The sequence below is a fragment of the Kosakonia pseudosacchari genome (assembly GCF_900184035.1).
In the GTDB taxonomy this organism is placed as follows: Bacteria; Pseudomonadota; Gammaproteobacteria; order Enterobacterales; family Enterobacteriaceae; genus Kosakonia; species Kosakonia pseudosacchari.
On sequence record NZ_FXWP01000027.1, the window covers coordinates 227,628 to 328,014 of the forward strand.

At 53.8% G+C, this 100,387-nt stretch carries 94 protein-coding genes and 2 pseudogenes (1 of these 96 running past the window's edge); 50 read left to right on the plus strand and 46 right to left on the minus strand.

Annotation, left to right across the window (positions count from 1 at the left end; translation table 11 throughout):
• The 11 genes from BN2591_RS23670 to BN2591_RS23725 form a co-directional block, all read left to right on the plus strand.
• Positions 1 to 845 carry the final stretch of an RHS repeat-associated core domain-containing protein gene (locus BN2591_RS23670; RefSeq protein ID WP_086874155.1) on the plus strand. Its footprint begins 3,601 nt before the window's first position, so only the last 845 of its 4,446 coding nucleotides appear in the window; its start codon lies beyond the left edge, outside the window; the stop codon is at positions 843 to 845.
• Positions 842 to 1,147, plus strand: coding sequence for a hypothetical protein (locus BN2591_RS23675; RefSeq protein WP_086874156.1), 306 nt, complete (start codon positions 842 to 844; stop codon positions 1,145 to 1,147). The genes BN2591_RS23670 and BN2591_RS23675 overlap by 4 nt, the downstream gene beginning before the upstream one ends.
• Positions 1,148 to 1,443: 296 nt before the next feature.
• Complete coding sequence (locus tag BN2591_RS23680) at positions 1,444 to 1,725, plus strand: DUF6966 domain-containing protein (RefSeq protein ID WP_086874157.1); 282 nt, start codon at positions 1,444 to 1,446, stop codon at positions 1,723 to 1,725.
• 96 nt (positions 1,726 to 1,821) lie between these two features.
• Entirely contained in the window at positions 1,822 to 2,103 is a 282-nt protein-coding gene (locus BN2591_RS23685) for a hypothetical protein (RefSeq protein ID WP_086874158.1), read from the plus strand.
• Positions 2,104 to 3,068: 965 nt separating this feature from the next.
• Entirely contained in the window at positions 3,069 to 3,323 is a 255-nt protein-coding gene (locus tag BN2591_RS23695) for a hypothetical protein (RefSeq protein WP_086874160.1), read from the plus strand.
• A gap of 20 nt (positions 3,324 to 3,343) precedes the next feature.
• Positions 3,344 to 4,114: a hypothetical protein gene (locus BN2591_RS23700; protein WP_086874161.1), complete on the plus strand. Its 771-nt coding sequence runs from the start codon at positions 3,344 to 3,346 to the stop codon at positions 4,112 to 4,114.
• A 139-nt stretch (positions 4,115 to 4,253) separates the two neighbouring features.
• Positions 4,254 to 4,481, plus strand: coding sequence for a hypothetical protein (locus BN2591_RS23705; protein ID WP_086874162.1), 228 nt, complete (start codon positions 4,254 to 4,256; stop codon positions 4,479 to 4,481).
• Positions 4,482 to 4,518: 37 nt separating this feature from the next.
• Positions 4,519 to 5,226: a hypothetical protein gene (locus BN2591_RS23710; RefSeq protein WP_086874163.1), complete on the plus strand. Its 708-nt coding sequence runs from the start codon at positions 4,519 to 4,521 to the stop codon at positions 5,224 to 5,226.
• A gap of 30 nt (positions 5,227 to 5,256) precedes the next feature.
• On the plus strand, positions 5,257 to 5,775 hold the full coding sequence (locus tag BN2591_RS23715) for a hypothetical protein (RefSeq protein WP_086874164.1): 519 nt from the start codon (positions 5,257 to 5,259) through the stop codon (positions 5,773 to 5,775).
• Between the two features lie 32 nt (positions 5,776 to 5,807).
• Complete coding sequence (locus BN2591_RS23720) at positions 5,808 to 6,182, plus strand: hypothetical protein (protein WP_086874165.1); 375 nt, start codon at positions 5,808 to 5,810, stop codon at positions 6,180 to 6,182.
• Positions 6,172 to 6,480 carry a hypothetical protein gene (locus tag BN2591_RS23725; protein WP_086874166.1) on the plus strand — a complete coding sequence of 103 codons (309 nt, stop codon included), beginning with the start codon at positions 6,172 to 6,174 and terminating at the stop codon, positions 6,478 to 6,480. The genes BN2591_RS23720 and BN2591_RS23725 overlap by 11 nt, the downstream gene beginning before the upstream one ends.
• Positions 6,481 to 6,549: 69 nt before the next feature.
• Here the strand turns inward: BN2591_RS23725 and fumA are convergent, their stop codons facing one another.
• Together fumA and BN2591_RS23735 are read right to left on the minus strand one after the other, a co-directional pair.
• Positions 6,550 to 8,199 (minus strand): class I fumarate hydratase FumA, encoded by a 1,650-nt coding sequence (fumA, locus tag BN2591_RS23730; RefSeq protein ID WP_086874167.1) that lies wholly within the window; start codon positions 8,197 to 8,199, stop codon positions 6,550 to 6,552.
• Between the two features lie 52 nt (positions 8,200 to 8,251).
• Positions 8,252 to 9,763 carry an anion permease gene (locus BN2591_RS23735; RefSeq protein ID WP_017457050.1) on the minus strand — a complete coding sequence of 504 codons (1,512 nt, stop codon included), beginning with the start codon at positions 9,761 to 9,763 and terminating at the stop codon, positions 8,252 to 8,254.
• A 636-nt stretch (positions 9,764 to 10,399) separates the two neighbouring features.
• On the opposite strand from BN2591_RS23735, the gene BN2591_RS23740 reads away from it, so the two are divergent.
• Positions 10,400 to 13,180 carry a flavocytochrome c gene (locus BN2591_RS23740; RefSeq protein ID WP_086874168.1) on the plus strand — a complete coding sequence of 927 codons (2,781 nt, stop codon included), beginning with the start codon at positions 10,400 to 10,402 and terminating at the stop codon, positions 13,178 to 13,180.
• A gap of 66 nt (positions 13,181 to 13,246) precedes the next feature.
• On the plus strand, positions 13,247 to 14,209 hold the full coding sequence (locus BN2591_RS23745) for an FAD:protein FMN transferase (protein WP_086874169.1): 963 nt from the start codon (positions 13,247 to 13,249) through the stop codon (positions 14,207 to 14,209).
• Here BN2591_RS23745 and dcuR read toward each other — a convergent pair.
• Together dcuR and BN2591_RS23755 are read right to left on the minus strand one after the other, a co-directional pair.
• Positions 14,190 to 14,909 (minus strand): two-component system response regulator DcuR, encoded by a 720-nt coding sequence (dcuR, locus tag BN2591_RS23750; RefSeq protein WP_086874170.1) that lies wholly within the window; start codon positions 14,907 to 14,909, stop codon positions 14,190 to 14,192. The genes BN2591_RS23745 and dcuR overlap by 20 nt on opposite strands.
• The gene (locus BN2591_RS23755) at positions 14,906 to 16,519 is read right to left on the minus strand and encodes a sensor histidine kinase (RefSeq protein ID WP_086874171.1); all 1,614 of its coding nucleotides are present in this window, start codon (positions 16,517 to 16,519) and stop codon (positions 14,906 to 14,908) included. The genes dcuR and BN2591_RS23755 overlap by 4 nt, the downstream gene beginning before the upstream one ends.
• A 173-nt stretch (positions 16,520 to 16,692) precedes the next feature.
• Here BN2591_RS23755 and BN2591_RS23760 point away from each other — a divergent pair, with 173 nt between their 5' ends.
• Positions 16,693 to 17,607: an N-acetylmuramic acid 6-phosphate etherase gene (locus BN2591_RS23760; protein ID WP_086874172.1), complete on the plus strand. Its 915-nt coding sequence runs from the start codon at positions 16,693 to 16,695 to the stop codon at positions 17,605 to 17,607.
• Positions 17,608 to 17,873: 266 nt separating this feature from the next.
• Positions 17,874 to 19,565 carry a malate dehydrogenase (quinone) gene (gene mqo, locus BN2591_RS23765; RefSeq protein WP_086874173.1) on the plus strand — a complete coding sequence of 564 codons (1,692 nt, stop codon included), beginning with the start codon at positions 17,874 to 17,876 and terminating at the stop codon, positions 19,563 to 19,565.
• 100 nt (positions 19,566 to 19,665) lie between these two features.
• On the opposite strand, the gene BN2591_RS23770 is transcribed toward mqo, so the two are convergent.
• Positions 19,666 to 21,420, minus strand: coding sequence for a sigma-54-dependent Fis family transcriptional regulator (locus BN2591_RS23770; protein ID WP_086874174.1), 1,755 nt, complete (start codon positions 21,418 to 21,420; stop codon positions 19,666 to 19,668).
• A 274-nt stretch (positions 21,421 to 21,694) separates the two neighbouring features.
• Between BN2591_RS23770 and exaC the strand changes: the two genes are divergently transcribed.
• On the plus strand, positions 21,695 to 23,215 hold the full coding sequence (gene exaC / locus BN2591_RS23775; RefSeq protein WP_086874175.1) for an acetaldehyde dehydrogenase ExaC: 1,521 nt from the start codon (positions 21,695 to 21,697) through the stop codon (positions 23,213 to 23,215).
• 27 nt (positions 23,216 to 23,242) lie between these two features.
• Positions 23,243 to 24,274: an alcohol dehydrogenase AdhP gene (gene adhP / locus BN2591_RS23780; RefSeq protein ID WP_086874176.1), complete on the plus strand. Its 1,032-nt coding sequence runs from the start codon at positions 23,243 to 23,245 to the stop codon at positions 24,272 to 24,274.
• 37 nt (positions 24,275 to 24,311) lie between these two features.
• Here adhP and BN2591_RS23785 read toward each other — a convergent pair whose 3' ends face one another.
• Positions 24,312 to 25,196, minus strand: a complete 885-nt coding sequence (locus BN2591_RS23785) for an alpha/beta fold hydrolase (protein ID WP_086874177.1) — start codon at positions 25,194 to 25,196, stop codon at positions 24,312 to 24,314.
• Between the two features lie 85 nt (positions 25,197 to 25,281).
• Between BN2591_RS23785 and BN2591_RS23790 the strand changes: the two genes are divergently transcribed.
• A complete protein-coding gene (locus BN2591_RS23790) occupies positions 25,282 to 25,644 on the plus strand; it encodes a MerR family transcriptional regulator (protein WP_086874178.1) in 363 nt (120 codons plus the stop codon).
• 32 nt (positions 25,645 to 25,676) lie between these two features.
• On the opposite strand, the gene gap is transcribed toward BN2591_RS23790, so the two are convergent.
• The 6 genes from gap to BN2591_RS23820 all read right to left on the minus strand — a co-directional run bounded on the left by gap (position 25,677) and on the right by BN2591_RS23820 (position 29,484).
• A complete protein-coding gene (gene gap / locus BN2591_RS23795) occupies positions 25,677 to 26,687 on the minus strand; it encodes a type I glyceraldehyde-3-phosphate dehydrogenase (RefSeq protein WP_086874179.1) in 1,011 nt (336 codons plus the stop codon).
• Between the two features lie 83 nt (positions 26,688 to 26,770).
• Entirely contained in the window at positions 26,771 to 27,751 is a 981-nt protein-coding gene (locus tag BN2591_RS23800; RefSeq protein WP_086874180.1) for a GlxA family transcriptional regulator, read from the minus strand.
• Positions 27,752 to 27,894: 143 nt separating this feature from the next.
• Positions 27,895 to 28,095, minus strand: coding sequence for a hypothetical protein (locus BN2591_RS23805; RefSeq protein WP_086874181.1), 201 nt, complete (start codon positions 28,093 to 28,095; stop codon positions 27,895 to 27,897).
• 66 nt (positions 28,096 to 28,161) lie between these two features.
• Positions 28,162 to 28,668 (minus strand): ferritin-like domain-containing protein, encoded by a 507-nt coding sequence (locus tag BN2591_RS23810; RefSeq protein ID WP_086874182.1) that lies wholly within the window; start codon positions 28,666 to 28,668, stop codon positions 28,162 to 28,164.
• Positions 28,669 to 28,702: 34 nt separating this feature from the next.
• Positions 28,703 to 29,200, minus strand: a complete 498-nt coding sequence (locus BN2591_RS23815) for a YciE/YciF ferroxidase family protein (protein ID WP_017457067.1) — start codon at positions 29,198 to 29,200, stop codon at positions 28,703 to 28,705.
• 101 nt (positions 29,201 to 29,301) lie between these two features.
• Positions 29,302 to 29,484: a con-10 family general stress protein gene (locus BN2591_RS23820; RefSeq protein ID WP_016495712.1), complete on the minus strand. Its 183-nt coding sequence runs from the start codon at positions 29,482 to 29,484 to the stop codon at positions 29,302 to 29,304.
• Positions 29,485 to 30,002: 518 nt separating this feature from the next.
• On the opposite strand from BN2591_RS23820, the gene fdhF reads away from it, so the two are divergent.
• The 5 genes from fdhF (at position 30,003) to BN2591_RS24435 (ending at position 36,091) form a co-directional block, all read left to right on the plus strand.
• Positions 30,003 to 32,975 (plus strand): formate dehydrogenase subunit alpha, encoded by a 2,973-nt coding sequence (gene fdhF / locus BN2591_RS23825; protein ID WP_086874183.1) that lies wholly within the window; start codon positions 30,003 to 30,005, stop codon positions 32,973 to 32,975.
• A complete protein-coding gene (locus BN2591_RS23830; protein WP_086874184.1) occupies positions 32,975 to 33,454 on the plus strand; it encodes a helical membrane plugin domain-containing protein in 480 nt (159 codons plus the stop codon). The genes fdhF and BN2591_RS23830 overlap by 1 nt, the downstream gene beginning before the upstream one ends.
• On the plus strand, positions 33,454 to 34,830 hold the full coding sequence (locus tag BN2591_RS23835; protein WP_086874185.1) for a cytochrome ubiquinol oxidase subunit I: 1,377 nt from the start codon (positions 33,454 to 33,456) through the stop codon (positions 34,828 to 34,830). Before BN2591_RS23830 ends, BN2591_RS23835 begins: the two co-directional genes overlap by 1 nt.
• A 1-nt stretch (position 34,831) precedes the next feature.
• Entirely contained in the window at positions 34,832 to 35,818 is a 987-nt protein-coding gene (locus BN2591_RS23840; RefSeq protein ID WP_086874186.1) for a cytochrome d ubiquinol oxidase subunit II, read from the plus strand.
• A gap of 69 nt (positions 35,819 to 35,887) precedes the next feature.
• Complete coding sequence (locus tag BN2591_RS24435; protein ID WP_141399330.1) at positions 35,888 to 36,091, plus strand: hypothetical protein; 204 nt, start codon at positions 35,888 to 35,890, stop codon at positions 36,089 to 36,091.
• A 233-nt stretch (positions 36,092 to 36,324) separates the two neighbouring features.
• Here BN2591_RS24435 and BN2591_RS23850 read toward each other — a convergent pair whose 3' ends face one another.
• A complete protein-coding gene (locus tag BN2591_RS23850) occupies positions 36,325 to 36,930 on the minus strand; it encodes a TetR/AcrR family transcriptional regulator (RefSeq protein ID WP_086874188.1) in 606 nt (201 codons plus the stop codon).
• 108 nt (positions 36,931 to 37,038) lie between these two features.
• Here BN2591_RS23850 and BN2591_RS23855 point away from each other — a divergent pair, with 108 nt between their 5' ends.
• A complete protein-coding gene (locus BN2591_RS23855) occupies positions 37,039 to 37,440 on the plus strand; it encodes a RidA family protein (protein ID WP_086874189.1) in 402 nt (133 codons plus the stop codon).
• Between the two features lie 46 nt (positions 37,441 to 37,486).
• Here BN2591_RS23855 and katG read toward each other — a convergent pair whose 3' ends face one another.
• A complete protein-coding gene (gene katG, locus BN2591_RS23860; RefSeq protein ID WP_086874190.1) occupies positions 37,487 to 39,670 on the minus strand; it encodes a catalase/peroxidase HPI in 2,184 nt (727 codons plus the stop codon).
• 631 nt (positions 39,671 to 40,301) lie between these two features.
• Between katG and BN2591_RS23865 the strand changes: the two genes are divergently transcribed.
• On the plus strand, positions 40,302 to 41,048 hold the full coding sequence (locus tag BN2591_RS23865) for an OBAP family protein (RefSeq protein WP_086874191.1): 747 nt from the start codon (positions 40,302 to 40,304) through the stop codon (positions 41,046 to 41,048).
• 18 nt (positions 41,049 to 41,066) lie between these two features.
• Positions 41,067 to 41,894 (plus strand): MBL fold metallo-hydrolase, encoded by an 828-nt coding sequence (locus BN2591_RS23870; RefSeq protein WP_086874192.1) that lies wholly within the window; start codon positions 41,067 to 41,069, stop codon positions 41,892 to 41,894.
• 35 nt (positions 41,895 to 41,929) lie between these two features.
• On the opposite strand, the gene BN2591_RS23875 is transcribed toward BN2591_RS23870, so the two are convergent.
• Positions 41,930 to 42,805 carry a manganese catalase family protein gene (locus tag BN2591_RS23875; protein WP_086874193.1) on the minus strand — a complete coding sequence of 292 codons (876 nt, stop codon included), beginning with the start codon at positions 42,803 to 42,805 and terminating at the stop codon, positions 41,930 to 41,932.
• A 27-nt stretch (positions 42,806 to 42,832) separates the two neighbouring features.
• A complete protein-coding gene (locus BN2591_RS23880; RefSeq protein WP_086874194.1) occupies positions 42,833 to 43,339 on the minus strand; it encodes a ferritin-like domain-containing protein in 507 nt (168 codons plus the stop codon).
• A 694-nt stretch (positions 43,340 to 44,033) separates the two neighbouring features.
• On the opposite strand from BN2591_RS23880, the gene BN2591_RS23885 reads away from it, so the two are divergent.
• From BN2591_RS23885 to BN2591_RS23905, 6 genes and pseudogenes are all read left to right on the plus strand, one after another.
• A complete protein-coding gene (locus tag BN2591_RS23885) occupies positions 44,034 to 44,648 on the plus strand; it encodes a hypothetical protein (protein WP_086874195.1) in 615 nt (204 codons plus the stop codon).
• Between the two features lie 119 nt (positions 44,649 to 44,767).
• Positions 44,768 to 44,890 (plus strand): annotated as a pseudogene (locus BN2591_RS24900) (HAD family hydrolase); the annotation flags it as partial.
• Positions 44,891 to 45,048: 158 nt separating this feature from the next.
• On the plus strand, positions 45,049 to 45,504 hold the full coding sequence (locus BN2591_RS23890; protein WP_086874196.1) for a MarR family transcriptional regulator: 456 nt from the start codon (positions 45,049 to 45,051) through the stop codon (positions 45,502 to 45,504).
• 22 nt (positions 45,505 to 45,526) lie between these two features.
• Positions 45,527 to 46,705, plus strand: a complete 1,179-nt coding sequence (locus BN2591_RS23895) for an HlyD/EmrA/EmrK family protein (RefSeq protein WP_086874197.1) — start codon at positions 45,527 to 45,529, stop codon at positions 46,703 to 46,705.
• Positions 46,706 to 46,715: 10 nt separating this feature from the next.
• Positions 46,716 to 48,251, plus strand: a complete 1,536-nt coding sequence (locus BN2591_RS23900; protein WP_086874198.1) for a DHA2 family efflux MFS transporter permease subunit — start codon at positions 46,716 to 46,718, stop codon at positions 48,249 to 48,251.
• Positions 48,252 to 48,271: 20 nt separating this feature from the next.
• Positions 48,272 to 49,507, plus strand: a complete 1,236-nt coding sequence (locus BN2591_RS23905) for an MFS transporter (RefSeq protein WP_086874199.1) — start codon at positions 48,272 to 48,274, stop codon at positions 49,505 to 49,507.
• Positions 49,508 to 49,571: 64 nt separating this feature from the next.
• Here BN2591_RS23905 and BN2591_RS23910 read toward each other — a convergent pair whose 3' ends face one another.
• The 3 genes from BN2591_RS23910 to BN2591_RS23920 all read right to left on the minus strand — a co-directional run bounded on the left by BN2591_RS23910 (position 49,572) and on the right by BN2591_RS23920 (position 52,608).
• A complete protein-coding gene (locus tag BN2591_RS23910) occupies positions 49,572 to 50,381 on the minus strand; it encodes a hypothetical protein (RefSeq protein ID WP_143468287.1) in 810 nt (269 codons plus the stop codon).
• 156 nt (positions 50,382 to 50,537) lie between these two features.
• Positions 50,538 to 51,284, minus strand: coding sequence for a MerR family transcriptional regulator (locus BN2591_RS23915; protein WP_086874201.1), 747 nt, complete (start codon positions 51,282 to 51,284; stop codon positions 50,538 to 50,540).
• A 100-nt stretch (positions 51,285 to 51,384) separates the two neighbouring features.
• Positions 51,385 to 52,608 carry a diguanylate phosphodiesterase gene (locus BN2591_RS23920; RefSeq protein WP_086874202.1) on the minus strand — a complete coding sequence of 408 codons (1,224 nt, stop codon included), beginning with the start codon at positions 52,606 to 52,608 and terminating at the stop codon, positions 51,385 to 51,387.
• 333 nt (positions 52,609 to 52,941) lie between these two features.
• Between BN2591_RS23920 and ycgZ the strand changes: the two genes are divergently transcribed.
• From ycgZ to BN2591_RS24845, 4 genes and pseudogenes are all read left to right on the plus strand, one after another.
• Positions 52,942 to 53,181: a regulatory protein YcgZ gene (ycgZ, locus tag BN2591_RS23925; RefSeq protein ID WP_086874203.1), complete on the plus strand. Its 240-nt coding sequence runs from the start codon at positions 52,942 to 52,944 to the stop codon at positions 53,179 to 53,181.
• Between the two features lie 147 nt (positions 53,182 to 53,328).
• On the plus strand, positions 53,329 to 53,637 hold the full coding sequence (locus tag BN2591_RS24605) for a hypothetical protein (protein ID WP_162842167.1): 309 nt from the start codon (positions 53,329 to 53,331) through the stop codon (positions 53,635 to 53,637).
• Positions 53,638 to 53,678: 41 nt separating this feature from the next.
• A complete protein-coding gene (locus BN2591_RS23935) occupies positions 53,679 to 53,957 on the plus strand; it encodes a biofilm development regulator YmgB/AriR family protein (protein WP_170829933.1) in 279 nt (92 codons plus the stop codon).
• A 338-nt stretch (positions 53,958 to 54,295) separates the two neighbouring features.
• A pseudogene (locus BN2591_RS24845) lies at positions 54,296 to 54,517 on the plus strand (alpha/beta hydrolase); the annotation flags it as partial.
• Between the two features lies 1 nt (position 54,518).
• Here BN2591_RS24845 and BN2591_RS23945 read toward each other — a convergent pair.
• From BN2591_RS23945 to cfa, 12 genes are all read right to left on the minus strand, one after another.
• A complete protein-coding gene (locus tag BN2591_RS23945; protein WP_086874205.1) occupies positions 54,519 to 55,475 on the minus strand; it encodes a quinone oxidoreductase family protein in 957 nt (318 codons plus the stop codon).
• Positions 55,476 to 55,577: 102 nt separating this feature from the next.
• A complete protein-coding gene (locus tag BN2591_RS23950; RefSeq protein ID WP_086874206.1) occupies positions 55,578 to 56,891 on the minus strand; it encodes a cation:proton antiporter in 1,314 nt (437 codons plus the stop codon).
• 153 nt (positions 56,892 to 57,044) lie between these two features.
• Positions 57,045 to 59,438 (minus strand): phosphoketolase family protein, encoded by a 2,394-nt coding sequence (locus tag BN2591_RS23955; protein ID WP_086874207.1) that lies wholly within the window; start codon positions 59,436 to 59,438, stop codon positions 57,045 to 57,047.
• A gap of 150 nt (positions 59,439 to 59,588) precedes the next feature.
• Positions 59,589 to 60,479 (minus strand): oxidoreductase, encoded by an 891-nt coding sequence (locus tag BN2591_RS23960; protein ID WP_086874208.1) that lies wholly within the window; start codon positions 60,477 to 60,479, stop codon positions 59,589 to 59,591.
• Positions 60,480 to 60,499: 20 nt separating this feature from the next.
• On the minus strand, positions 60,500 to 61,327 hold the full coding sequence (locus tag BN2591_RS23965) for a DMT family transporter (protein WP_086874209.1): 828 nt from the start codon (positions 61,325 to 61,327) through the stop codon (positions 60,500 to 60,502).
• 74 nt (positions 61,328 to 61,401) lie between these two features.
• Complete coding sequence (gene gcvA / locus BN2591_RS23970; protein ID WP_086874210.1) at positions 61,402 to 62,307, minus strand: transcriptional regulator GcvA; 906 nt, start codon at positions 62,305 to 62,307, stop codon at positions 61,402 to 61,404.
• Between the two features lie 92 nt (positions 62,308 to 62,399).
• Positions 62,400 to 63,188 (minus strand): phosphotransferase family protein, encoded by a 789-nt coding sequence (locus tag BN2591_RS23975; protein WP_086874211.1) that lies wholly within the window; start codon positions 63,186 to 63,188, stop codon positions 62,400 to 62,402.
• A gap of 75 nt (positions 63,189 to 63,263) precedes the next feature.
• A complete protein-coding gene (locus BN2591_RS23980) occupies positions 63,264 to 63,629 on the minus strand; it encodes a helix-turn-helix transcriptional regulator (protein ID WP_086874212.1) in 366 nt (121 codons plus the stop codon).
• 110 nt (positions 63,630 to 63,739) lie between these two features.
• Positions 63,740 to 64,435 carry a LutC/YkgG family protein gene (locus tag BN2591_RS23985; RefSeq protein ID WP_086874213.1) on the minus strand — a complete coding sequence of 232 codons (696 nt, stop codon included), beginning with the start codon at positions 64,433 to 64,435 and terminating at the stop codon, positions 63,740 to 63,742.
• Positions 64,435 to 65,868 carry a LutB/LldF family L-lactate oxidation iron-sulfur protein gene (locus tag BN2591_RS23990; RefSeq protein WP_086874214.1) on the minus strand — a complete coding sequence of 478 codons (1,434 nt, stop codon included), beginning with the start codon at positions 65,866 to 65,868 and terminating at the stop codon, positions 64,435 to 64,437. Before BN2591_RS23990 ends, BN2591_RS23985 begins: the two co-directional genes overlap by 1 nt.
• 9 nt (positions 65,869 to 65,877) lie before the next feature.
• Positions 65,878 to 66,597, minus strand: a complete 720-nt coding sequence (locus tag BN2591_RS23995; protein ID WP_086874215.1) for a (Fe-S)-binding protein — start codon at positions 66,595 to 66,597, stop codon at positions 65,878 to 65,880.
• Positions 66,598 to 66,690: 93 nt separating this feature from the next.
• Complete coding sequence (gene cfa / locus BN2591_RS24000; protein ID WP_086874216.1) at positions 66,691 to 67,839, minus strand: cyclopropane fatty acyl phospholipid synthase; 1,149 nt, start codon at positions 67,837 to 67,839, stop codon at positions 66,691 to 66,693.
• Positions 67,840 to 68,050: 211 nt separating this feature from the next.
• Between cfa and BN2591_RS24005 the strand changes: the two genes are divergently transcribed.
• The gene (locus BN2591_RS24005; protein WP_086874217.1) at positions 68,051 to 68,848 is read left to right on the plus strand and encodes a helix-turn-helix domain-containing protein; all 798 of its coding nucleotides are present in this window, start codon (positions 68,051 to 68,053) and stop codon (positions 68,846 to 68,848) included.
• Positions 68,849 to 68,887: 39 nt separating this feature from the next.
• On the opposite strand, the gene BN2591_RS24010 is transcribed toward BN2591_RS24005, so the two are convergent.
• The 3 genes from BN2591_RS24010 to BN2591_RS24850 all read right to left on the minus strand — a co-directional run bounded on the left by BN2591_RS24010 (position 68,888) and on the right by BN2591_RS24850 (position 72,814).
• Positions 68,888 to 70,099, minus strand: coding sequence for an MFS transporter (locus tag BN2591_RS24010; RefSeq protein WP_086874218.1), 1,212 nt, complete (start codon positions 70,097 to 70,099; stop codon positions 68,888 to 68,890).
• A gap of 260 nt (positions 70,100 to 70,359) precedes the next feature.
• Positions 70,360 to 70,752 (minus strand): diacylglycerol kinase, encoded by a 393-nt coding sequence (locus tag BN2591_RS24015; protein WP_086874219.1) that lies wholly within the window; start codon positions 70,750 to 70,752, stop codon positions 70,360 to 70,362.
• 109 nt (positions 70,753 to 70,861) lie between these two features.
• Complete coding sequence (locus tag BN2591_RS24850) at positions 70,862 to 72,814, minus strand: response regulator (protein WP_244173060.1); 1,953 nt, start codon at positions 72,812 to 72,814, stop codon at positions 70,862 to 70,864.
• A 99-nt stretch (positions 72,815 to 72,913) separates the two neighbouring features.
• Between BN2591_RS24850 and BN2591_RS24030 the strand changes: the two genes are divergently transcribed.
• The 3 genes from BN2591_RS24030 to BN2591_RS24040 all read left to right on the plus strand — a co-directional run bounded on the left by BN2591_RS24030 (position 72,914) and on the right by BN2591_RS24040 (position 76,258).
• Positions 72,914 to 74,569 (plus strand): phosphoethanolamine transferase, encoded by a 1,656-nt coding sequence (locus BN2591_RS24030; protein WP_086874220.1) that lies wholly within the window; start codon positions 72,914 to 72,916, stop codon positions 74,567 to 74,569.
• Positions 74,570 to 74,751: 182 nt separating this feature from the next.
• Positions 74,752 to 75,099, plus strand: coding sequence for an HNH nuclease YajD (gene yajD / locus BN2591_RS24035; protein ID WP_086874221.1), 348 nt, complete (start codon positions 74,752 to 74,754; stop codon positions 75,097 to 75,099).
• Positions 75,100 to 75,223: 124 nt separating this feature from the next.
• Positions 75,224 to 76,258: a S66 family peptidase gene (locus tag BN2591_RS24040; RefSeq protein WP_086874222.1), complete on the plus strand. Its 1,035-nt coding sequence runs from the start codon at positions 75,224 to 75,226 to the stop codon at positions 76,256 to 76,258.
• Between the two features lie 75 nt (positions 76,259 to 76,333).
• On the opposite strand, the gene BN2591_RS24045 is transcribed toward BN2591_RS24040, so the two are convergent.
• Positions 76,334 to 78,247: a methyl-accepting chemotaxis protein gene (locus BN2591_RS24045; protein ID WP_086874223.1), complete on the minus strand. Its 1,914-nt coding sequence runs from the start codon at positions 78,245 to 78,247 to the stop codon at positions 76,334 to 76,336.
• Positions 78,248 to 78,879: 632 nt separating this feature from the next.
• Positions 78,880 to 79,092 (minus strand): transcription antiterminator/RNA stability regulator CspE, encoded by a 213-nt coding sequence (gene cspE / locus BN2591_RS24050; protein WP_086874224.1) that lies wholly within the window; start codon positions 79,090 to 79,092, stop codon positions 78,880 to 78,882.
• Positions 79,093 to 79,845: 753 nt separating this feature from the next.
• Between cspE and BN2591_RS24055 the strand changes: the two genes are divergently transcribed.
• Both BN2591_RS24055 and BN2591_RS24445 read left to right on the plus strand, forming a co-directional pair.
• The gene (locus tag BN2591_RS24055; RefSeq protein ID WP_086874225.1) at positions 79,846 to 80,328 is read left to right on the plus strand and encodes an RES family NAD+ phosphorylase; all 483 of its coding nucleotides are present in this window, start codon (positions 79,846 to 79,848) and stop codon (positions 80,326 to 80,328) included.
• A gap of 115 nt (positions 80,329 to 80,443) precedes the next feature.
• Positions 80,444 to 80,869, plus strand: coding sequence for a hypothetical protein (locus BN2591_RS24445; protein WP_143468288.1), 426 nt, complete (start codon positions 80,444 to 80,446; stop codon positions 80,867 to 80,869).
• A gap of 71 nt (positions 80,870 to 80,940) precedes the next feature.
• Here the strand turns inward: BN2591_RS24445 and BN2591_RS24065 are convergent, their stop codons facing one another.
• The 3 genes from BN2591_RS24065 to crrC all read right to left on the minus strand — a co-directional run bounded on the left by BN2591_RS24065 (position 80,941) and on the right by crrC (position 85,721).
• The gene (locus BN2591_RS24065) at positions 80,941 to 84,054 is read right to left on the minus strand and encodes a multidrug efflux RND transporter permease subunit (protein ID WP_086874227.1); all 3,114 of its coding nucleotides are present in this window, start codon (positions 84,052 to 84,054) and stop codon (positions 80,941 to 80,943) included.
• Positions 84,055 to 84,092: 38 nt separating this feature from the next.
• Complete coding sequence (locus BN2591_RS24070) at positions 84,093 to 85,016, minus strand: ABC transporter six-transmembrane domain-containing protein (protein WP_086874228.1); 924 nt, start codon at positions 85,014 to 85,016, stop codon at positions 84,093 to 84,095.
• A 270-nt stretch (positions 85,017 to 85,286) separates the two neighbouring features.
• Positions 85,287 to 85,721, minus strand: a complete 435-nt coding sequence (gene crrC, locus BN2591_RS24075; RefSeq protein ID WP_244173061.1) for a colistin resistant protein CrrC — start codon at positions 85,719 to 85,721, stop codon at positions 85,287 to 85,289.
• A gap of 391 nt (positions 85,722 to 86,112) precedes the next feature.
• Between crrC and BN2591_RS24080 the strand changes: the two genes are divergently transcribed.
• Both BN2591_RS24080 and BN2591_RS24085 read left to right on the plus strand, forming a co-directional pair.
• The gene (locus BN2591_RS24080; protein WP_086874230.1) at positions 86,113 to 86,817 is read left to right on the plus strand and encodes a response regulator; all 705 of its coding nucleotides are present in this window, start codon (positions 86,113 to 86,115) and stop codon (positions 86,815 to 86,817) included.
• Positions 86,814 to 87,887: an ATP-binding protein gene (locus BN2591_RS24085; RefSeq protein ID WP_086874231.1), complete on the plus strand. Its 1,074-nt coding sequence runs from the start codon at positions 86,814 to 86,816 to the stop codon at positions 87,885 to 87,887. Before BN2591_RS24080 ends, BN2591_RS24085 begins: the two co-directional genes overlap by 4 nt.
• Here BN2591_RS24085 and BN2591_RS24090 read toward each other — a convergent pair whose 3' ends face one another.
• On the minus strand, positions 87,888 to 88,820 hold the full coding sequence (locus BN2591_RS24090; RefSeq protein ID WP_086874232.1) for an ATP-grasp fold amidoligase family protein: 933 nt from the start codon (positions 88,818 to 88,820) through the stop codon (positions 87,888 to 87,890).
• Positions 88,821 to 89,190: 370 nt separating this feature from the next.
• Here BN2591_RS24090 and BN2591_RS24095 point away from each other — a divergent pair, with 370 nt between their 5' ends.
• The 3 genes from BN2591_RS24095 (at position 89,191) to BN2591_RS24105 (ending at position 91,513) form a co-directional block, all read left to right on the plus strand.
• Positions 89,191 to 89,466 (plus strand): hypothetical protein, encoded by a 276-nt coding sequence (locus tag BN2591_RS24095; RefSeq protein ID WP_086874233.1) that lies wholly within the window; start codon positions 89,191 to 89,193, stop codon positions 89,464 to 89,466.
• Positions 89,467 to 89,521: 55 nt separating this feature from the next.
• Positions 89,522 to 89,932 (plus strand): ASCH domain-containing protein, encoded by a 411-nt coding sequence (locus tag BN2591_RS24100; protein WP_086874255.1) that lies wholly within the window; start codon positions 89,522 to 89,524, stop codon positions 89,930 to 89,932.
• Between the two features lie 402 nt (positions 89,933 to 90,334).
• Positions 90,335 to 91,513, plus strand: a complete 1,179-nt coding sequence (locus BN2591_RS24105; protein ID WP_086874256.1) for an alpha/beta hydrolase-fold protein — start codon at positions 90,335 to 90,337, stop codon at positions 91,511 to 91,513.
• Between the two features lie 72 nt (positions 91,514 to 91,585).
• On the opposite strand, the gene BN2591_RS24110 is transcribed toward BN2591_RS24105, so the two are convergent.
• The 3 genes from BN2591_RS24110 to BN2591_RS24120 are packed head-to-tail and all read right to left on the minus strand — an operon-like array spanning position 91,586 to position 94,765.
• Complete coding sequence (locus BN2591_RS24110) at positions 91,586 to 92,497, minus strand: HlyD family secretion protein (protein WP_086874234.1); 912 nt, start codon at positions 92,495 to 92,497, stop codon at positions 91,586 to 91,588.
• Positions 92,494 to 92,709 (minus strand): DUF1656 domain-containing protein, encoded by a 216-nt coding sequence (locus BN2591_RS24115; protein WP_086874235.1) that lies wholly within the window; start codon positions 92,707 to 92,709, stop codon positions 92,494 to 92,496. Before BN2591_RS24115 ends, BN2591_RS24110 begins: the two co-directional genes overlap by 4 nt.
• Positions 92,702 to 94,765, minus strand: coding sequence for an FUSC family protein (locus BN2591_RS24120; RefSeq protein WP_086874236.1), 2,064 nt, complete (start codon positions 94,763 to 94,765; stop codon positions 92,702 to 92,704). Before BN2591_RS24120 ends, BN2591_RS24115 begins: the two co-directional genes overlap by 8 nt.
• Positions 94,766 to 94,842: 77 nt before the next feature.
• Here BN2591_RS24120 and BN2591_RS24125 point away from each other — a divergent pair, with 77 nt between their 5' ends.
• Positions 94,843 to 95,631 carry an AraC family transcriptional regulator gene (locus BN2591_RS24125; RefSeq protein WP_086874237.1) on the plus strand — a complete coding sequence of 263 codons (789 nt, stop codon included), beginning with the start codon at positions 94,843 to 94,845 and terminating at the stop codon, positions 95,629 to 95,631.
• Between the two features lie 55 nt (positions 95,632 to 95,686).
• Here the strand turns inward: BN2591_RS24125 and BN2591_RS24130 are convergent, their stop codons facing one another.
• Entirely contained in the window at positions 95,687 to 96,037 is a 351-nt protein-coding gene (locus tag BN2591_RS24130; RefSeq protein ID WP_086874238.1) for a DUF1304 domain-containing protein, read from the minus strand.
• 161 nt (positions 96,038 to 96,198) lie between these two features.
• On the opposite strand from BN2591_RS24130, the gene BN2591_RS24135 reads away from it, so the two are divergent.
• Positions 96,199 to 96,867, plus strand: a complete 669-nt coding sequence (locus BN2591_RS24135; protein ID WP_086874257.1) for a class I SAM-dependent methyltransferase — start codon at positions 96,199 to 96,201, stop codon at positions 96,865 to 96,867.
• Between the two features lie 175 nt (positions 96,868 to 97,042).
• Here BN2591_RS24135 and BN2591_RS24140 read toward each other — a convergent pair whose 3' ends face one another.
• A complete protein-coding gene (locus tag BN2591_RS24140) occupies positions 97,043 to 98,002 on the minus strand; it encodes a YbgA family protein (RefSeq protein ID WP_086874239.1) in 960 nt (319 codons plus the stop codon).
• A gap of 381 nt (positions 98,003 to 98,383) precedes the next feature.
• A complete protein-coding gene (locus BN2591_RS24145) occupies positions 98,384 to 99,112 on the minus strand; it encodes a MerR family transcriptional regulator (RefSeq protein WP_086874240.1) in 729 nt (242 codons plus the stop codon).
• A gap of 118 nt (positions 99,113 to 99,230) precedes the next feature.
• Between BN2591_RS24145 and BN2591_RS24150 the strand changes: the two genes are divergently transcribed.
• A complete protein-coding gene (locus tag BN2591_RS24150) occupies positions 99,231 to 99,755 on the plus strand; it encodes a lipocalin family protein (protein WP_086874241.1) in 525 nt (174 codons plus the stop codon).
• The last annotated feature ends 632 nt before the right edge of the window (positions 99,756 to 100,387 follow it).

Sequence of the window (100,387 nt, forward strand, 5' to 3'; positions counted from 1 at the left end):
ATGTTTACAGCGATCAGGGCAGCTTCGACCCGCTGGCGCGCATCGACGGTATTACCGATCCGGACGTTTACTGGTTTCACAATCAGCCAAATGGCACGCCGGAGCGTCTCACCGACGCGGAAGGTGAGTTGCGTTGGGAAGGGCAGAATAGCGCGTGGGGTAAACTGCTGCATGAAACACCGCTGCGCGCACCAGAATATGCCCAGAATCTGCGCATGCAGGGACAGTACCTGGATCGTGAAACCGGCTTACACTACAATCTGTTCCGCTATTACGACCCCGACTGCGGACGCTTTACTCAGCAGGACCCGATAGGGCTGGCGGGTGGGCTCAATCTTTACCAGTATGCGCCGAATGCACAGGGATGGGTGGATCCGTGGGGGTTGAGTTCATATGACATACTGATGGGACAAATTGAACGTGGCGAACTTGATTTCTCAACTTCGAAAGGCGGTGCTGTTTTCTGGTCAGGACGCAATATGAAAACCGCACAGGAGTGGGCGCGAGCTAATGGCCGAACCACGCTCGAGCAAACGTCTGGTGGTAAATATCTGGACAGCCTGAATCTGTTTGAAAGTGCAAAATCAGGAATGTCAGGTCCTCAGGCTGCTGAAATTTGGGATGCCGCATCTGTAAAATTTGCCGAGCAGGCATCAGGAGATGTTCATGTTTTTGGTACAGGAGCCAAGAAAATGAACGATTTTGGAAAGGTACGAACGTGGTGGCGTATTGAAAAACCGATATTAATAGCAAATCCCAACGTAACCAAAGTTACACGACTGAAAAAAAATGGCTTGCCAGCGAAAACTGGCCACATAATAAAATGTAAAGGAGATAAAGGATGAATAAAGAAGAGCTTAATTACATTAAAGAATTAAAGGATGATGATTCTGCTTCCGAATTTGTAGATGAAACTTATGGTATGATTCGCCTTAAAATAATTTATCGTGGTGAAGGGCTATACTTTCAGTTAAATGATAGAGCGCTAATTTGCACAATCTCTGCACGAGATGCAATGTTAAGTAAAAAAAGCATTAAGCGCTGGGATAACGGAAAACTAATTGAAGAACAAGAACGAGATATGATCCTGGGAATTATTAGGAGTTATTATCCAAAGGCTTATTTAAATGAGCTAACCGTTATCTGAATGGATTGCGATTTCAATAACTTACAAATTAACGGTTCCATGTTACGCCACAATGATTTTTGAGTATTCATGCCAGATTGTTTTTTCTTGATCAATAAATGAATTATAAATTATCGATGCGTTTCTCATGGGGTTGTCTACTGGGCTAAAAGTGAATTTTGGCTTTAGTTCTTATCATTTAAATATCAATAAAATCAATCAAATCATAATTAAATTATTTGAATCAAAAAGTGTACTCGGAAAAGTTTGTAGTGGAAGTGTGCCAAAAATACAGTGGATTGGTAGACGGTTTTATTATGATTAATGAAGTCAAATTACATTTAAACGCTATTTATTATTTGTTGCGGAATAATAGAGAGAATATCTTGGCTCAAAACCTGAATCTACTCATTTCAACTGCCGATGAGGATCCTGATAGGTTTATCGATAATATTAAAAGATTATTTAGCGGGATGGGAAGTTTAAATGATGTGGTTCTAAGCCTAAATGATAAGCCACTGATAGAGGAAAATAATCAACTTGATGGATTGCGACGGAAGTTATATGAAGCTTGCATTTCTTATAAATACAAATCTTAAAAAAACCATGCAAGCTTATCTGGCATGCCTCATATGCGTAAAGGATTATGCGGCATAACTTTGAATTCGCTAATATTGTTCGCAGGTTTTTAAGGAATGCAAAAATTAGAAGTTTTTTATTCTGGTGATGACCGTTGGCAACGTTATGTTGCGTTTTATAATAAAGATTATCTCGATGATAATGCTAATTTTTTAGCTAGTAAACTCAATAGAGCCTTGGATTTGGCAGTGGTTATTTACGGTAAAAGAGGAATTAAGGAAGGTATCTGGTGGATTGAGCAGCACGTTCCGATGCTTGATAATCTTAGACCAGTAGATTGTCTCGATGATAACCAGTTGATTTTTCGGTTGAGAGAATGCCTAATGAGAATGTCATAGAGTAAGTATAATTTGGTGGGCGCTCAACATTCTTGTAAATAGATTCTTCTTGCTTCATGCACTTTCGAGAACAAGGCCAGGTGACGCTTCATAGAAGTTCCTCTGACATTGAATTGTGCAGTGACTTTGGAACATCCAAAGCTATATTTGGATCATTTTTGTGACATGATTTTTGTTAGATAAAAAAGATTACATGAAACGGAAGTGAGTTTATTGCTAGAATACATACATAAACGAAGCCGGTTTTTCAGCAGTAGTAGAGATCCTATTCCTGATAAAGTGAAAAATGACAAATTTAGCTTTGTCATTTTTCAAATACGAGGTTGCCGTGTTTTCATTTTGCTCAGTCCACACAGTAGCTTGCAATGCAACTGTCTCAAAGGCGATAAACGAGGCATTAGAGAAAAATATCATCGTAAACGATATAATTCGGTTAACCATTGTCCAGCCTGACGAGGCTATGGCAAAGCAGCATATTTTGGTTGAGCGCACATTGTTAGATGAGCTGAATATTAATTGCGATGGTGAGTATGTCTTATATGACAGGGATCGTGAAAATAAAAAGATAAATGACAGAGTTGTTATTAATAAATTATCATCTCACCTATGTGATGTTTGTCCGATTTGTCTGTATGAAAAGACTGGGTTCAAGTCTATATAATATTATTGCATTTAAATAAAAATTATGATGAGAAACAAAAAGGCGGATTTTGCTGTACCCAGATGATTTTGATGTGTAATTGTTTTTCGAATGGAATAACAGGTTTACCCCATCAAGCTATAAAATCAGACGCATATAAAGTCTGTTAGCTTCTATTCAGAAGTTCAATTCCCACCGGACACCTCTGTTGAAATTTTGATTCCTTAGTTTTGACTTATCGACATGACAGTAAAGCAAAATTTATCTTGATGATGCTTTTTAGGATATTCAGCTTTGCTGTTTTATAGAATTATCAGGAGTTGTTATGGCTGAAGTGAACGTTATTCACAAAGAAAAGGGCGATTTCTTTATTTTGCAAAGCGACGATAAATATTTTATTTGCATGATTTGGCCCTATAACAGTATGTGGGATGTGCAAAAATGTTTTATTCTCGACAATGCCGAGTTAAGTCGATATGAGGATTTTCATGAAATGGTCTCGTTAGCAAAAGATATGCGCGACAATTATGATAAATACAAACATCGTGAAGTCCCGGTTCCTGAGTTTAAAGTGCGCTAAAACGGATGTGAATTAAATTTATGCGAGATCTTTTTTCTGGCCATGTGCGTTCGATCCTTTTTGTTTGCTTGTTCTCTTTTTTCTCCTTTGACGCTGCTGCGGTTATTGATATTAACCATTTTGACACGCTTGAAACTGTCGAAAATATCACCATGGATAAGCAGGTGCAGGCGTCGTTAAAAAAAGTATTAGGGCCGGATTACGCTGCGTTTACAGGTAATTTCGATGTCTATGGCGAACCGCGACACACTGCGGATGGCGGGTTATTTGTTGAAGGCTGGCTGAAAGATCTCTATCTGGAAAATGCCTCCGCATTTGTCATTTACCCGGATGGCCGGCTTTCTGCCGCATGGCTAGTGCCAGAGGTTTCGGTTGCCCACTATAAAAGCAATACGGGCGAAAAAAGCATTCCTGAGGCACTGCAACAATGGGTTAGCCGTTTTCAGAACGTGTCATTTAACACGCCCGCGATTACTCAAACGGCTGAGACCTTCATCGATTATTTTGAAACCCCTAAATTTACGATAAAAGTGGTCACGGTGTGTGGTAACGGCGCGAATTGTGACGAGGCAACGTACTATGGCGTGCGTAAAAATGATCGGGCCGAAGTCAGTCTGCACGGCTTTGCGGTGCGCAAAGCGTGTGAACAGGCAATCTGCCCCGTTATCACCTACACCTTTAAAAACGGCACCACCACTTATCTGCTGAGCAAAATTGATAACAGCTTAACCGTGATACAAAACCATAAAATCCTTCTCGATGAAAAAGGTTTCTGGAAAGCGGGTGAGTAGCTTCGCATGTCGTGTCACCGTGCGTTTCAACGGAGTAAGTGATCGTGCGGTAAAACAGATAAGCGCTGGCGGCGTTATTCAGGGAATAATTTCAGCCATCACCTTTTCGCTGCTGAATTAACATGATGAGAAAATACGCATGAATCTGTTAACCCGTGAAGAGGGCGAAGCGTTACTGAACAAATTCCTCAGCCGAGCGCTTAAAAATCCGGCGGATATTGAAACATTAATGACACTGGCCAGAGAGCATCCATCGACCATTCCCCTGAAAGGGATTATCTACCAGTATGATCGCATGGAAAAAAACGTGTTATCGAAAGCGGATCTTGACGACCTCTCGACACTGATGTTCTTTTACGGGCCTTAAGAATCAACTTATTTGCTGTGATGCTGACAAGGAACATATGTATTCAACTCACCCAAGGTTCTATTTTGTCGCTGCAAGCTTTTTACTCTCCTGTTGCGCCAGCGCGGTGTCGGCAGCTGATTTTTCCGGGCAGTGGCACGGCAGTGAAAGCAGCGGATCTACACTTTCTCTGAAATTATCCCAGCAGAATAATACGCTCAGCGGATCGTATTGCTTTATTACTCAGCGCGGCAACCGCATCGATTGCCCGGATGAACAGCAGGATAACCTGCGCGGCGAGGTTAAAAATAATACCGCCATCGTAACGTTTGATTCGAGCTTTGGCGGTAAAAATGGCAAAGCGACACTGGTTATTAATGGTGACAAACTGGCGTGGCATCTGACGCAACCACCTGAACACGGCGACTATTACGCCCCGGAAAATTACGCGCTGGTTAAAGAGACTGTTCACGCTGGCGCGACGACGAAAATTATCCGCACTGATAATTTTATGATTGCCATCCGCAATAATTGCGGCGCGTTCACCACGCCTTGCGATGACCTGCTTTATACCGGCGCACGAAACCGCGACAGCCAGCAGATTAGCCTGCACGGTAAAACGCGGGTGGATGATGCAAATCGCGTGAATGGCGCAGAATTCCGTAATGGCGATGTGCTTTACCTTATCGATTACAACCCGCCGAAACTGGTGGTGACGCAGGCGGGTAAAACGCTTGTCAACCAGCCGGGTAGCTGGCTTAAATAGCGCTTCTTTTGACGGGAGATGGAAAGGTTAATGCGTCGAATATTCCCTGTTTTTGCGCTGCTGTTTGGTTTTTCTGCCCAGGCGTCACCAACGCCGCTGACGGAAAACGACTTCACCGTGGAAATTAATAACCAGGCTATTACCCTGGGGCAGGAGTGGGATCGCCATCTGATGGCGGCGCTGGGGAAACAAGCCAGCGAGGATTTTGTCGGTGAAGTGCCGTTTGGCGATGAAAACTATAAATTTTACCGCCACATTTATGCGGGCTTTGATATCTACAGCGCCAATATCGACTGGCAGCAGCGCGGGAAAAGCATCGACAGTTATGTTATCGGGCAGATAACGCTGCATTCCCCCGCATTGCATACCGCGCGTGGTGTCGCGCCCGGCGATGCGACACAGCGTGTGATTGAGCATTATGGTGCGGGTGAAACCGATAACAGCGATGGTCAGCAGTGGATTATGTATTCACTGGAACGCAAAAATATCGCTTTCGATGTCACCGGTGGCAGCGTGCAGGCCATTAATATCAGCGTTGAAAATGACTGAGCGGGCGACCTGTTCCGGCCGGGGTGACGAAGATGAGAATCGACAAATTCATTAAGAAACGCGTCATGCTGCACGATGGCGTGGAAACGCGCTTTTTTAATCAGCGTGTCGAATTGATTTGTCCGCGTTGCCAGAAGCCAATTGAGCCGGATCTCTACCAGAGCCAGGATTTTGCCCGGCTGCCGGAGCACATCCAGGCCGCCGTGGCGGCAAGAATCAAAGCTATTACTTTCCATCCTGAGGCGTTTACCCGTTACTCCGCGCCAGAGGGCTCGCTGCTCTGTTCTGCGCATAGCTGTGAGGACGGGCAGGGGAAAACGCTGGTTATCTTCAGTTATAAAGAGCAGCAGCCTGCCCGTTACATCGCCACACTTTATGCGCTGCTGGTGGTTAGCGATGATCAATAAAGCGTGGCGCGAGGAGTTGCAGGAACTGAAGCGCGATGGTTCTGCCTGTCAGTTTCATGACGCCGAATGGGGCGTTATTCGCCTTAAATTGCTTTACCGGGGCGAGTTTCTTTTCTTTCAGCGTAATGAACGGGCGCTGATTTGTGAGGTTTCTGCGCGCTACAGCACGCTGGATAAAACGAGCCTTAAACGATGGGATGACGGCAGTGTCATTGGGGCTGGCGAACGCGAAGCGCTGGCGAAGATTATTGCGCGCTATTATCGGCTCTGTTGGAAAGATGAACTCCGCATCAACTAAACATGCGCTGATTTATGATCAATAAAAACCCCCGGTCGGGAACGCCGCCGGGGGTTTTTCACATTTTACTTAACGCTGGTTACAGCCGGCGCACTGTTTGTTCTGGATCTGCTGGAAGAAGTCGTTACCTTTGTCGTCCACCAGAATGAACGCCGGGAAGTTCTCCACTTCAATTTTCCAGATCGCTTCCATACCCAGTTCCGGGTAAGCCACGCATTCGAGGCTCTTAATGCTCTGCTGCGCCAGTACGGCAGCCGGACCGCCAATACTCCCCAGATAGAAACCGCCGTGTTTGGCACAGGCATCGGTCACTTGTTGGCTGCGGTTGCCTTTTGCCAGCATGATCATGCTCGCGCCGTGCGATTGCAGTAGATCCACGTAGGAGTCCATTCGCCCTGCGGTGGTTGGGCCAAGCGAACCGGAGGCATACCCTTCTGGCGTTTTTGCCGGGCCGGCGTAGTAGATCGGGTGATCTTTCACGTACTGCGGCAGCTCTTCGCCATTATCAATCAGCTCTTTCAGTTTCGCGTGAGCAATATCGCGCGCCACGATAATTGTGCCGTTCAGCGAAACGCGGGTTGATACCGGGAACGCGGAAAGCTGGGCGAGGATCGCTTTCATCGACTGGTTGAGATCGATTTTCGCCACATCGCCTTCGCCCTGCTGGCGCAGTTCTTCCGGAATATACTGCCCCGGATTGTGCTCCATCTTCTCGATCCAGATACCTTCGCGGTTGATTTTCGCTTTGATATTACGGTCGGCGGAGCAGGAGACGCCCATGCCGATAGGGCAGGAAGCACCGTGGCGCGGCAGGCGGATCACGCGGATGTCGTGAGCAAAATATTTACCGCCAAACTGTGCGCCAAGACCGAGGTTCTGCGCTTCTTGCATTAATTCCTGTTCCAGCTGGACATCGCGGAACGCCTGACCGTGCTCGTTACCTTCAGTCGGCAGACCATCGTAGTAGCGGGTGGAGGCCAGTTTCACCGTTTTCAGCGTTGATTCAGCCGACGTACCGCCAATCACAAACGCGATATGGTAAGGCGGGCAGGCTGCCGTGCCGAGGGTACGCATTTTCTCAACCAGGTAGTTTTTCAGCTTCGCCGGGGTAATCAGCGCTTTGGTTTCCTGATAGAGATAGGTTTTGTTAGCTGAACCGCCGCCTTTGGCGATACACAGGAATTTATACTCGTCGCCGTCCACGCTGTAGAGATCGATCTGTGCAGGCAGGTTAGTCCCGGTGTTGACCTCTTTGTACATATCCAGCGGCGCATTCTGCGAATAACGCAGGTTGTCTTCGGTGTAGGTGTTGTACACACCACGCGCCAGCGCCGCTTCATCGCCGCCGCCGGTCCACACGCGCTGACCTTTTTTACCCATGATAATTGCCGTGCCGGTGTCCTGGCAGGTCGGCAACACGCCTTTGGCGGCGATTTCGGAGTTACGCAGGAATTGCAGAGCAACGTATTTGTCGTTTTCGCTCGCTTGCGGGTCATGCAGAATGGCCGCCACCTGTTTCTGGTGGGAAGGGCGCAGCATAAAGGAGGCGTCATGGAACGCGCGTTGCGCCAGCAGCGTCAGCGCTTCCGGCTCGACTTTCAGCACTTGCTGGCCGTCAAAGTCGGCAACAGAGACATATTCACGGCTCAGCAGATAATATTCCGTATCGTCTTTCGCCAGCGGGAACGGGTCCTGATAAACAAAGGGTTTGTTCGACATAGCTCTTTACTCCATAAAAATAAAACCGCCGGGAATGCCCGGCGGTTACGAATCAGAACATCATGGTGATCCACGGATAACCAATCAACAGCAGGGCGGCCAGGAAGATTGCACCGAAGATGGTGCCCAGACGCCAGTAATCTTTGGTCGGCAGGTAGCCGCTACCGTAGTAAATCGGGCTTGGGCCAGTACCGTACGGAGTGATGATGCCCATCACGCCGAGCGAAGTACACAGCACCAGAACCACCACTTCCATATTGATGCCAGGAATTGTCGCGGCGATGGTCAGCATCGCAGGCAGCAGCGCCGTGGTGTGCGCGGTAGTACTGGCGAACAGATAGTGCAGCAGGTAGAACGCCAGCAGCAGGGCGATGGTCGCCATCCCCGGAGAGATACCGCTCATCAGCAGGCCACCTTCTTTACCCAACCAGGCGATAAAGCCGGTGGTGGAGAGGCCATCGGCCAGCGCAACTAACGTGGCGAACCAGACAAAGGTGTTCCAGGCCGGTTTGTTGCTGGTGATGTCGTTCCAGGTTAACACGCCGGTCCACAGCATCAGCACGACCACCAGCAGCGCGGCAAGCGCAGGCTCGATAAAGTCGGCGGCGAAGATCCACATCAGCAGCGCACAGCAGACAAACACCAGCAGCAGGATCTCATTGCGTGACATTCTGCCCAGTTTTTCCAGTTCGCGGCTCGCCCACAGCGGCACTTCGTCATTGATTTTCACTTCTGGCGGGTAGAACCAGTAAGCCAGCAGCGGCATGGTCAGAATCAACAGCACGCCCAGCGGCAGGAAGGCGATAAACCAGCTACCCCAGGAGATGTTAATGCCAACGGTGCTTTTCACCAGCGCCAGCGCCAGCAGGTTCGGTGCCAGTGCGGACAGGAACATAGAACTGGTGATACAGGCTGCGGTAATCGCTACCCACATCAGGTAAGAACCGATGCGGCGCGCGCTTGGATCGTTCGGTTTGGAACCGTACAGCGGCGGCAGGTTGGCGATAATCGGATAGATGGTCCCGCCGCTACGCGCGGTGTTTGACGGGGTGAACGGTGCCAGCAGCAGATCGGCGAAAGTAATGGCGTAACCGAGCGTCAGGCTGCGGCGGCCAAGGTATTTCACCAGAATCAGTGCCAGGCGGCGACCAAACTGGGTTTTATCGTAACCGGCGGCAAACATAAACGCGCCGAAGATAAGCCACACGGTGGAGTTACCGAAACCGCTCACCGCCCATTTAAAGGACTGGCCAGCCAGCTTGAATTTCGGATCGGCCAGTTGTTCCGGGCTGAATAACAGCCACTGGCTACACAGCGCGATAACCACCACGCCGGTCATGCCGATAACCGCACCCGGCAGGGGTTCGAAAATCAGGCCGACGATAACGCCAACGAAGATAGCAAAGTAGTGCCAGGCGAACGGCGGTAAACCTTCCGGTACCGGGACAAACAGCAGAAGCACTGCCACGATAATCGGTAACGCCATCATTATCAGGCGGTTTTTATTTCCGGCTTTGGCACTGGCTGCAGGAGCAGACGGTGGGGTTGTTGTTTTCTCTGTCATAGTGAGCATCTACAAGTAGTTAAAAATTCGGTCATGCGCGGAAAGTGAATCTCTGATTATTTTAGTTTCAAAAGTTACTTTAATTTTTTATTGAGACTTTTCACATTCTGGCATGTGTTGTTTAACGCAAATTCAATCGCATTAAATAAAAATCTGAGCGTATTTATATATTGCTCTTCCATTGGTGAAGGCTATTGATTGAGATCAAGAAAACGAAACGAACGACACTTTTTTTAATAAAATGAATACCCACAGAGTATTATGTGGTTAATTTCACAAAATTACCGTAAATGTTAAAAAACGGTGCTGATAATAACTCTCATTAACGTGGATTTTTCTTTTAACTGTATGATATTTTTTTGTTTTATTATTTTAATAAAGCTGGAAAGGAAAAGTGCGAAGTAATCGCAATGTTACCGGTAATTAAAGTGATGTGAACGCGATATTTAAAAATGATAATACGCTGGAGGTAGCTCTGTTATTAGGGTGGTTAAATAGTTTTATAACTAACGTAATTAATTTGGTAATTAAAATTCACGGTATATTAAATACACGACATCAGGATTAAAAAACAGAACGAAAAATAAATCCGTCACCGAATTCAAAGTTTTTAATTTTTAGATTTGGAGTTTAATTATGACCAGCAACGAACGCATCCTCAGCCCGTTTACCTTGCCGAATGGCGCAGAACTGAAAAACCGTTTGTTAATGGCGCCAATGACCACCTGCACAGGTTATTTTGACGGCACCGTCAGCAGTGAACTGGTGGAATATTATCGCGCCCGCGCCGGAAGTATCGGCACCATTATTGTTGAATGTTGTTTTATCGATGATCTCGGCCTGGCATTTCCGGGTGCGATTGGTATTGATAACGACGAAAAAATCGCCGGTCTGGCGAAAATTGCCTCGGCGATTAAATCCGAAGGCTCGAAAGCGATTTTGCAGATTTATCACGGCGGCCGCATGGTCGAACCGAAACTGATTGGCGGCCGTACTCCGGTTGGTCCGAGCGCTATTGCCGCTCCGCGTGATGGCGCGGCAACCCCGGTTGCGCTGACTACCGCTGAAGTGGAAGGGATGATCGGTAAATTTGGTGAAGCCGTGCGCCGCGCCATTCAGGCCGGTTTCGACGGTGTTGAAATTCACGGTGCCAATACCTATCTGATCCAGCAATTCTTCTCGCCAAACTCCAACCAGCGCGATGATGAGTGGGGCGGCAGCCGCGACAATCGCGCGAAGTTCCCGCTGGCCGTACTGGACATCACCCATAAAATGGCGCGCCAGTACGCCGACGATGCCTTTATTATCGGTTACCGCTTCTCGCCGGAAGAGCTGGAAGTGCCCGGCATCCGTTTCGATGACACCATGTTCCTGCTGGAAAAACTGGCGGCGCGCGGTGTTGATTACCTGCACTTTTCGCTGGGTGCGGCGCTGCGTCCTTCCATTAACGACACCAGCGATCCGACGCCGCTGATTAAAAAATACTGTGCCATGCGTTCCGCTACGCTTGCGCAAGTGCCGGTGATGGGTGTTGGCGGTGTGGTTAACGCCGCCGACGCTGAGCAGGGGCTGGATCACGGCTATGACCTGATTGCGGTAGGCCGTGCGTGCATCGCGTACCCGGACTGGACGGCGCGTATTGCTAACGGTGAAAACCTGGAGCTGTTCATTGATAGCACCCAGCGTGAAGCGCTGAATATCCCGGAACCGCTGTGGCGCTTCTCTCTGGTCGAAGCGATGATCCGCGACATGAGCATGGGCGCATCGAAATTTAAGCCAGGTCTTTTTGCTGAAACGGTTCAGGACGACGCCAACGAACTGGTTATCAATGTCAGCCTCGACACGGACCGCATCGTCGACATTGAACTCGCTTCAAGTACCGTTGATAGCGTTGAATTCACCAGCAGTTTTGAAGAGATCCGTGGCCGCATCCTGACGGCGAACAGCCCGCACGTTGACGCGATTTCTGGCGCCACCAGCCAGAGCGAAGCGGTGAAAAAAGCGGTATCAAAAGCGATGGTGAAATCCAGCAAAGCACTGGCGGCAGAAGAGGGTAGTGACACTCAGGAAGCCAAACGCTATGACGTTGTGGTTGTCGGTAGCGGCGGCGCGGGTCTGGCGGCGGCAATTCAGGCGCACGACGAAGGTGCGAGCGTGCTGATTGTCGAAAAAATGCCGACCATCGGCGGTAACACCATTAAAGCCTCTGCGGGGATGAACGCTGCCGAAACCCGCTTCCAGCGCGTGAAAGGCATTCAGGACAGCAAAGAGTTGTTCTACGCGGAAACCCTGAAAGGTGGCGGTAACAAAAACAACCCGGCGCTGCTGCGTCGCTTTGTGGAAAATGCGCCGGAAGCCATTGAATGGCTGGCTCGTCGCGGCATTATGCTTAACGACATCACCACCACTGGCGGAATGAGCATTGACCGTACGCACCGCCCACGCGACGGATCGGCAGTCGGTGGCTACCTGATTAGCGGTCTGGTGCGTAATGTCACCAAACGCGGCATCGATGTGATGCTCGATACTTCAGTCGACGACATTCTGTTCGAGCACGGTGAAGTGCGCGGTGTGCGCCTGCTGACCGAAGAGCAGGAAAGCATGATCGTTGAAGCGAAAAGCGTGATTGTGGCGACCGGTGGTTTCAGCGCCAACAGCGCAATGGTGGTGAAATACCGCCCGGATCTGGACGGGTTTGTGACCACCAACCATAAAGGCGCGACCGGGGGCGGTATTGCACTGCTGGAACGTATTGGCGCGGGCACGGTGGATATGGGCGAAATTCAGATCCACCCGACCGTTGAGCAGAACACCTCGTACCTGATTTCCGAATCGATTCGCGGTGGCGGTGCTATCCTCGTCAGCCAGCAGGGTAAGCGCTTCTTCAACGAAATGTCGACCCGCGATAAAGTCTCGGCGGCCATCATCGCGCTGCCGGAACATTACGCTTACATTGTGTTTGATGAGCATGTCAGAGCGAAAAACAAAGCGGCAGACGAGTATATCGCGCGTGGTCTGGTCACCAGCGCCAGCTCACCGCGCGAACTGGCGGAAAAACTGGGTATCGATTACCACACTTTCCTGGCGACGCTTGAGCGCTACAACGGCTTTGTGGAAAAACAGCACGATGAAGACTTTGGTCGCACCACCGCGCTGCGAGCGCCGATCAACGAAGGCCCGTTCCACGCCATCCAGATTGCGCCGGGTGTGCACCACACCATGGGCGGCGTGACCATCAACACGGAAACCGAAGTGTTGAACACGCAAAACCAGGTTATCCCAGGCGCTTATGCCGCCGGTGAAGTGGTTGGCGGCCTGCATGGCGGCAACCGTATCGGCGGCAACGCGGTGGCCGATATCATTATCTTCGGCTCACTGGCGGGACACCAGGCTGCAATGCGCGCCAAACGCGCTTAACCACGTGCTACACTTCAGGCCTGCCACTGCGCAGGCCTGTTCAATTTAGCCCATGAGGAGAGTGCGATGTCCGATAACCGTGTCTGGAGCTACTCTGCAACCCTGATGGGCTCTCCCATTCTGCTGAAACTCTTTGCCGATAACCCGGCGCTCGCCTCCCGCGTTTTTGGCCTTATCAAACGTTACGAAGATCTTCTGACAGTAAACCGCGCCCATTCGCAGGTGATGGATATCAACCACGCGGCGGGGCAGCATCCGGTGGCGGTCAGCCGCCCGGTGTATGAACTGATTAAATGTGCCAAAGCCGCGAGCATGGTGCAGGACAGCGCCTTTAACCTGGCGATTGGCCCGCTGGTGAAGCTGTGGCGTATCGGTTTTAAAGGCGACCGCGTACCGCCAGCCGACGAGATAGCGGCGCGGCTGCGCATTACCCATCCGCAGGATGTGGTGCTGAATGATGCCGACAGCAGCGTGTTTCTTACCCAGCCGGGGATGGAGATCGATCTTGGCGCGATTGCCAAAGGCTTTATCGCCGATCGGGTGCGGGATTACTTGCATCAGCAGGATGTACGCGACGGGCTGATTAACCTTGGGGGAAATGTTCAAACCCTGGACACGCCGCAAGGTAGCTGGTCAATCGGGCTTAAAAAACCGTTCTCGTCCAGTGATGCCCTGGTGGGGTCAATTGAAGTGGTGAATCAATCGGTGGTGACATCCGGCACTTACGAGCGCTATTTCGAACAGGATGGCAAACGCTGGCACCATATTCTTGACCCGCGCAGTGGTTACCCGCTGGATAACGAACTCGACAGCGTGACGATCATTTCCCGCGATTCGCTCGACGGCGATATCTGGACCACGCTTATTTTTGGTCTCGGTGTGGAAAAAGGCTGCGCACTACTGAAACAGCGCGAGGATATTGAAGCGATTTTCGTCACCAAAAACCGCGACATTATCCTCTCTTCACAGCGTCAGTTCCGCTTTACGCCGTGCGATGACAGTTACCGGATCACTGACTGTACTGCTTAAGCAAGCTGTATTGATCGGCAATTAACTGGTAGCGATACACCGGGCGACCGGTCGCGCCGTAGTGAATGGTGGTATAGAGAATATTGATTTGCGCAAGCCAAATCAGGTATTTACGGCACGATACGCGCGATATGTTCACGGCATTCGCCAGTTCATCGGTGGAAAACTCAATGCCCGGATGGGCGTCAATCCACTGACAAATGGTGCGCAATGTCTGCGCGGTTAACCCTTTTGGCAGACGGCGCGTGTCTGCGGCTTCCGGCGCGCCACCGTGTAAAAGACGGTCGACATCGGACTGCTCATAATAAGGGTGTGCGCTCATCAGCTTGCGCTTTTCGCGCCAGCCAGTCAGCGCCTCTTCAAAGCGCGGGAACTGGAAGGGCTTGATCAGATAATCCACCACGCCATAGTGCAGCGAAGTCTGAATGGTTGCCGCATCGGCGGAGGAGGTGATCATAATGACATCAATCGCCCGGCCACTGGCGCGAATGATCGGCAGCAGATCCAGCCCGCTGTCCTGCTGCATATAGACATCCAGCAGCACCAGATCGATATCGCGCTGTGGATCGTTAATCATCTCCTCGGCCTGGCGCAGCGTCGATGCCGTGCCGCAGCACTGAAAGCCGGCGATCTGCGCCACATACATGCGGTTCAGCTCGGCGACCATGGCATCATCGTCAACAATTAATACATTTATCACGCGTTCTTCCTTTCACTATCCCAGGGGAGATGGACAAAAAATTGGGTAAAAACACCGGGTTCAGACTCGACGGTGATTGTGCCGCCAAGTTCGGTAAGTTGCTGGCTGGCAAGAAACAGCCCAACGCCCCGGTTATCACCTTTCGTTGAGAATCCTTTACGGAAAATGGCGTCAATATTGCCCGGCGCAATGCCCGGACCATCATCGCTCACTTCGCCAGTCAGCCAGCCATCCTGATAATGCAGCAGAATACCCACTTCGCCTTCCGGCTGATTATTCATGGCATCAAGCGCATTTTCGATAAGATTTCCCAGCACCGTCACCAGCACGGTAACTTGCTTCTCATTGGGGTTATCCGGCACCAGGCTCTCATCTGCCAGCGTCAGCGTAAAACCGCGCTCTTTCGCCCGGTTGATTTTGCCTAACAGAAAACCCGCCACCACCGGGGATTTAACCCGGTGCTGAATAGCGCCAATATCGGTTTGATAATTCTGCGCGGTTTGCAGCACATACTCTTCAAGCTTGTCATAACTTTTCATGTTTAACAGGCCGAGAATAACATGCAGCTTGTTCATAAATTCGTGGGACGTGGTGCGCAACGCATCAACATAATTCACCATCCCGTCCAGCCGCTGGAGCAACTGGCTCACTTCGGTTTTATCGCGAAACGTGCTGATAGCGCCAATCACCACGCCCTGGCTGCGCACCGGCACCGTGTTGCTGAGCAACAGCAGACCGTTGCAACCGAGCTCGCGGTCATGGGTTGGTTCCCCGGTTTCCAGCACTTCCAGCAGGTCGGCGAGCAGTGGCCCGTGCCCGGCGGCACCGTCCGGTGCGTTAGTCAGCAGCATCTGCCGCGCGGCATGGTTAAGCAGCGTTACGCGCCCGTCAGCATCGACGGCAATCACCCCTTCTTTGAGCGACTGTAACATTGCCTGGCGCTGCTTGAATTGCGCCGAAATCTCATGCGGCTCAAGGCCAAGCAGAATACGTTTCAGCACACGCACCAGTTGCCAGGTGCCGAGTGAGCCGACCAGCGCGCTGAACAGCAGCGTCCACATCACCGCCCAGCGGCTGCGGCTGACTTGCTGATCAACTTTGCTCAACGAAATACCGACAACGACCACGCCAATTTGCTGGTTGGTGTCGTTGTAGACCGGCGTAAAAACGCGTAATGCCGGTGCCAGCACGCCGCGATTCACCGCGACATTCTCTTTGCCTTTCAGCGCCGGGTTAAGATCCTCGCCAATAAAGTGTTGCCCGATGATCCCGGCGTTCGGGTGTGAATAACGGATGCCGTGCATATTGGTGACGATGGCATACAGCAGATCGTTGCGGGCCGCGACCGCTTCCGTCAGCGGCTGGATCACGTTGCTGTCAGGCGGCAACAATAATCCACGCTTGATTTCAGGCGAATCAGCCAGCGTGCGCGCAACGGCCAGCGCCGTCTCTTTGACACCGTCACGCGTGGCATTGCTGATTTGCCAGAACCACAGGGCAAAGGCCAGCAGCAACACCGAACCGATAACGCTGCAAATCATTAGCGTCACGGTGGTGCTGAGCTTCATGGGGCGTTTGCGTGGTTTTATCCGCTGCGCTAACTCTTTCATGCCAAACCCAATTATTCACATCAATATATTTATTATCACCGAAGGCGTAAAAATCTTAAAGCGGCGTGAGACGCACAAAATGCGCGGTGTAGCCGTGAAGCGTGACCCCATTCGCAGGTAAGGCAGATAAATAACCTTATAGTGAGTGTGGAACCATTCAGAAGGAGCAGGGTATGAGCAGTAAGCCAAACGGTTCACTAGTGGAACGTCGCAACCGCCGCACGACCGACATCGACCGGCTCGCCACGCTGGATATGCTGACGCTCATCAATGAGGAAGATAAACAGGTTACCGACGCGGTAAACGCCTGTTTGCCGGCGATCGCCCGGCTGGTGGATAACGCCAGCGCGACGCTGAACCGCGCCGGCAGGGTGGTGATTATTGGCGCGGGCGCGTCCGGGCAGGCGGCGATACAAACCGCACAAGGTTTTGCCCCGGATACGCGTCACGGCGTCATCGGCGTGGTGGCCGGTGGTATCAATGCTAACGCGCAAGCGCGTGACGCGGCGGCGGCAAATTATGAACGCGGTGTCGCCGATTTACAGGCCATCAACTTTAGCTATGACGACATGCTGGTGGCGCTGTCGGTCAGTGGTAAAACGCCGTGGACATGGGGCGCGTTGCGCCATGCCTGGTCGCTCGGCGCACGTATCGCGCTGGTTTGTCGCGGCCACGATAGCGAAGCCGCCCAGTTAGCGGATATTGTGCTGGCACCGGACAGCGGCGCGGAGGTAGTGAGTGGGTTTAGCGAACCGAAAGCGCGTCTTGCCCAGCAGCAGATTCTCAACATGCTGGCAACCGGTCTTGCTATCCGTACCGGGCGTGTTTATAGCAACCTGCGGGTGGATGTGCAGGCGACTAATGTGTACTGGTCAGAGCGGCAAATCACGCTGGTGATGGCGGCTACGCAGTGCTCGCGCGAGCAAGCGAAAAGCGCGCTGGAAAGCTGCGATCACCACTGTCGCACGGCTATTTTAATGTTGCTGACCGGCCTGGATGCCTGGTGCGCGCGCGATCTGCTAACCGAGAATAACGATCATTTGCGAATCGCCTTACAGGAGGCGAAAACGCATCTTGCTGATGTCTGAATAACAAAAAAGTCCGCAGGTACTCATCTTGCGGGCTTTTTTATTTTCGTTTAATTTTCCAGGAGTCGTTTGATATTTCTCTGCTTTAAAATAAATTCCGCCGATATTAATTCCACACAAAATATGCCATTGCTTTTTTTAATTTAAAAAAGCGGCGAAATAATATTTATCGATATGAGCTGATTTGTGAATGATATTTTAAATTAACGTAAAAGTGCGTTAATATCTGTTTTCACAAATCACACCTGCTATGTAACCTTATAATTATGCCTGCAATGAAAAAGACAATTATCTCGCTGAGCGCCGTCGCGTTACTCGTCAGTTCAGTGGCCAGCGCGTACGCAGAAGAGACGCAAAAAACGGACTTCCTGCTGATTGGCGGCGGCATCATGAGCGCCTCTCTGGGCACCTGGCTGCAGGAGCTGCAGCCGGAGTGGAAACAAGTGATGGTGGAAAAACTCGATGGCGTAGCGCTCGAGTCTTCTAACGGCTGGAATAATGCCGGCACTGGTCACTCGGCAAATATGGAACTTAACTACACGCCGCAGCGTGCGGATGGTTCTATTGATGTCAGCAAAGCACTGGAAATTAATGAGCAGTTTATGATTTCCCGCCAGTTCTGGTCGGCACAGGTGAAGCGCGGTATTTTGAATAATCCGCACGCGTTTATTAATTCCACGCCGCACATGAGTTTCGTCTGGGGCGATAATGTTGATTATCTGGCAAAACGTTATGCCGCATTGCAGCAAACGACCTTATTCCAGGGCATGAAATTCTCCACCGATCACCAACAAATTAAACAGTGGGCGCCGCTGGTGATGGAAGGGCGCGACCCGAACCAGAAAGTCGCTGCGACCTGGACGCCGGTCGGCACCGATGTTAACTACGGTGAAATTACCCGTCAGCTGGTCGGTAGTCTGAAAAAAAGCAGCAACTTCTCGCTGCAAACCTCTTCCGAAGTGACCGATTTCAAACGCAATGCTGATAACTCCTGGCATGTCACCATTAAAGATGTGAACAGCGGCAACGAGCACGCCATTGATGCGAAATATGTCTTTATCGGTGCCGGTGGCGGGGCGCTGAAGCTGCTGCAAAAAACCGGCATCCCGGAAGCGGATAACTACGCGGGCTTCCCGGTTGGCGGTTCTTTCCTGATGACGGAAAACCCGGCAATCACCAGTCAACACCAGCAAAAAGTCTACGGTCAGGCGTCCGTTGGCGCGCCGCCGATGTCGGTGCCGCATATCGATGCCCGTTATATTGATGGCAAACGTGTGGTGCTGTTTGGGCCGTTCGCGACGTTTTCCACCAAGTTCCTGAAAAACGGCTCCTTCTTTGACCTGCTGAGCACTACCACCACCAGCAATTTTATGCCGATGACCCACGTAGGGCTCGACAACTTCGACCTGGTGAAATACCTGATTGGTCAGGTGATGCTGAGTGATGAAGACCGCTTTGAAGCGCTGAAAGAGTACTATCCGCAGGCGCGTAAAGAGGACTGGAAACTGATCCAGGCCGGCCAGCGTGTGCAGATCATCAAGAAAGATGAAGACAAAGGTGGGGTGCTGAAGCTTGGCACCGAAGTGGTGGTCGATCAGCAGAAAACCATCTCTGCGCTGCTTGGCGCATCGCCGGGCGCGTCGACGGCTGCGCCAATCACTCTGAATGTGCTGAAGAAAATGTTCCCGGAGCAGTTCAACTCACCGCAGTGGCAGAGCAAAATCCGCGACATCGTTCCGAGCTACGGCCAGGAGATGAACGGTAATGTGGCGCTGACCCAGAAAGTGTGGGATGACACGGCCGCCACGCTGCAACTGACGAAACCGCCGGTGATTCAGATGAACGATCAGGGCAACGCGCCTGTCGACAAACCGGCAGAAGCGAAAAGCGACGTTCCGGCTGATAAACCGGCAGAAGCGAAAAGCGAAGCCTCTGCGCAGCACGATATGGCGCTGTAAGCAGGAAAAAGAACAGGGCGCACCGCGGTGCGCCCTTTTTCTCTCCCGGTCTGCGGCCGTTCCCGCCCAGGTTAAAACCCGTTGTTAACCCGTCACGCATTCAACTGCTGATTTGCCGTTTCTCCAGCCGCCGATAAAGGGTGCTGCGCGATATCCCCAGTTTTTTCGCGGCCAGACTCATATTGCCCTGCGCTTCGTCAATCGCACTCTGCTCATCCTTCGGCGTTAGCGCAACCACGGGCTGGCGCGTGGTGGCTATCTCGGCCGGTAAATCCGCAAGCGTAATGCAATCGCCGTCTTCCGCCAGCGCCATCAATACCCGCAACTGGCTGAGTAACTGGCGCACATTTCCCGGCCACGGGCGACCCGCCAGTGTGGCTATCACCTCGTCACTCAGGGTAAGGCCGCGGCTGGCTGCGCCCAGCTCCAGCCACAGTTTCCGGATAAACCCATCAACATTCTGCCACTCGCGCAAGGGGGGAATGCGCAGATGAAACTCCTGAATGCGGTACAGCAGATCTTCGCGGAATGTCCCGGCCTGTACCCGGGCGGCGAGATCCTGATGGGTAGCGCAAATCAGCGTGAAATTAACGTCATACACGTTATTTGCGCCAAGCGGCGTCACTTTCTTCTCCTGCAACACGCGCAGCAGGCGGGTTTGCAGCGCCAGCGGCATATCGCCAATTTCATCAAGGAATAGCACACCACCATCGGCTTCCCGGCACTTACCGATATACCCTTTCGGGCTTGCGCCCGTAAATGCGCCGGGAACATAGCCGAACAGCTCGGACTCAATCAAATGCTCCGGGAGCGCCGCGCAGTTAATGGCGACGAAATTTCCCGTCCGCCACTGGCTGCGGGCATATAACTCGCGTGCCAGATACTCTTTTCCGCTGCCGGTTTCACCGGTCACGCACAAGGCAATCCCGGCATTCACAATGCGCAGCGCTTTCTCTTTTTCCTTCGCCAGTTGATCCTTGACGAATGCTGCGCCGCGCCCGATATAGCGCCGCGCGGGTAGCGTCTGACGTGCGTAGTAGCGCCGGGTATTGCTGGCGGCGAGCGTGGTTTCGCCAGCCTGCAAACTGGCCTCCGGGAAGAGCGTTTGCAAAGCGAGTTCGCCAAAGTGCTGCGGCGTCAGCGAAAACTCATCCATCGCCAGTTTGTTGGCACCGAGCAATGTCTGATCGGCAAAAATCAGCAACAACTCCTGCGCACTGCCGAGCACCGACGGGTCGTGATGCAAACTCAGCAGCCAGCGGTCAGCGCCAAGCGCGCTGGTGGCCCACTCATGTTCTATTTGGCATACCGCGCGACGGATCAGCGCAGCGGCATCGCGGCGTGGCGCTTGGGCGGGTGTTGAGAGATCTAACACCCCGGCAATTTGTCCGTCCGGTCGAAAGACGGGGGACGCCGAGCAAAACAAACCTGCATTGCGGCTGAGATAATGTTCGCCGCCGGAGACTTCACAATGGCGCTGCAATGCCAGCGCTGTGCCTATTGCGTTGGTGCCGCGCGCGTGTTCGCCCCACAGGTTGCCGGGTGCCAGCGCATAGCGCTGCGCTTTTTGCAGAAAGTCGCGGTTGCCGTGGGTCTCCAGCACCAGACCGGTGGCGTCGGACAGCACCATGATCGACGGATGACTGGCAAGCTGCGGGCGCAGCCGCGCCAGTAGCGGAGCGGCCAGATGGTTGACCCAACCGTTTTCCGCACGGGCATCTTTCAGCATGGATGTCGCCACCCAGGGCTGGGCGTCATCATCGCGGGTCAACCCGTAGCTGAGACTACGCTGCCAGGAGTTTTCAAGCAGGCAGGGCAACCCGGCAGGAGCGAGGGACAAGGCGCGTGGCGGCATGTGACTCTCCATTAAATGAGATGTTACATTTGTGTAGCATAACAGTGTCCCGTATGTAGCGACGTGCGACACACTTCCCGCACCCCGTAGCGCGCTTTTTTGTGTCATTTCATTCCGGCAAAAGCCCGAATTTCAGTTATTCCGTTGTTTTATCAGCATAAACAAAGCCGTGTCGGAGTGTTTTCTAAGACCTGGCATAAGAACTGCTTATGTCACTGTGTCCGCCACGGTGCGCGACGCCTCACCTGTACCGATAATAAAAGAGGAACATCTTATGAAATATGTCCACCCTGGCCTTGCTGGCGCGAAAGTCTCTTTCAAACAGCGTTATGGCAACTATATTGGCGGTGAATTTGTTGACCCGGTGGAAGGGCGTTGGTTTACCAACACCTCGCCGGTCACCGGACAGGTGATTGCCGAATTCCCGCGCTCAGACGCGGCGGATATTGAGAAGGCTCTCGACGCAGCGCATGCTGCCGCCGACGCCTGGGGAAAAACCAGCGTGCAGGATCGCGCCAATGTGCTGCTGGCGATCGCCGATCGCATTGAAGCCAACCTGGAAATGCTGGCATTAACAGAAACCTGGGATAACGGAAAACCGATCCGCGAAACCATGGGCGCGGATTTGCCGCTGGCTGTTGATCACTTCCGTTATTTCGCGGGTTGTATTCGCGCGCAGGAAGGGACAGCGGCAGAGATCGACAGCAATACGGTGGCCTACCACATCTATGAACCGCTGGGCGTGGTCGGGCAGATCATCCCGTGGAACTTCCCGCTGCTGATGGCGGCATGGAAACTGGCTCCGGCGCTGGCGGCGGGTAACTGCGTGGTACTGAAACCGGCTGAACAGACGCCGCTTGGCATCTGCGTGTTGATGGAGCTGATTGGCGATTTGTTGCCAAAAGGGGTGCTGAATGTGGTGCACGGCTTTGGTACGGAAGCCGGTGAACCGCTGGCACGTAGCAAACGCATCGAAAAAATCGCCTTTACCGGCTCCACGCCGATTGGCCGCCATATCCTCTCGTGCGCGGCGGAAAACATCATCCCCAGCACCGTTGAGCTCGGCGGAAAATCACCGAATATCTACTTTGAAGATGTGATGAACGGTGATGAAGGTTTTATTGATAAAGCGGTGGAAGGCGTGGTGCTCGGGTTCTTCAACCAGGGCGAAGTCTGCACCTGCCCGTCGCGCGTGCTGGTACAGGAGTCGATTTATCCGCAGTTTGTAGAAAAGGTCATTGCCCGCATGGAAAACATCCGCAAAGGCGACCCGTTTGACACCGACACCATGATTGGCGCGCAGGCGTCTCAAGAGCAGTACGACAAAATCCTCTCTTATATCTCGATTGCCCGCGACGAAGGCGGCGAAATCATTACCGGCGGCGCTCACGTGGAACACGGCGACGGGCTGCAAAATGGCTTCTATATCCAGCCGACGTTAATTAAAGGCCATAACGGGATGCGCTGCTTCCAGGAAGAGATTTTTGGGCCGGTGCTGGGCATCACCACCTTTAAAGATGAAGCCGAAGCGCTGCGTATCGCCAACGACACCGAGTTTGGCCTTGGCGCCGGGGTGTGGACGCTGGATATCAACCGCGCATGGCGCATGGGGCGCGGCATTAAAGCGGGTCGCGTATGGACAAACTGTTACCACCTCTACCCGGCACATGCGGCGTTTGGCGGTTACAAAAACTCAGGCGTCGGGCGTGAAACCCACAAACTGGCGCTGAGCCACTATCAGCAGATCAAAAACCTGCTGGTGAGTTACAGCGGTTCGCCGCTGGGGCTGTATTAATTATCTACATCAGGATGAGGCGATAATATGCAACTGAAGACCATGAAAGCCGCAGTGGTGAAAGCCTTTGGTCAGCCGCTGGTGATTGAAGAGGTAATGGTGCCGGCGGTTGAACCGGGCAAAATCCTTGTCAAAATTGAAGCGACCGGCGTGTGTCACACGGATTTACACGCCGCTGATGGCGACTGGCCGATTAAACCGAACCCGCCGTTTATCCCGGGCCACGAAGGTGTCGGCCATGTGGTGGCGGTCGGGCCGGGTGTGAAGCATGTGAAAGAGGGCGATCGTGTCGGTGTGCCGTGGCTCTACTCAACATGTGGTCACTGTGAACACTGTCTTGGCGGCTGGGAAACGCTGTGCCACTCGCAGCAAAACTCCGGTTATTCGGTGAACGGTACGTTTGCCGAATATTGCCTGGCCGATGCCAGCTATGTCGGGGTTTTGCCGGATAACGTCGATTTTCAGAGTATCGCGCCGATCCTCTGCGCCGGGGTGACCGTCTATAAAGGGCTGAAAATGACCGAAGCGCGCGCCGGAGAGTGGGTCGTGGTGTCGGGTATCGGCGGTCTGGGACACCTGGCGATTCAGTACGCGGTGGCGATGGGCATGAACGTGGCGGCGGTCGATATTGATGATGACAAGCTGGCGTTTGCCCGCCGTCTCGGTGCCTCGGTAGTGGTCAATGCGCGCCAGGAAGATCCGGGCACACGTTTCCATAGCGAGTTTGGCGGTGCGCACGGCGTGCTGGTGACCGCGGTATCGCCAAAAGCGTTTGAACAGGCAACAACCATGATGCGTCGTGGCGGCACCATGGTGCTTAACGGCTTGCCACCGGGGAAATTCGATCTGTCTATTTTTGACATGGTGCTTGATGGCACCACGGTGCGCGGTTCGATTGTCGGTACGCGTAAAGATCTGCAGGAAGCACTGGATTTCGCCGGGCGTAACAAAGTGCATGCGGAAATCGCCGTAGAGCCGCTGGAGAATATCAACAGCATCTTTGAGCGGATGCGCGCCGGGAAAATCACCGGCAGGATCGTGGTTGATATGTCGAAGTAACACCATAAAACGGGGCAGCGATGCCCCGTTTTCTGTTTCAGGGCAGAGAATCCGCAAAATCTGCCAGTTGCTGGTTAAAACGGGCTGGCTCTTCCAGGAACGGGGCGTGCCCCGAATGGTCAAACCACACCGCGCTAATCCGGGGATTCACGCTTCTGGCCCGCGCCAGCGATGTCTGCGGATTTACCAGCCGATCGTGTTTGCCGTAGATAAAACGTACCGGGATTGTCGCTTTCCCCAGCCCTTGCTCAAGCGCAACTTTCATCGACGGCACGGCGCGTTGCATCTCCCAGGAGGCCATCGCCGCATTGGCTTGCAGGCGCGCGAAGGTAACCGCATCAGGCTGCCGGTAGAAGCAGAGCCGCAGAAACTCGCGCTCGCCATCCAGATGGGTGGTTAAATCCGCCGAGGTCATCGCCTGATAGACGTGTGGATGCGCCGGGATCTGATCGGGCGTTAACTCCACCACGGCATCGACATACAGCGCGCCGGAAAGCGCCTTATCACCGGCATCCGCCAGGTAGTGACTGATCACCGCACCGCCGAGCGACCAGCCGACCAGCAGCGGTTTTTTTGCATGGCTTGCGGCAATGACCGCGGCGACATCTTCTGCCCAGCGGCTTCCCTCACGGTAGGCCTCTGCCTGTGTCGGTTTTGCCGACAGACCATGGCCGCGCAAATCAAAACTGATCAACCGAAAACGTTGCAATGCCGGGTCCTGACGCTGTTTTTCCCAGTTCAGGTGGCTGCCTAATAACCCGTGAATAAAGATAATCGGTTTACCTTGCGGCGAGCCGGACTCTTGTATCGCCAGTTGCACACCGTCCGCCGAGGTGGCGGTGTACTGCCTGTCGCTGGCAAACAGCGAGGCGGAAACGCTGAATAACAAAATGGCGAGGTAACGACCAGGGGATAACAGCATAAAATGTTCCTCCAGATGAATGTACGCCGCTATCCTCAACCCTGACACTGGTGTCAGAGTCAAGCCATTTACCGGGAGGAAGAGGATGTTATCAATTGGCGAACTCGCCCGACAAACGGGCATCAGCGTGCGCGCCATCCGCCATTACGATCGCCACGGTCTGCTGTGCAGCACGCGTGCCTGCAACGGTTATCGCTACTTTCCGCCGCAGGCGCTCGGGCAGGTGAGGCAAATCCAGCAGTTAATCGCGACAGGTTTTAGCATTGCTGAAATTGCCGCTTTTCCTGCCTGCATGCGCAATGAAGAAGGGGCGGGGATGTGCCCGCAAACGCGCGCGTTGCAGCGTGAACGGCTGGCGACGATTGAGGCGCAAATCGCTACCCTTGAACGCCGGCGCGCGCAACTGGCTGCCGCGTTGGCCGAGACAGAACAAAAAACGACGCCCTGAGGCGTCGTCGTAGAGTGAAGGCGTGTCGCCCGTTACAAACCGCGCTGAGCCATACGTACAGCCAGCTCAACCAGGCGATTCGAAAATCCCCACTCGTTGTCATACCAGGCGAGGATTTTCACCAGATTGCCGCCAATGACCAGGGTTGATAAACCGTCGATGATGGATGAGCGCGGATCGCCCTGGTAATCGCTGGAAACCAGCGGTTCATCGCTGTAACCGAGAATACCCTGCAGCGGGCCTGCGCTGGCGGCTTCGCGGAATGCGGCATTCACCTCTTCAGCCGTCACATCACGCTTCAGTGTTACCGTCAGGTCAACAATCGACACCACCGGCACCGGTACGCGCAGGGAGTAACCGGTCAGCCGCCCGTCAAGTTCCGGGATCACTTTGCCGAGCGCTTTCGCCGCGCCGCTGGAGTAAGGCACAATCGACAGCGCCGCAGCACGCGCACCGCGCAGATCTTTTTCCGGCTGGTCATGCAGCGCCTGGCTGTTGGTGTAGGCATGGGTGGTATTCATCAGGCCATGTTCGATGCCGAAACGTTGATGCAACACCTGCGCGGCAGGGGCGAGGCCGTTGGTGGTACAACTGCCGTTGCTGACCACGAAATGGCGCTGCGGATCGTATTCACGGTCATTAACGCCGAGCACGATGGTTAAATCATCATTTTTACCCGGTGCGGAGATGATCACCCGTTTTGCGCCGCCGCGGCTGATATGCACTTCGGCTTTGTCGCGTTCGGTGAAGAAACCGGTGGCTTCAATCACCACTTCCACGCCAACGTCACGCCACGGAATGTTGCCCGGATCGCGTTCGCTGAATACACGCACCGCTTTGCCATCGACGAACAACTGGCCTTCACCCGCTTCTACCGGAACGGGCAGGGTGCCGAGCAGAGAATCATGTTTCAGCAGATGGGCGAGGGTTTTGCTGTCCGTCAGATCGTTAATCGCCACAATCTGAATCTCTGCGTTGCCCAGCGCCGCGCGTAACACGTTGCGTCCAATTCTGCCAAAACCATTAATGCCGACCTTAACCATAATTGACTCCTTCCTGTGCGGTAACTAACTGCAGTTACTGTAGGCCGGTCGCGGTTTGGCGTAAACGACAAAAAAGGATCACTTTACGCCAATTTGCGGCAGTGGAAGCGCTGGCGGTAATCGCCTGGTGTGAGGTGTAACTGGCGTTCAAAAATGCGCCGCAGATTGATGCTGCTGCCAAAACCGGTGGCGGCGGCTATCTGCTCCAGGGTTTCACTGGTTTGTTCCAGTCGGTTACGTGCGGCGGCAAGGCGCGCTTCGGCGACATAGCGCGCGGGGGGAACGCCGCTTTCACGGGTAAAGACGCGGGTGAAATTGCGCGGGCTCATCGCAACCTGTTCCGCAAGACGTTCAACGGATAAATCCTCAGCCAGGTTGGCCAGGATCCAGTTTTGCAGCTCGCTGATGGGCCCGACGCCGCTGGCCTGCTGTAGTTGATAGCGGCTGAACTGCAACTGCCCGCCGGGGCGGCGCAGGTACATCACCATGTTTTGCGCGATATCCAGCGCGAGAGAGAAGCCGTAGTCATCCTCGACCAGCGCCAGCGTGAGATCGAAGCCGGAACTGACGCCGCCGGAGGTCCAGACTGGCCCGTCCTGAATATAGAGCGGGCCGCTTTCAACGGTGACTGCGGGGTACTCTTTCTGCATGGTTTCCAGTAACCGCCAGTGGGTGGTTGCGCGTCGCCCGTTGAGCAACCCACTTTGTGCCAGTAGCATCGCGCCGCCGCAAATAGAAACGACCCGGCGCGCGTGCGGCGCGGCAAGACGCAGCCAGTCCACCACGGCCGTGCCTTCCTCGGCATCGGTACCGCGTCCGGTTATCATAATGGTATCCCACGGCTGGCGCGGATCGATATCCGGCAGGCGGTGATCGGCCAGCAGGTTCAGCCCGGACTGGCCGTGGATCACCTGGTGAGGTTGGGTGGTGGCAACGGTAACGCGATAGCGCGGCTGCGCGGTCTCATTCGGGTGCAGCTGGTTGGCCTGCATCAGAATGTCGGCAATACCGGCGGCTTCGAACAGCATGCCGCCATCAGGAACAATAATCAGGAATGTTTTCATGTCCTGAAACGTACGCCAATTACTTTTTAAGTCAAGCCCGTTCGGAAGATGACGGACGAAGGTGCAATAAAAAACCCGGAGCCTCCGCGCCGGGCAAATCTAACAAGACACAAAGGGTTATGGAATAACGCGCGCTGCGGGCGTTACTCACTGGCCTGTTTACGATTAGCCATCGTCGTGACCAGATATTCCTGCACAGGGTCGAGAGAAAGTTCGGGTTGCAGCAGTTCAGCCTCATCATGGTTGCTGGCGGGTTGCCCGGCAACAAAGGGTTTTTGTTGTCGGGCGCGTTCGAACTCGCTCAACACCTGCCAGCCGAGATCGTCACTGGCACGGTTGTTCATTAACACATTCCTTACGCGTTTCAGCTTTGGCAGCATCGTCGTCTCTCCATTAACAGTTAACGCAGGTTATTTTTTCGCCTCAACGCCCGGTGCGCTGGAGCGGTCAAGGAATTGAGTTGTCACTTCCGGAACGTGCTGGAGCATCCACTCCGCCATTTCAATCTCTTGCGCCACAATTTTTTGCAGCACATGCACGCCGTTAACATCACCCAATTCTTCAGCCGTTCTAATCAATGAGGTGTAGCAAGCAATTTCAAATTGCTCAAAGACATAGCCACCTATTGCGCCTTTAACCACCTCATCGGAATTAAAGACACCGCCAACGGCCTGACCCATCGCCGCCATTTTACCCATGGTATCTTTCAGAACCGATCGCGATATTCCGCATTGATCAATAAGCCCTTCAAGTAACACTATTTGTTCGCGGGTTTCGGCTAAATGACTTTCAATTTTACTTTTTAATACAGGATAATTGTCGATGCGTTTAGCCATCGCCTCCAGCATCGACTCTGCCTGTTTTTCCATCCCATGTGCGTCACGTAGCCAGTCGTGATAATTCTCTTCGCGTGTCATACGTTTACCTCAGGTGGAATTAACTTAATGACTTTTATTCTACTTCCGCTTTGGAATTAATTTTGCTGGTCGCAATTTTAGTAAGCAGATTGTCGGTGGTTTTTTCCTCTTCCAGCGTTTGCGCCAGAAGTGTTTTCGCTTTTTTATAGCCTAATTGATCGGCAAGGGTGCAGAGCGTGCCGTAAGAGGCAATTTCATAATGTTCAACTTTTTGCGCAGCGGCAATTAAAGCAGCGTCACGAATGGTGCCTTTTTCTGTGCTTTCAATAACCTCGTCTGCTTCTTCAACCAGACCTTCCATTGCATGGCACTTCATGCGTTTTAACTTGAGGCCGCTTTCGGCTTCAAGCAGCTGATCGATGCGCTCTATCTGGCCTTGGGTCTCTTCCATGTGTTGTTTGAACGCCTGCACCAGTTCGGTGGTAGAGGCTTCGCGTGCCAGTTTGGCTAACGCGCGAGCAAGTTGTTTTTCCGCGCTGTAAATGTCCGACAAGCCATGAATAAATAAATCGTTTAGCGTATTAATCTGCATAATTAAAGACCTTTAATTCCAGGGTTAAAAATAGCGAGCCGTTGCCGGCTCGCCAGTAATGCAATAAATATATTGGTGCGGTAAAAAAATTAAATCAGAAATTAATCCCCTGATTTACGGCCGCCGCTGTGGCTATTCTGGCCGCCTTTTTTACCTGCTTCGGAAGCGCGCTGTGGATCATTTTTGAAATTACCACCGCTATGTTGACCGCCTTTGCGGCCCGCTTCGGACGCTTTTTCACGATCTTCGGCGAAATTACCTGAGCCGCCACGATGTTCAGCCATAATATTTCTCCTGTTTCGTTGTTAAATATATGAACATGAATATTCAATAACATGTTCACCGCGTTCAGGGATTAAAGTTAGTCGCTGTGCTGAAATAGTCAAACGTGAAAATTCCTACGTTAAAAAATACTCCTTAAGGTGTAGTTGCTTGTTATTTAAACAAAGCGGCATTGGCGATGTATCTTTAAAATAAGTTACTTAGCAGAAAGTAGATTGGAATCTAATATTACCGCTTGTTATTACCCGCTTCTTTTCATGCGATTATTGGCATGAAAATGGCATTTATTGACATAAACTTACATTTGGCTTTGGTGAAACATCATTAATGCTAATGATTTTAAGAGAAGTCTTAAACAGGGATACAGAATGCCAGTTACCGTTTGGCTCGTCGTTAATGCGGCAACTACTTTTAAACTTCATAACCGATACGTCACCCTGAACAGGAACGACTTTTTGCCAGGTCACTGAACTGTCGAACCGGGGAGTGCGCGTACAGCCTTTTTTGGTGAGGAAGCAAGATGAGCCTGCAAAAATGTACCGTCCTGTACGACGGTAGGGCGCTGGTTGGCCCGGAAAATGTCCCGCTGATCGATTTTCTTGAAACCTGCAATATCACGCTACCCCATGTTTGCTACCACCCGGCGCTCGATCCGCTACAGACCTGCGATGTGTGCTGGGTCGAACAGGAGGGGAAGCTGGTGCGCGGTTGTACGCTGCGAAGCAAAGAAGGGCTGGTAATTAACTCGCTGGACACCCAGGCACGCGCGGCGCGCGAAGAAGGCATGGATCGCCTGCTGGCTAAACATGAACTTTATTGTACCGTGTGCGAACACAACACTGGCGACTGTACCTTGCATAACACCATGGTGGATATGCATATTCCCATTCAGCGCTACCCGTACACGCGCAAGCCTTATGTCAAAGATCACTCCAACCCGTTTTACACCTACGACCCGGATCAATGCATTTTGTGCGGACGCTGCGTGGACGCGTGCCAGAATGTGGAAGTCAACGAAACGCTGAGCATTGATTACACCATGGAGCACCCGCGCGTGCTGTGGGACGGGGGAAATCAGATTGCTGGTTCGAGCTGTGTGAGCTGCGGGCACTGCGTGACGGTTTGCCCGTGTAATGCGCTACTGGAAAAAAGCATGCAGCCGGATGCCGGGCCTTTTACGTCGATGCGCCAGTCGCTCAAACGGCCGCTGATTGATGTGATTAAAGTGCTGGAAAATTCCACCGGTGCTGAAATTATCTCCGGTATTTCGGTGATGGATACCGCATTACGCCAGCAGGAGATCAAACGCACCAAAACCGTCTGCACCTATTGCGGCGTAGGATGCAGCTTTGAAATGTGGACCCGCGACCGCCAGCTTCTGAAAGTGCAGCCCGTCGTTGATGCACCGGTGAATGGCATCTCCACTTGTGTTAAAGGCAAATTCGCGTGGGACTTCATTAACAGCCCGCAGCGCCTGACCACGCCGTTGATTCGTGAAAATGACCGTTTCCGCCCGGCAAGTTGGGAAGAAGCGTTAACCCTTGTCGCCAGCCGCTTATTACAGACCCGTGACCAGTACGGCCCGGACAGTATCGGTTTTATCGGTTCCAGCAAAGGCAGCAATGAGGAAGCCTATCTGACGCAGAAAATTGCCCGCGCGATTATTGGCACCAACAGCGTGGATAACTCATCGCGCTATTGCCAGAATCCGGCCACGGAAGGGCTGTTTCGCACGGTGGGCTATGGCGGCGATGCCGGGACGATTGACGATCTGCAACAGGCTGAGCTGGTGATCATTGTCGGCAGCAACACGGCGGAAAACCATCCGGTGATCGCCTCACGCCTGAAAGCCGCAAAAAAACACCGCGGGCAAAAATGGCTGGTGGTCGACCCAAGACGCCATGAAATGGCGGAACGCGCCGACCTGCATTTACGCATTCATCCCGGCACCGATCTGGTATGGGCATCGGCGATGGCGCGCTACATGTTTGACCACGGTTATGAGGATAAAACGTTCCTCGCTGAACGCGTCAACCCGGTTGACGACTATCGCCAGTCGCTGGCGCCTTTTACGCTGGATTACGCCGCGCAAATCACCGGCATCCAGCAAGAGACCCTGCGCGAAGCAGCAGAGATGATAGGTAAGGCGCGCAGCGTCTGCATTATGTGGGCGATGGGCATCACGCAGCACAGCCACGGCGCAGACACCAGCACCGCGTTATCCAACCTGTTGCTGGTGACCGGCAACTATGGCAGACCCGGCACCGGCGGCTACCCGATGCGCGGACATAACAATGTGCAGGGCGCCAGCGACTTTGGCTGCCTGAAAAACTTCTACCCCGGTTATGAATCGGTCAGCGATCCACAGATCCGCGAAAAATGGGCCAGGGCCTGGGGCGTACCGGCTGAGCGCTTGTCGCTCAAGGTCGGGCAGGATAACTTTATGATGGTCGAACTGGCACGCCAAGATGCGATCCGCGCCATGTATGTGATTGGCGAGGAAACCGCCTTTGCCGATGCGGATGCGGAAAATGTGCATCAGGGTTTTACCAACCTCGATTTTCTGGTGGTGCAGGATCTGTTTCTTAGCCGCACAGCGCAGTTTGCTGATGTGGTGTTGCCCGGCTGTCCGAGCGTGGAAAAAGAGGGCTCATTTGTAAACACTGAGCGGCGAATTCAGCGCTTTTATTCGGTTATGGAGCCGCTCGGCGACAGCCGTCCTGACTGGTGGATCCTCACGCAACTGGCGGCGCGTATGGGCCATGACTGGGGCTATCAACATCCGCAGGAGATCATGGCGGAAGTGGCGGGCATTGCTGAAAGCTTTGCCGGAGTGAGCTATTCACGTCTCGAGGGCTGGAAATCGCAAATCTGGCCGGTCAACGCCGGTGGCAGCAGCACGCCGCTGCTCTATACCGAACGCTTTAAATCCCCTGATGGACGCGCCACACTTTATCCGCTGAGCTGGCAACCGCCCGCTGAAGAGGCCGATGCCGAATATGATTTGTTGCTCAACAATGGCCGGATGCTGGAGCATTTCCAGTCCACCAACCAGACCGGGCAGGGCGGGCGCACAACCAGCCTTTCGCCGGACTGGTTTGTGGAAATCAGCCCGCAGCTGGCGAGCGCGCGCAGCTTGCAGGAAGGCGACTGGGTAAAACTTATCTCCCGGCGCGGAGAAGTTGAGGTGCCAGTGGTGGTGACCGATCGCGTTCAGGGCAAGGTGTTGTTTATTTCCATTCATCAGGGCAAAGAGGGGATTAACAAACTCACTGGCGAACACCACGATCCGTCGGTCAATACGCCTGCCTACAAAGAGCTGGCTGTGCGCCTGGAAACGCTGGATCGCCCGCCGTTGCCCGACCCGCTACCGAAGCACAATTTCCGCCACGGTAAACGCACCCCGATTGACAAGGTGCCAGTAGAAGCAAAATGGCGGCGCGAAGATTACCGCGAACCGCCTGCAACCGAACCCCACCCGGAGAAATTCTGATGGCAAAAGCGATTGATTATCAGCCGGAACCGGCAAAAATTGGCCCCGATGCCCATGAAGAGCTGACGCGGCTGCTGGAGTCGCTGCATCAGCATGGCGTGCTGCGCCTGGCGAATGATTTGGTAGGTGCCAATCAGGAGATCGCGCAGGTGCTGGTTAAAGGCTTACAGCGCGAAGGCACGCTCAATGCGATACAGAATATCTCGGTGCTGCTGCTCGCGCTCTCCAGCATTCCTCCAGAGAGAATGTACAAACTGGCCTTTGGCCTGCGCGATATGGTCGATGCGCTAAGCCAGCCTGGCGACGCGGGTGAGCATAACGCTCCGGGTCTGCAGGGGGCGTGGAAGATGCTGCAGGACGAGGAGCTGTGGCATGCCCTGCAACCGCTGCTCAGTGGGATGAAAGCCTTCGCGCGGCGCATGGAGGAGCCGGTTGATAAGCCGATCTCCGCGTGGAGCGGTAAACCCAGCGACGCATAATGAACGAGGAAACCGCGCTGTTGCTGGCTCGCGGCCAGTTTGCTTTTACCATCGGCTTTCATATTGTGCTGGCGGCCTTTTCTATTGGCCTGGCGCATTTTTTGATGTTCCTTGAGGCGATGTGGCTCTGGCGCAGGCAGACGCTCTGGCTGTCGCTGTGGCGCTACTGGAGCAAAATTTTTGCGCTTAACGTGGCGGTGGGCGTGGTCACCGGCGTGGTGATGGAGTTCGCCTTCGGCACAAACTGGAGCGGGCTTGCCAGCCGTGCGGGGGCAGTGCTTGGCCCGATGATGTACATGGAAGTGCTGGTCGCTTTCTTCCTTGAAGCGGGGTTTATGGGGGTAGTGCTTTTTGGCATGGGCAAAGTCCGGCCGTGGGTGCATTTTATGGCGACCTGCATTGTGGCGCTTGGTTCGCTGTTCAGCGCGTTCTGGATCCTTGCCGCCAACTCATGGATGCAAACGCCGGATGGCTTCGCCGTGGCGGCCGATGGGCGCTTTGTGCCGGTCGACTGGTGGGCGGCAATCATCAACCCGTCATTTCCCTGGCGCATGGCGCATATGGTGGTGGCGGCCATGTTAGGCACCGCGTGCCTGGTGGCGGCTTGCGGGGCGTGGCATCTGCTGCGCGAGGCGCGACATCCGGCGGCGCGGCAGATGTTCTCGCTGGGCCTGTGGATGCTGGTGATCATGGCACCGGTACAGATCGTGCTTGGCGATCTGCATGGCGAGAATACGCGCGACCATCAGCCGATAAAACTGGCGGCGATGGAAGGCGCGTGGGATCCACCACCGCCGGGTGAAGGCGAGCCGCTGCGATTATTTGCGCTGCCGGATATGCAACAGCGCCGCAATCTGTATGAAATCGCCATTCCCGATATCGGTTCACTCTACTTGCGCCACAATCTTGAAGGACGCATTCATACGCTCAACCAGTACCCGGCGGAAGCGTTGCCGTGGGTGCCGGTGGTGTTCTGGTCGTTTCGCGTGATGGTCGGGCTTGGCCTCGCCATGGCGGCAGCGGGCATTGCCGGGCTGATAGTGCGTCTGCGGAGGCGTTTGTGGCACGCACGCTGGTTACAACGCATCATGGTGCTGCTGGCACCCGCCGGATTTATCGCCATGCTCGCGGGCTGGCTGGTTACAGAGGCGGGGCGTCAGCCGTGGACGGTCTACGGCTTGCTGCGTACATCGCACAGTGTTGCGCCGGTTTCAGCGGAACTGGTGTTGGGCTCATTGCTGGTCACCGTGGCGGTTTATATGGCGCTTTTTGCGCTGGGACTGTGGTTTTTGCTTAAGCTGATGTCGCGCTTACCCACCAGGCATGAAAAAGGTGCCATGCCCGAGGTGGCCGAACGCAGCGGGAAGGGGACGTGATATGCCGGATATTTTAGGTTTGCCCTGGCTTGATGCGCTTTGTGCCGCGGCGCTGGCGCTCAGTTTGCTGATCTATGTTCTGCTTGATGGCACGGATTTGGGCACCGGCATCCTGTGCGCGTTTCAGCGCAGCCCTGAATCGCGCCATATTATCAATCTCTCTTTACTGCCGGTCTGGGATGGCAACGAAACCTGGCTGGTGCTTGCGGTGGGCGGCTTGCTGGGACTTTTCCCGCTGGCGTACGGCATTATCCTCAGCGCGCTCTATATCCCGGTGTTTGTGATGTTGCTGGCGCTGGTGATGCGCGGCATGGGGATTGAGTATCGCCACTATGCGCCACGGCTGTTTGACTCGATGCTGATCGCCGGTTCACTGCTGGCCGCGCTGGCGCAAGGGATTATTGTGGGCGCGCTGCTACAGGGGATTTCCACCGATGGGCGCCAGTTTACCGGTAGCGGTTTTGAGTGGCTGCGTCCTTTTCCGCTCTATTGCGGCCTGGCGCTGGTGTGCGGATATAGCCTGATGGGGGCAGGGTGGATAATCTGGCGCTGCACCGGCGAGCTGGAAATGTGGGGGCGACGAGTGATGCCGTGGCTCGCCATTGTTACCGGGTTGCTGCTGGCGGGTTTGCTGGTGTGGAGTGCGCAGTTGCACGAAACCTGGCGTCAGCATCTGTTTAACCCCTGGCTGTGGTTGCCCCTGTCGCTGGTGGCTGCACTGGCCGTCGCGTTGTTATGGCTGGGGCTGATATTGCGGCGCATATTTCTACCGCTGGCGGCGGTGCAGGTGATGGTGAGTTGTGCTTTTTGTGCGCTGGTGTTTACGCTTTTTCCGTGGATTGTGCCGCCTGTTCTCAGCATTACGCAAACCGCCGCGCCACTGGCCACGCAGCGATTTCTGCTGCTGACATTTGCCTTACTGGTGCCGGTAACGTTGCTTTATAACAGCTGGGTTTTTCGCATCTTCAGTGGAAAAATTGCGGGTTAGTTCGGCAAAACAGGCTATAAAGTAAAGGCGAGATTTACAGTAAGCAACAGCATGCGCGGAGACTTATCCATGGCTATAGCAAAAGCTTATAACTTAAAGCAGGCATATCAAATGATTAGCTCAGGAAAGCATCAGGAAGTTGAGCTGGCATTTGATGTCGATGCGGATACTTTTTTTATGCTCTCGTCAAACTACGGCAACAGCGGGGCGAAGATTGCCCGTCACGATAACCATTTTGTGCTCAGGCTGGAGAAAGAAGCCGCTTCAGGTTGAACACACGCGGGTAGCATGTTTCACCAGTGGCTCAGGAGTGCATGCGACGGGCGGATGATTCGCAACCGACGCCGTGTCATCTCTGCGTTATATTGATCCCTTTTAATAGCCGCGAGCCCTGCCACTGATTCTGTTCTTTCCGGCTTGCGGCTTCATTTGTTGTTACCCAGATTTCGTGGCGGCGCATTTTGCCGCCACGTTCAAACTCGTTATCAATCCAATCATTCCCGGCATTACGCCGGGTTTTTTTTCTCTGCGCGCAGCCCATTCGCCAGCAAAATAAACGCGTCGATGACGTTGGGTAAGGTCTGTTGCGGGTTATCACTGGCCGCAACCCATAGCGCGGCATTCAGCGCTGCGCCGTTGAGCAAACGCGCGGCGGATTCCACATCCACCGCTTTCATCTCGCCATTTGCCACCATGTTGGCGACGGCAACACGGGTTGCCTGCAGGCAGGCATTCTGGCTTGGCCAGCGCGAAGGATCGCCAAGAAACGCCGGGCCATCGAGCAACACAATGCGCTGGATTTCAGGATCGAGCGCCATCTCGATATAGGCGACACCTTCAGCCAGCAACGCATCCCAGGCATTATCGGTGGCTTGCGCCTGCATTTTTGCGCGCTGTGCCATTTCGCCATCGACCTGCGCCACCACGGCGGCAAGTAAGCCCTGTTTATCGCCAAAGTTGTGGTACAGCGCACCGCGCGTTAAGCCGACGCTGGCGGTCAATTCATCCATCGATGCCGCTGCAAACCCTTTTTCGGCAAATGCCTTGCGGGCAGCGGCGATAAGTTTGGCGCGGTTCTCTTCCATGGTTTGGGCGCGACGTTTAACGACCATACTGACTCCATTTTAAATACATCGCGTATGTGAATTGACATACGCAGTGTATGTGGATTAACTTCATATACGAAGTGTATCTTAAATTCAGCCATAAAAGGTAACCCAATGATCCCTCGCGAACCCGTTTTTCCCGCTCATCGCCATGCGTTGTATGAACAACATGGTTACTCCGCCGCAATACGCTCCGGTGATCTGCTGTTTGTATCCGGACAGGTTGGCAGCCGCGCCGATGGCAGCCCGGAGCCCGATTTCGCCGCGCAGGTGCGCCTGGCGTTCGATAATTTGCAGGCCACGCTCGCGGCGGCGGGGTGTACTTTTGATGATCTGATTGATGTCACCACCTTTCATACGGACCCGGAAAACCAGTTCGCCACCATCATGAAGGTCAAACAGGCGATTTTCCCGCAACCGCCGTACCCCAACTGGACAGCCGTGGGCGTGAACTGGCTGGCGGGTTTTGATTTCGAAATTAAGGTGATTGCGCGCATTCCCGAACGCGCGGCATAAAAAAAGCCTGCGACTACGGTCGCAGGCTTGCAGATAAAGTGGGGGATTACAGCAGGTCGAAGCGATCGAGATTCATCACTTTTGTCCAAGCGGCAACAAAGTCGGTGACGAATTTCTGTTTGCCGTCGGCGCTGGCGTAAACTTCGGCCAGCGCACGCAGCACCGAGTTGGAGCCAAACACCAGGTCGGCGCGAGTGGCGGTGTATTTCACCTCACCGCTCTTGCGGTCGCGGCCTTCAAACAGCTCTGATTTTTCGTCGGTGGCTTTCCATGCGGTGCGCATATCCAGCAGGTTAACGAAGAAATCGGTGCTCAGCACACCCGGCTGGTCGGTAAAGACGCCGTGCTTGCTGCCGTCATAGTTCGCGCCCAGCACGCGCAGGCCGCCGACCAGCACGGTCATTTCCGGGGCGGTGAGCGTCAGTTGCTGCGCTTTATCAATCAGCAACGTTTCGGTGCTGATGCCATCCCACACGCGGCGATAGTTGCGGAAACCATCGGCCAGCGGCTCCATCAGTGCGAAAGAGTCCACATCCGTTTGATCCTGACGCGCATCGACACGCCCCGGCGTAAACGGCACATTGACCTGCACACCGGCTGCTGCCGCGGCTTTCTCAACGCCAACCACGCCTGCCAGCACAATCACATCCGCCAGTGAGGCTTTCGCCAGCGTTTTCTGAATGCTTTGCAACGCGGGCAGGGCTTTCGCGGCGATGGCGTTCACTTCCCAGCCGTTTTGCGGCGCCAGTGCCAGGCGTGCGCCGTTCGCGCCGCCACGTTTATCGCCGCCACGGAAGGTGGAGGCAGACGCCCAGGCGACCGAAATCAGTTCGCTTACCGATAAGCCGGATTCGGCAATCGCCGCTTTCAGATTAGCGATATCAGCACCGTTCGGCTGATGAACCGCCGCAGGCAACGGATCCTGCCAAATAAGATCTTCTTTTGGCACTTCCGGGCCGATATAGCGTGATTTCGGCCCCATATCGCGGTGGGTCAGTTTAAACCATGCGCGGGCAAAGGCTTCATTAAACGCTTGCGGATCGTTGAGGAAACGGCGCGAGATCTTTTCAAATTCCGGGTCGAAACGCAGCGTCAAATCGGTCACCAGCATGGTGGGTTTGCGTTTTTTCTCCGGGTCAAACGGATCAGGGATAACTTCCGGCGCGTCTTTGGCTTCAAATTGAATAGCACCTGCCGGGCTGCGGGTTTGCACCCACTCATATTTGAACAGGTTTTCGAAAAAGTAGTTGCTCCATTGGGTCGGCGTTTGCGTCCAGGCCACTTCCAGACCGGATGTGATGGCATCTGCGCCTGCGCCACTACCGTAGCTGCTCATCCAGCCCAGCCCCTGCGCTTCCAGCGGCGCGGCTTCCGGCTCTGGCCCGACATGGTTATCCGGCGTGGAGGCTCCGTGGGTTTTGCCCAGCGTGTGACCACCGGCGATCAGCGCGACGGTCTCTTCATCGTTCATGCCCATATTGCCGAAGGTGGCGCGAATGGCAGAGGCGGCGGAAACCGGCTCGCCGCTGGCGTTCGGGCCTTCCGGGTTAACGTAAATCAACCCCATTTCGGTGGCACCAATGGCGGCCTGCGCCAGGCTTTCCGGGTGGCGGTGGCTTAACCACTCTTTTTCATTACCCCAGTCGACATCCATATCCGGTTCCCAGACATCTTCACGCCCGGCACCAAAACCGAAAGTGCGGAAACCGGCATTTTCCAGCGCCACGTTGCCCGCCAGAATAATCAGATCGCCCCAGGAGATTTGTTGACCATATTTTTGTTTCACCGGCCACAGCAGACGACGCGCTTTATCAAGACTGACGTTATCCGGCCACGAGTTGAGCGGTGCGAAGCGCTGCTGGCCGCGACCCGAACCCCCACGACCATCGACGGTGCGATAGGTGCCTGCGCTGTGCCAGGCCATGCGAATAAACAGACCGATATAGCTGCCCCAGTCTGCTGGCCACCACTCCTGGGAGTCGGTCAGCACACTGCGGATGTCGGCTTTCAGGGCGGAGTAATCGAGCTTTTTAAACTCTTCGCGGTAGTTAAAATTTTCGCCCAGCGGATTAGAACGGTTGGAGTGTTGGTTTAGCAAATCTACGCGCAACTGGTTAGGCCACCAGTCGCGGTTACTGGTTACCGGGCCTGCACTTTTTTCATTGCTTTTGTTATGAAAGGGGCATTTCTCGACGGATGACGAGAGGGATTGATCGTCTGACGTGCTCATATCGGGCTCCATTTGCTTGTGTTCTGTCGTTACGATATACACTGCTTCCTGATAAAGGTATTTGAATGAATCTACAGATTTGATAGTTAATACCTTTCTATAAAATGGTAAAAACTTGACGCAAATCGCTTAACTGCGCTACCCACTCCTAAACCTTAGCAATTCCACCACTGCCGTTACGGTTTTTTTCAGGGCGTAGCGCATTTTTTGTGACGGCAAAAGCAAGTAGAGCAGGCGCGGCCTGCAAGCGTATGCAACACACTTTTGTATTTTCCCGGCGAAATTAAACGTCCACATTTGGTCGGAATATATCCCTAACCGTGTGCGAAATACTGTTTCGCTGCGTTATCGGTGCCCTGTTAATTTAATCAACCGAAAAGGCAGAGCGAATAAACACGCAATGTCATCAGTGCATTTCGCGGCGTTTGCACAATGAAAAATAAATGACGATAACGCATTTGCTTGCCGTCGTGGGACCGGCGTTGCGGATAATCTTATCTGCAGAGAGATATTTTTTCTTTTCTACCGTTTCGCTAATAATGACGTGACTGCACATTATAACGATATAACTGGCCGAATACGCAGCATACGCTAACCTGATTATTCCACCTGATTTTAAGGAAAAAGATCAATGCGTCTGGCTTTATCGCTTATTATTCCTCTGCTTCTCGTTGGTTGTGGTGCCAATAATAGTGCGCCGCAAACGGCCATACCTGGCGAGAAAACCTCCGCAAAAATGAAAACTCTCGAAACAGGCGCGGCGCTAATACAATCTCGCCCGCCGATTGAGGCAATAAGCGCCTACCTGGATGGCTTTCATTTTTATAACGGCGATCGGCAAGGACAAATGGAAGCCCATCATTATGTCACCGTGTTAAATAATGATGTCATGCAGGCGGTGATTTATGACGGAAATACCGCAAATGCACGGCTGATGGGCGTGGAATACATCATCAGTGAACGACTTTTCAAAACACTCCCGCCGGCGGAGAAAAAACTCTGGCATAGCCACCGTTATGAAGTGAAATCCGGCTCGCTTATTGCGCCCGGTTTACCCGCCGTCGCCGAAAAAGCCTTGATGAGCAATATCGTGAATACCTACGGCAAGACCTGGCATACCTGGCACACTGAGCGTGACCAGACGCTGCCGCTGGGCGTACCTGCGTTAATGATGGGATTTACCCAGGATGGACAACTCGATCCGGCGTTGCTTGCCGATCGCGATCGCCGTTTCGGCGTCAACACGTCGGCTATCAGGCAGCAGCGTAAAGATCTGCCTGCGCACCCGGTGGCGCAGGGTGCGGATGCCTGGGAACAGGGACAGGTGATTCAAATCAAACCCGTTACGCTCTCGGAAGATACACATACCCATAAATAACGCCTGCGGAGGGGAAACGTGATTATTCACCATCTTAATTGCGGCTGTATGTGCCCCCTCGGCGGCGCGTTGTATGACGGTTTCAGTAAAGGAGTGCATGCGCATCTGGCGTGTCACTGCCTGCTGCTGGAAACACAACGCCACGGCCTGGTGCTGGTGGACACCGGGTTCGGCACCACCGATATGCGCCAGCCCCGGCGAAATATTCCGGCCTTTTTTCGCCTGTTGAACAACATTCAGCACCGGGAAAGCTTAACGGCGCTGGCACAGGTGAAGGCGTTGGGGTTTCAGGCTGAAGATGTGCGGCACATTGTGTTAACCCATCTGGATTTTGACCACGCAGGCGGCCTGACCGATTTCCCGCAGGCGCAGATCCATCTCTTACAGCGCGAAATCGACACCGCACAGCAGCGGCACGGCTGGCTGACACGCGAGCGTTATCGACCCGGCCAGTGGCAGGGCGTTTCTGGCTGGCAGGGATATGCCGCCGAAGGCGAACAATGGTTCGGCTTTGATGCCGTGAAGGCGCTGCGTGGGCTGCCGCCGGAGATTTTGCTTATCCCGCTCGCCGGCCACACGCTGGGCCACGCCGGGGTGGGTATTCAACATTCAGATGGCTGGTTACTGCACGGAGGCGATGCATGGTTTTACCGGGGGGAAATCGGTCTGCCGGAACGCCACTGCACGCCGGGGCTGCGTTTTTATCAATGGATGATGGCGATGGATAACGGTGCCAGAAGGGTCAACCAACAACGTCTGCGCGAGCTGGCGCTAGCACAGGGTAAGGAAGTGCGGCTGTTTTGTAGCCACGATGCGCAGGAACTGCGCGCCTTACAAGAGGGATAAAAAAAGCATCTGCAAGGCAGATGCTTTCGGGAGGCTTATTTCGGTTGCGGTTCACCGTGGCCGAGTTCGGCACCGGTGAGCGGATCAACGCCCGGATCGGATTTGGTGCGTTCTGCCATCGCTTTTACCAGCGCCAGTTGTTCCGGGCTGAGCGTGGTGGTGGCGGAACCATCACCGCCGTCGACCGCCGGTTGTGGATCGGCGACATACTCGAAGTTTTCATCGCTGTTCCAGCTACCACGCGGATCGTCACCTTCCGACATGTTGTAATAGACGTTGGTGTACTGTTCGATTGGCGGTAATTTTCCTGGCGGGAAATTATTGCGAATCGAGTAGAGCGCCTTCTCAAAAGAGAGCATATGCGCGGCTTCACGCGTCATCAGGAAACCTAACGCGTCTTTTACCCCCGGATCGTCGGTGACATTGATTAAACGCTCATAAATAATCTTCGCGCGCGCTTCGGCGGCGATATTTGAGCGTAAATCGGCGGTCACTTCGCCAATCGTATCAACATAAGCCGCTGTCCACGGCACGCCTGCCGAGTTTGTCAGCGCCGGGCCGCCGCCGTACAGCAGCGAAGTGATATGGCTGTCATTACCGTTTTCGGTTAACGAGCGGTACAGTTCCGCTTCATTTTCAGTACCTTCGGCCAGCTCGCCTTTTGCCCCTTTATTGAGCATACCGACCAGCGAACCGATAATTTCCAGATGGCTGAGCTCTTCTGTCGCGATGTCCATCAACATCTCTTTGCGACCGGCGTCTTCATCACCCAACCCCTGGGTGAAATAGCGGCATGCCGCAGCCAGTTCCCCTTGCGGACCGCCAAACTGTTCGAGCAGCAGGTTGGCCAGCCCAGGGTTCGGTTCACTGACGCGCACGGTGTATTGCAATTGCTTAACATGACGAAACATTGCTTGCCTCCTGAAAAGGAAAAATTATTATTTTTTAGCTTCCACGCCTTCCGCTGCGCTGCGCAGCAAAAATTGTTCTGTCACATCCGGAATATGATTGATTGCCCATTCGGCCATCGCTTTTTCTTCAGCCAGAATCTGTTTGAATATATCGATGCTGGCGCTGTCACCGGCTTTTTCCGCCGCGGTAATAAGCGAGGTATAACAGGCAATTTCAAATTGCTCGAAGACATAACTACTGATTGCGCCTTTAACGATTTCATCCGGTGCAAACATGCCGCCAAATGACTGACCCATCGCCGCCATTTTGCTGGTGGCATCTTTCATTAGCGAACGGTTAATATCATTACGATCCATCACCGTTTCCAGTAATTTAATTTGCCCTTGTGTTTCTGTTAAATGTTGCTCAATCCTTGCCCGTAAATCGGGGTAATTATCGATGCGGCTGCTCATAGCATTAAGCATTGATTCAGCCTGTTTTTCCATTGCGTGTGCATCGCGTAACCAGTCGTGATAATTTTCTTGAGGCGTCATATCTAATCCTTTCATGGTTGAGTGGATAAGAAAAAGGGGACACTGCCGCTGTAATCAGCAGTTATACAATTAATAAGAAATATCAGGGGGAGTAGTGCGCTGTTATATTAGCGCGAGGTAAATAAAATAGATAAATAGTAATCCTGATATCCTTACTGCTTTATATTTGCATGCTAACGTGTATCGCTTGTTATTAAATTTAGACACTGACTTCATTTAGTCAAACCGAGACGTAAATAGCCTTGTTTAAATATATTTTTCGCACACCGCTTCGCTTGATTTTATATTTTTAAAAATAAATCTTCCTGAATATTAGTAAGTTAGCGGAATGCACTTTCGTTTTCATTAATCACACCCGTCACTATCACTCATTTTTGGCAGGTATTGCTGATGGTTTAGTGGCCTTTTTTGACATTTCTTTACGTTTAGCCAGCGGCTAATAGCGTGATATCCAGCCAGTTTAAGAACTATCTCAACCCGTAACGCACCCGCCAACCGGCGTTACCACCAGATTGCGCAGTTGAGCCGATCCATTCCCGACGTTATAAAGGCAGGTTGGTGTCATAAGGCAAGAAGGGATGACGGTATTAACGTCGATTACCGTTGCTTTCTCTGGCGCTTATTAACTGCGGATTGGTTGAAACCGCCGAATACTTTCAGCGCACGTAACATAAAAAACCAGGTGACAGATAAGATGAGTTATATCGACAGTTACGATCATGAACTGATTGGTCGTCTGGGCTATTTACCCCTTTACCGCCCGTTAGAAGTAATTGCCGGCGAAGGGTGGGGTGGCTACGACTTTAGCGCCACGCCGGATAATCTGATCCTTGGCGGCGGAAGTGGAGAACATCCGGGGCTCGTCGTGCATCATTTACCGGCGCTGGCTACTCGCTTTTTATACGCACAGCTCAGCGATGCCGAGGAGGAGATGCTCAGTACAGAGGATAAAGACGTTGTTGAGGATCTCTATTTCACCTCTGACACGCTGGAATTTTGCGGCTGGCAGATTGCGGATTACGCTAATTTGCACAAGATGGCGCAAAGCGAGGCATTGATGACACCCTTAGCGGAGGGGATGACGGTGGAAACGTGGCTGGAGCAATCGCTTGGTGAACTTATCTGGTATGCGCTGCCGGAGCTCAATCGGCATCATTCGCAGCTTCAGCGGATCTTTGCCCCTTTTCACATCGCCCCAACAATGCGCAATATCGTCATTGAGCCGCCGGGTTACCCGCCTTGTGGCGGGCGCACCACCGAAAACGGGCGTGCGAAATGGGGAAATGTTCGCTGGAGCAAACGGGTATGAACGGCGCTATTGTCACGACATTTCCCGTTTTTGCTTTTCTATATGAGGATTAGTGCTAACCAGAATGATGTTCAGGGCGTTGATGGCTCGTTACCCTTAAAGCCTGCGAGGAGAACATCATGAAACCACTGGGAAATGCCCATTCTGAGACTTTCCGCGCCGTGCAATTTGTCCTGACGGACATGGACGAAACCCTGACATACAAAGGAAAACTGGCTGCGGCTACCTACCAGGCGCTGGAACAGTGACAACACGCCGTATCAATTCAATGCCTTAAAGTGATTTCTCCCCTCCAGAGCACCCTCTCGCACTGACAAAATGTGCGCTTATCTTGACAATTCATTGACAGTTAACTGCCTGGTCAGTAATTTCATTTGTAATTACTGACCAGGCAAATATCATGACCAACGCTACGGATATTCCCAACCCTAAACTGCACCTCGGTTTGTTGATTCATCTGGCAAACCAGTTCAAAGACCAGCTAATAAGTCAGTACTTTTCCTCTGCGGATATCACCGCCGCACAGTTTAAGGTACTGATAAGTATCTATAAAGGCTTCAATAGCCCGGTTGAAGTGAGCAAAAATCTGCTGATGGACGCCGGGGCGATGAGCCGTATGCTGGAGCGCATGGTCAAGCGCGATCTGATTGTGCGCACCACCAACCCGGAAGATAAACGCCAGGTCATTCTCGACCTGACCGACAAAGGGCGAGTGATTTGTGACCGTTTTCAGAATGAGGCGCTGGCCTCGATTCTCAGTACGCTGACCAGCCGCCTGACCGCTGACGAGTCACGGCTGCTGGTTGAACTCCTGATAAAAATGTTGCCGGACGAGGCAACCCGCCCACATCGCTAAGCTGTCCTGAAAAGGTATCAAGATGCAAACTTCATCTGCACAACCCGAACGCGCGCCGAGCAAACGTAAGCGCAACTTCGCTATCCTGTTCGTTGTTTTGCTGCTTATCGCCGCAGGCTGTCTGGCCTGGTATCTGTTATATGCCCGTTACTACGAAAGCACGGATGATGCGTATGTTAACGCCAATCTGGTGACCTTAACGCCGCAAATCGGCGGCACGGTGACGCAGGTAACCGTCGATGAAGGCGATTACGTCGAAAAAGGGCAGCCGCTGGTGTTGCTGGATCCGAGTGACACCGAAATTGCCCTGCAGCAGGCAGAAGCCAACCTGGCCAGCACCGTACGCCAGGTACGCGGCTTGTACAGCACGGTCGATAACTACCGCGCGCAGGTCGCGGCGAAACAAACTGCGCTGCAAACCGCGCAGAACGATTATGCGCGTCGGCAAAAAATAGCCACCAGCGGCGCGATTTCCGTTGAGGATTTAGCGCACTACCGCGATGCGGTTGCGACGGCGAAAAGCGACCTGGCGGCGGCGCAACAGGCGTTAAGCACCAACCTGGCGATGACTGATGACACGGTTATCGACAGCCATCCGGAGATCAAAAGCGCGATTGCCACCTTGCGCCAGCGTTACCTCGATAACGCGCGTAGCACCATTGTTGCGCCGGTAAGCGGGTTTGTCGCGAAACGCGCGGTGCAACTGGGGATGCGCGTCGATTCCGGCACCACGCTGATGTCGATTGTGCCGCTGGATCAGGTGTGGGTAGACGCCAACTTTAAAGAGAGCCAGATGAACACCATGCGCCTGGGGCAGAAAGTGACGCTGACCGCCGATCTCTATGGTGATGATGTGGAATACCACGGCACCATTGAGAGCCTGGGTATCGGTACCGGCAGTGCGTTTTCGCTGCTGCCGGCGCAAAACGCCAGCGGGAACTGGATCAAGATCATCCAGCGTTTGCCGGTGCGCATCACTCTTGACCCGCATGATATGCAGAAACACCCGCTGCGTGTGGGACTGTCGATGTTTGCCCGCGTGGATATTCGTAACGCCGATGGCGATCTGCTGCCGCCCAAAACGGTTGCCGTGCCGCGCTTCACCACTGACGTTTACCAGAACGCGCTGGAAAACGCCGATCAACTGGTGGCGAAAATTCTTCATGACAACAGCCAGGCGCTAGCAACCAGCGCCCGCTAAGAGAGACGTTATGCAAGATAAGTCGGCGTTTACGCCACCCAGCCTGTTGCTGGCGACAATTGCGCTGTCGCTGGCAACCTTTATGCAGGTGCTGGATACCACCATCGCCAACGTGGCGCTGCCGACCATCGCCGGTAACCTTGGCGTCAGTTCGGATCAGGGGACCTGGGTGATTACCTCGTTCGCGGTGTGCAACGCCATTGCGCTGCCGCTGACCGGCTGGTTTACCCGCCGGTTTGGTCAGCTCAGGCTGTTTGTCGGTTCGGTAGCCTTATTTACCCTGACCTCGTTCCTGTGCGGGTTTGCCCACAGCATGACCGAGCTGATTATCTTCCGCGCCTTGCAGGGCTTTTTCGCCGGGCCGATGTTCCCGATGTGCCAGACGCTGTTATTGGTCATTTTCCCGACCAGTAAACGCAGTATGGCGCTGGCGTTGTTGTCGATGGTGACCGTGGTTGCGCCGATTGTCGGGCCGATTACCGGCGGCTGGATCACCGACAATTACTCGTGGCCGTGGATCTTCTATATCAACGTGCCGATTGGGATTTTCGCCGCCATCGTGGTCTGGACACAGCTGCGCGAGCGCGAAGAAACCACCTCGCACTCGCCGATTGATTACATCGGCATTGCGCTGCTGGTGCTCGGCGTGGGCTTGTTGCAGGTGGTGCTGGATAAAGGCAACGACATGGACTGGTTTAACGCCACTGAAATCATCGTCATGTCGGTACTTTCCGCCATTGCGCTGGTGTCGTTTGTCATCTGGGAACTGGGCGAGCAGCACCCGATTGTGAACCTGCGGCTGTTTAAAGATCGTAACTTCGCCATCGGTACCGCAACACTGACGCTCGGTTATGCGGCCTTTTTTGCCATTAACATTATCCTGCCGCAGTGGCTGCAAACCCAGATGGGGTATACCGCTATCTGGGCCGGGCTTGCCGCCGCGCCGATGGGCTTTTTACCGCTGCTGTTAACGCCGTTTATCGGTCGTTATGCCCATAAAGTGGATCTGCGCCTGCTGGCGTCGGTGTCGTTTCTGACGATGGGCGCATCCTGCCTTATCCGTGCGCAGTTTAATACCAGTGTTGATTTTCGCACCGTGGCGGAAGTGCAGATGTTTATGGGTATCGGCGTGGCATTTTTCTTTATGCCGATCACCACCATTGTGCTGTCGAATCTGCACGGTGCCGAAGTGGCGGAAGGCTCCGGGCTGGCGACCTTTTTCCGCGTGCTGGGCGGCTCGTTTGCCTCGTCGCTCACCACCTGGATCTGGTCGCATCGCGAGGTTTACCACCACGCTAACCTGACGGAAAGCGTCTCGGTTTATAACCCGGCGGCTACCGATTATCTGCATAAAATGGGCGGCGCGACGCAGCAACACCTGGCGGCGGTGGATAAAACCATTGAGCAACAAGCCTATATGCTGTCGACCATCGACTATTTCTGGCTGTTGGGCTGGGGATTTATGGCGCTGGTGGTGGTGATTTGGTTTGCCCGCCCGCCATTTGTGCGTTCCGGTGCGCCGGGCGCGCCATCGGCAGGACACTAATAACAGAGATGGAATAATGTATGGCTCCGGTGTTACCAGGCAGTGATGGTCGTTTATTGCAGCATCGTTCGTTTGTCGCCTTCTGGCTGGCGCGAACCAGCTCCAGCTTCGGTTTCCAGATGTTATCTATCATCGTCGGCTGGCAAATTTACTCCCAGACCCAGAGCGCTTTCTGGCTGGGGATGATTGGTCTGGTGCAGTTTATTCCCTCGGTGACGCTGGCGTTGCCTGCCGGGCATATCGCCGACCAGTTTGATCGCCGTCGCGTGGTGCTGCTGGCGCAGATTTTCGAGTGGCTGGCTATTGCCGCGCTGGCATGGCTAACGTGGCAGGGCGATGCCAGCGTGTGGGTAATTTTGTCGCTTATCTTTGTTATCTCTTGCGCCAAAACCATTGAGTCGCCGTCGATGATTTCGATGTTGCCTGCGCTGGTGCCGCTCTCCATTTTACCGCGCGCAACGGCCGCGAATGCGGTTTCCGGTCAGGCGGCGCAGATTGTCGGCCCGGCGCTGGGTGGTTTTCTCTACGCGGCGGGAGCCGATGTGGTGTACAGCGTTACCGCCGGGCTTTATCTGGTGTCGCTGCTGCTGGTGATGACCCTGCGTTATGAACAGGCGCAACCGCCGCGCACGCCGGCGACCTTATCTTCGCTGTTTGCCGGCGTTGGGTTTATCCGCAATCGCCCGGATGTGCTGGGGGTGATTTCGCTCGATCTGTTTGCCGTATTGCTCGGTGGCGCAACCGCGCTGCTGCCTATTTTCGCCCATGATGTACTGCATACCGGGCCGCTCGGTCTGGGTTTGCTGCGCAGTGCGCCAGCCGTTGGCGCGCTGCTGGTGGGTTTCTGGTTAAGCCACCGCGCGCTGACGCGCAATGTCGGCATGATCATGTTTATGTGCGTGGCGGGGTTTGGCGTGGCGACGCTGGTGTTCGCCTTTTCAAGCTGGATGTGGTTGTCGCTGCTGGCGCTGTTCGCGCTTGGAGGTTTCGACATGGTGAGCATGGTGATCCGCGGTTCGCTGGTGCAACTCGATACGCCAGACGAGATGCGCGGGCGGGTCAACGCGGTTAACTCCATTTTTATCAACACCTCTAACCAGCTCGGCGAGTTTGAATCCGGCATGCTGGCGGCGTGGCTCGGCGCGGTGCCTGCGGCGGCGATTGGCGGTGTCGGCACGTTGATTGTGGTAGCCCTGTGGATGAAGTGGTTCCCTGGTTTGCGCCACCGCCAGCGGCTGGAAAGTGAGATGGGGTAGGTTACTGCGAGCCCGGTTTATACCGGGCTCTGTTCAGGGAAGGGATAATTGCCTGGCAGGATGGTTAACCCTGCGCAGGAGCGGGTTCGTTCTCTTCGGCAGTGGTGGACGGAAGGTTCAGAAATGCCATGATCTTTGCGATTTCGTTTTCAGTCAGCATGCGGGTTTCGCGTGACAATGCCGCTATAAATTCTGCTGAACCATTTGAAATATAGATTTTCTCCGCCAGCGCACGCGCTGAGTTATATTCCTCAAAATCGAAAAATTTATGAATCGTGCTCAGAACCTTATCGGGGTCATTTAATTCTGCCAGGTTAGTGCTTATATTTCCGGAAATGACAGCCAGTCGCGCGGCAAGCGAAATAATTTCCTGGCGAACTGATGAGGAGAGTTGTCGGGTATTGCTGAGAGATTTTTGGGCGTTATCAAGTTGAAGTTGGGCTTTTGCAAGATCAACTTCGAGCGCCTGCGTTTTTCTCAATGTCTTTGATCTGCCTGCGTTGAGACGTTGCACAATCCATTGCCATGCGGTATTTGCAACGCGATCTGACCAGTGAACGCCAATACGTACAAATGAGGAGAGTAAATTAACAATAAAATCCAGTACCGGCATGGCTATCGACATGCCAAAACCCACCACCAGCGGCCAGTAAAAAAAGTTGTGCGAGAAATGGTAAGTGCCGGTGATATTTTTAAGGAGGGTTTCTATTTTCTCATCCGACATGGCGATGAGTAATATGTGCTTCCAGTTAAACGCGACCAGTGAGCACAATAAATAGATATACAGAGGCCCTTTTAATCGGCTGGAAATAACGTTACTGGCAAAATCGGCTATTTGTTCCTTTAATCCTGAATCTGATGCTTTATCTGTCACAACGCTCCCCCTGATTAACCTTATTTTCCTGAGCCAACTGGCGAAGCGATTATAACCAGAGCTGATGATCCGCGCGATCATCAGGAGTAGTGGGGGACGAACGTTTTTCAGCAAACCGACAGCGGCAGAGAAACAAGGCTGAATTTAACGCCAGACTCAAAGGCTTTCTGCTTTACCGCTGTGGTGAGCAATAGCAAAACCCTGCTCGCGCCAGTGGGCAAGCTGCTGTGACTGGCTGCGCGTGAGCGGTTTGCCGGTCCAGACAAACAGATGCTGGCCGGGAAAAAATTCCGGGTGAGGGGAGTCGAGCGGCTCGGCGAGAACATCGATGCGCCAGCCCTGCTGTGAAAGGCGCCAGGCTTCGAGCCATAGATGGGTGCGATCGTCATTTCCCCAGGCGATCAGCAGCGCCATTTTTGCGGCCTGTTCACGCGCGGTGGCGATGCCTGACGCGGCGAACTCCACTAACACGCCATCCAGCAGGCTTAGCGCCACGCGCGCGGTATTTTTATCACGATTGAGCCGCTGGCGTACCGGCACCAGAATGTCGTCGATAAGCACATCGGCTGCGTGTGTTTGGCTTAACGCGTGAAGGGTTGCGCGTAGCCGGGAGGGATTCACTTGGCGCAGTATGGACATCAACTCTTCCTGGAGTGACGCCCAGCTTGTTTGCCCGGCGAATTTGTTGTCGTCGAGCAAGGCCTTAACTTTGCTTACGGAAATGCCGTTGTCGATCCAGCGCTTGATTTCCACAATGCGCTGAATGTCAGACTCATCGAATTGACGATGACCGCCTTCACTGCGCTGCGGTTTTAACAGCCCATAGCGACGCTGCCATGCGCGTAGTGTGACCGGGTTTATCCCGCAGCGTTCGGCAACCTCGCCGATACTATAAAAAGCCATGACTCCCTCGTACTCTTTAACGCCAGTGTGCCCATTTCACAGACTAAGTTAACTTCGCAAAGTTGTACAAATCCTTTTTTGTACAACATCCTTGCACAGCTTATACCATCTCATCTCTTTTTTCTGGCCAGGCCACGGCCGGAATGCCGTTTAAATCCGGGTGCGCGAAAAGATGTCCCTGGAACTGAGAAATGCCCGCCGATTCAAGCCACATCCACTCTTCCGCTTTCTCGACGCCGACGGCGGAAATGGCAATTTCCAGCGAGGTACAGCATTTGATGATCGCCTGAACAATCGCCTGACGGGAGCCACTTTTGTGCACATCCGCAATCAGGGCGCGGTTGATTTTGATGCGATCCGGCTGGAATTGCGTCAGCAATACCAACCCGCCAAACCCGGCCCCGAAGTGATCGATAGCCACGCGAATACCGGCACCTTTAAGCATTTTCACCGCCTGCGTAAACGCATCAAGGCATGAAAACACGGCGCTTTCGTTAAATTCAACGATGACCTGTTCAGGAACCAGCCCGTTTTCTTTAATCGCCTGCACAATAAATTCAGCGGCACCTGGCACCTTTACCAGCGTCATGGGTAGCAAATTTACCGAAAGCGACTGCGCGCCCAGCTTTAATGCGGCAGCCATTGCAAAAGCGACGCGCTTGCTTTGTAAATCGGCAGTGTAAATATCATCCCCGGCCATATCGTCGAACCACTCTTGCGGCGAGCCACCTACGCGGGTGCGCAGCAGGGCTTCGACAGCGACAATCTGGCGGGCAAAGGGGTCGACAATAGGCTGGAAAGCAAAATGGCAGTCGGCACCGCTATCCGGGACGCCTGGCGGCAGGGTTATCGCGTTGTCATCGGCCATAAATTCCCAGGCATCGCCCGGCGGAATTTCGTAGTAGAACTCTTTCTCGCTGTCTTCAACGAAGGTCTGAAAGAACTGCAATGCGCGATCGCCATACGTCAGCTGGTATCGCGTTGTGCCTTTATCGAACACGGTCTGCAATACCGCTTCACGGTCGTGATCGCGCAAGTCAAACAGCTCCATACCCGTCTTACCGAAGCGCCTTGACGGCGCGTAGTCTCTGAGCACTTCGACCAGATTGTAATGGCGGTCATCGCCACAGATGTCCTGATAAATAGCCGTAACACTTTCTTCAGGCCCTTCAAGCAGTTGAAAAAAATGGGTGCCATTGAATAGCAGGATCCCCGTCACGCTGGCCCGACCATTTTTGATATTGGCGGCTGCGACCATCTCTTCAAGCATCTTAAATGAGACATGGTCATGCAGGTGGCTGCGGTAAATGATGGTGGTAAGCATACGCGTTCCGGCAGGAGATTTAGGAATATTTACCTTAGCAGAAGATAGCCAGGACGTTGTGCCGTTATTCCATTTATTTTCAAATAGTTCGCTTATGTCCGCAGGTCATTATGCAGAAATGTTAACAACTCAGCAGGCATCGATACAGGTAATTTGTACAAGCTTGTTGCGTCCGAGAGCTTTTGTTTTCGTGTTAACTTGATGATTTGTATAAATTTATGGAGTGTTTCTATAGGGGGCTAATTATTTTGTACAATTTCTATGTACATATTGGCAAACTTTGTATAACTTTAATTGTACTTTCCTGACTCATGGACTTTAGAGGAGTAACAGATGCAACAGAATAGTTTCCTTCCGAACACAGCGAATGCCGTTACCCGCTATTTTGATAAAGCGACGCTGCCGACACAGCAAGAAACATTAGGACGCATTGCTGTCGAGATCCTTACCGAAGGCCGCAATCTGAACCGTAAGGCTATTTGTACCAAATTATTGTCGCGGCTTGAAAAAGCATCCGGCCCGGAAGAGGAGAGCCACTATCACACGCTGATTGGCTTGCTGTTTGATCGTTAAAATGAAAAGGCTAATCGCGATAAATCACCTGGTTATTTGAGTCAATTCTCACGGGGCGCCATCAGCTGTGGCAGAACGCTACCACGTGAGAATTGGCTTCATGCCGCAATTGCACTTCGGCAACCGGCGGCAACCCGAGATGCAGTTATGAACAGTAGTGAAATAGAGCAACTGACAGATGAACTTATTGGAGTGGCCGTGTTGTCCCTCCTTAAAGATAACTCTCCTATCAGCACTCAGGCTCTGATAGCCCGGTTGCGTTCGATGGAGAGCAGTGAACCAGACAGCCAGCGGCGCAAGGTGCTGGGGCGTATTATTGCCGAAATCAGCAATAACACCTTCGGCGAAATGCGGCGTGGCGAAGACGCGGTAGGCATGGAATGGAATGAGGATCGCAGGGATAACATTTATCCACTGTTTGGCAACAAGCAGCCGGGCAGTAGTAAAAAACACTGACTTAAGTGCTGATAAGAATGAACTCAACATGGGGTAATGAAATGAGCCAGGCTATGCTTGAAAGTTCTGATGGGTACGAAAATCTTCCTGATCTTTCGCTCATGGAATATTTTCGCAGCGGTGGTGAAAAGCTTGCAGAGGAATCAGCCATTCTTGGTGTCGCCATCAGACGCATAGTCGCAGCCGATGAACGTATAACCCATAAGGCGTTGATTCTTGAACTGATCCGCATGATCGAAAGCACGGATGATGTGGTACGAAGCGACATTATCCGCAATACGCTGGAAATTGTTGTACACCATACGACGGATGATATCTGACCTCAGGAACGAGGGGTTATTACCACCGTCCGGGAAACCAGACGGTGGCAATAATCGGCCAATAGCGGTTTTTTGCCTTCCCTTTATTGGCTTCTACTGGCTCCACTTGTTGAAAACACCTTTTGCCAACACCTGCCACACCAGGGTTTTTTTACGTTTGCCTGCCGACGACGGGATTTGCCGCAATCTGAGACATGCCACTATCCTCTGAGCACGTTTTCGTAACGGTATCGCCGCGTCTGGTGACGAAGAGCAATAATGTCAGCTTGTAAACTCATCCCACCTGCCAGAAAGCTTGCCATTGGGCTGCTGGTGCCCGGCATCGTTTTTTCATTGGCCGCGTTTACCCTGCCGGTTTTCACCCCAACTGGAACCGCTCGCAAGTATTGCTGCCGCAAGGCGACATTCGCGGCGTGGCGGTATTGCTGCACGGACTGACGGATTCGCCCTATAGCATGCGCTATCTGGCACATGCCTGACAGCAACAGGGGTTTGTGGTGGTGATGCCCCGCTTGCCGGGGCACGGCACGGCACCGGGCGCACTGACGAGCGAGAATCGCGTCAGGGGCGCAGAATAATACGCCCCAACACGCGGTTTTCTTCTGCGTAGCGGTGGGCTTGCACAACATCCTGCAGGGAAAATTGTCTGTCGATGATCACGCTGAATTTTTTATCCCTGGCATCCATCAGCAGCGTGTCGACAGAATCCCTTGCCTGCTGGTGGGCAAGTTCGCGTCCCCAGAATAGCCCGCTAATCGTCTGATTGGCTTGCTGTAATGCCGCCAGATCGGCGTGGGCATTTCCCCCCGCGTTACCAGCCAGTACCACGGTTCCCCATTCACGCAGGCAGGCGATCGATTGTTCCAGTGTCGAACCGACCAGATCGAGGACGCCGTCCACGCCGGCTGCGTTTGTTAGCCGTTTAACCTCAGCGACAATATCCTGCTGGCGATAATCCAGCGCGACATCAAGACCGAGTTTTGTCAGGTGGCTCACGCGGGCATCACCGGAAAGCGTGGCGAACACGCGCGCGCCCTGCGCCTTCGCAAGCTGAATGGCGGCAACCCCAACGCCGCCCGCACCGCCCTGAATAAGCACGCTATCGCCCGCTTTGATCTTTAAGCGCGAAGAGAGCGCCCAGGCGGCTGTACCAAAACTCACCGGAATAGCAGATGCCGCAACAACATCCAGCCCGTCGGGAATGACCCATGACCATTGCGCTGGCGTAACGCGGTATTCGGCATGCGATCCCGACAGCGCGAGCGTGGCCACACGTTGTCCGGCGTGGCGATCTTTCACCTGCCTACCGACTTCAATAATTGTGCCTGCAGCAGAATAACCGGGAATGCCACCTTGCGCACCGGGGAAGGCTGTGGCGCGATTAATCACGTCGCCGCCCTCAAGCGCAATGGCTTCTACACGGATCAGCACATCATCAGGACCACAGACCGGTTCGGGGACATCGGTATAACGTAAAACCTCGGGTTTTCCCGGCTGAAAATAGCGTGCGGCTTTCATCGTTGCCTCCTTTTTTTACGTCAGGGTGATCATTTCTGCACCGACGCGCGCAGCAACGCTACGTCTGCTTAGGTATGGTCGTTCGCGTGTTCGCAGCGACATTCAGCGCTGTTCCTGTTTTCGCCGCAGAGTGAGTAACGGCGTGACCGAAATACCGTGCACCAGCACACTCAGCGTTACAATGGTGATGGCGATATCGGTAATCGCCCCCGCGTTCTGCAGGCCATGCGTCCAGGCATAGGCAATATAGTTAAGACTGCCGATCCCGCGAATACCTAACCAGCCAAGACTTAACCGATGCAGCACGGATTCACCCGAACGCCATGTCAGCAACCAAACGGCGAGAGGGCGAATGATGATAAACACGGTGAATGCCAGGAGCAGTGCGTGGACATCCCAGTGGCGTGACAGTGTCACACCAAGCACAATCACCAGCCCGGCGGCGAGCAACCGCTCAACGGTATCGCCAAAGGAGAGTGCATCGCCCACCACCAGGCCCACCGATTTGATCGGGTTATGCTCTTCGAGCCCGTGCCGGGTATGCGGATTGACCTGCATCTCGGCTGGCAGGTCGTGATCCTCCTCGCTGGTGTGGCGTTTTTGGACGCTCATCTCCGCGCTGCGCAGGCCAATACCGGCGGCGAACGCCGCGAGAAAACCGGACGCGCTGAGCATCATTGCCAGCGAAAAGCTCAGGCAAATCAGCGCTAACGCAATAAAATCGCTGGGTGCCACTTCCCCCTGCGCGTGGCGTGAGCGCGTGGCAACCAGACCAATTAACCGTCCGAGAACAAAACCGATACCCAGCCCGCCAATCAGCGCCCAGAGCAGATCGACACTTAACCAGTGAAGCCACTCATCGGCGCTAATTGCGCCGCCGGCTTTTTGCCAGACCAGCGCCAGCATCAAAAAAGGCAGCGCGGTGCCATCATTGAGACCCGCTTCACTGGAGAGCGCGATCCTAAGGCGGTCATCATCCTGCGCGTCGTTGATGGCGACCAGGCTTGCCAGCACCGGATCGGTAGGCGCGAGAATGGCCGCCAGCGCCAGCGATAACGGCCACGACAGATTGTCCATAAAATGGGCGGCGAGCATAATCCCGGCGATGGTCAGCAGCATGGCGGGCAGCGCCAGTACAATGCCCATGCGCCAGTAAGGCGAGGTCAGCGGCAGGCGGATTTTGAGCCCGGTGATAAACAGCGATGCCGCCATCGCCATTTCGGTTATCCGGCTGGTGAGCGGGGCGTGGCGAACAATATCGATGCCAATCAGCCCCAGCATCCACGGCCCGCAGGCGATGCCCACCAGCAGATAGAGGCCAAAAATGGGCACCGGGACACGGCTAATCCAGCCGTAAGAGAGAGACATAAACAACAGTAAACAACCCGCCGCAGCGGTCCAGGCCAGATATTCCATACAGCTCCCGAGCAAAATCATCGTCTTAACAGGTATAGCCGCTACCAGAAGATGCGCCAGCAATGAGCTCCCAACGCAAACACGCCGCGTGTCGTGAACGGCGTGTTTGCTGCTTAATGCAGGGGACATGACGCGTGCGGGCTGGGTGCCCGTTTACTCCGGTGCGTTGCTTTCGCCTTGCTGTGATGGCCATTTCCAGTTCTGCACTTCAGGCAGATCTTCGCCATATTCGCGTACATACCGATGGTGTGCGGCAATTTTTTGCGCCAGCTCCTCCAGAATGTCATCCGCTTTGCCCTGTAATGACGGCACGCGCACAATCGCCTCCTGCGCCAGGTGAAAACGATCCAGTTCATTGAGCACGGTCATATCAAACGGCGTGGTGGTGGTGCCTTCTTCCATAAAGCCGTGCACGTGAAAATGACGGTGGTTGTTGCGCTGATACGTGAGGCGGTGAATCAGGCTCGGATAGCCGTGAAAGGCAAAGATCACCGGTTTATCGGCAGTAAAAATCGCCTCGGAGGCCTCTTCGCTCAGGCCATGCGGATGCTGATCCTGGGTTTGCAGCGCCATTAAATCCACGACGTTTACCACCTGAACACGCAGTTCCGGCAGGTAATTCCGTAGCAGATCGACCGCGGCGAGGGTTTCCATGGTCGGCACATCGCCGGCGCAGGCCATCACCACATCCGGGGTTTCATCAGGCTGCACGTTGCCGGCCCAGGACCAAATCCCCATTCCCGCGGCGCAGTGTTTTGCCGCCTCGTCGGGATTGAGCCACTGAGGCGCAGGCTGTTTCCCCGCCACGATGACGTTAATGCGATCCCAGGTTTTCAGACAGTGGTCAGCGACACACAGCAGGGTGTTGGCATCCGGCGGCAGGTAAATGCGCACAATATCCGCTTTTTTATTGGCGACATGATCGATAAAACCGGGATCCTGATGGCTGTAACCATTGTGGTCCTGGCGCCAGACATGCGACGAGAGCAGGTAATTGAGCGACGAGATCGGCGCGCGCCAGGGCAGGTTGCGCGTCACTTTTAGCCACTTCGCGTGTTGGTTAAACATCGAGTCGACAATATGAATAAACGCCTCATAGCAGTTAAACAGCCCGTGACGTCCGGTCAGCAGATAGCCCTCCAGCCAGCCTTGGCACTGATGTTCGCTCAGGATCTCCATCACCCGGCCATCGCGCGCCAGTTGCTCATCATAGGGTTTCAGCGGCTCCAGCCAGGTGCGATTCGTTACGTCGAACACTTTGCTCAACCGGTTTGAGGCCGTTTCGTCGGGACCAAACAGCCGGAAATTATCGCGATTGTGCTCGAAAATCCCGGCCAGATAGGCGCCCAGCGCGGCAGTGGATTCCGCCTGCGTTTCGCCCGGTGAGGTCACGTCGACGGCGTAGTGGTGCAGATCTGGCGTTACCAGTTCCCGGCGTAAGCGCCCACCGTTGGCCCACGGCGACGCACCCATGCGTTTGTCACCGACCGGAGCCAGTACCTGGAGTTCTGTTTTGAGTTGTCCCGACGCATCAAAAAGATCGTCTGGCTGATAGCTGCGCATCCACTGTTCCAGCAGTTGCCGGTGCTCATCGTTTTCACGACATGACGAGACTGGCACCTGGTGCGCGCGCCAGAAATCCTCCACTTTTTTGCCATCGACAGTCTGCGGGCCTGTCCAGCCTTTGGGGCTGCGCAAAATGATCATGGGCCAGCGCGGCACGGTGGTCTGCGCCTCGCCACTGCGCGCCTGTTGCTGATAGTCACGGATGCTGTTCAGCGCCTGTTCCAGCGTTTGTGCCATCAGGCGGTGCATCCTCGTCGGTTCATGGCCGCTGACAAACAGCGGTTCGTAGCCGTAGCCGCGAAAGAGCTGCTGTAAATCATCATCGCTGGTGCGTCCGAGAAGCGTGGGATTAGCAATTTTGTACCCGTTCAGGTGCAGGATCGGCAGCACCGCGCCGTCGCGGGCGGCGTTGAGAAATTTAATGCCGTGCCAGCTGGAGGCCAGCGGGCCGGTTTCCGCCTCGCCATCGCCAATCACGCAGGCGGCGATCAGTGACGGATTATCGAACACCGCGCCAAAGGCATGAGAGAGTGAGTAACCCAGCTCGCCGCCTTCATTAATCGAACCGGGCGTTTCGGGTGCAGCGTGGCTGGGGATACCGCCGGGGAAAGAGAATTGCCGGAACAACTTCTTCATGCCATCGGCGTTCTGGCTTATCTGCGGGTAGATTTCGCTGTAGCTCCCCTCAAGCCAGGTATTCGCCACCATGCCGGGCCCGCCATGGCCCGGGCCGCAAATATAGATCATATCGAGATCGCGCTGGCGAATGGCGCGGTTGAGATGCACATAGATAAAATTCAGCCCCGGCGTGGTTCCCCAGTGGCCGAGCAGGCGCGGTTTGATATGCTCCGGCCTGAGCGGCTCGCGCAGTAGCGGGTTATCCATCAGGTAGATTTGCCCGACAGAGAGATAATTGGCCGCGCGCCAGTAGCGATCAAGCAGCTGAATTTCGTGGTCAGAGAGAGACGATATCGGTGTCATGCTTTCCTCGCGTCGTCAGAAGGTAAACCAGGCGTTGCCTTTGCAGGCGAACAAATTTCCCTTTAAGCCTGGCACACGGTGTTATCTGGCGACGAAATGAACAGCTTCAGTCTCCCTCTGCCACGGGCGTGAGGACGCAAAGCAGAACGATCAACCCGGTCCTTCACTGCCTGCGGCCAGCAGCGGAACCACCACATCGCTGATGGGGGTGGGAATGCCATGTTTGCGGCCATAGCGCTGCACCACGCCGTTACGGATATCCCACTCCAGCGGGCGGTTCGCCTGGCGGTCGGCGAGAATGGATGTGCCCAAATCAGCCGGCGCACGATGAAAACCGTCAACAATCTCCCGGGCAACGTCATCGTCGAGCACGGCGCCTTCCGCCCGCGCCACGGTCAGACATTCGCGCAGGTACGCCAGCGCCAGCGCGGTGATATCCTCGCGCGAGAACATGCCGGCGCGGCGATTGGCGAGCACCATCAGACCGGCGACCGCATTTTGCAACAGCTTGCGCCAGGCGATAGAGGTAAAATCCGCTGACAATTCCACCGTGCAGCGTGTGTCGCGAAGCGCTTTCACCACCCGTGCTGCCTGCGGCACATCCGGCAGCGTCAGGCGCGGTCTGGCGCGCAACCAGACTGAGGCATCAGGCTCTCGCTGCGCCGGGAACCAGACGACGGACGGCAGCACGGTTGCGCCGTTAACCAGCGGCGCCAGCTGGCTTTTCTGCTCGACGCCATTTTGCAGCGCGCATACAACGGTGTTCTCATCGCATAAGCTGGCCAGCCAACCAGCACTGTCTGCGACCTGGGTGGTTTTTACCGCCACAAACAGCAGATCGAACGGCTTGTCCAGTGCTGCCGGATCGTTCAATACCGGGCCGGGCACCACAATTTCCCCCTCATCGTGGCGCAGAATTAACTGTTGGTGCGCGGTACGCCCGCACAAAACGGGCGCGCGGCCCACTTCATGCAGTGCCGCCGCGATAGTGGTGCCGATAGCCCCCGGGCCAAGCAGCGCAATTGTCGGAAAATCAGACATGGTGAGTTCTCCTGATGTGGTTAACCAATCATTACCGTGCCGGTCGCAATTACCGTGCACGCCAGCACTTTTCTTAGCGTTAAGGTTTCGCCGAGGAACAGATAACCCAGTAGCGCGGCAAACAGGACGCTGGTTTCACGCAGCGCGGAGACAGCCCCCATTGGCGCGGTCGCCATCGCAAAAATAATGATGCCGTAAGCCAGCAGCGAAACCAGCCCGCCGGTGGCCGCCCGCACTACGCCTGGCCGCCAGCGCAGTAAACTTTTGGCGTCGCGAAGCCCGATATAGAGCGCGGGCATCAGCGCGCCCCATAACGCGCTCATCCACACGGTATAGGCGATGGCATTACCCGCAATGCGCACGCCAATGCCATCCACCACGCTATAGGCGGCGATAAATGCGCCAGTGGCCAGCGAATATTTCAGACCCGGTAGCGCCAGTCGGCGGCGTTGCAGGGCAAGCAGCAGAATACCGCCTGAAATCAGCGCAATGCCAGCCAGCGCGTTCAGGGCCATTTTTTCCCCGGCAAACAGTGCCGCCGCCGAGGTCACCATCAGCGGCGAAGAGCCGCGCGCAATCGGGTAGGTTTGGCCGAGATCGCCGCTCTGATAACTGCGCACCAGACACAGGTTATAGCCGACATGCAGCACCGCTGACAGCAGCGCATATTTCCAGCTGGCATACGCCGGCAGTGGTAAAAACGGCGCCACGACAATGCAGGTGAGGGCTATCGTCGCGCACATGATGGTCATCGACCACAACCGATCCGTGCCGCCGCGTAAGAGCGTATTCCAGCTGGCATGGAGCAGCGCGGCGAATAATGTCAGCAAAACAAGGTAAGTGGGCATGTATCGATGCTAATCAGCCCACGCCTGGATGAAAAGTGAAGTGTCATCACACCGGCATGAGTAAATACTCATGCTTAGCGATAGCTAAGCTGCGCCTGCTGTGACTCTGCTAACAGCCAGCTGCGGAATGTCACAATGTGCGGTTGTGTTTCGATCCCCTGCGGGCAGACAAAATAGTAGGCGGCGGGCGACGGAAAAGGCAGGTCAAAAAGCCGCACCAGTGAGCCATCGGCAATCTCTTTTTCAACGTGCCCACTGCGCGCCAGCGCAATGCCCTGGCCCAGTAACGCGGCTTCAATGGTCATATTGGTATCGGCGAAACGCACGTTTTCGTGCAGCACGTCGGTATTAACGCCAACCTGCTTAAACCAGGCATCCCATTTTGGAACCAGATCGGCGCCATCGCGCGTCAGCAGCGGGTAGCGCAGCAGTTCGGCCGGTTCATCCGGTGTGCCAAAACGCTGCAAAAGCGCCGGGCTGGCAACCGGAAAAAGCTGCTCGCGGAACATAAATTCCGTGTGCAGCGCCGGATAATTCCCGTGACCAAAGCGGATCGCCACATCGGCATCGGTGCTGGCGAAATTAATCGCCTGATCGGTGCTCTCCAGCGTCACCAGAATTTCCGGGTGTAAGCGCGCCAGACCCGGCAAGCGCGGGAGCAACCATTTCAGCGCAAAAGAGTAAGTGGTGTTGACGCGCAGTCGCACCCGGCCTTTTTGCTCACGCAAATCCGCCAGCGTGGTTTCCAGTTTGCTAAAAAATTCACGCACCAGCGGCGCGAGCGCGGCACCGGCTGGCGTCAGGCTGAGGGTCTTTCCGCGCTGAAACAGCGGCAATCCCCAGATTTCCTCCAGGTTTTTCAACTGGTGGCTGACGGCACTTTGCGTTATACACAGCTCGGCCGCCGCCGCGGTAAAGGTGGTGTGGCGGGTTGCCACTTCAAATGCGCGCAGCGTCGCAGTGGGGGGAAGATCACGCATCATACGGTTCCTGTTAATGAGCTAATGCTCATAACACCCTATGCCGAAACCGTGGTGAAAGCTACGTGAAGGGAACAATAAACTGCCGCGATTCAGAGCAGGGTAACGGTGTTGTCTAACCAGCCGGGAAGATGTTCCCGATACCAGCTAAGATAGCGCGGAAGATCGGCTTTCTGCCGCGCAGCAAGTAACGTGACCACTTCGGTGACAATCCACGCTTTGGCGATAGCAATCTCCCGACCGAGTTCACGCGCTGTTGCATGCGCCGAAAGAGGGCAGTAGCGTTCGGCAAGCGCCTGAAAGGCGTCGGTTGTGCCCATCCCTTTTATCAGCGGCGCGAGGTCAATCGCCGGGCTTCCCGTGGAAAAGCGTTCCCAGTCGAAAAGCACCCGCTCGCCGTTATCCCGTCGTCCCCAGTTACCCGCATTGCTGTCGCCGGAAAGTAAACCCGCATGGCGAAAGAGCACCTCGCTGGATTGCTGGAAACGGCGCAGTTGTTGCGAAGCCTGTTCCGGCAATGCCAGCAGCGACAGCGATTTTTCCAGTGCGGAAACTGACCATGTATGCGTGTGATAGCGCCATGACGCATCGGGCGGAAAGCGATGCAAGCGAGCCAGCATGGCTAACGTCTCATCACCTGCCACGGCATCCTGAGAAACCGGGTGGGGAATATACTCAAGCCTGAGTAGACGCCGCGCAGGATCGGCGAATAGCAGCTTTGGCGAGGCAATCTTTGCCGCGTTGAGCCGATGCGCCGCATGTTGATAGAAAGCATACTCGACGTCACTGACCGGATATTTTTCAATGACGCGCTGGCCTTGCTCATCAGCAAAAAGCGCCACGTTTGCGGCGCCCATTTTTGATAAATCCTGAACTGACATCCCTTTTCCTGTGCGCACGGGGCGAGCGTTTCAGTGTAGCCTGGATTGGCGGCGACACTGGTTGAAAGGGCGTGGTTATTCCTGCGTCGCCTGCTCCTGGGCATGCAGGCGAAACTGTCTTGGCGTTAATTGATAGTGCTCGCGAAACGCGCGGCAGAATGTTGATTGCTGCTGATAACCCAGGTGCAGCGCAATATCAGTAATAGAGCGATGGGTTTCGCGCAATAAGGTTTTTGCCATCGCCATTCGCCGGTAACGGATATACACCCCTGGCGACATCCCGGCGATTTGTTTAAAGCCTCGCTGGAAATGCCAGGCCGAATAACCGGATTTTTTCGCTAACACACCAAGCGGTAAAGGCTCGGCAATATTGCTCTCTATCCACAGGAGAATATCCTGGATGGTTAAGCTCATCAGATATAACGATGACTTTTTTCTCATTTCAGTACCTGCTTTTAATGCGCAGCGTTGGGGAGGCCGTTTTATTTCCTCCCCAAACGCAAAAGCGTCACGCGTCACTCTCTTTGCGGGCGCATGTCAGATTATCCGCATCAGCAATCTTCAATAATTACGTAGACGGCATTAAGCGGCCCGTGGACGCCGACGACTTTTATCAGCTCAATATCGGCCGTCGAACTTGGTCCGGCGATAAGATTGATACACGAGGGAAGGGGGGCGCCTTCCTGCACCCGCTCGCGCAAAACGTGCGCCAGTTGCGTGACGCCATACAGCAATCTGCTCTTATAGATAACGAACAACGTTGTGGTGGGAAGCAGGCTGATAGCGCGCCCCTGGAACGGGGAGGAAAAGAGCACCACACCGCCGGTTTCGCACAGACCATACTCGGCGTAGACCACACCAATACTGGCTTGTGCTGCGCGACGCAGATTCTCTTCTCCACCCGCTGCGTCCCAGCAATGTGCTGGAAACGCGTTCTGCAAATGCGCGGTAATGCCGACATTCGCAAGCCGGGCGTCGCCGCTAATCAGCAGCGGACCGCCGCCGTACTGGTTACAGATCCGTTCGGCAAGGTGGGGAATTTTCGCCAGCGGAGCCACTTCGCAGTGGGCCTGCATCACCGTGGTCGCATATTCGATAAAACTGTCGCAGGGGTGCTGCTGGATCTGGCCGGCATAGCGGCTGGTCAGCGGCGCGTGTCCGGTAAACTCCAGCGGTTGCGGTGTTTGACGCGGTTCGCAACCGAGCCGTCCGGCAATTTTTTGCATAAACGCATTGCGGTTTTCCATCAGCCTTGCTCCCTGTTTTTATGCTGTTTTTGGTGTTTTTTAAACCAGCTACGGAAACTCTCGCCATCGGCATCGGGCAGATCGCGGGCCTCCGTCCACTTGCCAATGGCTGAGATCGTAAAGGGCATCTTGCCGTTGCGGATCATCAGTTGGGCTGCCCGTGCGCCAGCGACCATGCCTACCTTCCACAGCCGTGGATGGCGGTTGGCGTAATTGAACAGGTGTACGGTGTGCCTTTCCATCGCGGGTGTTCTTCCGCTTTCCGCCAGCGTGCGGCGGTGCTCAAGGATCAGTGACGACAGCGGAATGCGCACCGGGCAGACATCATCGCAGGCGGTGCATAGTGAGCAGGCATAGGGCAGGTTTTTGAAATCGTCATAGCCGCCGAGCAATGGCGTGAGCACAGCGCCTACCGGGCCGGGATAAATCGAGCCGTAACCGTGTCCGCCAATATGACGGTAGGCGGGGCAGGTATTCATGCAGGCGCCGCAGCGTATGCAGCGCAGGATGTCCTGGAAAGGCGAGCCCAGCACCTGCGAGCGGCCATTGTCGACAATAACCAAATGGAACGATTCCGGCCCGTCGCTTTCCATGCTGCCTTTCGCGCCGGTAAGCCAGGTGTTATATCCCGTCAGACGGGCGCCAACCGCGTTGCGCGCCAGCATGGTCAGGATGATATCCAGCTCCGCGAAGGTCGGCACCACGCGCTCCATGCCCATCACGGCAATATGCGTTTTCGGCACCGTGGTACACAGCCGGGCATTGCCTTCATTGCTCACCAGGCTGAGCGTGCCGGTTTCCGCGACCGCAAAGTTGCACCCGGTGATGCCGATGTCGGCGCTGAGGAAATCTTCGCGGATCTTCTGGCGAATAAAGCGCGTCATGGCTTCCGGGGTTTCGGGGCCGTTATAACCCAGCTTTTCGCGCAACACTTGCTGAATTTGATGGCGATCCCGATGAATGGCCGGAACCACCACGTGCGAGGGGGCATCTTTGGCGAGCTGCAGAATATACTCGCCCAGATCCGTTTCCACCACCTCCATGCCTGCCGCTTCGAGCGCGGCGTTCATACCAATCTCTTCGGTCACCATCGACTTCGATTTAACGATTTTGCGCGCCTGTTTTTCCCGGGCAACCTGCAAAATATAGCGTGTGGCATCTTCACGCGTATCGGCAAAAAAGACGTGACCGCCATTCGCGCTGACCTTTTCGCTTAACTGGTAAAGATAGGCATCCAGATTGTCGAGAACATGGGCGCGAATTTCAGCGGCGCGGGAACGCCAGTCGGGCCAGTTTTCCAGTTCATCGACCATTTTCTGCCGATTAATGCCAATTCGATCCTGCGCATTCGCCACCGCATGGCGCATCACCGGATCGTCAATTTGCTGTTGTACCCGGTCATAAAAAGGAATATTGCTGGTTTTTAGCGACATAGTGTTTCCTTAGCGGCTCATCAGCACATCAGCGATATGCAGCACGCGCAAATTCTGGCCTTCACGCTGTAAACGCCCGCCAATATTCAGCAGGCAACTGGCGTCCGCGCCGATCAGGTAATCCGGTCTGGCTTGCATAATATGCGCGACCTTTTCTTTCACCATCTCGCCTGAAATTTCGGCCATTTTGACCGAAAACGTACCGCCAAAACCGCAGCAGGTTTCCTGGGCGTTAAACGGCACAATTTCCAGATCGCGCACCGCACGCAGCAGTATGAGCGGTTCATCACGCACGCCGAGCTTGCGAAACAGGCTGCACGAGGGGTGATAGACCGCCCGTCCTGGCAGGCGCGCGCCGACGTCGGTTACGCCAAGCTGGTTAACGATAAAGGAGGTCAGATCAACCATGCGGCTGGCCACCTTTGCGGCGCGCATCGCCCACTCAGGTTCATCGACCAGCCAGTCGGCATAGTGGCGAATCGCGTTCATGCAGGAACCGGCAGGCGAGATAATCGGGTAGTCGTTGATTTCCAGCGCCGCAATCTGCGCTTTCATGCCCGGCAAGGCGTCACGAATGTAGCCACTATTAATTGCCGGCTGACCGCAGCAGCCCTGTTTTTCAGGAAACTGAACATGGCAGCCTAACTGTTCGAGTAGCAGGACACTGTTTCGCGCCATGCGTGATTTAAGCGCGTCCCCAATGCAGGTAACAAAGAAATTTACGTTCATATTATTTAGCTTCCAGCGAAGATAACGGCATAACGTTATTTTTCATTTCAGGCAGGCGTTGAGGCGTGTGTGCTTGCCTGTTTCATCGTCTCTTTAGCGCGCCACGCGCAGCCCGCCGGTGACGCCGCGGCTTAATACGATTTGCCAGAGCTGGATATTTCTGGCGCGAAACGCTCCCGCGCAGGCGGTGAGGTAATAATTGAACATGCGGTGAAATTGCGTGGAGTAATTGCCTGCTATTTGCGGCCAGGCCTGATTAAAACGGCGATGCCAGGCCATTAATGTTTTATCGTAATCGGCGCCGAAATTATGCACATCTTCAATAACAAAATAGGGTTCGCTGGCTTCAGCAATCTGTTTTAAGGAGGGCAGGCAGCCATTAGGAAAAATGTATTTATTGATCCAGGCATCGACATTATGCAGGCTCTTATTCGAACCGATGGAGTGCAGTAAAAAGAGACCATCCGGCTTCAGGCAGCGATCCACGGCGCTAAAATAGGTTGCATAGTTTTTCGGGCCGACATGTTCGAACATGCCGACGGAGACGATGCGGTCATAGCGTTTATCCAGATCGCGGTAATCCTGCAACAGGATGCGAATATCCAGCCCTTCGCTGTGGCTTTCGGCGTAGGCTTTTTGCTCTGCCGAAATAGTGATGCCTTCGACACTGACACCGTAATGGCGCGCCGCATATTCCGCTAAACCACCCCAGCCGCAGCCAATATCCAGCAGCGTCATGCCAGGTTTAAGCTGCAGTTTTTCACAGATCAGCGCGAGCTTATCTTCCTGCGCGGCACAGAGTTCATCGGCGTTTTTCCAGTAACCGCAGGAGTACTGCATATGGGGATCGAGCATGCGGCTAAACAGATCGTTACCAAGATCATAATGCACTTCGCCCACTTGCCAGGCGCGGCGACGGGACTGCGGGTTGACGAGACGCGCTGCGGCAATGCGCATCAGGTCGGCGAAACGCGCCGGGCGCTGCTCATCAAGCCTGGCGCGCAGCAGCTTGTCAAAAAACGCATCAAGCTGTTTGCAATCCCACCAGCCCTCCATATAACTTTCACCGAGCCCGAGTGAACCCTGCTGCAATACGCGCTTAAAAAAACGCGTGTCATGCACGCGGATATCCCAGGGTTCGGGGCCGTTAATCCTGATGCCTGCCTGCGACAGCAGTTCCTGGACGATCCGCAGCCAGTGGCCGGGTTTACTGATCACCTCGACGGTACATTCGTTAGCCATCATCTTTCCTTCAACGTAGCGTGCGCTCAGCCGGTAATTCCCCCGTTATTCACTGCCCGTCAGTGCGAAAAAGGCTTATCGCTCAGGCAGCTGGCTGGTAAATTGTTCACAACGGGTGAAACAGAGTTATGACCCGTTCATTATTCAGGAAACCCGTTTTGCCTGCGCTGTGCTATCAAGACAAACTTCATCGAATAGAGGTCAGGTTGTTATGTGCTCTAAGCTTGTGTTGCCGCCTCGTCAGCCCATTAGCGGCCAGCCCGCGCCGGTGCTGATGGCCTTGCCTCGCCCGGTGTACTTTCGCAGTTACCCTTTACGGGGCGATACAGGCGTGGACATGCATGAGCATCCTTTCGCGGAGTTTCTCTATGCGCGCGAGGGCAGTATGCGGGTGGAAATTGAAGGGAAGACGCTGGTGGTGCCCGTGCTCTACGGTGTCTGGATCCCGGCTCGTGTGCCGCACCGTCTTCTTGCCGTCAGCGACGTATTGCTGGAAAGCCTGTATGTGGAGGCCGATTTTGCCACCATCCCCTTTAGCGGCAGTAAGGTGGTGGTGGTGAGTGATTTTGTGCGTGAGTATATTCACTACGCCACGCAAAACGTGCCGGAAAAGTATGAGGATGCAGGTGATGACGCGCAGCTGGTGCAGGTGCTGATTTCCCTGCTCAGACACTTACCCGATGCCGGATTATCGGTCTCCTGGCCGGTATCGCCGTTGCTGACAAGAGTTTGCAGCCAGATCCAGAAAACGCCCGGTGACGCGCACAGCATTGAACAGTGGGCCTCCTGTAGCGGTATGTCGGTGCGCACGTTTTCGCGCCGTTTCAAAAAGGAGACTGGCGTGGCGTTCAGCGAATGGAAAAAACGGGTGCGCTTGCTGGAATCCGTGGTGATGTTAAAAAACAAACGCAGCGTTACCCAGGTGGCGCTTGAACTGGGTTATTCAAGCCCGGCCTCGTTTACCTTTGCGTTTCGCGCCATGTTCGGCGTGCCGCCAACGCGCTATTAATTTGAGACCACGCTTATTCAGCAGCACGCCCGCCGGGCCTTAATCATACTGCCGCGCTTTGCGATCGCCGGAAAAAAGGCGGCGTAGCCACCAGGTCAGAAGGGCCAGCAAGGCTATGGCGCCAAGTACGGCAAACGCCACGCTCCAGGAATACTTTGCTGCAATCGTTCCCGCCATCGCGGGGCTGAATGCGGCGCCGATGCCCTGCAACAACATGATAAAGCTCTGCCCGGCGTTGGTATGCCCACTGCCTTCCAGCAATTTAACGATATAACCGGGTACCGCCACGCCCAGCAGCCCTGCGCCCACGCCATCGAGTATCTGAACCGGGATCATAAAAAGCGGCCCGGCCGAGAGGCTGGCAAGCGCCGCGCGCAGCGGCAGAACCAGTAACGCTGCCGTGATCAGCAGCGGGTAACCATATCTCCCCGCCCTGGCGGCGGCGAATAAGGCGACGGGAATCATCACCAGCTGCGAAATAATGACCGTCGCCGCCGCATACACCCCGGCGCTCATTTCCCCGCCGGGTGCGGAGGCTACCCGCATACTGAGCATTGGCAGCAGCGCAGCGTTAGCCAGATGAAACAGCATCAGCGTCACGCCAGTCGCGATGAGGGCAGGGTGAGTGATAATCGCCAGCAGGCGGGGGGCTGTCGCCGGATCGTCGTCGTGACGAAGACCCCGCGCGGCGCGGTTATCAATGTCGTTATTGCGAACAGCAAACACCGCGAGCGTTGCGCATATTGCCATGCCGGTCATCAGAATAAAGACGGCATCAGTGCCGAAGTACCACACCAGAATGCCCGCCAGTATCGCGGCGCTCATATTTCCGCCATGGTTAAACGCCTCGTTTCTGCCCATCTGCTGGTTAAACCCTGACGGGCCGGTTAAGCCAAGCGTAATACCCATTAGCAGCGGCGCGATAAAAGCGGCGGCGATGCCGGTGACAAGCTGTGAAAAACCGACAACAAAAATCGTCGGATACGCCCAGAGTAACAGCGTGGCGGCGGTGATCAGCAAACCGCAGGCGACGAGGAGCCCTCGCTTATGCCGCGTGGCGTCAGCGACCAGCCCGGAAGGCAGCGTCGCCATCAGGCCCGCCAGACCACTGGCCGTCATCATCCAGCCAATGTTGTCGGCTTTCCAGTGATGTTCAGTGAGAAAGATCCCCAAAAAGGGGCCAAGACCGTCCCTGACATCCGCCATGAAAAAGTTCACTAAACAGAGTGCCTGTAGCGAGCGTAACGACATAGAACCCCTTTTTATGTGCATGCTGCGTTCCTGAAGTCCCGGTTTTCCGCATCCTGAAATTGCAGCGGATGGCAGACAAAACAGATGCCTTCGCGAGCACCTGCGAGGAGGGATAATAATCGGCTTTCACGTCAATTGTGTGATACCTATTTGTAACATTCTGTCGTGCAGGCGAAGGGAATGATAAATGGCGGTCGAAGGCAAAAGTGCGGTAAGTCTGCATCATCACTGTGGCTGACGATGCAGACAGTGTTTAACGGCTATGCCAATAAAATCACGCCCCAGACCACGGCGACCATCAGCAGCGCCGTGGTCTGGGCTGCACTGCCCATATCCTTTGCGTTTTTAGAAAGCGGGTGGTGTTCCAGTGAAATACGATCGACCACCGCTTCGATGGCAGAATTGAGTAGCTCCACTAGCAGGCTGATCAAGCACACGACCAGCAGCAGCGCTCGTTCAACCCCACTGACGTTGACAACCAAAGCGCTAACCATCAGCACACTATGTAAAACAAGAAGCTGGCGGAACGCCGCCTCGCCGTACACGGCGGTAAGAAAACCGTCGCGCGAATAAATCAGCGTACTGAAGATCCGCGCGATGCCGGTTTTGCCATGGGAATATTTGCCGGTCGCGCCGGGGCCTGACGATTGCATATGCATCTCCTGAAAAATGATGGGCTTGCGCAGTATGCAAAAAGAGATGTCAGGAAATTGTCAAAACCTTACCGGAAACAGCAACCTGTCGAAACATCGCCGTGACGGGCTAATGCGCGGGCTGCATATCCAGCGTAAAACGGCACCCTTTATCTGAGCTTTCGACCGTCATACGCCAGCCAAGATGCTCCACGATGCGTTGCACAATCGATAAACCGAGCCCTTCGCCATTTTGCTGCGTGCCGGAGTGAAAGCGCTGAAAATGGCGCGGATCGATACTCGACGGCAGGCCGGGGCCGGTGTCAGAAATGGTCAGGGTCACGCCATGCAGCGCCAGACGAATTTCGCCCTCTGCGGTGTACTGGCAGGCATTGCGCAGCAGGTTCCAGAAAACGCTGCGCGCCAGCTCAGCATTGGTCGGTATGTGGATCTGCTCCGCGGCGTCAAGTATCAGTGCGACGGGCTTTTTTGCCAGCCAGGGGTGGCAGCGCGCGATGCACTCTTCGAGTAAAGGGCGAAGCGCAACCTCGCTGCGGGGCAGGGTTTGCGGATCGCGCGAAAGCAGCAACAGGCACGTCAACTGGCGTTGCATCTCCTGGGTGGTGCGCACGATCCGCTCCGCGCCAGGTACCAGATGGCTGTCGGCAGGTAACTGGTGCACGATCGTTTCTGCCGCACCGCCAATGATCGCCAGCGGTGTGCGCAATTCATGACTGGCATCGCCGACAAAGCAGCGCTCACGCTGGAGAAAACGCTCCAGCTCATCGCTGTGCCGGGCAAACGCGCGCGCCAGCACGCCGATTTCATCACTCGCGTCCTGGAAAGGTAACGGCTTTTGATTGCGCTCGACGGCATTGGCCAGCCGTGTGATGGGAACAGTAACGCGAGCCGATGTTAACCGACCAATCCAGAAAGCGCCCAGCACGCACAACAGCATGATAAGCGGCGCGAAACCGTCAATCATCCACTCCAGCCAGGCGTAACGATGACCATCCTGGAGCAGGTAGTAGCGCTGGTTATGACGTGTAAATACCAGCAAGTGCTGTTCGTCAGGTGCTTTCAGCCGGTGGTAGCCTGGCGTGTAGTGACGCAGCGTATCGGGCGCGGTCTGCGCGTTGTAGAGCTGGCTACCTTGCGGCATGGCGGGGAGGATGCCGCTGGCAATCGCCTCTTCAAGCCGGGGGGCTTCGTCGCGCAGGCTTTCCGCCATCGCCCAGGCGCGGAGTTCGTCGTAGTCGAGTTGCTCGGCCACGACCACAAACGCCATGACGGCGACCATCAGCAGCACAAACGAAACGGTAATGCGCGTATTGAGCGTCATCTGCTGGTAAAGGGATTTCATAATGGATGCGCTGCCCCTGATGATTATTCTGCGCAAGCCCCCCCCGGGCTTGTGCAGGCGTAAACCGATGCCATGAACCGTTTCTATCAGTGCAGATGTGAAGTTTTTGTCAACCCGCTGGCGCAAGTCATGAATATGGGTGCGCAGTGCGCCGCTTTCCGGCGGTTCGTCGCCCCAGAGCAGATACTCCATCTCCTGCTTTTTGACGACGCCGGGTGCGGCACGCATCAGACTCAGCAACAATTTGTGGGTGGTGGGCGTCAAATTGATGGTCTGGCCTTGCCGCCATGCCTGCGGCGCACGGGTATCCACCAGCAGATCTTCCCAGCTTAGCGTGCCTTGCACCTGCCGCCCCTGAGCGCGGCGCACCAGCGCCTGGATACGTGCGTCCAGCTCTTTAAGGGAAAAAGGTTTTACCAGGTAATCGTCCGCGCCCAGCGCCAAGCCCTGCACGCGGTCATCTACCGGGTCGCGCGCGGTCAGCATGAGCACCGGCACCGGGTTCTGGTATTCGTGGCGAAGTTTGCTGCACAGTGTCATGCCATCCAGACGCGGCAGCATCAGATCCAACAGGATGGCATCGTAGTCATTCTGCGTGGCCATACGCAGGCCGGTGGCACCATCACGCGCATCATCCAGCACGTAGCCCAGCGGCTCAAAGAAGTCGTACAGGTTAGCCACCAACTCAGGGTTATCTTCGATAATGAGCAGGCGAGTCATAGAAAACCGGCATTGTGAAAAAGGAGCCGGCTACCTTAACAACTTCCTGACACCAGGGCGTTGATACTGCGCACATTTCTAACCCATTGAGAATTGCGCATGTTTCAACGTCTGTCGTCGTTTCGGTTCAACCCGGTGCAACTGACCTGGGTCGCCGCTCTGTTCTTCACCACCTTTGGCAACATTGCGCTGTGGCAAACGCTGTGGTCCAAAAATGAGATCAACAGTCTGCACAATTTGCTGTTTGTTATCAGCCTGCCGGTTTTCCTGTTCTGCTTTTTTAATGTGTTGCTGACACCGGTCATGATATTGCCGTACTTGCGTAAGCCCCTGCTGGCGGCGCTGGTCGTTATCAGCGCCAGTTGCAGCTATTTTATGCTGCGCTACAACGTGCTTATCGACCGCAGTATGGTGCAAAATTTCTTTGAAACGAATCAGGCTGAACTTACTTCGTATCTTTCTGTTCCGCTGGTGCTTACCCTGCTTTTTTTAGGCGTGTTACCTGCGGCGGCGATGGTGTCGCTGCCCGGCAAAAAAATCGGCCGTCCCTTACAACACCTGTTCTGGTGGCTCTGCCATCTGGTGGTGACGTTAACGCTGTTTGCCGCCGTGACGCTGGCGTTCTACAAGGATTACGCTTCGCTGCTGCGCAACAATATGCAGATAAAAGACCAGGCGCTGCCGTTTAACATTGTCCGCAATACCAATGGTTACCTGAAACGGAAGTACAGCGTGAAATCGCAGCCGTTGCGCACGGTGGCGGAAGATGCCACGCGGACGGCGGCGGGCGAGCGGCCAAAACTGGTGATTGTTGTGGTCGGGGAAACCGCACGGGCGCAGAACTTCCAGCTTAATGGGTATGCGCGCCCGACTAACCCGATGCTGTCGCAGCGCGAGGACATCATCAGCTTTCAACATGTCTCATCCTGTGGCACGGCGACGGCCATTTCGCTACCGTGCATGTTTTCGCGTATGACGCGTTCGCAGTACAACGACGTGCGCGCCGCAACGGAAGAGAACCTGCTCGATATTTTGCAACGCACCGGCATCCATATTCTCTGGCGTAACAATAACAACGGCGGTTGCAAAGGCATCTGCGAGCGCGTGCCCACCGATGATATGCCCGCGCAGAACATTGCCGGCCTCTGCGTCCATAAAGATGGCACCTGTTATGACGAGGTGCTGTTGCACCAGATCACGACGCGAATCGATGCCATGGCAGGGGACGCACTCATTGTGCTGCACCAGATTGGCAGCCATGGACCAACCTACTTCGAACGTTACCCGCCGGAGGCCAAAATGTTCAGCCCTACTTGTGATAGCAATCAGATTGAGAAGTGCAGTAACGACGCGCTGATGAATACGTACGACAATACGCTGGTCTATACCGACCGGATGCTGAATAAAACCATCAAGGTGTTGCAAGGCTATGCAGCACAGCGCGACGTGGCGATGATTTACGTTTCCGACCACGGGGAGTCGTTGGGCGAGCGGGGGATGTACCTGCACGGCACGCCTTACATGATTGCGCCCGATGAGCAAACGCATGTCCCGCTGGTGATGTGGCTTTCCCCCGTGTTTGCCCGGCATTCAGGACTTAATCTCGCTTGTCTGCGCAGCAATGCGGATAGCACCCGCTATAGCCATGACAATCTCTATCACTCGATTCTCGGGCTGTTTACTGTGCGAAGCCACGTTTATCAGCCCGGACTGGATATCTTTGCCGGGTGTCGAAACGCGATGCCGCGTCAATAACGCGGCTGCCAGCACGGTTGATTAACAGAGGTAGAACGGCTGCTCGTCTGGTTGTTGGAAAATCCGGCCCGCTGCGGTGTGTTGCCAGCACATTTACCGCAGCGGGTGACGCCAGTTCGTCTCTTTCTGCTCTTTTTGGGATATAGTAGAAAACTCTCTTTTTGTAACAGGTGGCACTGGCAATGGCTTTGATCCCCAAAAACTACGCGCGGCTGGAAAGCGGTTATCGTGAGAAAGCACTTAAAATTTATCCGTGGGTGTGTGGACGCTGTTCACGCGAATTTGTTTATTCCAATCTGCGCGAATTAACGGTTCACCATATCGATCACGACCATACCAATAACCCCGAAGATGGCAGCAACTGGGAGTTGTTGTGTCTGTTTTGCCATGACCACGAACACTCGAAGTACACGGAGGCCGATCAGTACGGAACAACCGTGGTGGCGGGCGAAGACGCGCAGAAAGATGTTGGCGCCGCAACCTATAACCCGTTTGCCGATTTAAAATCGCTGCTGAACAAGAAAAAATAGTGCCAGCCACGTTTGCTTCTGCCGGCAAAAATCAGCGCTGTGCAGGTCGGTAATCTGTCGTCAGGCGTTGCTGTAAATACGTGCGCTTAACAGGTTTTGCCCGCAAGTTCAGATAAGGATCTCCATGATTAATGTCAGCAAGCCTCTTCTGGCACCGCCTCTTCAGGTCGGAGACACCATCGGTTTTTTCTCTTCATCCGCACCGGTAACCACCACGGCACCCCATCGGTTTAGCCGTGGAAAACGCTTCCTGGAGGAGAAAGGGTTTCATCTTAAAGCCGGTCGGCTGACCGGCAAGTCTGATTTCTATCGCTCCGGCACGATTGCGGAGCGAGCGCAGGAGTTCAACGAACTGATTCGCGATCCGCAAATTCGCTGTGTGATGTCGACAATCGGGGGGAATAACAGTAACGCCTTGCTACCGTTTATTGATTATGACGCCCTGAAAGCAGACCCTAAAATCATCATCGGTTATTCAGACACCACCGCGTTACTGGCGGGGATTTATGCGCAAACGGGGTTAATTACCTTTTATGGCCCGGCGCTGGTTGCTTCTTTTGGTGAATTTCCGCCTCTGGTTGATGAAACCTATCGCGCTTTTAGTGAAATACTTTGCACCGGGCATCAAGGTTTCTACGACTATGTTTTACCGGAAAAATGGACGGATGAACGGCTTAACTGGAATGATCCCGCGCCGGTACGGGCTAAAACACTGTATGCGAATAACTGCCGGTTCATCGGGCAGGGGGTAGAAAAAGGGCGCGTTATTGGCGGTAACCTTAATACCTTATCGGGGATCTGGGGGAGCGAATGGATGCCTGAAATCCGATCCGGTGACATTCTGTTCATTGAAGATAGCCTAAAAGACATAGCCACGGTTGAACGTTCATTCGTAATGCTGAAACTCAACGGCGTGTTTAAAAAAGTGCGTGCGATTATTCTTGGCAAACATGAATTATTCGATAACGCGGGAAGCGGCCGCACGCCTTACGATGTATTGCGGGAAGTGTTAGGTGATGAAAACGTTCCGATCGTTGATGGATTCGATTGTTGCCACACGCATCCGATGCTGACACTGCCCCTTGGTGTGACACTCAGTATTGATTTTGACAATCACAAGGTTTCCATCGTCGAACCCTGGTTGTCAGAGAAGCAATAAGCCGCCACCTGTTTATGACGGCGCCGCGAACCGTGCCCGCCGCAACAGGAGGGCACGTACCGTATAGCGTAATCGTCAGAACGATTCCCAGTCAGTGCTGTGACCGGTCGACGTTGCCGGCTTCAGATCAACTTTGCGGTGTTTCGCCGCTGGCGTGTATTTGGGCTTAGCGGTATCGGAACGCAGTTTGAACACGGAAACCAGTTGCGCCAGCTGTTCAGCCTGTTGCTCCAGTGATGAGGAAGCCGCAGACGACTCCTGAACCAGCGCGGCATTCTGCTGCGTTGTGGAATCCAGCTCGGTGACCGCTTTACCAATCTGATCGATACCTCTGCTCTGTTCTTCCGACGCACTGGAGATTTCGTTCATAATGCCACTGACATTTGTGACAGAAGAGACAATCTGCTCCATCGTCGTCCCGGCTTTGTTGGCCATTTCTGAACCGGTCACCACACGTTGTACGGACTCTTTTATCAGACTTTCGATCTCTTTAGCGGCCTGAGCGCTGCGCGATGCAAGGCTTCTGACTTCTCCCGCCACCACGGCAAAACCGCGCCCCTGTTCACCTGCGCGCGCCGCCTCAACGGCTGCGTTAAGCGCAAGGATGTTGGTCTGGAAAGAGATCCCATTGATGACGCTGATAATATCGGTGATCTTGTTTGAGCTTTCGGTGATGGTCTCCATCGTGCTGACGACATCCCAGACAATTTTCCCACCGGAACGCGCATGTTCCGCCGCCAGCCCGGCGAGCTGGCTGGCTTCACGCGCATTGTCGGCATTACGCTTAACCGTTGAGGTCAACTCTTCCATGCTTGCCGCCGTTTCAACGACGGCGGCAGACTGCTGTTCTGTGCGGGAGGCCAGATCCGTATTGCCTGCTGAAATGTCCGAAGAGGCATTAGCCACATGAACGACCGACTCTTTTATTTGGGTGATCATTTCGCGAAGCTTATCGTTCATCACACCCATGGCCAGTGTCAGGCGACCCAGTTCATCTTTTGACTGCGGCTCAATGGTGGCGGTCAGATCACCTTCGGCAATACGTTCAGCCAGCGTCAGGTTGTGTTTTATCTGCCGCGTCATTTGCCGCGTAAGCAGCCAGGCGACCAGTAATCCCGTCAGGACGGCGCAAAGGGCAACCACCCCCATAATGATCATGACCCGCTGAATGATATCGATATTTTTCTGCGTCTGGCCTGTCACTAAATCCGAGGTAACGGTATTAATTTTTTCGGCAACGCCGGTCAGTTCCGTCGCCGCCTTCTGCGACTCTTTTAACGCAGCGGCATACGCCGTGACGTGCCCCTGCAGGCCGCTAAGAAATGCCTGCGCCATCGCTTTGTCTTCAGGGGTAAACGCCGCATTTTCAGCATGAAGCAGTTTCGTCGCTTCATCATATTGGCGGGCAAAAATGTCCACTCCTTGCTTACCCGCGGATGACTGGATTTCATACGCCGTCGCCCAAATCGTATTGAGGCGATTCAGCAATGCTATCTCGTTTTGGGTGGTGGTTTCCTGCTGCTCAAGGCGGGTACTGAATTGATCGAGCAGGGTTTTCATATCAGCCGATGTCAGGTTTTTGGACTGCTCTACGGTCACTTTTTCCAGCTTAACAAACGTGTCCCGGTGCGTGGCGTAATCAGGGATAGTGCTGCGCAGTTCATCAAACAACACGCGGGCGTCATCGTCCCAGGTGTAGTCCAGACCCGTAATCGCTTTCTGATCCATGTTGGCAATGGCGACTTTGTTCGCCTCAAGGGATTTTTCATCGTGGTTTAATTGGTACGTCAAACGGTTACGCCGTGCGGTATTTAACTCCGTACTGATTTCATTGATGAGTTTTCCTTTCAGGGCATGGTCGCGGATATTGCTGGATTGCTGAATGCTGATAAGTGAGGACAGAACAATGATAATTATCAAAACTGCAAATCCACCAAACAGCTTGGCAGCGACGGGCAGGTTTTTTATTGACGGTAACAGCTTTGGCATAGAGGTATCCTCAATAATAATTCTTAATATTCAAAAGACGGTTTCATTTTCACTTCTTATCAGGTTGCAGGTGTCTTCACGCCTTAATAGGACGCTGGAAATAGGGCTTATCAAATTACTTATCGACAATTGCCGCACTTTTTTTAATGAAAAAAAGAAAAGATTACCGGCGGAGGATATATTTTAAATAAATGAAAGATATTGCATGATGAATACTGGAAAAGCAGTGGGCTTTTATTCGGTTATCGTTGTAATCATGAGTCAGCAAAGATTTCTCATTGCGATATGTCCGCAGAGAGGGGATATATTATATGCGCCGCAATTTATATTGACATGCTTGCAGAATTGCCAGTTAGCATGGTGTTAATTAGCGTTCTATGTTATTTGGTGATAGCGGTAAATTAAAAGTGTGCAGGTGCTCAATAGTTATTAGTCGGGCAAGATATTTCTCAATGCCGCTTTTCTGGTTCTGCCAAAACAGACCGCCTGTTTTGCGCCAGCGTGGTCATTCCTGGCGAAATACAGGCAATAAAAAACCCGCACCAGGCGGGTTTTTTCGTCTCAGTCGTGCTTAGCTGCTCAGGCTGTTCGCCTTCATCGCTGTTGTAAGCGCCGCTGATAAAGGGCGGGGCTTACAGCGCGGTAACGTTACCTGCGGCCGGGCCTTTCGCGCCACTTTCGATGGTGAAGGAGACTTTCTGACCTTCATCCAGGGTTTTGTAGTTGTCGCTCTGGATAGCGGAGAAGTGAACAAACACATCTTTGCTGCCATCGTCCGGAGTGATAAAGCCAAAACCTTTATCAGAGTTGAACCATTTTACTAAACCAGTCATTTTATTAGACATAGATATTTCCTTAATTAATGAGCCACGAAGTGCGGCGATAATGGCCTGTGATTATAGAGTAACTTATTTGGCACTTAGGAGGAGGCTCACGAAGAAGGGTATCTTTGGATAACTCTTGAACTGAGGACTGCTTTACTAAAACTGCTTTCATAAGGTCTGTATTCCAAACCGATGGCGCTATTAAGACATAGCGAGTTCGATTTGGCAATGTTTATGTTTTTTTATTTTAACCACTTACACGCCCGGATGGCTGCATGGCTGTCTGTTTTGCTTGCCTGTCAGTACTTTCTCAAGCCGGTTATTTCGCAGAGCGTTAGCAAAATTGCGTTGCCAGTTCGCTTATCTTGCAACACAAAAAGGCCACCGCAAGGTGGCCCCGGTCATCACTTCCTCGGTTTACCTGCGTCCGCGCGTTTCTCACGAACCCTGCCGTTATTGTTGCGATCGCGAGGTTGTGTGCCACCACCAGGTTTAGGTACGACGACGTCTGGATTAAGTGGTCTTCTGTCAGCCATGTTTTCGTCCCCAAAGAATGGCAAAAGTGCCATCGACGGTGATACGCCTCGCGTGTTTGCTTTGCAACGCGGATCGGACTACAAATTGCGCAGCATCAAGTTTATCCTCGTATCGGCACAGGCCTTCGAACCAGTCATATGGCTCCGGTCATGCAGACCGGAAAGCAGGGCATTAAACGAAGCGGACTTGATACTGGCTACCGTGACAGACTTTTTCTCAGAACAGAATGAGGCCGTTATGGATCTGACAACGCATTTTACAGCGGTTGATGGTCTTTTTTATCGCGCGATTGATCCGGCTTATCGGCGTTTTGCGTTAGCCGGCTCCCGAGCGCCGGGGCGCTATTCGGACAGCCAGCAACCGACGCTGTATCTGAGTTCATCGCCTGCAGGCGTAGAGGCAGCGATGCAATCCCACCGCGACAACAGAAATGCCAGCCTGGAAATAGTTAAAGTCAGGGTTATCGCGAATAACATTTTTGATCTCCGCGATGCGGATGCCGTGCTGGCTGCGGGCATTCACCTTCACGATGCGATTGCGCCATGGCAGGACATTGTGAAGGAGGGCGGCGTTCCCGGCTCGTGGGGTGTGCGTAATCGTCTGGAATCACTCGGCTTTAATGGCTTAATCGACCCTTCCCGTAAAGCACCCGGGCTCTGGCATCTGGTACTTTTTGCCTGGAATAACGACAGCCAATGTCATGTCACTCTTCTTGAATAAAGCACGGGCTGACATAACGCACCGGATAAAAGTCACTCCGCTCTCTCTGCGACACTTACCCCCGTTCAGGAAGCCAAAAGCGCAACGCAGGTGATAGAAAGCACCCGGCGCGGTTATGGGTAATTGCGTCGTGCTGTTGTCTGGCAATTTTCTTTTCTTGCGAAACACGTTCACATTCCCTTCTTGTTGGCGGGCTATTTTCACCTCTGGTGACGTTTTTTTAACCACAAACGCGGAGAACAGCAAGAGAAGAGTAACCAGCACATGGTTTGCCACTGCTTTTATGGTCTGCACTTTTTCTGTCAGTGCTGCAACAGAGTGCGATATCAAACCGCCACCGTTACAAAGGGATAGCCCGCCTGTACCTGGCCCGGCACCGCTGGTTTATGGTGTCGTTCAGCAAACGACCACGCCGGTCGATGCATTAAACAATGTGGTTAAAACTCTGCCGGCGCTGGAAAATGGCAAGCGTTATGAAGTCCGGCTGGAAGTGAGGGAACTGGCGCCCGTTCCCGCGCCGCCCGTTCCCCCCGCACCCTAGTTAACGCCTGTTCAGCCCCTTTCCGGGGCTTTTACACCAACATATCCGGTTTTTGTCGGCCTGTTTATACCTCATACTTTGGGTTCATTTAAGGATCGCAAACCCCTGTCAAAAAGCGTTGTTACCACGATAAAAAATACCGGCACGAAGAAAACCGCGAATAAGGTGGCGCTGATCATGCCGCCGAACACCCCAATACCGATGGCATTCTGCGTGCTGGCGCTGGCACCGCTGGCGAGTATCAGGGGAACAACGCCCAGCGTGAAAGCTAACGAGGTCATCAAAATCGGACGAAGCCGTTGTCGGGACGCCTGTAACGTTGCTTCCAGGGTGCTCATGCCCTGGCGGCGTAGCTGACGGGCAAATTCGACAATCAAAATGGCGTTTTTGGCTGAAAGACCAATCAGGGTAATCAAGCCCACTTTGAAAAAGACATCGTTGGTCATACTGGCCGAGCTGACAGCAATAAGCGCGCCGATAAGCCCCAACGGCACGGCCAGCATCACGGAAACGGGAATTGACCAGCTCTCATACAGTGCCGCCAGCACCAGAAATACCACCAGCACAGAGAGGAGGATTAACCCTGGCAACTGGGAAGCCGAGGCCTTTTCCTGCAATGAACTGCCTGCCCACTCGCCGGTAAATCCAGGTGGCAATGCCTTTGCCAGCTGTTCCATGGTTTTCATCGCATCACCACTGGCGTGACCCTGGGCCGCGCTGCCGGTGATGCGAATGGCCGGATATCCCTGATAGCGATTGAGTTGCTGCGGGGCCTGTCGCCACGACGAGGTGACAAAAGCGGAAAGCGGCACCATTTCGCCCAGTCTGTTTTTGACGGCTATTGTTAACAGCGTTTCAGGCTGCATTCTGTAAGCTGCATCGGCCTGCACAATGACCTGCTGGACACGGCCAGCATTGGTGTAGTCATTGACATAGTTTGAACCCGAGGTGACAGAAATGGCCTGATTGATCTCCTCAAACGATACGCCTAACGCTTGCGCTTTTTCCCGGTCGATGTTCAGGGAAATAGAGGCTCCCTCCGGTAACCCATCGATATAGACATCCGCAAGGTTCGCACTGTTGTTTGCCTGTAAAACCAGTTTGTCTGCGGCCTGTTTCAGCGCCTCGTAGCCTTTGCCCGCTCTGTCTTCAACATAAAAGGTGAACCCGGAAGAGGTGCCCATATCGGAAATAGCGGGCGGCAGCAGGCTCATGGTTACTGCGTCGGGTACGGACTGCATTTTTGACTGGATACGCTCGGCTTCATCCTGGGCGGAGATGCCTTTGCGGGATGACCACGCTTTTAACGTTGTAAAGGCCAGTGCGGAGTTTTGCCCCGAACCTGAAAAACCGAATCCGAGGATCATAATATTGCTTTCAATGGCTTGCCTTGAGGCTACTTCATCTTCATAGCGTTTCACCACCGCGAGAGTGCGCTGCATGGTGGCCTCGGAAGGGAGCTGAATGGAGGACATAAAATATCCCTGATCCTCTTCGGGCAAAAAAGAGGATGGCAGCGTGATTAACCCCATCACCAGGGCCGCGCACAGCGCGGCATAAAGCAGCATCATCCGCCCGGTTCGCTTTACCACATACCCCAGACCCGACACATAACGCGAAGAGAGCAGGTGAAAATAACGGTTAAACCCGGCGGCGAATCGTCCCGCTGATGACGCGTTTTTCTGCTGCGGTTTCAGCAGGGTGGCACAGAGCGCAGGGGTGAGCGTTAAGGCTAAAAACGCGGAGAACAGGATCGATACCGCCATCGACACTGTGAACTGGCGGTAAATCACCCCGACCGAACCACTGGCAAATGCCATCGGGATAAACACGGCGGTGAGCACCAGCGTAATGCCAATAATCGCCGGTGTGATTTCCCGCATCGCTTCGCGTGTCGCCTCGTGCGGAGATAGCCCTTTTTCTGCCATCAGCCGCTCAACGTTCTCGACGACGACAATCGCGTCATCGACGATGATGCCAATGGCGGGCACCATGCCAAACATGGTCAGAATATTGATGGAATAGCCGCTTAACAGCATGACAGTGAATGTCCCGAGAAGCGCCACCGGGACGACAATAGCCGGGATGAGCGTGCAACGGATGTTGTGCAGGAAGATCAGCATCACCAGAAAAACCAGCACCATTGCTTCGCCTAACGTTTGTACCACTTTGATGATCGAGGCTTTTACAAAAGGGGCAGTGTCGAACGGAACGGTAAACGCCATGCCCTCAGGCAGCGTGGTGCTCAGCTCTGCCAGTCGCTGGTGAATTCCCGCGGCGGTGCTGATGGCATTCGCGCCCGGCGAAAGCTGAATGGCTGCTGCCGTCGCCGGAACGCCATTTTCCCGGATGCCATAGGTATAACTCTGTAGCCCTGACTCCACGCGCGCAATATCACCCAGCCTCAGACGAGCGCCGTCAGTGGTCGCTTTAAGCGTGATATCGTTAAACTCCGCAACAGAGGTGAGTTGCCCCTTCACCGTTAACGGATAAGTGACGTCCTGCCCCGGCAGCGCCGGTTCGTCTCCCGATCTGCCGGGTGATACCAGCACATTCTGTTGGCTCACCGCGCTGATGACGTCGCTGGCTGAAAGCTGGTAATGGTGCATTTTGACCGGGTCAAGCCAGATGCGCATGGCTTTTTCGCCACCGAACAGCTGGACTTTCCCCACGCCCGGCACGCGGCGAAGCGCATCGCTGATGTTTCTGGCGAAATAATCACTCAGATCGGCCTCCTGATAGGCTCCCGTGGTGGATTTCAGACCGACCATCAGCAGAAAACCAGACTCGGCCGCTTCAACGCTGACACCGTTTTGCCTCACCGCTTGTGGCAGACGTGGCTCCACCGTTTTTATCTTATTTTGCACATCCATCTGCGCGAGTTTGCTGTCCGTTCCGGGTTTAAACGTTACGGTGATAGAGGTCATCCCGGTGGTGTCGCTGGTGGACTCGAAATAGAGCAAATTGTCCACCCCCGTGATCTCGCGCTCAATAAGTGAAACTACCGAGGTATTCATCATCTCAGGTGATGCGCCAGGAAAACTGACCGAAATAATAATACTCGGCGGCGCGACCGCCGGGTATTGCGCGACCGGAAGATGGGGGATGGATAAACACCCACTCAATATAATGAACAGTGCAACAACCCAGGCAAAGACAGGCCGGTCAATAAAAAACTGTGGCATCAATTAATTTCCGAACAAGTAAGGCGAGATAAGTAAACTCAAGGTTTCTGCTGCGGTGATAATGTCCCGCTATCAACATCATCCGTCCTGACGCGTTTACCTATATCTTTAAGTTGTGAAAACTTTTCCAGAAGTTGCGGTGCATCATCAAGGCTGGTGGCAAACATCCACATATATGTCATGACCGAATAAATATGTCCGGCATTCACCCCCTGGGTTGATGTCATTACTATGATGGTCAGGGTAAAGAGCAGGGCGATCAGGGCACCGATCGCGAGGTATCCCAGTGCTTCACGATCGGAAAGGCTGATTCGCAAGCGGGCAAGCGATGAATAATGGCGATTAAGCGAGAGTGTGGAAGCTTTATGAACATAGTCCACCTCCTTTTCCAGTCGGTTATTTAGCCGGTTAAACAGCACCTCATTTTTACGGGTATAACCTTTAAGAAAGCACGACAGAATAATGACGATAACCACACACATCATCCCGGCGTGAAACTCAATAATGAGCAGCATAATCGCGGCGCCAAAAAGGGAAATCAGCGAGGTCATCAGCATCGGCAAATGCATTTCAAAGAAATCAACAAATTCACGGGATAACACCACCCGCGCGGCGATGGTTGAGTGATTAAGCTGATATTTACGCTGAGCAATAATCACCGATACGGCAAGGCCGGCATAAATGCGCGCAAACGTGCGCGTATCGACACTGCGCCGGGTTGCCCCGAGGATCCAGATAAACAGGATCATCAGCCCATACAGCGCAGCGGTGAGGGCATTCCCCGCCAGGATCGCGTTGATAGCGATGCCTGCCAGCACGGGATACAATAAATAGGTCACGTTTTCCGCAATCACCAGCAAAAAAGTCACCGAGAGCTTTTTCCCGTTTTTTACGGCCAAATGTTTTAATGTCCTTTTCACATTTTCAGCAGAGGACGGTGGGGTTTTATTTATCGATGTCATTATAAAAAATTATCTGCCCGGTCTGGATGAACAATCCTGGCTTGCCGTTATGCTTAATCACCCATGCGCTTTCATTGCGAGCCGATTAAGATATGCGCCTGGATTACACGGCGTTTATGCAGTATATCGTTTGGATGTTTACGCAGGATGCATGTTTTATGGAGGCTATATGGAGGTGGCTAACTCCTCTGCAATGTAAAGGTGTCGGATTTTCTGGCTACTTGTCACGACGCGCATAGTCAAAATCTGACGCCTCACATTCGACGATATTCAGAGGATCCGCAATAAAAGATACATCGGCGTGACACCGAGGAAAATAATTAAAAAACACTCATAATAAAAACTAAAGTCATAAATATCAGGGAGCCTGAGTAAGAGAAGGTTAAAGATAAGAATAAGATGAAGTAAAATGATCACCAAAAAGAAGGTTACAATAGCCAGCTCTTTCAGCACGCCCGCTTTTTCTTGTATCAAAAACAGTAAAAGAGAAACGCTTAACGCCGCATAGATAAACGGCGATGAAAGCAGCGTCGCACCAACTTTTTCCTCAACGTTGTGCATCAAAATAAGCCATATATAGAACATTCCCCATAACCATGCAGAAAATATCATCAATGAACTGATTTTTTCAGCGGTGAGTTTCCGTAAGTACTTCATTGATATGTCAACTCCGGGAGAGCGCTTTACCGGTAATGAAATGACCATGCACGATCTGGTTTGCCGTGTTTATTTACGTCATCTTACTTACCCGTAACGCGGTATTTATGTGGCTTACCTTCTATTGTTATCCAGCACTGTGGAAAATTAATTACCCGAATGTGGAGCGAGTGTGTATGCCTGCCTGGTAGATATTCGCTTGCGGATGTTGCCATCAATGATTGAGAAAAAAATGAGACGTCAGTGCGTTTCTGCGGATGCAACTTTCTTTGCATCAGCGGGTCTCATGTTCGCTGATGACCTGCGCGTTGCTGCCAGGGTTCAGAAACAGCTTAGAAAGTTTGCCTGAGGCCAGTACCCGAAGCGAAATCGTCGGTGTCGGCTTAAGCGCAAGCCTGGTCACAGAATGCCCGCAGTATCAGTGGTGAGTGGAGAAATCATGAACGACAACTATCTAATTCTGGTTGCTGAAGATGACGATGAAATAGCGGATATTCTGACCAGTTATATTCAGCGTTCAGGGATGCGCACCCTGCGTGCGGCGGATGGCGAGCAGGCGATAGACGCCTGCCGGCTGAAAAAGCCCGATTTGGTGTTACTGGATATCCAGTTGCCGGTGTTCGATGGCTGGACTGTCCTTTCCACACTGCGAAAAGAGAGCAATATTCCGGTCATCATGGTTACGGCACTGGATCAGGACATCGATAAACTGATGGGGCTGCGGCTTGGCGCGGATGATTATGTGGTGAAACCTTTCAATCCCACCGAGGTTGTCGCACGTATCGAAGCCGTGTTGCGCAGGGCAAAGGCCAGCCACCAACAACTCAACAATAAGCCTATCCGGACAGCCTGTTTAACGGTTTATCCGCAGGACTTTTATGTGGAGATTAATGGCTGCGGCGAGGCTATCTCTCCCATCCTGACAACGACCGAATTCAAACTGCTGGCCTACCTCGCGCGCAACCCCCGCAAAGTCTGCTCGCGCGAAGAGTTGCTCAACGCCTGTCTGCCAGAAGGCGATACGCTTGATCGCACGGTGGACAGCCATATGAGCAAGCTGCGCAAAAAACTGGAAAACTGCGGGTTAAAAGGGGTTCCGGAAAGTATTCGCGGCATGGGTTACCGGTTAGGTGAAAACAAATGAACAGAGGCCACCCGTTAAGCCGCCAGGTGCTGGCGTTTATGATCTCGCTCACGCTGACGGTTATTGCTGTCTCGGTTATCGGCTCCTACCTGTTTTATACCTTCATCATTTATTACCTTCCCGGCGGGGCAATAGCCGGGAATGAGGATCAGATGACCTATCTGGACTGGTTATGGATCCTGGTCGCCTCCCTGATAAGTTTATCCGTCTCGCTTTTTTTTACGGTGAAACTGTCGGCAAGAATATTGACCCCGTTAAGCTCTGTTGCCACCAGCCTGCGAAGAATAGCCCAGGGCGATCTGGGCGCGCGGGCGTTTTGTGCGAGTACGCATCTGGGCGAGCTTAATAATCTTGTTAATGATTTCAATGATATGGCTGAAAAGCTACAAACAATGGATGCGCAGCGTCGATCCTGGAATGCCGCTATCGCCCATGAACTGCGCACGCCGGTTACCATCCTGCGGGGCCGCTTACAGGGGCTGGTTGATGGCGTGTTTGAGCCAAATCCGACCTTGTTTAACTCGCTGCTTAAGCAAACAGAGGGCTTAACCAGCCTGATTGAAGATCTGCGGGTGGTGAGTTCATCCGGCGGGGCCGAATTTACGTTAACGCTTGTGGATGTTGATTTGCAGGAGATCATTCAGAGCGCAGTGGATTCCTTTGCGCTGGAATTTAAACGCAGCCATTTTAGCGTCGTGACCGAATTACACCCCCAGCAATGCCAGTGCGATCCGCTGCGAATTATTCAGTGCCTGACGGTCCTTTTCGATAACGCGATAAAATATGCCACCTCTAAAAGCATGGTGGTCAGCCATGGTGCTGATGAACACGAGAACTTTATTGTCGTTGAAGATAGGGGACCGGGCATTCCGGAAGCATTCCACAAATTTATGTTTCACCCCTTTCAGCGCGGAGCCAGCGCAAGGGACACCAATCCGGGGGGCTGTGGATTGGGGTTGTCGGTGCTAAAAGCCATCATGCTTGCTCATCAGGGCGACGTCACCTACACGTTAACCGATAAGGGCCATTCCATTTTTAAACTCTCATGGCCCTTACGGAAAAAACAGTGATTACGCTTTCTGCGTATGCAATTGCTGATGGGCTGGAATCGCGGTCATTTTCCACATCTCACCCAGCCGGGTATCCCACTCTGGCGGTGAGATTTGTAACTTGCCGCGCCGGGGGCTGAGGGTGATTTCACTGAAATAAATGACATCACGCTGCAGCATCAGATCAATTCGGCAATAATCGAGCCCGGTGGCGAGCTCCTGCGCCGCGGTTATTGCCTTATGCAATAATTCCGGTTCGGGTATCGCCCAGGGCGTATTGGAATATTCCATCTGAAAGGGCTGTAATTGCCAGCACCGATTGTAGACATTAATGAAACCATGACCGGACTGATCGGTAAAATCCGCTTCGATAAAACCCGCGATGCCATGAAAGCAGTGTATTCTCAGCATTTCAGGCGTTCGGCTTTTGTCTCTTTCGGAAAATAAATCAATATATTTTTCGCACAATATAACCGGTTGGATATTTTTATACTGCCATTCGCGAGTGGTGTAATACATATTTTTGCGCAGGGCAAAATCAAGCTTCTGCAACGCGCGTGTAATATTGAGTTTATCCTTGTCCGTACATATTACTGCGCTACCGCTGTCGTGATTACACTTCAGCACAAACTTGTCCGGTAACTGGCTGAAATCGATGCTTTGCACGTCATTATAAACGCCAAGCAGTGTGGGTAATTGTACTCGTTGTGTACGCGCTGAAACGTAATCGCGTACCGCCAGTTTATCTGCCAGTCGCGTGTAAAGCGGGTTATGATCATATATCAATCGATAACATATTTTTTCGCTCAGCGTCACCGGATTAACCAGATCAGGGGTTCTGCCAGTGACTCGTTTTAATCTTTTGCTGTGAAACTGCTGATCCTGAACCAGACAGGTTAAAAATTTTCGAGCAAGATACTCGGTGTATTTCATAAAATAGTTAAATCTGTTCATTATTCCTCCTGCGGACAGTAAACATTCTGCAGAGGATTTATTGATTTATATTGCCGCTAATATGGAGCGACGATGGAGTAGCAACTGGCAAAATATCCTTAACCGAGTCGAGTAAGTACTGCTTGCCAGATGGGAACAGGTGATATGTTCCTTTAAGTTAAATTCGAACGCAGATATCAGCGTGTTAGCCGTTAACAAGGGGACGGGAGCAAGGAAAGTGAAACACGAATTGGCATTGCAGGAAGGCCGGTGCTGCGAAAGAGAAGAGCCTTTCTTATCTGCTTAACAAATTACGCAGAAAATGGGTTCAGAATTTACTGAAGCCAGATATATTACCTGTCAGGTCACCTTTTCTATGATGGAGCGAGAAATGACGGATTACTGTTTTTATCAAAAAGGTAAGCAACTCGTCGTGCTGAAAAGCGCGGAAATGGATACGGCTTCTCAACTGGTGGCGCAGGGTTTCGAAAAACAGTTTGAAGAGATCAGCGCGACGAATGAAAAAAACGCGCTTGCCCGCTTTGCGGATATTCGCCGTGATAACCAAATCGATCGCGAGAACTTTCTCGCAGGTGCAGGGCCGATGCCGCTTATTGGTGGATTGACGGCCATTGTCACCTCGCTGGTGCGCAAAAAAGAGAAATGATGAAAACAGAATGCGCCGCGAGTCGCCGCGTAGTCACACCGATAAAAGGCCCGGCATGAAAAGTATTGATGAATTAAAAACAACCTATCCCGGGGCACAGGCATGGTCATTTGGCGACAACCCGGAGATGGCAAACGCGCTTGCAGGCTTAGTGGTGAGTGGAAGAAAAACGGCCTCCTGCGGCTCGCTTGCCTCGTATCTGGCGGAAGAACCGGCACCCAAAATCGGCAGTTATCATATTATTCTCGACGGGCAACATTCCCCGGTTTGCGTCATCAGACTGCTCGCGATGCGTCTGGTACGCTTTTGCGATGTCACGCACGAGTTTGCCAGAAAAGAGGGCGAGGGCGATTTAAGCCTTGAATACTGGCGCCAGGAGCACAAAGCCTTTTTCACCCGCGCGGGGTTTTTCTGCGAAGAGATGGAACTTGTCGCAGAAGAGTTCCGGGTTGTTGAGGTTCTCTGAACCCGTGCTTCGACATTTCTATCACAGCCTCTGCGAAACGCGGCTGTCGCGTTTCGCAAATCAAGCCGCCAATATTCACCGTAAAAACTCGCACCGCTGAAATATGCCAAAAAGCGCACTGTGCAAAAATTCAGCGTGCTGTTCAGAACTCCCCCTCGCTTTCTCCATCCCGTTCAACGTGGTTAAAAATCCCTGATTTACGCAACATATATCGCAAAACGTACAGAAACAGGTTTTTAAAAATCTCGTCGATACGCAAACTTTTGCTGCCAGCCTTCATGAATGACCTTTATCCGATGGATGTAGCGGAAACACGCCGTGGAGGCTGGCGTTCAGGTTGAAGCGTGGTGGGAATGCGCTAACAAGTTCTGCCTTAACGAAAAAGAGAATGAGGGAGTGGATATGAAAACAAACATCAGCTGGCTTGCGCTTACTGTCAGCGCGCTTGTGGCGGGCGCGACGCTTCCTGCCGTTGCCGCGCCATTACCGGTAACGCCGGATTTATCAATACCAGTGAGTCAGTATGTGACCCAGGTAAACGCCGACAAAAGTATTACTTTTCGCCTTTTCGCGCCGGGCGCAAAACGGGTATCGGTGGTGACCGGTTCTACGCCGGACAGTTTTGTCTCGCATGATATGCAAAAAGATGAGAGCGGCATCTGGTCGTGGAAAAGCGCGACGCTTGTTCCGAATCTTTACGAATATTATTTTGATGTCGATGGTTTTCGTTCTGTGGATACCGGAAGCCGGTTTCAGAAACCGCAGCGCCAGGTCAATACCAGCCTGATTCTGGTGCCGGGCAGTATTCTCGACGACCGCGCTGTGCCCCATGGCGATCTGCTGACGGTGACCTACCACGCGAAAGAACTGCGTTCAGAGCGTCGCATGTATATCTGGACGCCGCCGGGTTACAGCGGGAAAGGCGAACCGCTGCCGGTACTCTATTTCTACCATGGCTTTGGCGATACCGGCCTTTCCGCCATCGATCAGGGGCGGTTGCCGCAGATAATGGACAATCTGTTAGCCGAAGGGAAAATTAAACCCATGCTGGTGGTGGTGCCGGATACGGAAACGGATATCGTGCAGGCGATCCCGGAAAATTATCCGCCGAAAGAGCGGCGCAAAATGTTCTATCCGCTTAATGCCAAAGCGGCCGACCGCGAACTGATGCATGACATTATTCCGCTGGTGGATGCCCGCTTTAATGTGCGTAAGGATGCGGGCGGACGTGCGCTGGCCGGGCTCTCACAAGGGGGCTTTCAGGCACTCGTTTCCGGGATGAACCATCTTGACAGCTTCGGCTGGCTGGCGACATTCAGTGGCGTCACGACCGCCACCGTCCCGGACGCTGGCGTGACGGCGCAGCTCAATAAGCCGCAGGAAGTGAATAAGCAGTTGCATAACTTCACGGTAGTGGTCGGCGAAAAAGATACCGTTACCGGGCAGGATATTGCCGGGCTTAAAAAAGAGCTGGAGCAAAAAGGCATCACGTTTAGCTATAAAGTGTATCCCGGCCTGGGGCATGAAATGGATGTCTGGCGTCCCGCCTATGCCGAGTTTGTGCAGAAGCTGTTTAAATAAGACGTTGCAGCCTTGTCCGCTGGCGCCGCGCCGCCAGCGGACAAAAGCATAAGACATCATTCAACGCTTTGATTATTCACTGGTGATTCGTGCGAGTAACGACGGAGAGGTTTTCCACCCGGACGGCTCCACCGATACACTGGCGGATAAACCCGCCACTAACTCCACGCCCGCAGGGAGCTGGTCGATATGAATACGCACCGGTACGCGCTGCGCGAGCCGCACCCAGTTAAAGGTGGGGTTGACGTCCGGCAGGCCAAGACCGCCTGTTTCGTCATTACTGTCGCCGATGCCGTGCCCGATGCTCTCAACGTGACCGGTTAAGACAGGTTCAAAGCCCATCAGCGCGATGTGCGCGCGATTTCCGACATGAATATGCCGCAGTTTTGTCTCCTCAAAATAGCCCACAACCCAGAAACTGTTCGCATCAATGATGGCCACTTTGGTTTCCCCGGCGGTGGCGTAGTCGCCCGGACGCAGTCGGAGATGGGTAACATAGCCCGCGACCGGCGCGCGCACCGTGGCATGGGATAAATTAAGCTGTGCCAGTTCCAGCGCCGCCAGCGCACCATGATAATTTGCCGCCGCGATGCTGGCCGCGCTGCCTGTTTGTTGCAAGTCCTCGCTGGAGATCACGCCTTTGATCTGTGAGCGCCTTGCCGCCGCATCCTGGCGCATTAACATCTCATGACGTTTCGCCTCAACATCTGCCTGCGCACTGGCCACCGCCAGCTTCAGCCAGTGCGGATCGATTGAATAGAGCACATCGCCACGATTAACCCACTGATTATCGCGAACCGCGACATTTGCCACCGGCCCGGAAACATCCGGCGCTATCTGTACCACATCAGCCCGCACCCGGCCATCACGAGTCCAGGGACGCTGCGCGTAATGTTTCCACATCATGTAAGCGAGGAAGGTAGCCACCAGCACAGCGCTTAAGGTCAGTGCATAACGGCTTAAAAGAGAAAAAAAGGATTTCATACAACTAACCCCAGTGCGTTCAGCCCCTGCATAAGCAGGAAAAAAGTCACAATGTAAGTGGATAAACTCATCAGCGGACGCCATGGCAAACGGCGATAGCGCCTGCTGAAAGTGAAAAGTGGTAGCCATAACAGCGTGCAGAACAGGGCGGCAAGGGAGATCACCAGCAGGCCTGGGACGTATACCCCGCCGAGATTAATGTCATTAATCATCGGCGCGCCCCGTGTACGGTTCGCTTAATGCGCAGTGCAGATCAACCAGGCAGTCAATGAACTGGCGCGACTGCTCATGGGGATGCAGGGATGTGGGGCCAATCATGGCCTGAATCCGCTGACGTAGCGCACTCGGTGCGGTATCGCGGGCAAGCAGAGAGAGGAGCTCGCCAATGTCATGCGCTTTTTGGCGGTCTTTCTGCGCCTGAAAACGGCGTAAGTGCATCACGGAAAGGCCAATGCGCAACGCGTGCAGCATCTGGTTAAGCGTTTGCTCTGCGGAGTGCCCGCTCCGCTGTAAACGCGGCAGTAACAGCGCGGTCCGGTCTATCATCAGATTGGTCCAGTGGGTTTCATCGGGTTTGAATACGCCTTTCACGCTGCGTCGAACGTCGCGTCGGCAGACGCGTAGCAAGCGTTCAATGGCGGCGTCAGCCTGCACGGTTTGCAGCAAGCTCATACTGACCACCGCAAAGCCGGTGGCGGCAAAGAGCGCGATGGCGGTATTGACGGCCACGGCGAAATCGCCGCTGTAGTGGGCACCTAACTCGCACAAAATAGGCAGTGTCAGGGTGATCCCCATGGCCATGAACGTGGTAGCGGGGCGAGCCTGTAACGATCCCGCCAGCAGATAGGCCGGTGCGAGCACCGCCACCAGCAGCGGAAACTCAGTCACCAGAGGCAGCAGGGCGAAGCTGTAAAGCAGGCTTATCATCACGCCCCAGGCTGAACCCACCATATATTTCACAATGTGCGGCGCCGGGGTATCGAAACTGCCAAACAGCGTGCAGCAGACCCCAAGGATAGAAACCGCCGTCGCGCCATCGGGCCATGCGGAGTCAATCCATATCAGGCAACCGCTCAGGATGGTGACAAATGCACCCAGCGCGGTACGCGCCGCAGACAGGCTGTCGCGGTGGAAGACATAGCCTTTCGCCGGTTTCTCTTCGGCTGGCATTTGCGTCGGTTTTGCATGCGCGAGGGCGTTCGCGAGCCGCTCGCATTGCAGCAAAAGCGTAATGGCTTCATGCAGGTGACGGACAAAGTTCCTCTGAAGCGCTGTTTCAAAGGTCAGCGCCTCTGTGGCGGCGAATTGTTCGGTTAACGTCGCACTGCGTTCTGCCAACGCTTGTCCGGTGATTTTCCGTTTTGCACACTCTTCCCCGGCGAGCCAGCTCTGCACCTCTTCCAGCAGCATCTGAACATTGGCGGGCAGCGCAGTGACCAACAGCAAACGATCGTGTATTTCACCGCTGACGATCAACAAGCGCGCCAGCTTGTCATGAAGGGCTTTGCGCGCATGACGAACCGGTGCTGAGTAGGCGAAGTCGTAAGGAATATGGTGGCTCAGGCCTTGCAGAAACTGTAACGCCAGCGCCAGTCGCAGATTGGCGGCCGCCTCATTGGCACTGCCTGCTAACGCGTCGGCCAGCATCTGGCGCGCAGAATGCAGCGTTTGCGCTATTTTGCTGTTGAACAGGCCGGAGATCCGTTTTGGCAACACATAGCGGTGAATCAGCGCCGCACAGAAGATGCCAATCCCGATCTCCTGCACGCGAACAATGGCGGTATCAAAAATCGCGCCGGGGTGAAATACCGCCGGAAAACCGATCAGACTCGCCGTATAACCTGCCAGCACAAAGGCGTAAGCACGGGGGGTGCGCTCAAGCAGCGATAAATAGAGACAAAAGGTGATCCAGCCGGTGAGTACCACGCTACAGACAATCGGCGTGTTCACGAAAGTGGGCACAATCAACACCGTCGCGCCGGCACCCACTATCGTACCGGCTAAGCGGTAGACGCTTCTGCTCAGCGACGCGCCAACGGAGGTTTGCGACACAATATAAACGGTAATGATCGCCCACGAAGGTTTTTCAAGGCCGATCGATAAGGCGATGTAATACGCGAGCATTGCCGCGGCAAAACTTTTGGCGGAATAGAGTAATGCGTTGGCATCGCCCGTCAATGCGACTGAACTAAACATCGCGCCCGTGCGACGGCGCAGGGCCGATAAGTCGCGCAATAAACGGCTGGGTGAGGAATCGATTTTGTTCATGCCGGGAAGTATTACCGGCTTGCGTACGCTATTAAATACTCTATTCTGTCAAAAAATACCTAAATGTTGCCAATCGTATGCAGCCTAACTACGCCACCACCGTGTTTGACCCCGACGACACGCACAGCCCGGCTGTCGCCCGTCGTCTGGATTTCGTTGATTACGAAGCCGAAGTGCCGGTGCATACGCACCGCAAAGGACAATTAATCATTGCGCTATATGGTGCGGTGACCTGTCGTGCGGAAAACGAGATCTGGATAGTGCCGCCGCACTGCGCGGTATGGATCCCAGGCGGCACGCCTCACAGCGCCAGCGCCACCTGGAACGCGCATCTGAATTATCTTTTTATTGAACCCGGCGCCGCAGCGTTGCCGAATCGCTGCTGCACGCTGGCGATTTCTCCGCTGGTTAGAGAGTTAGTTGATCGCTTAACCCGTGAACAGGCCGATTACCCGCCAGATAGCCATGCCGCGAGGCTAACCCGCGTCACGCTTGATGAACTGGTCACCATGCCGCAGCAGAACTTCAGTTTACCGGTTTCGGCCCATGCCAAAATACGCGCCATGGCCGATACGCTGGTGAGCCATCCGGAGGATCGCAGCACGTTTAAAGCATGGGCGAAGCGCCTTGCGCTCAGTGAACGCTCCCTGGCGCGCCTGATGTTGCGCGAGACGGGGCTGACGTTTGGGCGATGGCGTCAGCAACTCCACTTGATTATTGCGCTGCAGGCGTTAGCCAGCGGTGAATCAGTGCAAAACGTGGCGACAAAACTCGGTTATGAATCCGTTAATGCGTTTATCACCATGTTCAGAAAAACGATGGGCAGCACGCCAGCCCACTACTTTGCCGAGCGGAAAACGCCGTAACCTGCATGCACCTGGGCCTGACATCAGCCCGGGCGCTTGCAGGCAGAGACAACATTCACTGCATCAGCAGGGCAATCAACGCCAGCAGCGCCGGAAGCGCCTGCACAACGAGTATTTTCCGGCTGGCTGTGACGGCACCGAAAACCCCGGCAATCAGCACACAGATCAGAAAAAAGAGCGTGACTGGGACGCCGCTTTCACCCAGCCATAATCCCCAGCATAACCCCGCCGCCAGAAAGCCGTTATAAAGCCCCTGGTTGGCAGCCAGCACGCGGGTGTCGCGTGCAAACTCCGCGCTAAGATTAAAGGCTTTGCGGCCTGTTTTGGTGTCCCACAAAAACATTTCAAGCACCAGAATGTACAGATGAATAGCGGCGACAATGGCAACGAGAACAGTAGCTAACACAGGAAACCTTACTGGATAAGGGCAGGTGACGTGGAGTATAGATAATTGCGGCGGCCGGCGCAGCGAGCATGATGAGGATGATGTCGTTTTTCGCGCCTCATCGCATTTCGCCCCACCGATAATATGACTGATGGCAGGTTTGAGCAGGGTAGTGGTTAATGATGAACATGTACGAAAAACAGTATCGGGAACTGATAGCAAACGGAGAAGCCGCCTGGGCTGGAAGCGGTTATCTCAGGGCGAAGGAACAACAGGAGCAGGTTTTTTCATGGCTTGGGCAGCACCACTATCTCCCGCAACCTGGCGCAACGGTGCTTGAGCTGGGCTGCGGCAATGGCGCGATGGCCGCGCACTATTTTGCCAGCCGGGGTGACGATGTCTGGGGCGTGGATTTCGCGCAAACCGCGATCCGCTGGGCTGAAGAACGTTTTACGCAAGCAGGGCTGAGTGCGCACTTTTTTGTCGGTGATGTCTGCCACCTTCCGCAGTGCGAAGCGGCAATGTTTGACCTGATCATTGATGGTAGCTGCTTGCACTGCCTGATTGGGGAGGCAAGGCAGCGCTGTTTTGCTGAAGTGCGACGATTGCTCAAACCTGCAGGTCATTTCGTTGTCAGCTCAATGTGCGGTATGCCGCGTTATCAGGAAGACTGGGAGAATTACGATGCTGAATACCATCACCTGCTCAGAGAGGGTCAACCCTGGCGCACGCTAAAACCACTCCCGGCCTTAGTGGAGGAGCTGCAAAAAGCGCAATTCACCGTGCTGGCAAGCCGTGTTAATTGCAACCCGTGGTGGGATCATGCGACCTTAGTTTGCGCAGCGCATTGACCTGCGGGGAGTGATTTGCCACGACGTACAAAAGCGAAATACCGATCAGAGTAGGCGGGGGAGCCGCTGGCCGTCGCACTACGCGCAACGAAAAAAAAGACGACAAGAGATGTCGTCTAAACGTGGAACGTGAGGAGCCCGTATCAGGGTCATTCGAGCTTTCTTGTGGTGGTATTCAGTTGACGGTCAGGCGAAGACCAAGCACGTCCGGGTAGGGGGCAAAGTAATTTTGTTTTAACAGGTAGCGATCCGGGTATTCGGCCAGATAGTGTTTCAGCAGCGTTATTGGCGCGAGGATCGGCAGCAGCCCGTTGCGATAATGAAGGATCACATCGCGCAGTTCGCCGCGCTGGCGGCTGTTCAAATGTTCACGGAAGTAGCCCTGAATGTGCATCAGCACGTTGGTATGATTTTTCCGTGACGCGGTTTTTTTCAGGATCGCCATCAGCTTTTCGCGGTATGCCACAAAGAAGGCGTCCAGATCGTCCCATTCGTGTAGCGAGGCGACGAAGGGGCCAATCTCCCGGTAACCGGCCTGGTCGTGCGCCAGCAACTGGAGTTTGTAGCGGCTGTGGTAGTCCAGCAACGCGCGACGGGTCAGCCCGTGAGCCTTGAGGGTGTTGAGTTCGTGCAGAGCGAAAACGCGCTCGACAAAGTTTTCCCGCAACAGCGGATCGTGCAGACGGCCATCCTCTTCAACCGGTAACCACGGATAGCGCGCCAGCAATGCGCCGGTAAACAGGCCCACACCCTCTTTACGCCCGCGATTGCCTTTTTCATCATACAGCCGCACGCGCTCCATGCCGCAGCTCGGCGATTTGGCACAGACGATAAAACCAGAAAAGGCGCTGACTTGCGGAAGATATGCCCCGGTGAAGTCAGCCATTTTTTGCGTTACATCTTCATGTGGCGCATGGCTGAAACGCATGCGGAGCGCTGCATCGCTGTTCTGCACCAGACGCAGCGCCGGGCGAGGTACGGGCAGGCCAATAGACATTTCAGGACACACCGGTTTGAACGTCACCCACTGTGCCAGCTCGTCCATCACAAAACCCATGCGTTTGTGCCCGCCGTCAAAGCGTACCGCCGAGCCGGTTAAACATCCGCTAATGCCAATGATGGGTTGCGTGTTCATGAGGTTATCCTCTTACTGCGCGTTATGGATGAAGAAACATGCCGCTTCGCAAATGGTCGCGGCGGGTGTCTTCATGCTGGTTGTATTACGTAGAGCCCTGTAATGGCTGCCGTTGCCTTTCACCTGCCTGCGGAATGGCTTGCCCATGCTTTGAGAGCGTTAGCACTGAGACCTTCCGGAGGCGCTAAATAACGTGGTATTACGGCATACTTCAAACTTACACAATTAAATTTATTTGTCCAAGTTTTGCTGAGGATATTTTTAATTTGTCAATAAATTCAATGTGATGAAAATGCCGTCATTATGCGATTTTAATTCCTGTAGCAGACCCGCAACGTTTCACGGTTGTGCTGCGAAGAGGGCGAGTGGCGAAAAATGAATTTAGAGGGAGATAATCTCGAGGGAGACGACAGAGGCTTGCCAGAGCGCGATCTGCTTTTTACGCGCGGCGGAGAGTGTGCCGGTGGTGACCAGTAGCCACTTTCGCTGCGGGAAAATCTCCGGAGCCAGCGTGGCGGGCGGCACTGGAAGAACGTCAATACGGTGACCCTGGCCGGTACGTTTAAGCGCTTCGAGCCAGATTTCGCACGGGTCGGTAAGATGCCATCCGCTAATGAGATAGTTATCGCCAGGCGCCTTTTTATCGCCTTCGAGGCAAAACGAGGTGTAGGAAAGGATGATGCCGTCCAGAACTTCGCGCAGGGTCATCATGGCAGGAATATTGGCTGAAACTTTGCTGCGCAGCGGGCGCAACACTTCGTTGACCAGCTCCGGGCGTGGATATTCGCGGCCTGAATCGTAAATTAACTGGCGCAGGGATTCGATTTTTCCCTCTTTCAGCCGCTGCAACATGCTCTCCTGCAGGGTGAGCCAGTTGTTAGTTCTGGGCGCTTCCGGACGCGCCAGCAGGGGTTTCACCTGACTTACCGGCACCCCTTTTTTCACCCAGTCGAGGATTTTCAGCGCCTGCTGGACATCATCATCACTGTACAGCCGGTGGCCGCCCCCGGTACGCATCGGTTTAAGCAGGCCGTAACGCCGCTGCCACGCACGCAGCGTTGTCGGGGTGATCCCGCAAAGTTGAGCAAATTCGCCGATGGAGTAAGACATGAGGGAAACCTGATAAGAGAGAATGCTCTCAATATACTACGAATACTAATGGGTTGAATGAAGAGCGGACCGTTTGCACTACACTTTACTGCCAACTGCGACAATGAAAGGAGCTCTCATGAAGCTATGGCCTGTGGTGACCGGTGTTGCTATCGCTTTGACACTGGTTGCCTGTAAATCTCCCACGCCACCAAAAGGGGTTCAGCCGATCACCGGCTTTGACGCCAGCCGTTATCTTGGTAAATGGTATGAAATTGCCCGTCTGGAGAACCGCTTCGAACGCGGGCTGGAACAGGTGACGGCTACCTACGGCAAACGCGGCGACGGGGGCATCAGCGTTCTCAACCGCGGGTATGATCCGCAAAAACGCAAATGGAGCGAGAGCGAAGGGAAAGCCTATTTCACCGGCGAACCGTCGACAGCCGCGCTGAAAGTCTCTTTCTTCGGCCCGTTTTACGGCGGCTATAACGTCATTAAACTTGACGATGATTACCAGTATGCGCTGGTGAGCGGCCCGAACCGCGACTATTTGTGGATCCTGTCGCGCACGCCAACGCTGCCAGAGGCGGTGATACAAGATTATCTGAATACCGCGCGCGGTCTTGGTTTCCGGGTTGATCAACTGGTGTGGGTGAATCAGTAACAGGGCGGTAAAACATTCTCCATGTTGCGTTGTAAAGGGTTTTTATCGGTCGGGGATTTGTCTGCGAGTCGGTAAGAACATCTGCGATGCTGAGCAAACAAAAATCCACGCAAGTGCGTGGATTTTATAGGGTTTGTGAATCTTCGTGAGATTCGATGTAACCTCATGAGACAACACATTTGACGTTGAACCGTGTTTTTTATTTTATATTATTGATATTTATTGTTTTATTTTCGAGCATTCTATCATTATACTCATGCTTGTACTCATTTTGGAATTGGCTCGCTTTCGAACTGCGCAGTTCGTATGTTCGACCCCATAATCGGCACCATTTCAAACTTTTGCCAAGTCTACCGAAACCAACTCAAAGCCCGTATACGGCTAGTTTCTAGCCCGTAGCTTAGCTTTTGGTGTCAACTGGATTCAACTGGAATCAAATCACAGTTGGGGGCATAAGTGGGGGTATTCTGTTTTCGGTCCAGGGATATGCCCCTAATGATGAATCGCCACGGGTTTAACAGACACCCCGGAGTCATTTAAGATGGCTTAAAGAGAGGTGCCCATGAGCGATAAGCGTTATCCCGAAGAGTTTAAAATTGAAGCAGTCAAACAGGTTGTTGATCGTGGTTATT

Bases quoted from the DNA above. Each gene is read 5' to 3' on its own strand.
- BN2591_RS23675 (WP_086874156.1), top strand. From the start codon at position 842: ATGAATAAAGAAGAGCTTAATTACATTAAAGAATTAAAGGATGATGAT.
- BN2591_RS23680 (WP_086874157.1), top strand. From the start codon at position 1,444: ATGATTAATGAAGTCAAATTACATTTAAACGCTATTTATTATTTGTTG.
- BN2591_RS23685 (WP_086874158.1), top strand. From the start codon at position 1,822: ATGCAAAAATTAGAAGTTTTTTATTCTGGTGATGACCGTTGGCAACGT.
- BN2591_RS23695 (WP_086874160.1), top strand. From the start codon at position 3,069: ATGGCTGAAGTGAACGTTATTCACAAAGAAAAGGGCGATTTCTTTATT.
- BN2591_RS23700 (WP_086874161.1), top strand. From the start codon at position 3,344: ATGCGAGATCTTTTTTCTGGCCATGTGCGTTCGATCCTTTTTGTTTGC.
- BN2591_RS23705 (WP_086874162.1), top strand. From the start codon at position 4,254: ATGAATCTGTTAACCCGTGAAGAGGGCGAAGCGTTACTGAACAAATTC.
- BN2591_RS23710 (WP_086874163.1), top strand. From the start codon at position 4,519: ATGTATTCAACTCACCCAAGGTTCTATTTTGTCGCTGCAAGCTTTTTA.
- BN2591_RS23715 (WP_086874164.1), top strand. From the start codon at position 5,257: ATGCGTCGAATATTCCCTGTTTTTGCGCTGCTGTTTGGTTTTTCTGCC.
- BN2591_RS23720 (WP_086874165.1), top strand. From the start codon at position 5,808: ATGAGAATCGACAAATTCATTAAGAAACGCGTCATGCTGCACGATGGC.
- BN2591_RS23725 (WP_086874166.1), top strand. From the start codon at position 6,172: ATGATCAATAAAGCGTGGCGCGAGGAGTTGCAGGAACTGAAGCGCGAT.
- fumA (WP_086874167.1), bottom strand. From the start codon at position 8,199: ATGTCGAACAAACCCTTTGTTTATCAGGACCCGTTCCCGCTGGCGAAA.
- BN2591_RS23735 (WP_017457050.1), bottom strand. From the start codon at position 9,763: ATGACAGAGAAAACAACAACCCCACCGTCTGCTCCTGCAGCCAGTGCC.
- BN2591_RS23740 (WP_086874168.1), top strand. From the start codon at position 10,400: ATGACCAGCAACGAACGCATCCTCAGCCCGTTTACCTTGCCGAATGGC.
- BN2591_RS23745 (WP_086874169.1), top strand. From the start codon at position 13,247: ATGTCCGATAACCGTGTCTGGAGCTACTCTGCAACCCTGATGGGCTCT.
- BN2591_RS23755 (WP_086874171.1), bottom strand. From the start codon at position 16,519: ATGAAAGAGTTAGCGCAGCGGATAAAACCACGCAAACGCCCCATGAAG.
- BN2591_RS23760 (WP_086874172.1), top strand. From the start codon at position 16,693: ATGAGCAGTAAGCCAAACGGTTCACTAGTGGAACGTCGCAACCGCCGC.
- mqo (WP_086874173.1), top strand. From the start codon at position 17,874: ATGCCTGCAATGAAAAAGACAATTATCTCGCTGAGCGCCGTCGCGTTA.
- BN2591_RS23770 (WP_086874174.1), bottom strand. From the start codon at position 21,420: ATGCCGCCACGCGCCTTGTCCCTCGCTCCTGCCGGGTTGCCCTGCCTG.
- exaC (WP_086874175.1), top strand. From the start codon at position 21,695: ATGAAATATGTCCACCCTGGCCTTGCTGGCGCGAAAGTCTCTTTCAAA.
- adhP (WP_086874176.1), top strand. From the start codon at position 23,243: ATGCAACTGAAGACCATGAAAGCCGCAGTGGTGAAAGCCTTTGGTCAG.
- BN2591_RS23785 (WP_086874177.1), bottom strand. From the start codon at position 25,196: ATGCTGTTATCCCCTGGTCGTTACCTCGCCATTTTGTTATTCAGCGTT.
- BN2591_RS23790 (WP_086874178.1), top strand. From the start codon at position 25,282: ATGTTATCAATTGGCGAACTCGCCCGACAAACGGGCATCAGCGTGCGC.
- gap (WP_086874179.1), bottom strand. From the start codon at position 26,687: ATGGTTAAGGTCGGCATTAATGGTTTTGGCAGAATTGGACGCAACGTG.
- BN2591_RS23800 (WP_086874180.1), bottom strand. From the start codon at position 27,751: ATGAAAACATTCCTGATTATTGTTCCTGATGGCGGCATGCTGTTCGAA.
- BN2591_RS23805 (WP_086874181.1), bottom strand. From the start codon at position 28,095: ATGAACAACCGTGCCAGTGACGATCTCGGCTGGCAGGTGTTGAGCGAG.
- BN2591_RS23810 (WP_086874182.1), bottom strand. From the start codon at position 28,668: ATGACACGCGAAGAGAATTATCACGACTGGCTACGTGACGCACATGGG.
- BN2591_RS23815 (WP_017457067.1), bottom strand. From the start codon at position 29,200: ATGCAGATTAATACGCTAAACGATTTATTTATTCATGGCTTGTCGGAC.
- BN2591_RS23820 (WP_016495712.1), bottom strand. From the start codon at position 29,484: ATGGCTGAACATCGTGGCGGCTCAGGTAATTTCGCCGAAGATCGTGAA.
- fdhF (WP_086874183.1), top strand. From the start codon at position 30,003: ATGAGCCTGCAAAAATGTACCGTCCTGTACGACGGTAGGGCGCTGGTT.
- BN2591_RS23830 (WP_086874184.1), top strand. From the start codon at position 32,975: ATGGCAAAAGCGATTGATTATCAGCCGGAACCGGCAAAAATTGGCCCC.
- BN2591_RS23835 (WP_086874185.1), top strand. From the start codon at position 33,454: ATGAACGAGGAAACCGCGCTGTTGCTGGCTCGCGGCCAGTTTGCTTTT.
- BN2591_RS23840 (WP_086874186.1), top strand. From the start codon at position 34,832: ATGCCGGATATTTTAGGTTTGCCCTGGCTTGATGCGCTTTGTGCCGCG.
- BN2591_RS24435 (WP_141399330.1), top strand. From the start codon at position 35,888: ATGGCTATAGCAAAAGCTTATAACTTAAAGCAGGCATATCAAATGATT.
- BN2591_RS23850 (WP_086874188.1), bottom strand. From the start codon at position 36,930: ATGGTCGTTAAACGTCGCGCCCAAACCATGGAAGAGAACCGCGCCAAA.
- BN2591_RS23855 (WP_086874189.1), top strand. From the start codon at position 37,039: ATGATCCCTCGCGAACCCGTTTTTCCCGCTCATCGCCATGCGTTGTAT.
- katG (WP_086874190.1), bottom strand. From the start codon at position 39,670: ATGAGCACGTCAGACGATCAATCCCTCTCGTCATCCGTCGAGAAATGC.
- BN2591_RS23865 (WP_086874191.1), top strand. From the start codon at position 40,302: ATGCGTCTGGCTTTATCGCTTATTATTCCTCTGCTTCTCGTTGGTTGT.
- BN2591_RS23875 (WP_086874193.1), bottom strand. From the start codon at position 42,805: ATGTTTCGTCATGTTAAGCAATTGCAATACACCGTGCGCGTCAGTGAA.
- BN2591_RS23880 (WP_086874194.1), bottom strand. From the start codon at position 43,339: ATGACGCCTCAAGAAAATTATCACGACTGGTTACGCGATGCACACGCA.
- BN2591_RS23885 (WP_086874195.1), top strand. From the start codon at position 44,034: ATGAGTTATATCGACAGTTACGATCATGAACTGATTGGTCGTCTGGGC.
- BN2591_RS23890 (WP_086874196.1), top strand. From the start codon at position 45,049: ATGACCAACGCTACGGATATTCCCAACCCTAAACTGCACCTCGGTTTG.
- BN2591_RS23895 (WP_086874197.1), top strand. From the start codon at position 45,527: ATGCAAACTTCATCTGCACAACCCGAACGCGCGCCGAGCAAACGTAAG.
- BN2591_RS23900 (WP_086874198.1), top strand. From the start codon at position 46,716: ATGCAAGATAAGTCGGCGTTTACGCCACCCAGCCTGTTGCTGGCGACA.
- BN2591_RS23905 (WP_086874199.1), top strand. From the start codon at position 48,272: ATGGCTCCGGTGTTACCAGGCAGTGATGGTCGTTTATTGCAGCATCGT.
- BN2591_RS23915 (WP_086874201.1), bottom strand. From the start codon at position 51,284: ATGGCTTTTTATAGTATCGGCGAGGTTGCCGAACGCTGCGGGATAAAC.
- BN2591_RS23920 (WP_086874202.1), bottom strand. From the start codon at position 52,608: ATGCTTACCACCATCATTTACCGCAGCCACCTGCATGACCATGTCTCA.
- ycgZ (WP_086874203.1), top strand. From the start codon at position 52,942: ATGCAACAGAATAGTTTCCTTCCGAACACAGCGAATGCCGTTACCCGC.
- BN2591_RS24605 (WP_162842167.1), top strand. From the start codon at position 53,329: ATGAACAGTAGTGAAATAGAGCAACTGACAGATGAACTTATTGGAGTG.
- BN2591_RS23935 (WP_170829933.1), top strand. From the start codon at position 53,679: ATGAGCCAGGCTATGCTTGAAAGTTCTGATGGGTACGAAAATCTTCCT.
- BN2591_RS23945 (WP_086874205.1), bottom strand. From the start codon at position 55,475: ATGAAAGCCGCACGCTATTTTCAGCCGGGAAAACCCGAGGTTTTACGT.
- BN2591_RS23950 (WP_086874206.1), bottom strand. From the start codon at position 56,891: ATGGAATATCTGGCCTGGACCGCTGCGGCGGGTTGTTTACTGTTGTTT.
- BN2591_RS23955 (WP_086874207.1), bottom strand. From the start codon at position 59,438: ATGACACCGATATCGTCTCTCTCTGACCACGAAATTCAGCTGCTTGAT.
- BN2591_RS23960 (WP_086874208.1), bottom strand. From the start codon at position 60,479: ATGTCTGATTTTCCGACAATTGCGCTGCTTGGCCCGGGGGCTATCGGC.
- BN2591_RS23965 (WP_086874209.1), bottom strand. From the start codon at position 61,327: ATGCCCACTTACCTTGTTTTGCTGACATTATTCGCCGCGCTGCTCCAT.
- gcvA (WP_086874210.1), bottom strand. From the start codon at position 62,307: ATGCGTGATCTTCCCCCCACTGCGACGCTGCGCGCATTTGAAGTGGCA.
- BN2591_RS23975 (WP_086874211.1), bottom strand. From the start codon at position 63,188: ATGTCAGTTCAGGATTTATCAAAAATGGGCGCCGCAAACGTGGCGCTT.
- BN2591_RS23980 (WP_086874212.1), bottom strand. From the start codon at position 63,629: ATGAGAAAAAAGTCATCGTTATATCTGATGAGCTTAACCATCCAGGAT.
- BN2591_RS23985 (WP_086874213.1), bottom strand. From the start codon at position 64,435: ATGGAAAACCGCAATGCGTTTATGCAAAAAATTGCCGGACGGCTCGGT.
- BN2591_RS23990 (WP_086874214.1), bottom strand. From the start codon at position 65,868: ATGTCGCTAAAAACCAGCAATATTCCTTTTTATGACCGGGTACAACAG.
- BN2591_RS23995 (WP_086874215.1), bottom strand. From the start codon at position 66,597: ATGAACGTAAATTTCTTTGTTACCTGCATTGGGGACGCGCTTAAATCA.
- cfa (WP_086874216.1), bottom strand. From the start codon at position 67,839: ATGGCTAACGAATGTACCGTCGAGGTGATCAGTAAACCCGGCCACTGG.
- BN2591_RS24005 (WP_086874217.1), top strand. From the start codon at position 68,051: ATGTGCTCTAAGCTTGTGTTGCCGCCTCGTCAGCCCATTAGCGGCCAG.
- BN2591_RS24010 (WP_086874218.1), bottom strand. From the start codon at position 70,099: ATGTCGTTACGCTCGCTACAGGCACTCTGTTTAGTGAACTTTTTCATG.
- BN2591_RS24015 (WP_086874219.1), bottom strand. From the start codon at position 70,752: ATGCAATCGTCAGGCCCCGGCGCGACCGGCAAATATTCCCATGGCAAA.
- BN2591_RS24850 (WP_244173060.1), bottom strand. From the start codon at position 72,814: ATGACTCGCCTGCTCATTATCGAAGATAACCCTGAGTTGGTGGCTAAC.
- BN2591_RS24030 (WP_086874220.1), top strand. From the start codon at position 72,914: ATGTTTCAACGTCTGTCGTCGTTTCGGTTCAACCCGGTGCAACTGACC.
- yajD (WP_086874221.1), top strand. From the start codon at position 74,752: ATGGCTTTGATCCCCAAAAACTACGCGCGGCTGGAAAGCGGTTATCGT.
- BN2591_RS24040 (WP_086874222.1), top strand. From the start codon at position 75,224: ATGATTAATGTCAGCAAGCCTCTTCTGGCACCGCCTCTTCAGGTCGGA.
- BN2591_RS24045 (WP_086874223.1), bottom strand. From the start codon at position 78,247: ATGCCAAAGCTGTTACCGTCAATAAAAAACCTGCCCGTCGCTGCCAAG.
- cspE (WP_086874224.1), bottom strand. From the start codon at position 79,092: ATGTCTAATAAAATGACTGGTTTAGTAAAATGGTTCAACTCTGATAAA.
- BN2591_RS24055 (WP_086874225.1), top strand. From the start codon at position 79,846: ATGGATCTGACAACGCATTTTACAGCGGTTGATGGTCTTTTTTATCGC.
- BN2591_RS24445 (WP_143468288.1), top strand. From the start codon at position 80,444: ATGGGTAATTGCGTCGTGCTGTTGTCTGGCAATTTTCTTTTCTTGCGA.
- BN2591_RS24065 (WP_086874227.1), bottom strand. From the start codon at position 84,054: ATGCCACAGTTTTTTATTGACCGGCCTGTCTTTGCCTGGGTTGTTGCA.
- BN2591_RS24070 (WP_086874228.1), bottom strand. From the start codon at position 85,016: ATGACATCGATAAATAAAACCCCACCGTCCTCTGCTGAAAATGTGAAA.
- crrC (WP_244173061.1), bottom strand. From the start codon at position 85,721: ATGGTCATTTCATTACCGGTAAAGCGCTCTCCCGGAGTTGACATATCA.
- BN2591_RS24080 (WP_086874230.1), top strand. From the start codon at position 86,113: ATGAACGACAACTATCTAATTCTGGTTGCTGAAGATGACGATGAAATA.
- BN2591_RS24085 (WP_086874231.1), top strand. From the start codon at position 86,814: ATGAACAGAGGCCACCCGTTAAGCCGCCAGGTGCTGGCGTTTATGATC.
- BN2591_RS24090 (WP_086874232.1), bottom strand. From the start codon at position 88,820: ATGAACAGATTTAACTATTTTATGAAATACACCGAGTATCTTGCTCGA.
- BN2591_RS24095 (WP_086874233.1), top strand. From the start codon at position 89,191: ATGACGGATTACTGTTTTTATCAAAAAGGTAAGCAACTCGTCGTGCTG.
- BN2591_RS24100 (WP_086874255.1), top strand. From the start codon at position 89,522: ATGAAAAGTATTGATGAATTAAAAACAACCTATCCCGGGGCACAGGCA.
- BN2591_RS24105 (WP_086874256.1), top strand. From the start codon at position 90,335: ATGAAAACAAACATCAGCTGGCTTGCGCTTACTGTCAGCGCGCTTGTG.
- BN2591_RS24110 (WP_086874234.1), bottom strand. From the start codon at position 92,497: ATGAAATCCTTTTTTTCTCTTTTAAGCCGTTATGCACTGACCTTAAGC.
- BN2591_RS24115 (WP_086874235.1), bottom strand. From the start codon at position 92,709: ATGATTAATGACATTAATCTCGGCGGGGTATACGTCCCAGGCCTGCTG.
- BN2591_RS24120 (WP_086874236.1), bottom strand. From the start codon at position 94,765: ATGAACAAAATCGATTCCTCACCCAGCCGTTTATTGCGCGACTTATCG.
- BN2591_RS24125 (WP_086874237.1), top strand. From the start codon at position 94,843: ATGCAGCCTAACTACGCCACCACCGTGTTTGACCCCGACGACACGCAC.
- BN2591_RS24135 (WP_086874257.1), top strand. From the start codon at position 96,199: ATGAACATGTACGAAAAACAGTATCGGGAACTGATAGCAAACGGAGAA.
- BN2591_RS24140 (WP_086874239.1), bottom strand. From the start codon at position 98,002: ATGAACACGCAACCCATCATTGGCATTAGCGGATGTTTAACCGGCTCG.
- BN2591_RS24145 (WP_086874240.1), bottom strand. From the start codon at position 99,112: ATGTCTTACTCCATCGGCGAATTTGCTCAACTTTGCGGGATCACCCCG.
- BN2591_RS24150 (WP_086874241.1), top strand. From the start codon at position 99,231: ATGAAGCTATGGCCTGTGGTGACCGGTGTTGCTATCGCTTTGACACTG.